The 115,343-nt window shown below is 67.9% G+C and carries 95 protein-coding genes (1 of these 95 running past the window's edge); 46 read left to right on the forward strand and 49 right to left on the reverse strand.

Going from position 1 to position 115,343, the window contains the following annotated elements; all coding sequences use genetic code 11:
* Positions 1-145 precede the first annotated feature (145 nt).
* Positions 146-559, reverse strand: a complete 414-nt coding sequence (locus AC1DNF_RS11785; RefSeq protein ID WP_478148774.1) for an FHA domain-containing protein — start codon at positions 557-559, stop codon at positions 146-148.
* Between the two features lie 211 nt (positions 560-770).
* Positions 771-1,235, reverse strand: coding sequence for a ferritin-like domain-containing protein (locus tag AC1DNF_RS11790; RefSeq protein WP_478148775.1), 465 nt, complete (start codon positions 1,233-1,235; stop codon positions 771-773).
* A 135-nt stretch (positions 1,236-1,370) separates the two neighbouring features.
* Here AC1DNF_RS11790 and AC1DNF_RS11795 point away from each other — a divergent pair, with 135 nt between their 5' ends.
* Positions 1,371-2,195 (forward strand): exodeoxyribonuclease III, encoded by an 825-nt coding sequence (locus tag AC1DNF_RS11795; RefSeq protein WP_478148776.1) that lies wholly within the window; start codon positions 1,371-1,373, stop codon positions 2,193-2,195.
* Positions 2,196-2,212: 17 nt separating this feature from the next.
* Here the strand turns inward: AC1DNF_RS11795 and AC1DNF_RS11800 are convergent, their stop codons facing one another.
* From AC1DNF_RS11800 to AC1DNF_RS11865, 14 genes are all read right to left on the reverse strand, one after another.
* The gene (locus AC1DNF_RS11800; RefSeq protein ID WP_478148777.1) at positions 2,213-2,476 is read right to left on the reverse strand and encodes a hypothetical protein; all 264 of its coding nucleotides are present in this window, start codon (positions 2,474-2,476) and stop codon (positions 2,213-2,215) included.
* Positions 2,477-2,586: 110 nt separating this feature from the next.
* On the reverse strand, positions 2,587-3,954 hold the full coding sequence (locus AC1DNF_RS11805; RefSeq protein WP_478148778.1) for a sensor histidine kinase: 1,368 nt from the start codon (positions 3,952-3,954) through the stop codon (positions 2,587-2,589).
* Positions 3,951-4,640 (reverse strand): response regulator transcription factor, encoded by a 690-nt coding sequence (locus tag AC1DNF_RS11810; protein WP_478148779.1) that lies wholly within the window; start codon positions 4,638-4,640, stop codon positions 3,951-3,953. Before AC1DNF_RS11810 ends, AC1DNF_RS11805 begins: the two co-directional genes overlap by 4 nt.
* Before the next feature lie 87 nt (positions 4,641-4,727).
* Complete coding sequence (locus AC1DNF_RS11815; RefSeq protein WP_478148780.1) at positions 4,728-6,239, reverse strand: tripartite tricarboxylate transporter permease; 1,512 nt, start codon at positions 6,237-6,239, stop codon at positions 4,728-4,730.
* A 10-nt stretch (positions 6,240-6,249) separates the two neighbouring features.
* On the reverse strand, positions 6,250-6,738 hold the full coding sequence (locus tag AC1DNF_RS11820; protein WP_478148781.1) for a tripartite tricarboxylate transporter TctB family protein: 489 nt from the start codon (positions 6,736-6,738) through the stop codon (positions 6,250-6,252).
* Positions 6,739-6,898: 160 nt separating this feature from the next.
* The gene (locus AC1DNF_RS11825) at positions 6,899-7,909 is read right to left on the reverse strand and encodes a glycosyl hydrolase (RefSeq protein WP_478148782.1); all 1,011 of its coding nucleotides are present in this window, start codon (positions 7,907-7,909) and stop codon (positions 6,899-6,901) included.
* A gap of 252 nt (positions 7,910-8,161) precedes the next feature.
* Positions 8,162-11,077: a formate dehydrogenase subunit alpha gene (gene fdhF, locus AC1DNF_RS11830; RefSeq protein WP_478148783.1), complete on the reverse strand. Its 2,916-nt coding sequence runs from the start codon at positions 11,075-11,077 to the stop codon at positions 8,162-8,164.
* Positions 11,074-12,867, reverse strand: coding sequence for an NADH-ubiquinone oxidoreductase-F iron-sulfur binding region domain-containing protein (locus AC1DNF_RS11835; RefSeq protein ID WP_478148784.1), 1,794 nt, complete (start codon positions 12,865-12,867; stop codon positions 11,074-11,076). The genes fdhF and AC1DNF_RS11835 overlap by 4 nt, the downstream gene beginning before the upstream one ends.
* A gap of 112 nt (positions 12,868-12,979) precedes the next feature.
* Complete coding sequence (locus tag AC1DNF_RS11840) at positions 12,980-14,680, reverse strand: OFA family MFS transporter (protein ID WP_478148785.1); 1,701 nt, start codon at positions 14,678-14,680, stop codon at positions 12,980-12,982.
* Between the two features lie 143 nt (positions 14,681-14,823).
* Positions 14,824-15,768: a LysR substrate-binding domain-containing protein gene (locus AC1DNF_RS11845; protein WP_478148786.1), complete on the reverse strand. Its 945-nt coding sequence runs from the start codon at positions 15,766-15,768 to the stop codon at positions 14,824-14,826.
* Between the two features lie 143 nt (positions 15,769-15,911).
* On the reverse strand, positions 15,912-17,003 hold the full coding sequence (gene apbC, locus AC1DNF_RS11850; protein WP_478148787.1) for an iron-sulfur cluster carrier protein ApbC: 1,092 nt from the start codon (positions 17,001-17,003) through the stop codon (positions 15,912-15,914).
* 72 nt (positions 17,004-17,075) lie between these two features.
* Positions 17,076-18,707, reverse strand: coding sequence for a rhodanese-like domain-containing protein (locus AC1DNF_RS11855; protein ID WP_478148788.1), 1,632 nt, complete (start codon positions 18,705-18,707; stop codon positions 17,076-17,078).
* A complete protein-coding gene (locus AC1DNF_RS11860; RefSeq protein ID WP_478148789.1) occupies positions 18,704-19,327 on the reverse strand; it encodes a cysteine dioxygenase family protein in 624 nt (207 codons plus the stop codon). Before AC1DNF_RS11860 ends, AC1DNF_RS11855 begins: the two co-directional genes overlap by 4 nt.
* A 22-nt stretch (positions 19,328-19,349) precedes the next feature.
* Entirely contained in the window at positions 19,350-20,561 is a 1,212-nt protein-coding gene (locus AC1DNF_RS11865; RefSeq protein WP_478148790.1) for an acyl-CoA dehydrogenase family protein, read from the reverse strand.
* A gap of 138 nt (positions 20,562-20,699) precedes the next feature.
* On the opposite strand from AC1DNF_RS11865, the gene AC1DNF_RS11870 reads away from it, so the two are divergent.
* From AC1DNF_RS11870 to AC1DNF_RS11900, 7 genes are all read left to right on the forward strand, one after another.
* Entirely contained in the window at positions 20,700-21,743 is a 1,044-nt protein-coding gene (locus AC1DNF_RS11870) for an ABC transporter substrate-binding protein (RefSeq protein ID WP_478148791.1), read from the forward strand.
* Positions 21,744-21,784: 41 nt separating this feature from the next.
* Positions 21,785-22,888 (forward strand): LLM class flavin-dependent oxidoreductase, encoded by a 1,104-nt coding sequence (locus tag AC1DNF_RS11875; protein WP_478148792.1) that lies wholly within the window; start codon positions 21,785-21,787, stop codon positions 22,886-22,888.
* 2 nt (positions 22,889-22,890) lie between these two features.
* Complete coding sequence (locus AC1DNF_RS11880) at positions 22,891-23,718, forward strand: class II aldolase/adducin family protein (RefSeq protein ID WP_478148793.1); 828 nt, start codon at positions 22,891-22,893, stop codon at positions 23,716-23,718.
* Between the two features lie 119 nt (positions 23,719-23,837).
* On the forward strand, positions 23,838-25,004 hold the full coding sequence (locus AC1DNF_RS11885; protein WP_478148794.1) for a histidine decarboxylase: 1,167 nt from the start codon (positions 23,838-23,840) through the stop codon (positions 25,002-25,004).
* Positions 25,001-25,390, forward strand: a complete 390-nt coding sequence (locus AC1DNF_RS11890) for an ACT domain-containing protein (protein WP_478148795.1) — start codon at positions 25,001-25,003, stop codon at positions 25,388-25,390. The genes AC1DNF_RS11885 and AC1DNF_RS11890 overlap by 4 nt, the downstream gene beginning before the upstream one ends.
* A 117-nt stretch (positions 25,391-25,507) precedes the next feature.
* Entirely contained in the window at positions 25,508-26,443 is a 936-nt protein-coding gene (locus tag AC1DNF_RS11895; protein ID WP_478148796.1) for a CysB family HTH-type transcriptional regulator, read from the forward strand.
* Between the two features lie 19 nt (positions 26,444-26,462).
* Complete coding sequence (locus AC1DNF_RS11900; protein ID WP_478148797.1) at positions 26,463-27,707, forward strand: patatin-like phospholipase family protein; 1,245 nt, start codon at positions 26,463-26,465, stop codon at positions 27,705-27,707.
* Here AC1DNF_RS11900 and AC1DNF_RS11905 read toward each other — a convergent pair.
* Positions 27,682-28,149, reverse strand: coding sequence for a GNAT family N-acetyltransferase (locus AC1DNF_RS11905; RefSeq protein WP_478148798.1), 468 nt, complete (start codon positions 28,147-28,149; stop codon positions 27,682-27,684). The genes AC1DNF_RS11900 and AC1DNF_RS11905 overlap by 26 nt on opposite strands.
* Before the next feature lie 121 nt (positions 28,150-28,270).
* Between AC1DNF_RS11905 and metG the strand changes: the two genes are divergently transcribed.
* A complete protein-coding gene (gene metG, locus AC1DNF_RS11910; protein WP_478148799.1) occupies positions 28,271-30,355 on the forward strand; it encodes a methionine--tRNA ligase in 2,085 nt (694 codons plus the stop codon).
* Positions 30,356-30,387: 32 nt separating this feature from the next.
* On the opposite strand, the gene AC1DNF_RS11915 is transcribed toward metG, so the two are convergent.
* The 5 genes from AC1DNF_RS11915 to AC1DNF_RS11935 form a co-directional block, all read right to left on the reverse strand.
* A complete protein-coding gene (locus AC1DNF_RS11915; RefSeq protein ID WP_478148800.1) occupies positions 30,388-31,314 on the reverse strand; it encodes an ROK family protein in 927 nt (308 codons plus the stop codon).
* A gap of 4 nt (positions 31,315-31,318) precedes the next feature.
* The gene (locus tag AC1DNF_RS11920) at positions 31,319-31,513 is read right to left on the reverse strand and encodes a DUF2905 domain-containing protein (protein ID WP_478148801.1); all 195 of its coding nucleotides are present in this window, start codon (positions 31,511-31,513) and stop codon (positions 31,319-31,321) included.
* Between the two features lie 9 nt (positions 31,514-31,522).
* On the reverse strand, positions 31,523-32,305 hold the full coding sequence (gene hisN / locus AC1DNF_RS11925) for a histidinol-phosphatase (protein ID WP_478148802.1): 783 nt from the start codon (positions 32,303-32,305) through the stop codon (positions 31,523-31,525).
* Between the two features lie 100 nt (positions 32,306-32,405).
* Positions 32,406-33,308: a TauD/TfdA dioxygenase family protein gene (locus tag AC1DNF_RS11930; protein WP_478148803.1), complete on the reverse strand. Its 903-nt coding sequence runs from the start codon at positions 33,306-33,308 to the stop codon at positions 32,406-32,408.
* A 123-nt stretch (positions 33,309-33,431) separates the two neighbouring features.
* Positions 33,432-34,493, reverse strand: a complete 1,062-nt coding sequence (locus AC1DNF_RS11935) for a class I SAM-dependent methyltransferase (protein WP_478148804.1) — start codon at positions 34,491-34,493, stop codon at positions 33,432-33,434.
* Positions 34,494-34,546: 53 nt separating this feature from the next.
* On the opposite strand from AC1DNF_RS11935, the gene AC1DNF_RS11940 reads away from it, so the two are divergent.
* From AC1DNF_RS11940 to AC1DNF_RS11980, 9 genes are all read left to right on the forward strand, one after another.
* Positions 34,547-34,939 (forward strand): dihydroneopterin aldolase, encoded by a 393-nt coding sequence (locus AC1DNF_RS11940; RefSeq protein ID WP_478148805.1) that lies wholly within the window; start codon positions 34,547-34,549, stop codon positions 34,937-34,939.
* Positions 34,939-35,847, forward strand: coding sequence for a tRNA 2-thiocytidine(32) synthetase TtcA (gene ttcA / locus AC1DNF_RS11945; protein WP_478148806.1), 909 nt, complete (start codon positions 34,939-34,941; stop codon positions 35,845-35,847). The genes AC1DNF_RS11940 and ttcA overlap by 1 nt, the downstream gene beginning before the upstream one ends.
* Positions 35,848-35,893: 46 nt before the next feature.
* A complete protein-coding gene (locus tag AC1DNF_RS11950; protein ID WP_478148807.1) occupies positions 35,894-36,508 on the forward strand; it encodes a DUF4136 domain-containing protein in 615 nt (204 codons plus the stop codon).
* Positions 36,509-36,535: 27 nt separating this feature from the next.
* Entirely contained in the window at positions 36,536-37,174 is a 639-nt protein-coding gene (locus AC1DNF_RS11955; protein WP_478148808.1) for a histidine phosphatase family protein, read from the forward strand.
* A gap of 343 nt (positions 37,175-37,517) precedes the next feature.
* The gene (locus AC1DNF_RS11960) at positions 37,518-44,219 is read left to right on the forward strand and encodes an amino acid adenylation domain-containing protein (RefSeq protein WP_478148809.1); all 6,702 of its coding nucleotides are present in this window, start codon (positions 37,518-37,520) and stop codon (positions 44,217-44,219) included.
* Positions 44,216-49,216, forward strand: a complete 5,001-nt coding sequence (locus tag AC1DNF_RS11965) for an amino acid adenylation domain-containing protein (protein WP_478148810.1) — start codon at positions 44,216-44,218, stop codon at positions 49,214-49,216. Before AC1DNF_RS11960 ends, AC1DNF_RS11965 begins: the two co-directional genes overlap by 4 nt.
* Positions 49,217-49,225: 9 nt before the next feature.
* A complete protein-coding gene (locus AC1DNF_RS11970; RefSeq protein ID WP_478148811.1) occupies positions 49,226-49,951 on the forward strand; it encodes a 4'-phosphopantetheinyl transferase family protein in 726 nt (241 codons plus the stop codon).
* Positions 49,952-49,956: 5 nt separating this feature from the next.
* Positions 49,957-50,754 (forward strand): serine aminopeptidase domain-containing protein, encoded by a 798-nt coding sequence (locus tag AC1DNF_RS11975; RefSeq protein WP_478148812.1) that lies wholly within the window; start codon positions 49,957-49,959, stop codon positions 50,752-50,754.
* Complete coding sequence (locus tag AC1DNF_RS11980) at positions 50,747-51,685, forward strand: alpha/beta hydrolase family protein (protein WP_478148813.1); 939 nt, start codon at positions 50,747-50,749, stop codon at positions 51,683-51,685. The genes AC1DNF_RS11975 and AC1DNF_RS11980 overlap by 8 nt, the downstream gene beginning before the upstream one ends.
* 18 nt (positions 51,686-51,703) lie before the next feature.
* Here the strand turns inward: AC1DNF_RS11980 and AC1DNF_RS11985 are convergent, their stop codons facing one another.
* The gene (locus AC1DNF_RS11985) at positions 51,704-54,889 is read right to left on the reverse strand and encodes an efflux RND transporter permease subunit (protein WP_478148814.1); all 3,186 of its coding nucleotides are present in this window, start codon (positions 54,887-54,889) and stop codon (positions 51,704-51,706) included.
* Positions 54,886-56,142 carry an efflux RND transporter periplasmic adaptor subunit gene (locus AC1DNF_RS11990; RefSeq protein ID WP_478148815.1) on the reverse strand — a complete coding sequence of 419 codons (1,257 nt, stop codon included), beginning with the start codon at positions 56,140-56,142 and terminating at the stop codon, positions 54,886-54,888. The genes AC1DNF_RS11985 and AC1DNF_RS11990 overlap by 4 nt, the downstream gene beginning before the upstream one ends.
* A 232-nt stretch (positions 56,143-56,374) precedes the next feature.
* Here AC1DNF_RS11990 and AC1DNF_RS11995 point away from each other — a divergent pair, with 232 nt between their 5' ends.
* The 6 genes from AC1DNF_RS11995 to mdoH all read left to right on the forward strand — a co-directional run bounded on the left by AC1DNF_RS11995 (position 56,375) and on the right by mdoH (position 64,312).
* Positions 56,375-56,869 (forward strand): hypothetical protein, encoded by a 495-nt coding sequence (locus tag AC1DNF_RS11995; RefSeq protein WP_478148816.1) that lies wholly within the window; start codon positions 56,375-56,377, stop codon positions 56,867-56,869.
* 112 nt (positions 56,870-56,981) lie between these two features.
* Positions 56,982-58,352: a tRNA (N6-isopentenyl adenosine(37)-C2)-methylthiotransferase MiaB gene (gene miaB, locus AC1DNF_RS12000; protein WP_478148817.1), complete on the forward strand. Its 1,371-nt coding sequence runs from the start codon at positions 56,982-56,984 to the stop codon at positions 58,350-58,352.
* Positions 58,352-59,788: a sensor histidine kinase gene (locus AC1DNF_RS12005; protein ID WP_478148818.1), complete on the forward strand. Its 1,437-nt coding sequence runs from the start codon at positions 58,352-58,354 to the stop codon at positions 59,786-59,788. The genes miaB and AC1DNF_RS12005 overlap by 1 nt, the downstream gene beginning before the upstream one ends.
* Positions 59,789-59,854: 66 nt before the next feature.
* Positions 59,855-60,484 (forward strand): hypothetical protein, encoded by a 630-nt coding sequence (locus tag AC1DNF_RS12010; protein WP_478148819.1) that lies wholly within the window; start codon positions 59,855-59,857, stop codon positions 60,482-60,484.
* Positions 60,481-61,905: a sigma 54-interacting transcriptional regulator gene (locus tag AC1DNF_RS12015; RefSeq protein ID WP_478148820.1), complete on the forward strand. Its 1,425-nt coding sequence runs from the start codon at positions 60,481-60,483 to the stop codon at positions 61,903-61,905. Before AC1DNF_RS12010 ends, AC1DNF_RS12015 begins: the two co-directional genes overlap by 4 nt.
* A gap of 391 nt (positions 61,906-62,296) precedes the next feature.
* Positions 62,297-64,312 carry a glucans biosynthesis glucosyltransferase MdoH gene (gene mdoH, locus AC1DNF_RS12020; protein ID WP_478148821.1) on the forward strand — a complete coding sequence of 672 codons (2,016 nt, stop codon included), beginning with the start codon at positions 62,297-62,299 and terminating at the stop codon, positions 64,310-64,312.
* Between the two features lie 64 nt (positions 64,313-64,376).
* On the opposite strand, the gene ffh is transcribed toward mdoH, so the two are convergent.
* Entirely contained in the window at positions 64,377-65,762 is a 1,386-nt protein-coding gene (gene ffh, locus AC1DNF_RS12025; protein WP_478148822.1) for a signal recognition particle protein, read from the reverse strand.
* Positions 65,763-65,839: 77 nt separating this feature from the next.
* Here ffh and AC1DNF_RS12030 point away from each other — a divergent pair, with 77 nt between their 5' ends.
* The 8 genes from AC1DNF_RS12030 (at position 65,840) to AC1DNF_RS12065 (ending at position 76,075) form a co-directional block, all read left to right on the forward strand.
* Positions 65,840-66,646, forward strand: coding sequence for a cytochrome C assembly family protein (locus AC1DNF_RS12030; RefSeq protein ID WP_478148823.1), 807 nt, complete (start codon positions 65,840-65,842; stop codon positions 66,644-66,646).
* Between the two features lie 7 nt (positions 66,647-66,653).
* Positions 66,654-66,896 (forward strand): PP0621 family protein, encoded by a 243-nt coding sequence (locus AC1DNF_RS12035; RefSeq protein WP_478148824.1) that lies wholly within the window; start codon positions 66,654-66,656, stop codon positions 66,894-66,896.
* A 12-nt stretch (positions 66,897-66,908) separates the two neighbouring features.
* Positions 66,909-68,600: a sensor histidine kinase gene (locus AC1DNF_RS12040; protein WP_478148825.1), complete on the forward strand. Its 1,692-nt coding sequence runs from the start codon at positions 66,909-66,911 to the stop codon at positions 68,598-68,600.
* Between the two features lie 13 nt (positions 68,601-68,613).
* Positions 68,614-70,143, forward strand: coding sequence for a sigma-54-dependent transcriptional regulator (locus tag AC1DNF_RS12045; RefSeq protein WP_478148884.1), 1,530 nt, complete (start codon positions 68,614-68,616; stop codon positions 70,141-70,143).
* A complete protein-coding gene (gene ampD / locus AC1DNF_RS12050; protein WP_478148826.1) occupies positions 70,136-70,732 on the forward strand; it encodes a 1,6-anhydro-N-acetylmuramyl-L-alanine amidase AmpD in 597 nt (198 codons plus the stop codon). The genes AC1DNF_RS12045 and ampD overlap by 8 nt, the downstream gene beginning before the upstream one ends.
* A gap of 348 nt (positions 70,733-71,080) precedes the next feature.
* Positions 71,081-74,017: a ribonucleoside-diphosphate reductase subunit alpha gene (locus AC1DNF_RS12055; protein ID WP_478148827.1), complete on the forward strand. Its 2,937-nt coding sequence runs from the start codon at positions 71,081-71,083 to the stop codon at positions 74,015-74,017.
* Between the two features lie 159 nt (positions 74,018-74,176).
* Positions 74,177-75,415 (forward strand): ribonucleotide-diphosphate reductase subunit beta, encoded by a 1,239-nt coding sequence (locus AC1DNF_RS12060; protein WP_478148828.1) that lies wholly within the window; start codon positions 74,177-74,179, stop codon positions 75,413-75,415.
* Positions 75,416-75,610: 195 nt separating this feature from the next.
* Positions 75,611-76,075, forward strand: a complete 465-nt coding sequence (locus tag AC1DNF_RS12065) for a histone H1-like DNA-binding protein (protein WP_478148829.1) — start codon at positions 75,611-75,613, stop codon at positions 76,073-76,075.
* Between the two features lie 69 nt (positions 76,076-76,144).
* Here the strand turns inward: AC1DNF_RS12065 and AC1DNF_RS12070 are convergent, their stop codons facing one another.
* The 7 genes from AC1DNF_RS12070 to AC1DNF_RS12100 all read right to left on the reverse strand — a co-directional run bounded on the left by AC1DNF_RS12070 (position 76,145) and on the right by AC1DNF_RS12100 (position 82,398).
* Positions 76,145-77,047, reverse strand: coding sequence for a carbohydrate kinase family protein (locus AC1DNF_RS12070; RefSeq protein ID WP_478148830.1), 903 nt, complete (start codon positions 77,045-77,047; stop codon positions 76,145-76,147).
* A 50-nt stretch (positions 77,048-77,097) separates the two neighbouring features.
* A complete protein-coding gene (locus AC1DNF_RS12075; RefSeq protein ID WP_478148831.1) occupies positions 77,098-78,381 on the reverse strand; it encodes a zinc-ribbon and DUF3426 domain-containing protein in 1,284 nt (427 codons plus the stop codon).
* 72 nt (positions 78,382-78,453) lie between these two features.
* A complete protein-coding gene (gene prmA / locus AC1DNF_RS12080) occupies positions 78,454-79,335 on the reverse strand; it encodes a 50S ribosomal protein L11 methyltransferase (protein WP_478148832.1) in 882 nt (293 codons plus the stop codon).
* Between the two features lie 14 nt (positions 79,336-79,349).
* Positions 79,350-80,699, reverse strand: coding sequence for an acetyl-CoA carboxylase biotin carboxylase subunit (accC, locus tag AC1DNF_RS12085; RefSeq protein WP_478148833.1), 1,350 nt, complete (start codon positions 80,697-80,699; stop codon positions 79,350-79,352).
* A gap of 2 nt (positions 80,700-80,701) precedes the next feature.
* The gene (gene accB, locus AC1DNF_RS12090; RefSeq protein WP_478148834.1) at positions 80,702-81,157 is read right to left on the reverse strand and encodes an acetyl-CoA carboxylase biotin carboxyl carrier protein; all 456 of its coding nucleotides are present in this window, start codon (positions 81,155-81,157) and stop codon (positions 80,702-80,704) included.
* 114 nt (positions 81,158-81,271) lie between these two features.
* On the reverse strand, positions 81,272-81,808 hold the full coding sequence (locus tag AC1DNF_RS12095; protein ID WP_478148835.1) for a TlpA disulfide reductase family protein: 537 nt from the start codon (positions 81,806-81,808) through the stop codon (positions 81,272-81,274).
* Positions 81,805-82,398 carry a hypothetical protein gene (locus tag AC1DNF_RS12100; RefSeq protein WP_478148836.1) on the reverse strand — a complete coding sequence of 198 codons (594 nt, stop codon included), beginning with the start codon at positions 82,396-82,398 and terminating at the stop codon, positions 81,805-81,807. Before AC1DNF_RS12100 ends, AC1DNF_RS12095 begins: the two co-directional genes overlap by 4 nt.
* A gap of 67 nt (positions 82,399-82,465) precedes the next feature.
* On the opposite strand from AC1DNF_RS12100, the gene mpl reads away from it, so the two are divergent.
* Positions 82,466-83,869 carry a UDP-N-acetylmuramate:L-alanyl-gamma-D-glutamyl-meso-diaminopimelate ligase gene (gene mpl, locus AC1DNF_RS12105; protein ID WP_478148837.1) on the forward strand — a complete coding sequence of 468 codons (1,404 nt, stop codon included), beginning with the start codon at positions 82,466-82,468 and terminating at the stop codon, positions 83,867-83,869.
* Positions 83,870-83,873: 4 nt separating this feature from the next.
* Positions 83,874-84,383, forward strand: coding sequence for a cupin domain-containing protein (locus AC1DNF_RS12110; protein WP_478148838.1), 510 nt, complete (start codon positions 83,874-83,876; stop codon positions 84,381-84,383).
* 24 nt (positions 84,384-84,407) lie between these two features.
* Here the strand turns inward: AC1DNF_RS12110 and AC1DNF_RS12115 are convergent, their stop codons facing one another.
* From AC1DNF_RS12115 to AC1DNF_RS12135, 5 genes are all read right to left on the reverse strand, one after another.
* Positions 84,408-85,523 carry a 3-deoxy-7-phosphoheptulonate synthase gene (locus AC1DNF_RS12115; protein ID WP_478148839.1) on the reverse strand — a complete coding sequence of 372 codons (1,116 nt, stop codon included), beginning with the start codon at positions 85,521-85,523 and terminating at the stop codon, positions 84,408-84,410.
* A gap of 211 nt (positions 85,524-85,734) precedes the next feature.
* Complete coding sequence (gene tldD, locus AC1DNF_RS12120) at positions 85,735-87,195, reverse strand: metalloprotease TldD (protein WP_478148840.1); 1,461 nt, start codon at positions 87,193-87,195, stop codon at positions 85,735-85,737.
* An 81-nt stretch (positions 87,196-87,276) separates the two neighbouring features.
* Positions 87,277-88,431 (reverse strand): rod shape-determining protein RodA, encoded by a 1,155-nt coding sequence (rodA, locus tag AC1DNF_RS12125; RefSeq protein WP_478148841.1) that lies wholly within the window; start codon positions 88,429-88,431, stop codon positions 87,277-87,279.
* Positions 88,432-88,463: 32 nt separating this feature from the next.
* The gene (locus AC1DNF_RS12130; protein WP_478148842.1) at positions 88,464-90,299 is read right to left on the reverse strand and encodes a sensor histidine kinase; all 1,836 of its coding nucleotides are present in this window, start codon (positions 90,297-90,299) and stop codon (positions 88,464-88,466) included.
* Between the two features lie 8 nt (positions 90,300-90,307).
* Positions 90,308-91,045, reverse strand: a complete 738-nt coding sequence (locus AC1DNF_RS12135; protein ID WP_478148843.1) for a LuxR C-terminal-related transcriptional regulator — start codon at positions 91,043-91,045, stop codon at positions 90,308-90,310.
* Between the two features lie 110 nt (positions 91,046-91,155).
* Between AC1DNF_RS12135 and AC1DNF_RS12140 the strand changes: the two genes are divergently transcribed.
* The 7 genes from AC1DNF_RS12140 (at position 91,156) to AC1DNF_RS12170 (ending at position 97,261) form a co-directional block, all read left to right on the forward strand.
* Positions 91,156-91,752 carry a YqiA/YcfP family alpha/beta fold hydrolase gene (locus AC1DNF_RS12140; RefSeq protein WP_478148844.1) on the forward strand — a complete coding sequence of 199 codons (597 nt, stop codon included), beginning with the start codon at positions 91,156-91,158 and terminating at the stop codon, positions 91,750-91,752.
* A gap of 62 nt (positions 91,753-91,814) precedes the next feature.
* Entirely contained in the window at positions 91,815-93,881 is a 2,067-nt protein-coding gene (locus AC1DNF_RS12145; protein WP_478148845.1) for a ribonuclease catalytic domain-containing protein, read from the forward strand.
* Positions 93,878-94,741, forward strand: a complete 864-nt coding sequence (locus AC1DNF_RS12150) for an energy transducer TonB (protein ID WP_478148846.1) — start codon at positions 93,878-93,880, stop codon at positions 94,739-94,741. The genes AC1DNF_RS12145 and AC1DNF_RS12150 overlap by 4 nt, the downstream gene beginning before the upstream one ends.
* An 8-nt stretch (positions 94,742-94,749) precedes the next feature.
* The gene (gene aroE / locus AC1DNF_RS12155; RefSeq protein WP_478148847.1) at positions 94,750-95,592 is read left to right on the forward strand and encodes a shikimate dehydrogenase; all 843 of its coding nucleotides are present in this window, start codon (positions 94,750-94,752) and stop codon (positions 95,590-95,592) included.
* Positions 95,589-96,338, forward strand: a complete 750-nt coding sequence (locus AC1DNF_RS12160) for a transglycosylase domain-containing protein (protein WP_478148848.1) — start codon at positions 95,589-95,591, stop codon at positions 96,336-96,338. Before aroE ends, AC1DNF_RS12160 begins: the two co-directional genes overlap by 4 nt.
* Before the next feature lie 110 nt (positions 96,339-96,448).
* Entirely contained in the window at positions 96,449-96,787 is a 339-nt protein-coding gene (locus AC1DNF_RS12165) for a hypothetical protein (RefSeq protein WP_478148849.1), read from the forward strand.
* 117 nt (positions 96,788-96,904) lie between these two features.
* Entirely contained in the window at positions 96,905-97,261 is a 357-nt protein-coding gene (locus AC1DNF_RS12170) for an alpha/beta hydrolase (RefSeq protein ID WP_478148850.1), read from the forward strand.
* 77 nt (positions 97,262-97,338) lie between these two features.
* Here AC1DNF_RS12170 and AC1DNF_RS12175 read toward each other — a convergent pair whose 3' ends face one another.
* The gene (locus AC1DNF_RS12175; RefSeq protein ID WP_478148851.1) at positions 97,339-98,004 is read right to left on the reverse strand and encodes a YceH family protein; all 666 of its coding nucleotides are present in this window, start codon (positions 98,002-98,004) and stop codon (positions 97,339-97,341) included.
* Positions 98,005-98,085: 81 nt separating this feature from the next.
* Here AC1DNF_RS12175 and AC1DNF_RS12180 point away from each other — a divergent pair, with 81 nt between their 5' ends.
* Genes AC1DNF_RS12180 through ruvC form a run of 3 tightly spaced genes read left to right on the forward strand, consistent with a single transcriptional unit; the run spans position 98,086 to position 100,381 of the window.
* Positions 98,086-98,757 (forward strand): lysophospholipid acyltransferase family protein, encoded by a 672-nt coding sequence (locus AC1DNF_RS12180; protein WP_478148852.1) that lies wholly within the window; start codon positions 98,086-98,088, stop codon positions 98,755-98,757.
* Positions 98,758-99,825, forward strand: a complete 1,068-nt coding sequence (locus tag AC1DNF_RS12185; protein ID WP_478148853.1) for a phosphatidate cytidylyltransferase — start codon at positions 98,758-98,760, stop codon at positions 99,823-99,825.
* 7 nt (positions 99,826-99,832) lie between these two features.
* Positions 99,833-100,381, forward strand: coding sequence for a crossover junction endodeoxyribonuclease RuvC (gene ruvC, locus AC1DNF_RS12190; RefSeq protein WP_478148854.1), 549 nt, complete (start codon positions 99,833-99,835; stop codon positions 100,379-100,381).
* Positions 100,382-100,418: 37 nt separating this feature from the next.
* Here ruvC and AC1DNF_RS12195 read toward each other — a convergent pair whose 3' ends face one another.
* Complete coding sequence (locus tag AC1DNF_RS12195) at positions 100,419-101,714, reverse strand: acetyl-CoA hydrolase/transferase family protein (RefSeq protein ID WP_478148855.1); 1,296 nt, start codon at positions 101,712-101,714, stop codon at positions 100,419-100,421.
* Positions 101,715-101,909: 195 nt separating this feature from the next.
* On the opposite strand from AC1DNF_RS12195, the gene AC1DNF_RS12200 reads away from it, so the two are divergent.
* Positions 101,910-103,103 carry an acetate/propionate family kinase gene (locus AC1DNF_RS12200; protein WP_478148885.1) on the forward strand — a complete coding sequence of 398 codons (1,194 nt, stop codon included), beginning with the start codon at positions 101,910-101,912 and terminating at the stop codon, positions 103,101-103,103.
* 6 nt (positions 103,104-103,109) lie between these two features.
* Entirely contained in the window at positions 103,110-105,491 is a 2,382-nt protein-coding gene (locus AC1DNF_RS12205) for a phosphoketolase family protein (RefSeq protein WP_478148856.1), read from the forward strand.
* 9 nt (positions 105,492-105,500) lie between these two features.
* On the opposite strand, the gene AC1DNF_RS12210 is transcribed toward AC1DNF_RS12205, so the two are convergent.
* The 10 genes from AC1DNF_RS12210 to murD all read right to left on the reverse strand — a co-directional run.
* On the reverse strand, positions 105,501-105,677 hold the full coding sequence (locus AC1DNF_RS12210; RefSeq protein WP_478148857.1) for a hypothetical protein: 177 nt from the start codon (positions 105,675-105,677) through the stop codon (positions 105,501-105,503).
* Positions 105,678-105,689: 12 nt separating this feature from the next.
* The gene (gene lpxC, locus AC1DNF_RS12215) at positions 105,690-106,613 is read right to left on the reverse strand and encodes a UDP-3-O-acyl-N-acetylglucosamine deacetylase (protein ID WP_478148858.1); all 924 of its coding nucleotides are present in this window, start codon (positions 106,611-106,613) and stop codon (positions 105,690-105,692) included.
* A gap of 78 nt (positions 106,614-106,691) precedes the next feature.
* Positions 106,692-107,906, reverse strand: coding sequence for a cell division protein FtsZ (ftsZ, locus tag AC1DNF_RS12220; protein ID WP_478148859.1), 1,215 nt, complete (start codon positions 107,904-107,906; stop codon positions 106,692-106,694).
* Positions 107,907-108,077: 171 nt separating this feature from the next.
* The gene (gene ftsA, locus AC1DNF_RS12225; protein ID WP_478148860.1) at positions 108,078-109,307 is read right to left on the reverse strand and encodes a cell division protein FtsA; all 1,230 of its coding nucleotides are present in this window, start codon (positions 109,305-109,307) and stop codon (positions 108,078-108,080) included.
* A 16-nt stretch (positions 109,308-109,323) separates the two neighbouring features.
* Complete coding sequence (locus AC1DNF_RS12230) at positions 109,324-110,106, reverse strand: cell division protein FtsQ/DivIB (protein WP_478148861.1); 783 nt, start codon at positions 110,104-110,106, stop codon at positions 109,324-109,326.
* Positions 110,103-111,074, reverse strand: coding sequence for a D-alanine--D-alanine ligase (locus AC1DNF_RS12235; protein WP_478148862.1), 972 nt, complete (start codon positions 111,072-111,074; stop codon positions 110,103-110,105). Before AC1DNF_RS12235 ends, AC1DNF_RS12230 begins: the two co-directional genes overlap by 4 nt.
* Positions 111,071-112,525, reverse strand: a complete 1,455-nt coding sequence (gene murC / locus AC1DNF_RS12240; protein WP_478148863.1) for a UDP-N-acetylmuramate--L-alanine ligase — start codon at positions 112,523-112,525, stop codon at positions 111,071-111,073. The genes AC1DNF_RS12235 and murC overlap by 4 nt, the downstream gene beginning before the upstream one ends.
* Before the next feature lie 61 nt (positions 112,526-112,586).
* A complete protein-coding gene (gene murG / locus AC1DNF_RS12245) occupies positions 112,587-113,648 on the reverse strand; it encodes an undecaprenyldiphospho-muramoylpentapeptide beta-N-acetylglucosaminyltransferase (RefSeq protein WP_478148864.1) in 1,062 nt (353 codons plus the stop codon).
* Positions 113,645-114,931: a putative lipid II flippase FtsW gene (ftsW, locus tag AC1DNF_RS12250; protein ID WP_478148865.1), complete on the reverse strand. Its 1,287-nt coding sequence runs from the start codon at positions 114,929-114,931 to the stop codon at positions 113,645-113,647. Before ftsW ends, murG begins: the two co-directional genes overlap by 4 nt.
* On the reverse strand, positions 114,928-115,343 hold the 3' end of the coding sequence (gene murD, locus AC1DNF_RS12255; RefSeq protein ID WP_478148866.1) for a UDP-N-acetylmuramoyl-L-alanine--D-glutamate ligase. 1,429 nt of this gene lie beyond the right edge of the window; only the last 416 of its 1,845 coding nucleotides appear in the window; its start codon lies beyond the right edge, outside the window — the gene reads right to left on this strand; it ends in the stop codon at positions 114,928-114,930. Before murD ends, ftsW begins: the two co-directional genes overlap by 4 nt.

A 115,343-nucleotide genomic window follows, 5' to 3' on the forward strand; every position in this document is an offset into this window, starting at 1 on the left:
TCCTCACTACGCCCAACGCGAAACAACAACGCGCGCTCGATCTGCTCCAGCAGATCCGTCTGTAGACAGAAACCGGAACCCCAAACTCACGCCAAGTGCTTGTCGTGCAAAGACAAACTCGCTCGGCGATTGGAGGAACTTCGGGCTAGCGGAAGAAGGGCAGGTTCTCGACCAGCCGCTTGACGCTGTAGGGCGCAGGCATCGAATCGAACTGGGGCAGATCGTCCGGCAGGGTCAGCAGGCGCAGGGCCTCGCCCACGGGGACGACCCGGCTGCTGTGCAGAAAGCGCAACTTGCAATCGCCGACGGTGATCGCATCGCCGTTGTCCAGCGGGTGGCTGAAGATCTTCTCGTTGTTGACATAGGTGCCATTGCGGCTGCCCATGTCCGTGAGCATGAAGCGGTCGCCCAGCCACTGAATGGCGGCATGGTGGCGGCTGACCCGCTCGCTGTCGATGCACACCCGGTTGCTGCCGGAGCGCCCGATGGTCGTGATCGCGCCTTCGATATTGACCTGCCTGACGCTGTTGTTGCGGGCAAGGATGATGAGTCTGGGCATTCCAGTTCCTGAGATTGGTTTGTCTTGGGTAGAGAGCTTAGGTGCCGCCCCACTTCTTCCAAATCAGAAACAGAAGGCTTATTCGGGCCCACTTCGCCGCCAGGACAACAAAGCGGTAAGTTTTGGCATCCGCCAGCGGCCAGGGGACCGGAAAGGAAAAAGGCCGCCCGAAGGCGGCCCTCGATGCCGAGTCGGGCCGCTTCGACGCGCCTCAGTGGCGTGCGCGCGCTTCGTCGCGCAGCATCTTGATCTGGTCGTGGTTGCGCTGCGCACCCAGCGCCTGGCGTTCGATCAGGCTGCGCGCATCGGTGGGCAGGCCCTCTTCCTTCAGTGCCTTGCGGTAGCGCGCCACCGCCGCATCTTCGCCGCGTTCGCATTCGTTGAGCATCGATTCTTCGCTGTTCGCGCCGACCGCGCCCTTCACATGAACCCAGCCGCGATGCAGCGCGCCCGCGGCGGTGCCGCCATGGTCGGCGGAGCCGCCGTAGCGCATGATCAGTTCGCTCAGTTCGTCGGCCGCCACGCGGCACTGCGCCGAGCGGTCGTTGAAGACCTGCCGCAGCGTGGGCGAATCGACCTCTTCGGCACAAACGCGAAAGCCGTATTCGCCATCGCGCGCCGTTTCCAGCAGGTCGCCCAGCACGTCGACCACATCGTCATTGCTCATGGTTCCCATGGGTTTCTCCTTGGCATTCAGTTGATCAAGGCTTCATGGTCACGTTCGGCGCTGGGGCGCGCGTCGTCCGGTCCTGACGGCGCATGTAGGGCATCTCCGATTAGAGTCCGGACTGCACAGCGCAGTGAAAGCACCATGAAGATCGCGAGCTTCAACGTCAACGGCGTCAATGGCCGCCTGGCGCGCCTGCTGGAATGGCTCGACGAGTCGAAGCCGGACGTTGCCTGCCTGCAGGAGCTGAAGTCGCCCGACCAGCGCTTTCCCGCCGCGGCAATCCGCGAAGCGGGCTATGGCGCGCTGGTCCATGGGCAGCAGTCCTGGAACGGCGTCGCCATCCTCGCGCGCGGCAAGGAGCCCATCGAGACGGGCCGCGGCCTGCCCGGCGACCCCGACGATTCGCAAAGCCGCTACCTCGAGGCCGTGGTCGACGGCGTCATCGTCGGCTGCCTCTACCTGCCCAACGGCAATCCCCAGCCGGGGCCGAAGTTCGACTACAAGCTGCGATGGTTCGAGCAGCTCGCTACCCACGCGCGCACGCTGTACGACTGCGGCCAGCCGGCGGTGCTGGCCGGTGACTTCAACGTCGTGCCCACCGACGCCGACATCTACGACCCGAGCTCGTGGCGCAAGGACGCCCTGCTGCAACCCGAGAGCCGCGCCGCATTCGAGAAACTGCTGGCCCAGGGCTGGACCGACGCCCTGCGCGCCCGCCACCCCGGCGAGCGCATCTACACCTACTGGGACTACTGGCGCAATCACTGGCCACGCAACGCCGGCCTGCGCATCGACCACCTGCTGCTCAACGCCGAACTCGCGCCCTTCCTGGTCGACGCCAATGTGGACCGCGAGGTGCGGGGCCGGCCGGGCGCGAGTGACCATGCGCCGGCATGGGTCGAGTTGGACCTGCCGGCTGTCTCTCCCCCAGGCTTCCACGGATTGCTGCGAGCGAACGGGCCGTAGAGCGAGTAACCGCCCCCTCAACTTCCGGCCCGCTGGGCGCGCGCCACCACCTCTTCCGACAGCGCGGCGACATAGCGCCCATAGCGGGCCTCCGCCGCTTCCTGCGCCTGGCACAGCGCCGCCAGCGCCTTGAGTTCGTCGAGGGGCGGCGGCAGGCCGCTGCCACAAAGCCAGTCCCCCAGCGCCTGGATCATGTCCTCGCGCATCGCGTTGGCCTTCAGGCGGCTGCGCACGACTTCGCGGTGCAGCCTGACGAGTTCGCCTCTTTCCGACCGTGGCACGGCAACTCCCCGCGCTGACTGAATGAGACAACTTTTGTATTACTTTGAAATCCGCAGGTCTATACGACTTAAGCCGTAGCTCCGCGAAACCAGCGATGGCGAGGGCCGCGTCAGCCCTGCGCGAAGGTGACGCTGACGCGCAGTCCGCCCGCGGGCGAAGCCTTGGAGAAGCGCAGTTCGGCGCCGAGCAGCTTCGCGTAGCGCGCCACGATAGCCAGCCCGAGGCCGGCGCCCTGGCCCAGCTTCTGGCCCGCCGGGCCCTGGGTCCAGCGCTGCAGCAGGTCGTGCTGGACGTCCGACGGAATGCCGGGTCCGTCGTCGGCCACGCCGAGCGTGCGGCCGGAGAGTTCGATCGTGATGGTTCGGCCGCCGTAGCGCAGCGCGTTGTCGATGAGGTTGTCGACGATGCCTTCGACCAGCGCGGCGTTGGCCTCCACGGTCACGGCTTCGTCGAGGCCGCTGGCGCCCAGGTCCACGCCCCGCGCATCGGCCGCCGCGAGGTGGCGCAGTACCGCCTGCTGCGCCACCTCGTCGAGCCGCAGCGGCTCGCGCTTGAAGCCGGTCTCGTCGGCAAGGGCCAGGCCGAGCAGCTGGTCGACCAGGTGGCTTGCCCGCGCCTGGCTGGCGGCGATGCGCTCGAGTTGCTCGCGCCAGATGTCAGGCGTCTTCTGGGCCAGCCCGTAGTCGGCGAGCGCGCGAATGCCCGCCAGCGGCGTGCGCAACTCGTGCGCCACGTTGCCCGCGAATTCGCGTTGGGCGCGCACGCTGTGGCCGAGGCGCTCGAGCAGCGAATTCACCGCATCGCCCAGGCCCTCCAGTTCCCGGGACGTGCGCGCCACCACGAGCGGCGCCAGGTCATTGGCATCGCGCCGGTCCAGGGCCTGCTGCATGCCGCCCAGCGGATGCAGCTCGCGCCGGACACCCCACCATAGCCAGGCAGCGAGGAGCGCGAGCAGCACGAGCTGCGGCGCGATGGAGTAGACCAGCAGGCGCTCGACCACGGCGTTGCGCGCACGCGTGGTCTGCGCGATCACGACGCGGTAGGCGCCCGGCGTCTTCTGCACCAGCGTCACCGCGCGCAGCGGCTGGTTCCGGAAGACGATGTCGGAAAATCGATGGCTCACTGCGCCCTGCGGCAGCGGCGCGTCCAGGCCGGGCTCGCCGGCGATGAGCGAGCCGTCGGGCCGCAGCACCGCGAAGTAGACCGCCTCGGACTGGTCGAACAGCACGGTCGTGACTTCGTGCGGCGACAGCAGCAGCTCGACGCCGCGCTCGCCGGCCAGGATGTTGGCCGACACGGAAAAGGCATCGTCGAGCATGGCATGGTCGAAGGCCTGCTCGGTGAAGTGGTTGGCGACCGCCAGGGCGATGGCGGTCCCCAGGAGCCAGGTCAGGGCCAGCGGCAGCAGCACGCTGCGCAGCACGCGCGCCGTCAACGATGGCGTCTGCGCCGCGGCGCGACGCGCCTCGGAACTCACACCTCGGCTTCCAGCAGATAGCCGATGCCGCGCAGCGTGCGAATGCCCGCGCCGCTGCCGGCGAGCTTCTTGCGCAGGCGCGAGATGAAGGCTTCGAGCGCGTTGTCGCCGAGGGACTCGTCGAAGGTCGACAGCTTGTCCGACAGTTCCCGCTTGCTGACGGTGCGCCCCGGCGGGCTCATCAGTTCCCAGAGCACTTCGAATTCGCGCGCGGGCAGATCGAGCGGCGCGCCGTCCACGGCGAAGCGGCGCGCCTTGCGGTCGAGCTTCAACTGGGCGATGGAGGCGATGTCTTCCGTCCCCTGGGCTCGCCGCACCAGGGCGCGCAGGCGGGCCTCGACCTCGGCCAGGTCGAAGGGCTTGCCCAGGTAGTCGTCGGCGCCGGCGTCGAGGCCGGCGATGCGTTCGTCGGTCCGGTTGCGCGCCGTCAGCACCAGCACGGGCGTGCGGTCGCCGCGCGCGCGGGCATGACGCAGCACCGTGAGTCCGCTCGCCAGACCGCTGGTCGGGCTGGCGGTAGCCGGCAGGTTGAGGTCGAGCAGGACCGCATCGAAGGGCTGGACGCGCCAGAGGTAGTCGGCATCCTCGACATTCGACGCCAGGTCGACGCGGTTGCCCGCATCCGCCAGGCTGCGCAACATCACGTCGCGCAGAACGGCATCGTCTTCGACCAGAAGGATTCGCATAGGTACAACCCGAAAAAAGTTAGGCGTTTCTACACCGGCAATGAGAAAGCCGCCCCAAGGCGGCTTTCATTTTGACGCCAATACGGGTCACTCTTCCACGAAAGCCTCTTCGCGCTTGGCCTTGATCGATGGCAGCAGCACGATGCCCAGCAGCAGCAGCGCGGCCACCAGCAGCCCGGCCGACAGCGGCCGCGTGACGAACACGCTCCAGGTGCCGCGCGAGAGCAGCAGCGCGCGGCGCAGGTTCTCTTCCATCATCGGCCCGAGGATGAAGCCGAGCAGCAGCGGGGCGGGCTCGGTCTTCAGCTTGAGGAACAGGTAGCCGATGAAGCCGAAGAGGCCGACCATCCACACGTCGAAGGTGTTGTTGTTGGTCGAGTAGACGCCGATGGCGCAGAACAGCACGATGGCCGGGAAGAGGAACTTGTAGGGCACCGTCAGCAGCTTGATCCACATGCCGATCAGTGGCAGGTTCAGGATGATGAGCATCGCATTGCCGATCCACATCGAGGCGATCAGGCCCCAGAAGAGTTCGGGATTGCTGGTCATCACCTGGGGACCGGGCTGGATGTTGTGGATCGTCATTGCGCCCACCATCAGCGCCATCACGGCGTTGGGCGGAATGCCCAGCGTGAGCAGCGGGATGAAGGAGGTCTGGGCGCCGGCGTTGTTGGCCGATTCCGGCGAGGCGACGCCGCGGATGTTGCCCTTGCCGAAGGGCACTTCGCCCGGGCGCATCTTGATCTTCTTCTCGAGGGCGTAGGCCGCGAAGGCCGCCAGCAGCGCACCGCCGCCGGGCAGGATGCCCAGGGCCGAGCCGAGCGCCGTGCCGCGCAGCACCGCCGGCGTCATGCGCTTGAAGTCGTCCTTGGTCGGCCACAGGCCCTTGACTTTGGAAGTGAACACCTCGCGCTCGTCATCGGGCTGCGAGAGGTTGCCGATGATCTCGCCGTAGCCGAACACGCCCATGGCGATCACCACGAAGCCGATGCCGTCGGTCAGTTCCGGGATGTCGAAGCTGAAGCGCGCGACGCCCGAGTTGACGTCGGTGCCGACGATGCCCAGCAGCAGGCCCAGCACGATCATCGCGACCGCCTTGAGAAGCGAGCCCGAGGCCAGCACCACGGCGCCGATCAGGCCCAGCACCATCAGCGAGAAGTACTCGGCCGGGCCGAACTTGAAGGCCAGCTCGGTCAGCGGCGGCGCGAAGGCGGCCAGGATGAGCGTGCCGACACAGCCCGCGAAGAAGGAGCCCAGGCCGGCCGCCGCCAGCGCGGGACCCGCCCGCCCCTGCCGCGCCATCTGGTAGCCGTCGATGCAGGTCACGACCGAGGACGACTCGCCGGGCAGGTTGACCAGGATGGCGGTGGTGGAGCCGCCGTACTGCGCGCCGTAGTAGATCCCGGCCAGCATGATCAGCGCCGACACGGGCGGCAGCGCATAGGTGGCGGGCAGCAGCATCGCGATGGTGGCGACGGGGCCGATGCCCGGCAGCACGCCGATGAGCGTGCCCAGGATGCAGCCGACCAGGCAGTACAGCAGGTTCGTGAAGGTGAACGCGACGCCGAAGCCGATCGACAGGTTATGAATCAGATCCATGGAAGTCTCCTCAGCCCGAAATGAAAGTGGGCCAGACCTGGATCTGCAACTTGAGCGCCCAGATGAATGCCACGTAGCTGCCAGCAGCCAGGATGGTCGACAGCACCAGCACGTCGCGCAGCTTGAACTGCGTGCCCGCCAGGCTGGAAATGATGGTCAGCGCGTAGATCGCCATGATCATGCCCATCGCCGGCAGGCCGATGCTCGGCAGCCCGCCCAGAAGCACGCCGAAAGCCAGATTGGCCGCGATGACGAAGAACAGGGGCCTCCATGCCCACTTGCCGATCTTGCCGCCGTCCTCCGTCTCCACGACCAGCGACTGGAACATGATCAACGCACCCAGGAGCGCCAGGAGGATACCCAGCATGAGGGGGAAGTAACCGGGGCCCATGCGGGCGCCGTCCCCGATGTTGTAGGTGGTGGCGCCGATGCCGAAAGCGCCCCCCACCACGGTGAACATGACTCCCGAGTAGAAGTCAGCCTGACTCTTGATTCGCATTGTCTCGACCCTCTTTTGATGAGCGTCGAGGGTCGTCGTTGGCACCTGACTTCTGGCTGACTAGTACTGTACGGACTTACACGTACCTCCTCTGAAAACGGGCCGGATTCATGCCTTTCGTGCTGCCTGTTTTTTAAGCAAACAGGGTGCGTAGTAACACTTACACGGCGGCCGCACCGAAGGGCAGGGAAACGTAGAGTTGACCCAATTCAGTCAGGTTTCCCGTGCCCGCGAGCAGGCTGGTGAAGTGGGTGTCCGCGCTCCATCGGCCGGTGAACCAGGCATAGCGGAACACGTCGGCGCGCGACTCGCAGGTCGCGACCATGTCGGTCATCTGCGCCTTCTGTTTGGCGAGCGTGTCGATCTGGGCGCCATCGTTCTGGCCGTGCCAGTTCGCGAACTCGGTCACCCAGAAGGGCTTGCCGTATTTCGTCAGGCGGTCGAGCTGCCCCGCCGGGCCGTAGTCGTACCAGTGGAAGGCCAGGTAGTCGATCTGCGGATCGCGGTTGCCGTTGGCCCCCTTGTAAGCCGCGAGGAAGGCATCGAGCCACGCGACCGGGTCGGCGAAGCCGGGCATGGTCCCCCACGTGATTGCCGGTCCGACCAGCTTCACGCCGGTACTGGCGGCGACGGCCTCGTAGCGCGGCCACAGCTGCGCGGCCTGCGAGGGCGTGAGGTTGGCCTGGTCGGTGAGATTGGGCTCGTTGAGCAGCAGCAGGTGCCTGATCTCGGGATGCGCCATGAGGAAGGCGCTCCCCTCGTTCACATCGAAGCTGCCGTTCCACAGCATCGGGTAGTAGTCCATCCGGTAGCGCGCGCGGTAGTCCGCCGGCACCGCGCCATTGGGGCGCAGGCCCCAGTCGTACCACCAGCTCACGCCGGGCGCGAGCGCGGCCAGGTCGTCGCCGGCGGCCAGGTCGTAGGCGACGCCGCGCTTGGCGCTCTTGGGGGCGCCGGGGGGCGGCGCAGGCGGGCTCGACGCAAGATCGCCCGCGGAGCCGCCGGTCGAAGGAGCCGGCGCCGGGGCGGACCCCGCCCCGCCGGGGGCCGCACCGCCCGCGCCGCCACCGCCTCCACCACATGCCGACAGGCCCAGGGCCGCAAGGGACGACAGGGTCAGCGCGAGAAGCTCGCGCCGCCGCCACGGATCGGATTCGAATGGGGGATTCATCGGCTCAGTGATCAAACGGGTGGGACATGTCCCGGACCCCGGCGGCGGGGCCGGAGCAGGGCGTGCGAAGGTCCGCGCCCAGGGCGCGGAACCACCGCTGCCTCAGGTCAGCAAGTCACATACCACCGCGCGCCCTCTGCCCTGGTGGCCGGAAATGACACTTCCTGCCCCTTCCCTCGGCCAAATTTGTAACAACGGGCCGGACCGGCTGCAAAACTTTGTCAGCCGAAGGCGGGCCACCGCCCGCCTCGCTCAATGGAGCGCGACAGTGGCGCCCGTGCCGTAGCCCGCGGCCGCCACGGGCGTGCCGCCGCGCAGCACGCGCACCGCGCAGTACTTGAACTCCGGAATCTTGCCGAACGGGTCGAGCGCCGCGTTGGTCATCAGGTTCGCGGCGGCTTCGTAGTACGCGAAGGGCACGAACACCGCGCCGACCGGCGTGCCGTCGTCGCGCCGCACGTGGATCGCGACCTCGCCGCGGCGCGAGCGGATCGTGATCACATCGCCGGCCTGCAGTCCCAGCGACTCCAGGCTGGCCTGGCTCATCGACGCGGTCGCCATCGGCTCGAGCGCATCGAGCACGCTGGCGCGGCGCGTCATGCTGCCGGTGTGCCAATGCTCGAGCTGCCGGCCCGTGATCAGCACGAAGGGATAGTCCGCATCCGGGCGTTCGTCGGCCGGGATGATGTCGGCGGGCACCAGCGTCACGCGGCCGTCGGGGGTGGGGAAACTGTCGATGAAGACCGTCGGCTGCCCGGGATCGTCCGCGCTCAGGCACGGATAGGTCACGCTCGACTCGCGCTGCAGCCGCTCCCAGGTGATGCCGCTGATGGCCGCGTGCATGGCCTGACGCATTTCCTCGTAGACCGCGGCCACGCCGCACTCCTCGCCTTCGTAGTTCCACGACAGGCCCATGCGCCGGGCGATCTGCTGGATGATCCAGAGGTCGGGCTTCGCGTCGCCGGGCGGATTCAGCGCCCGCTTGCCGAGTTGCACCATGCGGTCGGTGTTGCTCACGGTCCCGGTCTTCTCGGGCCAGGCCGAGGCCGGCAGCACCACGTCGGCGAGCCACGCGGTCTCGGTCATGAAGATGTCCTGCACGACCAGGTGCTCCAGGCTCGCGAGCGCATGGCGGGCATGGTTCAGGTCCGGGTCGCTCATGGCGGGGTTCTCGCCCATGATGTACATGCCGCGGATCTTGTGCGGGTCCTCCTCCGGCGCCAGCGCCTTGTGCATGATCTCGACCACCGTGTAGCCGGGCTCCGCGTCCAGCGCCATGCCCCAGAAATCCTCGAACCAGGCGTGCGCGCCCGCGTTGTCGACGCGCTGGTAGTTGGGGAACATCATCGGGATCAGCCCCGCGTCGCTCGCGCCCTGCACGTTGTTCTGGCCGCGCAGCGGATGCAGGCCCGAGCCCGGCTTGCCGATCTGTCCGGTGACCGTGACCAGCGCGATCAGGCAGCGCGCGTTGTCGGTGCCGTGCACATGCTGGCTGATGCCCATGCCCCACAGCACCATCGCGCCCTTGGCGGTGGCGAAGGCCCTGGCGACTTCGCGCAGCGTCTGCGCCGGCACGCCGCAGATGGGCGCCATCGCCTCGGGGCTGTAGCCCTTCACGTTCTCGCGCAGCGCCTCGTAGTTGCTGGCGCGGGTGCGGATGAATTCCTCGTTCACCAGGCCCTCGTCGATCACGGCGTGGATCAGCGCGTTGAGCATGGCCACGTCGGTGTCGGCCTTGAACTGCAGCGTGCGCCAGGCATGCCGGCCGAGGTCCGTCACGCGCGGGTCCGCCAGCACGATCTTCGCGCCGCGCCTGGCGGCGTTCTTCATCCAGGTCGCGGCCACCGGATGGTTGGTGGTCGGGTTGGAGCCGATGACGAAGATCAGCTCGGCATGTTCGACGTCGTTGACCTGGTTGCTCACCGCGCCGGAGCCCACGCCTTCGAGCAGCGCCGCCACGCTGGAGGCGTGGCACAGGCGCGTGCAGTGGTCGACGTTGTTGCTGCCGAAGCCGGTGCGCACCAGCTTCTGGAACAGGTAGGCCTCCTCGTTGCTGCCCTTGGCGGAGCCGAAGCCGGCCAGCGCCTTCTTGCCATGCGTGTCGCGCAGGCTCTTGAGCTTTCCGGCCGCGAGCGCGAGCGCTTCTTCCCAGGTCGCCTCGCGGAAGGTGCCGCTCCAGTCGCCGGGCCGCGGCGCATCGCCCAGGTCCTTGGGCACGCCGGGCTTGCGGATGAGCGGCCCGGTGAGCCGCTGGGGATGGTGCGCGTAGTCGAAACCGAAGCGCCCCTTCACGCACAGGCGGCTGTGGTTGGCCGGGCCGTCGCGGCCGTCGACGCTGACGATCTTCTCGTCCTTCACGTTGTAGGTGATGAGGCAGCCGACGCCGCAGAAGGGGCACACTGAATCGACCTTGCGGTCGACCTGCTGCGAGCCGATCTGGCTCTTGGGGCTGAGGGCGCCGGTCGGGCAGGCCTGCACGCATTCGCCGCAGGCCACGCAGCTGCTGTCGCCCATCGGGTCGTCGAGATCGAAGACGATCTTCGAATGCTCCCCGCGCATCGCATAGCCGATGACGTCGTTGACCTGCTCTTCGCGGCAGGCGCGCACGCAGCGGTTGCACTGGATGCAGGCGTCGAGATTGACGGCCATCGCGGGGTGCGAGATGTCGGCCTTCGGCTGCTCGCGGCGCAGGGCCTTGAGCGAGGGGCGGACCTGGACATCCAGGCGCGTGGCCCAGTCGCTGAGCTCGCCGTGCTGGCCGACCGCTTGCGCGTTCTCTGCCCGCGGAAGCGGACCAGCGGATGCCGCCGCCGCCGCTGCGTCGTTCCACTTGTAGCCGCGCTCGGGCATGTCCGACAGCAGCATCTCCACCACCATCTTCTGGCTCTTGAGCGCCCGCTCGCTTCGGGCCTGTACTTCCATCCCGGCGCTCGCCGCGCGGCAGCAACTGGGCGCCAGCGTGCGCTCGCCCTTCACCTCCACCACGCATGCCCGGCAGTTGCCATCGGGGCGCAGGCCGTCCGAATAGCAGAGATGGGGAATGTCGACGCCATGGCGCTGTGCGGCCTTGAGAAGAGTCTCGCCCTCGAAGGCATGGATCGTGCGGCCGTCGAGCGTGAGCTCGATCGTCGGCGGTATCAGTTCGGCAAGCTGGGTCGGCGCGTTCATCGGATTTCCTCGCCGAAGTAGGTCTGGATGCTGCGGATCGGGTTCGGGGCGGCCTGGCCGAGGCCGCAGATCGATGCGTCGCCCATCACCTGCGCGAGATCCTCGAGCGTCTCGTTGTCCCACACCGGCGCCTGCATCAGCGCCGCCGCCTTGCCCGTGCCCACGCGGCATGGCGTGCACTGGCCGCAGCTCTCGTGCGCGAAGAAGCGCATCACGTTGAGCGCCGCGTCGCGCGCGCGGTCGTGCTGGCTCAGCACCATCACGGCGGCGGAGCCGATGAAACAGCCGTAGGGCTGAAGCGTGTCGAAATCGAGCGGGATGTCGTTCATGCTCGCGGGAAGAATGCCTCCGGACGCGCCGCCGGGAAGGTAGGCATGCAGCGCATGTCCGTCCTGCATGCCGCCGCAGTATTCGTCGATCAGTTCCTGCACCGTGATGCCCGCGGGCGCCAGCTTCACGCCCGGTTGCTTGACCCGGCCGCTGACGCTGAACGAGCGCAGGCCCTTGCGCCCATGGCGGCCGAAGCCGCTGAACCATTGCGGGCCTTTCTCGACGATGTCGCGCACCCAGTACAGGGTCTCGAAGTTGTGCTCCAGCGTCGGCCGCCCGAAGAGGCCGACCTGCGCGATGTAGGGCGGGCGCATGCGCGGTTCGCCGCGCTTGCCTTCGATGCTCTCGATCATCGCGGACTCCTCGCCGCAGATGTAGGCGCCGGCGCCGCGTCGCAACTCGATCAGCGGCAGCTCGCAGGGCGGGTCCGCCCGCAGCTTGGCGAGCTCGGCCGACAGCAGCGCGCGGCAGTCGTGGTACTCGTCGCGCAGGTAGATGTAGCAGGCCTCGATGCCGACGACCTGCGCCGCCACCAGCACCCCTTCGAGGAAGCGATGCGGATCGCGTTCGAGGTAGGTCCGGTCCTTGAAGGTGCCGGGCTCGCCCTCGTCGATGTTCACGGCCATGAGCCTGGGCGCCGGCTGGTCGCGCACGATGCGCCACTTGCGTCCGGCCGGAAAGCCCGCGCCGCCGAGGCCGCGCAGGCCGGAGTCTTCCATCGCCTGAATGATGGCTTCGGCGTCGCCCTCGCCGTTGACCAGCGCCGCGGCGAGCGCATAGCCGCCGTGCGCGCGGTACGTGGCGTAGTCGGTGAAGGCCGGGGTTTCCTCCAGCGCGCCAGGCGCGGGCGAAACGCTCTTCTGAGCGAATTCCGAGGGCTCGAAGTTGATCGTCGCGGGCGCGGCGGCCGGCTTCGCGTCGAGCATGCGCAGCACCGCGTCGGCATCGGCCAGCGGCACCGCACGCTGCCCCACCGCCACGGCAGGCGCCTGCTCGCAGCGCCCGATGCAAGGCGCCGCGATCACGCGCACGTCGTCGCGCCCGGCCGCGCCGAGCAGCGCCGGCAGCCGCGCCATCAGCTCGCCCGCGCCGGCCAGCGCGCAAGCCAGGCTGTCGCACACGCGCACGGTGAGGCCCGGCGCCTGTTCGTCGCCGCGCACCACTTCGAAATGGTGATAGAAGGTCGCGACCTCGTAGACCTCGGCCATCGGGATGTTCATCTCGCGCGCCAGCGCGACCAGGTGGCGGTCGCGCAGGCAGCCGTGCGCGTCGTTGACGAGATGCAGATGCTCGATGAGCAGGTCGCGCCGATGGCCCTCCGGCGGCCGCGCGCCGATGAGTGCGCGCACTTCCAGCAGGGCTGCCTCCTCGGGCTGGCGACCCTTGAGCTTGCTCTTGCGGCGGATGCGCTCTCGCAATTCGTCGACCGTGGCGATGGGCACCGCCTGGGTTTTTTCCATGATGCCTGGGTCGCTGTTCACTGCCTTGGCCTTGCTTCTCGAATCTTGATATACCGAACACCCGGGGATGCGGCCTCCTGGCCGCGGTCCCCATGCGCGACGCGCCGCCGCGTCAACTGAAGAACTTCGCCGCGCTCACCAGTGTCTGGTAGACGCCCCAAGCGAGGGGAATGCCGACCGCCGCCCAGGCCAGCCAGACGATCGCCGGGCTGACCGCACCGCTGYCGCCGCCCCCGGCACCTGCGCCGACCTCCGCCGCCACGGCCTTCTCGTGTGCGAGCTTCATCTCGACGGCGAGTTCCTGCTCGCTCATGAAGTGCTTGTCCGCCACCGGGCGCACGAGCAGGTTCGCGATGAGGCCGATCACCAGCATCCCGACCAGGATGTACATGGTCTGGTTGTAGACCTGCTCGCGGGGAATGCCAAGCCCCAGCTGGTATTCGCGCATGTAGTTCACCACCACCGGGCCGAGAATACCGGCCGTGGCCCAGGCCGTGAGCAGTCGGCCATGGATGGCGCCCACGAACTGCGTGCCGAAAAGATCGGCCAGGTAGGCCGGCACCGTCGCGAAGCCGCCGCCGTACATCGACACGATGATGCAGGCCGCGCCCACGAACAGCAGCTTGCTGCCCGCGGCGGCCGAGCCCGGAATGCTGAAGTACAGCACGCCGCCCAGGAGGAAGAACACGGTATAGGTCAGCTTGCGGCCCAGCTTGTCCGACAGGCTGGCCCAGAAGAAGCGCCCGCCGATGTTGAAGAGCGACAGCAGCGCCGTGAAGCCGCCCGCCACCGCGGCGATGGCCGCGAGCTGCGTCTTGTCGAGCTCGCCGAACTTCTTCGGCAGGCCGATCAGCGCGCCGCCGAACACCTCCTGCAGCATGGGCGAGGACATGCCGATCACGCCGATGCCTGCGCTGACGTTCATGGTCAGCACCAGCCACACCAGCCAGAACTGCGGGATGCCCCATACCTTCTTCACGTGCACGTGGCGCTGCGTGATCATGGCGTTCCCGGTCTGCGCCGCCGGCGGCGTCCAGCCCTTGGGCTTCCAGCCGGTCGCCGGCACGCGATAGCCGAGCGCGCCGGCCATCATGAAGACGAAGTAGACCAGCGCCATCACGACGAAGGTCCCCGTCACGCCCACGTCGGTGGGGCTGGAGAAGCTCTTCATCAGGGCCACGGCCAGCGGCGAGCCGATCATCGCGCCGCCGCCGAAGCCCATGATGGCCATGCCGGTCGCCATGCCGCGGCGGTCGGGGAACCACTTGATCAGCGTGCTGACCGGCGAGATGTAGCCCAGGCCGAGCCCGATGCCGCCGATCACGCCCGAGCCGATGATCATCAGCCAGAACTGGTGCAGGTGGATGCCCACCGCCGACAGCAGCATGCCGCCGCACCAGCACGCCGCCGACACCACGCCGGCCTTGCGCGGACCCGCCCGTTCGAGCCAGCCGCCCCACAGCGCGGCGGAACAGCCGAGGAACACGAAGAAGAGCGTGTACATCCAGCCCAGCGTCGCGATGCGCCAGTCGCAGCCGGTGGCGAACAGCTCGGCGATGAAACTCATGTCCTTGGCGCAGGCCTGCGCGCCGGTGCCGCCGACGGCCAGCATCTTCGACAAGGGCAGCCAGAAGACCGAGAAGCCATAGGCCATGCCGATGCACAGATGGATCGCGAGCGCCGCCGGTGGCACGAGCCAGCGGTTGAAAGCCGGGCCCGCGATGATGCGTTCCTTGTCGAGAAAGCCGGGCCGCGACCCTGCCCCGCCAATGTTGCTGTCCCCGTCGAGGACGCCAGCCGTTGAACCTGCCATGTTTGTTGTCTCCGGTTTGCTTTTTTGTCGGGATGGCCCCTTCGGGGCTCGCGGAGTGTCTGTGTGGCTGTTACAAACGTCAAATTGCATCGGCACATCGACCGATTCAATTGTTAAATGAAGCCAAAGGGCCTCACATCGGCCTAAGCCGCGAGCGCACCGCTGTGTTGCTCGATCTGTGCGAGCCACTCGGGCGTCTGCAGCAGGTCCAGCGCCGCGGCGAGGGCGCGAGAGGGGCGCACGCCGGCCTGTGTCATGAAGCCGATCGGCGTCCTGACCTCGGGCGACACCAGCGGCAGGGCTTCGAGCTCGCGCTGGCTTCTGACCGCCGCGACCATGGCGCCCGGCAGCACGCTGCAGACCTCGCCGGCCACCACGCTGAGCACGAGTGTCAGCACCGAGTTCGTCTCGATGGCCGGCGTCACGCTGGCGCCGGCCTCGCGGAAGGCCTGGTCGATGATGGAGCGGTTGTGCATTTCCGCCGTCAGCAGGCACAGGGGATGGCGCGCCGCATCGGCCCAGCGCATGGGCGTGCCGATCTTCAGCACATCGGCGCCCGGCTGCGCCGCGCGCCGCAGCAGGAAGTAGTGTTCGATGCTCTGTGGCCAGGCGGTGAGCTTGACGCCTGGCAGATCCATGCGCTCTGTGTAGCCGAGCGCGAGGTCGAGCGAGAGGTTTTCCAGGCCGGTTTCGAGTTGCTGCGAACTCATCGACAGCACGGCCGGGACGATGCCGGGGTGCCGTTGCTGCAGCATGGCCGCGAAGCGCGCCAGCATCGGCACCGCGGTGGGCACCGCCGCCATGCGCAGGTTGCCGCGCGGGCTGCCCTCCTCGCTGCGCAGTTCCTGCTGCAGCACCTCGTTGTCGCGCAGCATGCGCTGCGCCGTGGCGAGCACCCGGTCTCCCTCGTGCGTCAGTCCCACATAGGCGCGGCCACGCTTCACGATGACCACCCCGAACTCGTCTTCCAGCGCCCTCAGCGCGTTCGACAGTGCCGGCTGCGTGATGTGACAGGCCTGCGCCGCGCGGCCGAAATGCCGATGCTCGCTCAGCGCCACGAGGTAGCGCATGGAGGCAAGCAGGTTCATGCCCACCCGCCGCTAGAAAGCAGCATCGCCCCCACCCTCATCCCGATCCTCATTCCAGGAACACCGCGGAACCGGCTTTGCCGGGTCGCCGGTGTTGCCCCCGGTGACGGGAAGGCGAGGCGACACGAAGCCTGGCGGTGAGCTCATGTCGTCTTACTTACGGTGATGGTCGGAAACTTCGCCGAGAAGTCCTTCGCCTTCTCGGCGATGCCCACCGCGACGCGGCGCGCGACCGCCTTGTAGATGCCCGCCACCTCGCCGTCGGGGTCGGCCACCACCGTCGGCTTGCCGCTGTCGGCCTGCAGGCGGATGTTGATGTCCAGCGGCAGCGCGCCGAGATAGTCCATCTTGTACTGCTCGGCCATCTTCTTTCCGCCCTCGGCGCCGAAGATGTGCTCGACGTGCCCGCAGTTCGAGCACACGTGCACCGCCATGTTCTCGACGATGCCGAGGATCGGCACACCGACTTTCTCGAACATCTTGATGCCCTTCTTCGCATCCAGCAGCGCGATGTCCTGCGGCGTGGTGACGATCACCGCGCCGGTCATCGGCACACGCTGCGAAAGCGTCAGCTGGATGTCGCCGGTGCCGGGCGGCATGTCGACGATCAGGTAGTCGAGCTCCTTCCAGTTGGTCTGGCGCAGCAGCTGCTCCAGCGCCTGCGTGGCCATCGGGCCGCGCCAGATCATGGCCTCGTCCTGGTCGACCAGGAAACCGATCGACATCACCTGCACCCCGTAGTTCTCCAGCGGCTCCATGGTCTTGCCGTCCTCGCTTTCGGGGCGGCGGTCGATGCCCAGCATCATGGGCTGGCTCGGGCCGTAGATGTCGGCATCGAGCAGGCCGACCGCGGCGCCCTCGGCCGCGAGCGCCAGCGCGAGGTTGGCCGCGGTGGTGCTCTTGCCCACGCCGCCCTTGCCGGAGGCCACCGCGATGATGTTCTTGACGTTGGGCATCAGTTGCACGCCGCGCTGCACGGCATGGCTGACCACCTTGGTGACGATGTTGACCGAGACGTTCTCCACGCCGGCCACCGTCCTGGCGGCGGCGACCAGCGCCTTGCGCATCGCCGGCATCTGGCTCCTGGCCGGATAGCCCAGCTCGATCTCAAAGGAGACATCCCCCTCGCTGATCTGCAGGTGCTTCAGCGCCTTGGTGCTGACGAAATCCTTGCCGGTATTGGGATCGAGGACGGCCTTGAGCGCCTCCGCGAGCGCCTCTTGCGTAACTGCCATTGATGGAACTCCTGAATGGCAGATAGTCTAGTGCGGGACCGGGGAATCACCGCCGGCCCCGAACTTGACCCCTCAGACCACGCGAAAGCCGTGCGTGCCATCGGCCGCGAGCTGGGCGACGAGGCCGAACTCCCAGTCGAGGTAGGCCTGCATCGCCTGCGGCGTCGCGTCGGTGCCCTCGTAAGGCCGGCGGTATCGGTCGGTGGGTGGCGTCGCCGCGCGCGGCAGCCCCGCTTCGGCCGGCAATCCGGCGGCGAACCAGGCCTCGTTGCCGCCCTTGAGAACGGCCACCCGCGCATCGCTTCCCCGGGCATCCAGCAGCGCGCGCAGGTCGCTCGCGGCAAAGCGCGCGAGGGTGTCGCTGCCGCAGGTGAGCACATAGCGGCGCGCGGCGGGAATGACATCCAGCGCCCGCGCCAGCTGCGCACGGACCGCGAACCAGGCGCCGGGGACGTGGCCCTTCGCATGCCTTGCGCTGGCCGTGACGTCGATCACCGCGACCTCCGTCGGCGCTTCGCCCAGCAGCGCCAGCAGCGCGGCCGGCGCGAGCTCGGCCACCGGCGGCGCGGCGGGCTGCCCGGCCGGCGCCGCGCCGCGCGCATGGCGCGCCGACGCGGGATGCGCGTCGAGCACATGAACATCCCAACCCATCTGCGCGAGCCAGGACGCGGTCATCGGCGCGCGCACGCCATCGTCGTCGGCCAGCACGATGCGCGCGCCGCGCACCGGCGCGTGGTGGTCGGTCTCCTGCACCAGCTGGCCGCCGGGCGCGTTCGCGAAGCCGGGCAAATGCCCCGCCTCGTATTCCTCGGGCGTGCGCACATCGAAGCGGTAGAGCGTGCGGCCCGGCGCCTCGAGCGAGGCGAGCGCGCCGAGGCCGACCCAGCGCACCCCCGCGCGCAACGCCACGGCGCGCGCGCCGGCTTCGGCGGCCGCGCGATTCGCCTCGCTCGCCACCGGGGCGCGTCGCGCGGCGCCGTGCTCGAGCACCTGCCCCGCGAGCTTCCAGCCGATAGTGCCGTTGCGCAGTGCCGCGACCGGATTGGGAATGCCCGCGTTCACCAGCGACTGCGTGCCGATGATGCTGCGCGTTCGGCCGGCGCAATTGACGACCACCCGCGTCGCCGGATCGGGCGCGAGCTCGCGCACGCGCAGCACCAGCTCGGCGCCCGGCGTGCTGGTCGCGGTGGGGATGCTCATGGTCTGGAATTCGTCGAAGCGGCGCGCGTCGAGCACGACCACGTCGGCGCGCGCGTCGATCAAGGCCTTGAGCTCCCGGGCCGACAGCGAAGGCGTGTGACGCTCGTGCTCGACCAGTTCGCCGAAGGACTTGCTGGGAACATTCACGTCGCGAAACAGCTCGCCGCCGGCGGCGCGCCAGCCGTCGAGCCCGCCCTGGAGCAGGTGCACGCGCGTGTAGCCGAGTGCGGCGAGCCGCCCGGCCGCCAGCGGCGCGAGGTCGGCGCCTTCGTGCTCGCCATAGAGCACGATCAGCGTGTCCCTGCGCGGGATGCGGCGCCAGGCATCGAGTTCGAGCCGCGAGAGCGGCAGGTTGGCGGCCCACAGCGGATGGGCCTGCGCGAACGGGTCTTCCTCGCGCACGTCGATCAGCGCGATCTCCTCCTTCGCGAGCAGGCACTCGCGCACGGCGGCGGATGAAAGTGCCTTGGCGTCGGCGCGGGGTTCTGCGAGTACGGAAGTCATGAATCTCGAAGTTGGCAGGATCGATCCCCAAGAGGGGGCAATGGCGCGTCGGAGTAGCCCGAGACGAAGGGCTTGCGCCCGCCGCCGGCCGGGTAAGTATGGCGCCGCACGGTGCCGATGTCGGCGCCGTAGACGTGGATGCTGATCGACACGCGGTCGTCGAAGGCGTTGCGCACGCGATGCACGTCGCCGATGGTGGGCGAGACGGCTTCGACATTGCCCGGGTCGAGCCGCGTCGGCGGGCCCGCGCGACGCAGGGCGCCGTCTTGCTCCCGGTAGCGCTGGCTGTACTCGGCGCCGCGCAGCATCCCGATCAGCCCCCACACGGTGTGGTCGTGCACCGGCGTGGCCTGGCCGGGACCCCAGACGAAGCTCACGACCGAAAAGCGCCCGGCCGGGTCGGCATGCAGCAGGAACTGCTGGTAGCGCCCGGCATCAGGCCGCGCCCATGCATCGGGCAGCCAGTCGTCACGCGCGACCAGCCGGCGCAGCAGCGCGCCGCCCTGCGAAACGACGCGCGGCTCCTCCGGCCGTTCGTCGAGCAGGCGGGCGAAATCGATCACGAAATCGCGCCGCCGCGCAAGGCAGGCCGTGGCGTTCACCGCTTGGCCAGCCCGCATCTGCAGCGTCGCCCGCCGCGATTCATGGGGCGCCCCCCAGCGCAGCCTTGCCGGCCGCCACCAGGACGGCATCGTTCTGCGGCGTGTGGATGCGGCCGCACAGCACGTCGCGGTAATGACGCTCCAGCGGATTCTGGCGGGTGAGCCCGTGGTTGCCGCTGAGTTGCAGCGCGAGTCCGACGGCGCGGATCGCGTGGTTCGTGACCGTGTATTTCAACAGTCCGCTGCGCGTTGCAGCGGGGGCGCGCCCCTCGTCGACTTCCGCTGCCCCATGCGCGAGGAGCACGCAGTTGCCGCTCAGCAGCGCCTCGATCTCGCCCACCGCTTCCTGCACGCGCGGCAGGCTGGCCAGCGGCGCACCCAGCCCGCTCGGCGCGCGCCGGTTCAGGAACTCGACCAGCCAGTCGCGGGCGGCGCGCGCCACGGCGTCGTAGAGCGTGCCGAGCAGCACCACCATCCAGGCCTGCTGCGTCGCGTGCGCATCCACATCGGCCTGGCTTCCCGCGCCGGGTGCCCAATCGGCCGGCGCGCGCAAGTCGACCGCGTGGTCGCGCGGCACGATGACTTCATCGAGGAGCACCTCGTGGCTGCCCGAGGCGCGCAGGCCCAGGTGGTCCCAGCTCGCGATGACGCGAATCCCCGGCGCGCTACGCGGCACCAGGAAGAAGCCGACGCGCGGCGCGGGCTCGTCCGTGCGGCCCCACACGGCCAGCCACGTCAGCCCTTCGATGCCGGTGGTGTAGAGCTTGTGGCCGCTGATCCGCCAGTTCGCGCCTTCGCGCCGTGCGACCGTGGCCGGCAGGCCGCCGCGCGACGGCGAGCCGAGCGCCGGCTCCACGCGCAACGCGTTGATCAGCGCGCCCTCGCGCACGGCATCGCGCAGCACGCGCTCGCGCAGGTGGGCGGGCCAGCGGTTGTCGCCGCGTCCGATCGACTGGTGCTGCAGCCAGGTCATGGCGAGGATCAGCGCGGTCGCAGGCTCGTCGTAGGCCACGGCAGCGAGCACGCGGCGCGCCGCGTCGAGCGAGGCGCCGCCGCCGCCATGGCCGCGCGGCGCGACGAGGCCGACCAACCCATGCGCGTGCAGCGCTTCGAAGTTCTGGCGCGGAAAGGCGCCGCTTCGATCGTAATCGGCGGCGGTCTGCGCGAAGAGGCCGGACAGACGGGCCAGCAGACCGGCATCCGAGGCGGGGGAGACGGCCGGTGGCAGGCGGCGCAGGGCTTGGGAACTCATGGGGGCGAACCTTAGCGCCTGCATCGCACGGCGAAAACGACGCAAGCCGCATATCCAAGCTCGTTTTTCTGCGTTCGTTTTCGCACGCCGAGGAATTACGGTCACGCCTCATCAATGACCACGAGGACCGCGAAAGTCATGACACTTCATCACCCGCCAGTCGATCTGGCGAACGGGTCGCGCCGCCGCTGGCTGCGGGCAGCGGGCGCCACCGCGGCCTTCGGCGCCGCCGGCCTGCTGACGCCCCGCGCCAGGGCCGCCACACCCGGGGCAGGCGCCGATCTTTCCGGCCTGACGCTGCGCGTGGGCACCTACAAGGGCCTGTGGCGGCCGTTGATCGAAGCGGCGGGCGAGGGCAGGACGCCCTACAGGATCGACTGGCGCGAACTGAACAACGGCGTGCTGCACATCGAAGCCATCAACGGCGACGCCCTCGACATCGGTTCCGGCAGCGAGATACCGGCGGCCTTCGCGGCGCGTCAGAAGGCCGCGGTGCGCCTGATCGCGGTGATCCATGAAGACCTCAACAACCAGGCCACCCTTGCGCGCAAGGACGCGGCCATCCGGACCATCGCCGACTTCAAGGGCAGACGGGTGGGCTACGTGCGCGCCACCACCGCGCACTACTACCTGAGCAAGCAGCTCGCCGAGGCCGGCCTGTCCTTCAGCGACATCCAGGCCACCCACCTGACACCGGCCGACGGTCTCTCGGCCTTCGCGCGCGGCGACCTCGATGCCTGGGCCATCTACGGCTACAACGGGCAGCTTGCGCGCACGCAGTACGGCGCCCGGATCATCAAGACCGGCAAGGGCTACCTCTCGGGCAACTTCCCGGTCTATGCCAATCCGCGCGCGGTGAACGACCCGCCGCGCCATGCCGCGATCACCGACTTCCTGCGGCGCCTGCAGCGCGCCTATGCATGGGCGAACGCCAACTATCTCGACTACGCCCGCGCCCAGTCGGCCGAGACGAGGGTGCCGGTGGGCGACCTGATCGAGCTCTTCAACGGGCGCAGCAACGACTACGCCCTCGGCCCCGTCACCAGCGCGGCGGTGCGCAGCCACCAGGAAGTGGCCGACACCTTCCTGAAGCTCGGCGTGCTCGACGGTCCCGCGGACGTGGCGCCGCTGTGGGATCGCAGCTTCGGCGGCGCGCTGCAGGGCGCCGGCAATCCGGCCTGAACTCCTCTTCCCTTTCCATTCTTCACAGCAAGGACAAACCCATGAGCGACATCGAATTCATCGGCATGATCCAGACCCGGAAGGTCTCGGAAATCCATCCCGCGCGCGATCCGGCAATCGACCGCGACTACGTGCGCGCCTTCGCGCAGGCGCATGAGCAGGCCGGCTTCGACCGCATCCTGGTGCCGCACCATTCGACCGGCCCCGACGCCACGCTGACGGTGGCCTACGCCGCCTCGGTCACCGAGCGCATCCACTTCATGCTGGCGCACCGGCCCGGCTTCGTCGCGCCCACGCTGGCGGCGCGGCAATTCGCCTCGCTCGACCAGTTCAGCGGCGGGCGGCTCGCCGTGCACTACATCTCGGGCGGCTCCGACGACGAGCAGAAGCGCGACGGCGACTGGCTCGACCACGACCAGCGCTATGCGCGCACCGACGAATACCTCGAAGTCCTGCGCAAGGTGTGGACCGCCGACACGCCCTTCGACCACGAGGGCGCGCACTACCGCTACAAGGACGCATATTCCGAAGTGAAGCCGGTGCAGACCCAGAACGGCAGGCCGCACGTGCCGGTGTACTTCGGCGGCGCCTCGGAGGCCGCGATCCCCGTCGCGGGCAAGCATGCCGACGTGTACGCGCTGTGGGGCGAATCGCTGGCGCAGGCGAGCGAACTCACAGGCCGCGTTCGCGCCGAGGCCGCCAGGCATGGCCGCGGTCTGCGCTTTTCGGTCTCGTTCCGCCCGATCCTGGCCGAGACCGAGGAGAAGGCCTGGGAGCGTGCCGACAACATCCTGAGCGAGACCCGGCGCCTGCGCGTGGTGCAGGGCTTCGGCCGGGGCGGCCCGCAACAGAGCGAGGGCGCGAGGCGGCTGCTGGCGGCCGCCGAACAAGGCTCGCGGGTCGACAAGCGCCTGTGGACCGCCGTCGCGCAGGAGATCGGCGGCCGCTCGAACAGCACCGCGCTCGTCGGCACGCCCGAGCAGGTGGCCGATGCCCTCCTCGACTACTACGACCTCGGCGTCACCACCTTCCTGATCCGCGGCTTCGATCCGCTGGAGGACGCCACCGACTATGGCCGCGAACTCATCCCGCGCACGCGCGAACTGGTGGCGCGGCGCCTTGCCGCGCGACGCAAGGCGGCCTGACCATGAGCGCCGTCGTCGACATCGAAGCCGCCCGGCCGGCCAACGGGCTCGCCCTCCACGCGCAGCCGCGGCAGAAGTACTGGTTCGACCCGCCGGCGCGGCGCGCGAGCGTCGAGGCCGAGCGCCGGCATCGGCAGGAACGCCTGGCCGGCGCCTTCCGCCTCTTCGCGCGCTTTGGCTTCGCGCAGGGGCTTGCGGGCCACATCACGGCACGCGACCCGGAGCTGGGCGACCACTTCTGGGTCAATCCGCTGGGCGTGCACTTCTCGCGCATCAAAGTGTCGGATCTGCTGCTGGTCAACGCCAAGGGCGAGACCGTCATCGGCGAGCGCCCGCTCAACAAGGCGGCCTTCGCCATCCATGCCGCGATCCACGAACACAACCCCGGGATCGTCGCGGCCGCGCATACGCACTCGACCTACGGCAAGGCCTGGTCGACGCTCGGCCGCAAGCTGGATGCGCTTACGCAGGACAGCTGCGTCTTCCACGAGGACCATGCGCTCTTCGACGACTTCACCGGCATGGTGGTCGAGGCGAGCGAAGGCCTGCGCATCGCGAGGGCGCTGGGCGGGCGCAAGGGCGCCATCCTAAGGAACCACGGCATCCTGAGCGCCGGCCCCACGGTCGAGGCCGCGGCTTGGTGGTACATCGCCCTCGACAACGCCTGCCATACGCAACTGCTCGCCGAGGCGGCGGGCAAGCCGCAGCCCATCGACGAAGCCACGGCGCGCCACACGCACAGCCAGATCGGTGGACCCGAAGGCGCCCTGCATGCCTTCGAGAGCCTCTACGAAGGCCTGGTCGAAGCCGAGCCCGAGCTACTCGACTAGCGGGAATCGATCAGGATGGGCCGGCAATGCCCCGCCATGCCGGCACTACCAAAATTGGTAGCTGCGACGCCGGCGCGCCGATGGGAGACTCGCGGCCTCCCAACCTTGCGCGACTCCTCATGCTGTCTTCCACCGACGCGGCCCGACTCGATGCCCTCTACCGGGAACTGGACGAGGCCACCACCCGCTTCCTTGGCTACCCCATCTCCAAGGACTTCGATGCGGCCCCGCTCAAGCACTTTCTCGACCTTCCGCTCAACAACCTTGGCGACCCCTTCGTGGAGTCGACCTTCCGGGTCGGCACCCGCCAGCTGGAATGCGAAGTCGTGCAGTTCATGGCCGAACTCCTTCGAGCACCGACCGACGGCACCTGGGGCTACGTGACCAACGGCGGCACGGAAGGCAACCTGTACGGGCTCTATCTGGCGCGCGAACTGCTGCCGAAGGGCATCGTCTACTGCTCCGAGGACACCCACTACTCGGTCCCCAAGAACATCCACCTGCTCGGCCTGCGATCGATCACCGTGCGCAGCCAGAAGCACGGCGAGATCGACTACCTGGACCTGCGCGAGAGCCTGCGCGTCAACCGCGACAAGCCGGCCATCCTCTTCGCCAACATCGGGACCACGATGTCCGAGGCGCGCGACGACATCCGCGCGATGCGGGCCATCCTTGACGACCTGGCCATCCGCGAACGCTACATCCATTGCGACGGCGCACTCTCCGGCGGCTACTCGGCCTTTCTCGATCCCCGGCCGCCTTTCGACTTCGCGGACGGCGCCGACTCCATCTCGATCAGCGGCCACAAGTTCCTCGGCTGTCCCATCCCTTGCGGGATCGTGCTGGCGCGCAATGGCCACGTCGAACGCATTGCCCGTTCCATCGGCTACATCGGCTCGCTCGATACGACCGTCAACGGCTCGCGCAACGGACTCACGCCGCTGTTGCTGTGGCACCGCCTGAAGTCGCTGGGCGTCGCGGGACTGCGGCGGCGCGCGGAAAGCGCGCTGGCCATGACGGCCTACGCCGAAGCCCGGATGCGCGATGCCGGCATCGCGGCCTGGCGGAATCCGAACGCCCTCACGGTGGTATTTCCCAAGGTCAGCGACACCCTGAGAACCCGCTGGCAGCTCGCGACGCAGGGCATCTCGCACCTGATTGTGATGCCGAATGTCACCCGGGAACAGATCGACGCCCTGGTCAGCGACCTGGTCGAGGACTACGAACGACACACCGACGCCGCGCCCTCCTGCGGAACGCTCTCGACAGAGGGAGCACCGGCATGAGCCGGATCACCGTCGTGACGGAGGACCGCAGCGGCCTGATCGCGGAAGTCGCGGAGCTGCTGGCGAATCACCGGATCAACATCGAGACCATGAACGGCCGCGTGGTGGGCCACACGGCCGTGCTCCAGGTGGACGTCGACAACCTGCCCGTGGCCCTGGGCGTCCTGACCGGCGCCGGCCTGCAGGCCGTCTCCGATGACGTCGTCATCTTCGAGGTGGAAGACGCGGCCGGGTCCCTGGCCCGGATCACGCGGCAACTGGCGGATGGCGCGCTCGACATCCGCATGGTGCAGACCATCAGCCGAAGCGCGGGCCGATGCGTCGTCGCCATCGCCGCGGACAACAACGACCGGGCGAGGACCCTGCTGGCCGACCGCCTGCTGTGAAGGGGCCAAAGATGATTTCCCTATTTGGAATCAACAAAACGGTCGTTCCCCGATCCGTTGCCGCTGCGGACAATGGCCCGGCAGGCCCTCATGGGCGCCGTTCCCCGTTCCCGCATCATGAATTTCCAACAATTGCGCTCGGTGCGCGAGGCCGTTCGTTGCGGCTTCAACCTGACCGAAGTCGCCCATGTGCTTCACACCTCCCAGCCCGGCGTGAGCCGGCAGATCCGCGAGCTTGAAGACGAGCTGGGCATCGAGCTGTTCGTGCGCGCCGGCAAGCGCCTCACGGGACTGACCGAGCCCGGTGGCCACGTGCTGCCCATCATCGAGCGCATGCTGATGGAGAGCACCAACCTGCGGCATGCGGGCCAGGAGTTCGTGGCCCGGCAGGTCGGCCTGCTCTCGGTCGCCGCGACCCACTCGCAGGCGCGCTACGCGTTGCCCATGGCGGTGCAGGAGTTTCGCGCGCAGTTTCCCAACGTGAAGCTGCACCTGCACCATGGCTCGCCCAAACAGGTCGCGCAGATGCTGATGAGCGGCGAGGTCGATGTGGGCATCGCGACCGAGGCGCTCGGCGACTACCCGCAACTGCTGGCACTGCCCTGCTATCGATGGACGCATTCGGTCATCGTGCCGCCAGGACACGCCCTGCTCGACGAACCACTCACCCTGGAGGCGCTCACGCGCCATCCGCTCATCACCTACGACACCGGATTCACCGGCCGCACCCGGATCGACAAGAGCTTCGAGCAGCACGGCTTCAACCCGAACATCGTGCTCACCGCCATGGACGCCGACGTCATCAAGACCTACGTGCAGCTGGGCATGGGCGTGGGCATCGTCGCCGGCATCGCCTACGAGGCCGAGCGCGACACGCAATTGCGCGCACTGGACGCGGGCGAGCTCTTCGGGATCAATCTCACCAAGCTCGCGGTGCGGCGCGGCAACTACCTGCGCGGCTATGTGCATGCCTTCATCGAGTGCTTTGCGCCGACACTGACGCGCACGGCGGTGGAGCAGGCACTGGCGGCGCCGGGAGCCGGCGAAAGCTGAGGTACGCTGTGCGGCCTTCATGCCATCCGCACAGCCCGCCCCGACTCCGCAGCCCACACGCACCTCCGGCCTTGTGCTGACTGGCGGCGGCGCGCGCGCGGCCTACCAGGTCGGCGTGCTCGAAGCGATCGCCGACGTGCGCCGCGAGGCTGGCGCACAGGCGCTGAGGAATCCCTTTCCCATCATCACCGGCACCTCGGCCGGCGCGATCAACGCGGCCGCGCTGGCCTGCGGCGCCGACGACTTCGACAGCGCCGTGCGGCGCATCGCGCAGGTGTGGCGCGACTTCCGGGCCGAGCAGGTGTACCGCGTCGATTCGCTCTCGGTGCTGGACGCCCCCGCGCGCTGGCGCGTGCTGCTGGGCGCGGGGCAGCTCATCACCAGGTGGCTGCGCATCAAGCCGCGCTCGCTGCTCGACAACACGCCGCTGGCCGAGCTTCTGGCGCGCATGGTGCCGCTCGAACGCGTGCCGGCGCTGATGCAAGCGGGCCATCTGGAGGGCCTTGCCGTCACTGCTTCGAGCTACAGCTCGGGCGAGCACGTGACCTTCTTCGAGTCCGAGAAACCAATGCAGCCGTGGGTGCGCTCGCAACGGCTGTCGGTGCGCGACCGCATCACGCACGAGCACCTGATGGCCTCGTCGGCGATCCCTTTCATCTTCCCGGCGATGGCGCTCCCGATGCAGGGCCATACGGAGTATTTCGGCGACGGCTCGATGCGCCAGTCGGCGCCGATGGCCGCCGCCATCCACCTGGGCGCCCAGCGCATCCTCGCCATCGGCGCCGGGCGCATGCACGAGCCGCGCGAAGCGCTGGCGCCCAACGCGCTGACCGGCTACCCGTCGATGGCGCAGATCGCGGGCCATGCGCTGTCGAGCATCTTCCTGGACTCGCTGGCGGTCGACATCGAGCGCCTGCGGCGCATCAACCAGACGCTGTCGCTGATCCCGCCGGACTCCCTGCCGTCCAACGCGTTGCGCCCCATGGAGCTGCTGGTGATTTCGCCCTCGGAGCGGATCGACGCCATCGCGGCGCGCCACATCGCCGCACTGCCTGGCGCGGTGCGCCGTCTGTTCGTCGGCCCGGAGGCGAGCGCCACCGCCAACGTCAAGGGCGCGGCTTTCGCGAGCTATCTGCTGTTCGAGTCGGGCTTCACGCGGGAGCTGATGGAACTGGGGCGGGCCGATACGCTTGCGCAACGGGACGCGGTGTGCGCCTTCTTCGGGTGGGAGGCCACGCTCAAGCCTCGGGCCCCAGCGTCTTGATCATGCGGACCGCGTCTTCGACGCCTTCGTAGTACCCCGGGCTCGACCCCGACTCCACGAAGCCGCGCCGCGCATAGAAGGACTTCGCGGCGTGGTTGCCCGCACGCGCCTCCAGCCGGATGGAGCGAATGCCGGCGACCCCCGCCGTCGCCTCGAGCCAGGCCAGCAGGGCCGAACCCAGGCCACTGCGCCGCTGCGTCACCCGGACCGCGAACAAGGGGATGTGGGCATCGTCGTCGCCGTAGCGCATGATGGCAAAGCCCAGGAGTTCACCGCCCCGGCGGATCACCACCACGTTGGTCGACGCGTCCCGGATGCAGCGCATCACGCGACGGTACGTCCAGTTCCAGGAGAGGCCGTATTCGATGGCGTCCCGCGACAGCTCCGCGATCGCCTGGGCGTCGGAGACTTGCGCGAGAGTGATTTCGTATTCGGTAATCACGGTGTGCGGCGGTTCTGGGCAGCACTATAGCCCCGCCACCTAAAATGCTGCTCCTTCCGCCGGCCCGACGGCCGGCCGCCATCCGCTCCAGACAGATCCCCTCCCCGAAAGCGCCCCCGCGATGACCCAGCGCAAACTCTTTGTCACCACCGCCCTGCCCTACGCCAACGGCAAGTTCCACGTCGGCCACATCATGGAATACATCCAGGCCGACATCTGGGTGCGGTTCCAGCGCATGCAGGGCCACATGGTGCATTTCGTCGGCGCCGACGACGCGCATGGCGCGCCGATCATGATCGCGGCCGAGAAGGCCGGAAAGACGCCTCAGCAATTCGTCGGCGAGATTGCCGCCGGCCGCAAGGAATACCTCGACGGCTTCCATATCCGATTCGACAACTGGCACTCGACCGACAGCGCCGAGAACACCGAGCTTGCGCAGGGCATCTACAGGCAGCTCAAGGCGGGCGGCATGATCGCCACGCGCACCATCGAGCAGTTCTACGACCCGGTCAAGGGCATGTTCCTGCCCGACCGCTACATCAAGGGCGAATGCCCGGTGTGCCACTCGAAGGACCAGTATGGCGACGCGTGCGAGGTGTGCAGCAGCGTCTACGCGCCGACCGAGCTGATCAACCCCTATTCCACGCTCACGGGCGCCACGCCCGAGCTGCGCAGTTCGGAGCACTTCTTCTTCAGGCTGTCCGACCCGAAGGTCGTCGCCTTCCTCAAGAGCTGGACGCAGGACGGCAAGCTGCAGCCCGAGATGGCGAAGAAGGCCAGCGAGTGGTTCGAGGCAGGCATGGCCGACTGGGACATCTCGCGCGAGGCGCCCTACTTCGGCATCGAGATCCCCGACGCGCCGGGCAAGTACTTCTACGTGTGGCTGGACGCCCCGGTGGGCTACCTCGCCAGCCTGAAGAACCACTTCGACAAGGGCCAGGCCGCGCAGCATTGGCACGCGCCCTCGCGCACGACCCAGAGCTTCGATGAATTCGTGGCCGACCCGGCGGTCGAGCAGGTGCACTTCATCGGCAAGGACATCGTCTACTTCCACACGCTGTTCTGGCCCGCGATGCTGCAGTTCAGCGGCCGCAAGACGCCCAGTCAGGTCAATGTGCACGGTTTCATCACGGTGTCGGGCGAGAAGATGAGCAAGAGCCGCGGCACCGGCATCGACCCCCTGAAGTACCTCTCGATCGGCATGAATCCCGAATGGCTGCGCTACTACATCGCCGCCAAGCTCAACGCCAAGGTGGAGGACGTCGACTTCACGGCCGAGGACTTCATGGCGCGCGTCAACGCCGACCTGATCGGCAAGTACATCAACATCGCAAGCCGCTCGGCCGGCTTCATCGCCAAGCGCTTCGGCGGCAAGCTGGGCACCGTGACGGCCGATGGGGCGGCCCTGCTCGCGATCCTGCAGGCCGCTTCCGCCTCGCTGCAGGCGCTCTACGACGGACGCGACTACGCGCGGGCCCTGCGCGAGATCATGCTGCTGGCCGACAAGGTCAACGAGTACGTCGACCAGAACAAGCCCTGGGAACTCGCCAGGAAGGAGGGCATGGAGGCGCGGCTGCACGATGTCTGCACCACCTGCATCGAAGCCTTCCGCCTGCTGACGATCTACCTCAAGCCGGTGCTGCCGGTGCTGGCGGCGCAGGTCGAAGCCTTCCTGGGCAGCGCGCCGCTGTTGTCGGCCGATGCCGGCCGGCTGCTTGGCGCCGGCCACGTGATCAGCGACTACAAGCACCTGATGCAGCGCGTGGACGAAAAGCAGCTCGACGCCCTGGTCGAGCCGCCGGCCGGCGACGCGGGTTCGCAAGCCGCGCCCGCTGCCGCCCTGCCCGGCGGCGAGGCCATCGCGCCCGCCATCTCCATCGACGACTTCGCGAAGATCGACCTGCGCATCGCCCGGATCGTGGCTTGCGAGAAGGTCGAGGGCTCGACCAAGCTGCTGCGCCTGACGCTGGATGCGGGCGAGGACCGGCACCGCAACGTGTTCAGTGGCATCGCCTCGGCCTACCAGCCCGAGCAGCTGGTGGGCAAGCTCACGGTACTGGTCGCCAACCTGGCGCCGCGCAAGATGAAGTTCGGCGTCTCCGAAGGCATGGTGCTGGCCGCCAGCCACGCGGACTCTACGCTCGAGCCCGGCATCCATGTGCTCGAACCCTGGCCCGGCGCGACGCCCGGCATGCGCGTGCGATGAGGCCCTCGAAGCGCTGACCCTGATCCGGGTCTTCAGTCGACCAGCGCCAGCGCGGCGTAGTCGCCCACCTTGTCGCCCAGGCCCGCCGGCACCAGCAAGGCATCGCGCGTCAGCGCCACCAGCCTGCCGTCGATCTGCGCCTGCAGGCGCGGCAAGAGGAAGTCGCGGTTGTTCAGGAACACGCTGCCGCCCAGGCTGATGCGCTGCAGGTCCAGCGTGGCCACCAGGTTGTAGAGCATGCGGCCCATCACGCGGCACAGCGCGTCGGTGGTGGCGAGCGCCTGCGCCTCGCCGCGCGCGGCGGCGGCGAACAGATCGGGCGCCGACTGGTTGAAGCGGCGCGCGATGGCGTTGCCCGCGACCAGCCCTTCGACGTCGCCCAGATTGCCGCAGCCGCACAGCGCGTGGTTGTCGTCGTCGGCCACGAAGCTGTGGCCCGCGTGCCCGGCATTGCCGTTCTTGCCGCGAAGCACGTGGCCGTCCACGCACAGGCCGACGCCCACCCCGGTGCTCCAGGTGACGTAGGCGCAGTGGTCGAAGCCCTTCAACGCGCCCCAGCGGCGCTCGGCCTCCAGCGCCGCGACCGCGTCGTTCTCGACCCGCACTTTCGCGAAGCGCTGCCGCAGCGGCGCTTCGACACGCGCCGTCATCCATTGGTTGGGCAAGCCGCGCGCGGGGCCGGCGATGCCGCCGCAGATGTTGGGCGTGGCCAGTTCGACCATGCCGTCATGCAGCTCGAAGGGGCCGGCAGAGGACACGCCGACGCGGTCGATCGTGCCGGGGTCGATGCCCTGCTCGCCGCAGATCTCGTCGATGAGCCGCAGGATCTGCACGGCGACCGCGTCGTTGTCGCCGGTCTTGGCGGTCGGCTCGCTGCGGCGGCCGATCAGCGGGGATGCGCTGTCCGCGGACAGGCTCACGGCGACCTTGGTGCCGCCGACATCGACACAGGCTCTCATCGCATCAGATCCATCGTGCAATCAGCGCGGCGATCATGCTGAGCAGCACGGTGCTCGCGATCGGCAGCTGCCATTCGCGCCCGAAGGCACGGAATTCGAAATCGCCGGGCAGGCGACCGAAGCCGAAACGCCGCAGCCAGCCGGTCAGCCCGCTCATGAGCAGCAGCGCGAGAACGACGACGATGAGCCAGCGAATCATCGGTGCAGTTTAGGCCGACAGCAGCGCCAGCGCCTGCCGGTGGAGTTCGGGCGTCGCGGCGGCGACGACGCGGCCGTCGGAGGCGAGACCGAGCGGCTGGCCCTGCCAGTCGCTGATGATGCCGCCCGCGGCTTCGATCAGGCCGGCGGGGCCGAGGTAGTCGTAGGGCTGCAGACCGGTCTCGACCACCAGGTCGATGGTGCCGCCGGCCAGTTGCGCATAGCCGTAGCAGTCGCCGCCGAAGCGCCGCATCGCGCAGCGGCGGCTGAGCGTATCGAAGGCCTGCCAGTCGGCGGCATTGAAGATGTCGGGCGAGGTGGTCACGATGCGCGCCTCGGCGACGCTCGCGCAGCCGCTCACGCGCACCGCCAGCCCGTTGCGCCGCGCGCCGAGGCCGGCCTGACCGACCCAGCGCTCGCCGAGCACGGGCATGTCGACCATGCCCAGCTCGACGCGGCCCCCGCGCACCAGCGCGATCAGCGTGCCCCACAGCGGCGAGCCGGTGATGAAGCTGCGCGTGCCGTCGATCGGGTCCAGCACCCAGACGCTCTCGGCATCCAGGCGTTCGCGGCCGTGTTCCTCGCCGAAGATGCCGTCCGCGGGCCGCTGCGCGCCGAGGATCTCCCGCATCGCCGTCTCGGCGGCGCGATCGGCCTGCGTGACCGGGCTTTCATCGGCCTTGGCGATGATGTCCAGCGGCGTTCGGAAGAGGCGCAGCGAATGCGAGGCGGCGGCGTCGGCGAGCGCGTTGGCGATGCGCAGGTTGTCTTGGGGCGAAGGGAAGGCGGTCATGGCGGGGGGCGAAGAAGTGGCCGGGACGGGGCGGGACGGGGCGGGGCGGGGCGGGGCGGGGGAGTAGATTAGACCCGACCCGCCGCGCGATCCCGCCGCCTCAGACGGGCGTGTCGCCTTCGATCGTCGTGCGGTAGAGCTTGCGCCGCAGGTGGTCGGGCGTTCCCGCGGCCAGGTGCATCAGCGAGCGGTTGTCCCAGAAAACCAGGTCGTGCGGCGCCCAGCGGTGGCGGTACACATACTCGGGCTTCACGCTGTGCGCGTACAGCTCGGCCAGGAGCGCGTCGCTTTCCTCGCGCGCAAGGCCGACGATGCGCGTCGTGAAATGCTCGCTGACGAACAGCGCCTTGCGGCCGGTCTCGGGATGCGTGCGCACCACCGGCTGCACGGCCGGCGCGACCTTGTCGACCTGCGCCTGCGAGAGCTTCGGTCGCCAGGGGTTGCGGGCGCGCAGTTCCTCGTACTTGGCCAGGTAGCTGTGCTCGGCCTTCAGCGGCAGGATGCGCTCGCGCAGCGCCGGGTCGAGGCCTTCCCATGCCAGGTGCTGGTCGGCGAAGAGCGTGTCGCCGCCCTCGCTGGGCAGTTCCTGCGCGTGCAGCAGCGAACCGAGGCTCGGCCGGGGCTTGTAGGAGATGTCGGAGTGCCAGTAGACGCCGGCATCGCCCAGGCCGATCGGTTCGCCCTGGTCGTTCTTGATGTTGGAGACGATCAGGATCTCGGGATGGCCCTGCAGGTGAAACTGGTGCAGCACATGGATCTCCAGCGGGCCGAAGCGGCGGCTGAACGCGATGTGGGCATCGGGCGTGATGCGCTGGTCGCGGAACACCAGGACGTGGTGGTCGAGGTGCGCGCTGTGGATGCGCGCGAAATCGGCGTCGTTGATCGGCTTCGAGATGTCGAGGCCGACGACCTCGGCGCCGACCGGGGCGTCGAAGCGGCGCACTTCGAAGTCTTGCGGCGGCGCGTCGCGCGTGCCTGCTTCAGGGTGGAGAACAGCGGTCATCGGAACAGGTATCCATCGTGGCGCCGGGCGCCGGAATGGCGGGCGGCGAACAGGGCACTTTAGGCCCGAGCGCGACGATCGCCAAGAAACTGTGGTTGCTAGCTTATTCCCTCGCCCATCCGCTCAAAGCGTATGGCTACGGTCGCCTTGCGTGAATCCGATGGCATCCCACGGCTCGCCCACCGCGAAGCCGATCACCTTGAACAGCTCGCCCATCTCGTGCTCGTGGATCAGGTGCGCGGCCAGCGCGCGCTGGGAGATGGAGGACTGTTCCATCATCGGCAGGATGCCCGAATTCAGCAGGAATCTGGCCTGGCTCGCATAGCCGAGCACTTCCAGGCCCGCCTCCTGGCCGGCAAGCGCGATGGCGGTGAAGTTGACGTGGGCCGTGATGTCCTTGGCGCCGACGTCGGAAAGCGGATCGCCATCGGCCTGGTGGCCGCGGTGGCACATCACAGTACCCATGTGGCGCTGGGGGTGGTAATACTCGGCTTCCGGGAAACCGTAGTCGATGAAGAAGGCGGCGCCCTGCTTCAGGCGTTCGGCCAGGGTGGCGATGAAGGCCTCGGCCTGCGGGTGGATCTCAGTCAGGTAGTCGTGCGCGCCCTCCACTTCCACGGGCGGGCGCAGCTCGGTGGAGCGGTCCTCCCAGACGAAGCCGTCGCCCCGCGCCACGATACCGCGCTCGAACCACCGGCCGCCCGTGCGCGCGAGCAGCTGCACCGGCATCGCGTCGAGCACCTCGTTGCCGACCACCACGCCGCGCATCGTCTCGGGCAGTTCGCCCAGCCACTCGACCCGGGACCCGTGCCCGGCCAGCGCCTGCTGCTGGCGTTCCCGCAGGGTGCCGGAGAGGTCGACGATGCGGTAGCGCGAGATGCGCTCGCCCAGGGCATCCAGCAGTTGCGAGGCCAGCGCGCCCGAGCCGGCGCCGAATTCCCAGATCTCGTCCGTGCCGGTCTTCGACAGCGCCTCGGCGACCTGCACCGCCAGGGTCCGGCCGAAGAGCGGCGTGAGTTCGGGGGCGGTCACGAAGTCGCTGCCCGAAGAGGGCATCTGCCCGAACTTGCGGCTCGAATTGGCGTAATAGCCCAGGCCCGGGGCATAGAGCGCCAGCGCCATGAAACGGTCGAAAGGCAGCCAGCCACCGGCGCGCTGCAGCGCGGCATCGATAATCCGGGTCATGGGGGTGGCGCGTCGCGCGCCTTGCTCCTGGTTCATACGGGAAATCTATCAGGATGACGACCACTGCCGCCCTCGACCCCCTGCTGCTCTCGTGCCGGCGCGTTTTCCTGCGCGACTACGAGGTCTGGATCAACATCGGCGTGCATGCCTACGAGAAGCGTGCCGAGCAACGCGTGATCATCAACGCCGACCTGTATGTGCCGCTCGCGATCTCGACGCCGAAGGCGGACGAACTCGACGAGGTGCTCGACTACGACTTCATCCGCCACACCATCGCCACGCGCCTGAGCAAGGGCCATGTCCACTTGCAGGAAACGCTGTGCGACGACATCCTCACGCTGCTGCTCGCGCATCCGAAGGTGCACGCCGCGCGGGTGTCGACCGCCAAACCCGATGTATACCCCGACTGCGATGCGGTCGGGGTCGAAGCTTTCAGGAGCAAATGATGAGCGCCGTATGGATCGACGAGACTCCCTCGTCCACCCACAATCTGAAGATCGAACGCGAGACGCACAAGCTCGAGAAGCGCCTGTGCCGCGAAGTGGGCCGCGCGATCGTCGACTACAACATGATCGAGGAAGGCGACAAGGTCATGGTCTGCGTCTCGGGCGGCAAGGACAGCTATGCGCTGCTCGACATCCTGCTCAAGCTGCGGGCCCGCGCGCCGATCCATTTCGACATCGTCGCGGTCAACCTCGACCAGAAGCAGCCGGGCTTCCCCGAGGACGTACTGCCGGGCTACCTCAGCGCCCTGGGCGTGCCCTTCCATATCGAGGAGCAGGACACCTACTCCATCGTCAAGCGCGTGATCCCCGAAGGCAAGACCACCTGCGGCCTTTGCAGCCGGCTGCGCCGCGGCATCCTCTACCGGGTGGCGGATGAACTCGGCGCCACCAAGGTCGCGCTGGGGCACCACCGCGACGACATGCTGCAGACCTTCTTCCTCAACATGTTCTTCGCGGGCAAGCTCAAGTCGATGCCGCCGAAGCTGGTGAGCGACGACGGCAAGCACGTCGTGATCCGGCCGCTCGCCTATGTGGCCGAGAAGGACCTGGTGCGCTGGGCGCAGCACCGCCAATTCCCCATCATCCCGTGCACCCTCTGCGGCAGCCAGGAGAACCTGCAGCGCAAGCAGGTCGGCGAGATGCTGCGCGAATGGGAGCGCAAGCATCCGGGGCGCATAGAGAACATGTTCGGCGCGCTGCAGAACGTGGTGCCCTCGCACCTGCTGGACGGAACGGCCTTCGACTTCAAGGGTCTCAAGGCCACGGGGGTGGCCGACGCCGAGGGCGACAAGGCCTTCGACGCGCCCGACTATCCGACACCCTCGGCCCTGCGCATCGTGCAGCTGTGAGCGGCCGGCCTTCAGGGCCGAAGCCCGCAGCAGGAAGGAGAGTCCGATGAGACGCATGCTCTTCACCCTTCTGGTCGCGGCCGGCCTGTCGGGCTGCGCGACGCACTGGGTGGTCGACAGCGACGTGAAGACCTTCTCCTCCATCGGCGCCTTGCCGGCCGGCGCGACCTACCGCTTCGAGCGGCTGCCCTCGCAGCAGGCGAGCCAGGCGCGGCAAGAGCAACTCGAGGCGATGGCCGGCGCGGCCCTCGAGCGCGTCGGGCTGCGGCGCGACGATGCCGATCCGCGCTATACGGCCCAGATCGGGGCGCGCGTGACCGCCGAACTTTCACCCTGGGCCGACCCGTGGCTCTACGACAGCCCCTGGGGGCCCGGCCATGGCGGCCCATGGGGCTATGGCCGCCACGGCTGGTATGGCGGGGGCTGGTTCGGACCGGCCTTCCCGCCCGCCGTCGACCCCTGGTACGCGCGTGAAGTCAGCATCGTGCTGCGCGAACTGCCTTCCAACCGCGTGGTGTACGAGACCCACGCGCGCAACGACGGCCCCTACACGCAGAGCAATGTCGTGCTGCCGGTGATGTTCCAGGCCACCCTGGCAGGCTTCCCGACGCCGCCGGAGGGCCAGCGCCGGGTCGACATCGAGGTCCCCAGCGCGAAGTAGCAGGGGACCCACCCTAGAATCCCAGCGATGGAGGCCACCCGACTGATCGCCGTTCGCCACGGCGAAACCGCCTGGAATGTGGATTCGCGCATTCAGGGCCAACTCGACATCGCGCTCAATGCCACCGGGCTCTGGCAGGCCGGACGCGTGGCGCAGGCGCTGGAGGACGAGCCGATCGCGGCCATCTATGCCAGCGATCTGTCCCGCGCCTGGCACACCTCGCTCGAAATCGCCAGGCCGCATCGCATCCAGGTCATCGCCGAACCCGGCCTGCGGGAGCGCGCCTTCGGCCATTTCGAGGGCCGCACCTTCGCCGAGATCGATGCGAACCTGCCGCAGCAGGCTCGGCTCTGGCGCACCCGCGACCCCGAATTCGCACCCGCGGGCGGTGAGTCGCTGCTTGCATTCAGGGATCGGGTGACCCGCACCGCGACCGCCATCGCCACGCGCCATCCCGGCGAACTCGTGCTCATGGTGGCGCACGGAGGCGTGCTGGATGTGCTCTACCGGGCCGCGACCCGCCAGGAGTTGCAGGCGCCGCGCACCTGGGACCTTGGCAACGCGTCCATCAACCGCCTGCTCTGGACGCCGCAGGGTTTCGCCCTGGTCGGCTGGGCCGACAGCGGGCACTTGAACGATGGCGCGCTGGACGAAGCCACGGTCTGAGCGCAGGCAAGGCGCAAAAATAGAACTTTTCTATCGAATTTGCCGCCAACCTGACACTGGTTGTCAGACATTTGTACTCAAAGTGTAAAAACGGATGCAGAATCGTGTCCATGGCAGTGGGAGTACTTTTGTCAACAAGCTAATCGCAACGAATTGCGTCAAATGTTGCGGCAATCGCGCAAGGCGTATGCCTTTTGCATTACTTTTGACATGTGGAAATCCTTGCATTCCATAGGCAATATCGGTTTTGAGCTGCCAGAATGACTGCTTTGTTATTAGTTTTTCAACCAGACACACATGGTGTGACATAAGGGCCAGGGCGGCGGTAAGAGGGGGCTATGTTGTGACGACTTTCATACCGGTACATCAGCGCGTTGCGTTACATGCTGCCGCCCATCCCGAGGCCGTGGCCCTCCGGTTCAAGCACGAATCCCTCAGCTATGGACAACTGAATGCGCGGGCCAACCAGTTGGCCCGGCGCCTGCAGCGCGCGGGCGCGGCGCGCGATCAGCTCGTCGCCATCGGCATGGACCGGTCGATCGACATGGTGGTCGGACTGCTCGCGATCCTGAAATCCGGCGCCGCATACCTGCCGATCGATCTCGAGTACCCGAAGGAACGGCTCGAGTTCACGCTCGGCGACGCCAGGCCGGTCGCCGTGCTGACCACTGCCGACAATGCCGCCACCATCCCGCACGCCGATGCGCCCGTGTTGCTGGTCGACGACCCGAGCCTGGCCCAGGAAGACGAGAGCGACGTCGGAAGCTGCGACCCGGATGCGCTGGCCTACGTGATCTATACCTCCGGTTCCACCGGCCGGCCGAAGGGTTGCCTGGTGACACACGGCAACGTGGCCCGGCTCTTCGATGCCACGCACGCGTGGTACGGCTTCGGGCCGGACGATGTCTGGACCTTCTTCCATTCGCACGCCTTCGACTTCTCGGTCTGGGAGATCTGGGGCGCATTGAGCAACGGCGGCCGGGTGGTCGTCGTGCCTTATGCGATCACGCGGTCTCCGAGCGACTTCCTCGATCTCCTGGCGCGCGAGAAGGTCACCGTGCTCAACCAGACGCCTTCGGCCTTCCGGTCCCTGATCGCCGCAGATGGCGGGACGGCCCTGCCGCCGGATGGCCTCAGCCTGCGCTACGTCATCTTCGGCGGCGAGGCGCTGTCCTTCGAGTCGCTGCGCCCCTGGTTCGAGCGCCACGGCGACGCCAGGCCCCTGCTGGTCAACATGTACGGCATCACGGAAACGACGGTCCACGTGACGTACCGACCGGTGTCGATGCGCGACCTCGGGCAGCATCGCGGCAGCCTGATCGGCCGCCCGATCCCGGACTTGCGCATCGACCTGCTCGACGAGAACCTGAAGCCGGTGGCAACGGGCGAGACCGGCGAGATCGTGGTCAGCGGCGCCGGCGTGAGCAAGGGCTACCTGCGGCGCCCGGAACTGACGGCACAACGCTTCATCGACTGGACGGACCCCGAGACGGGGGAGACGATTCGCGCCTACCGATCCGGCGATCTCGGTCGGCGCGCCGCTGACGGCGACATCGAATGCCTGGGCCGGATAGACCATCAAGTCAAGATCCGGGGATTCCGGATCGAGACCGATGAGATCGAAAGCCTGCTGCTGCGCCATCCCGGCGTGCGCGAATGCGCGGTCATCGCCCGCACCGAGGATGTCGATGCCGGCGAGGCCCGCCTCGTGGCCTATGTGGTCCCGTCGTCCGGCGCCATGTCCGCCCCGGCGCTGCGGGCTCATCTGGCCCGGGATCTTCCACAGTTCATGCTGCCCGCCGCCTTCGTCGAACTGGCGGCGCTGCCGATCACGGAAAACGGCAAGCTCGACCGCCGCGCGCTGCCGGTGCCGCCGCGGCAAAGACCCGAGCTCGCCACCTCGTTCCAGGAACCCTCGACGGCGCTTGAAACACGCGTGTGCCAGGTGTTCGCCGAGGTGCTCGACATCGACCGCGCGGGCGTGCTCGACAATTTCTTCGAGCTCGGCGGCAGCTCGCTGTCGGTGATCCGCGCGCTGGAAATGCTCGGCGGCGCCGGGTCTCGCCCGCTGAGCGCGACCGACTTCTTCGACCATCCGACGGCACGCGGGCTCGCACAGGCGCTGGGCGTGCCGCAACCCGCGCCGGCGCCCATGCAGCGGGCCGGCGCGTCGCGGGGCGATGCGCGCGAGCCCGTGGCGATCATTGCGATGGCGGGCCGCTTTCCCGGCGCAGCGGATGTGGAGCAGTTCTGGGAGAACCTGCTTGCCGGGCGCGAGTCGATCACATTCTTCGATGACGCGGAACTCGACCCGTCCATCGACGCGGCGCTGCGCAGCGACCCGGCCTATGTGCGGGCCCGCGGCGTCGTCGCGGACGTCGAGATGTTCGACGCGGCGCACTTCGGCATGAGTCCCAGAGAGGCGGAGATCATGGATCCCCAGCAACGCCTCTTCCTCGAACTCTGCTGGGAATGCCTGGAACGCGGCGGCTATGCGCCCGACAGCACGAGCGGTCCGGTCGGTGTGTTTGCCGGCATGTACGGCAACACCTATCTCCATCACCATCTGCTGCCGCGCGCCGGCCTGGTCGAACACATCGGCGAGTTGCAGGTCATCGTGGGCAACGACAAGGATTTCATTGCGACGCATGCGGCCCACCGCCTGAATCTCACCGGCCCGGCGATCAGCGTGCACACCGGATGCTCGACCTCGCTGGTGGCCGTGGCGCAAGCCTTCTCCGCGGTGCGCAATGGCGACTGCGAGATGGCGCTCGCCGGCGCGGCGTCGGTCACCTGCCCGCCGCGCAGCGGCTATCTCTATCAAGAGGGGGCGATGCTGTCCCCGGACGGCCATACGCGATCCTTCGACGCCGACGCCCGAGGCACGGTCTTCAGCGACGGCGCCGCGGTCGTGCTGTTGAAGCGCCTGTCGGCGGCGCTGGCCGATGGCGATCTGATCCACGCGGTCCTGCGCGGCGCGGCCGTCAACAACGACGGCGGCGGCAAGGCCAGCTTCACCGCCCCCAGCATCGACGGTCAGGCGCGTGTCGTGTCGGCGGCGCTGGCGTCGGCGGGCGTGGAAGCCAGAAGCATCTCGTACGTCGAGACGCACGGCACCGCGACGCCGATGGGCGACCCGATCGAGATCGCGGCACTGACCAAGGCCTATGCCGCGCAGACTTCCGACACCGGCTTCTGCGGCATCGGGTCGGTCAAGAGCAACATCGGCCACCTGGTGGCGGCTTCGGGGGTGACGGGCCTGATCAAGACCGCCTGCGCGCTGCGCGAGCAGGTGATTCCGCCTTCCGTGAATTTCAGGGCACCCAACCCGGCGATCGACTTCGCCTCGACGCCCTTCCGCGTCAACGAGCGCCTGCAGCCATGGCCGCGCGACGCAGTGCCGCGGCGGGCGGGTGTGAGTTCCTTCGGCGTGGGCGGCACGAACGCGCATGTCATCGTCGAAGAGGCGCCGCTGCTTGAGCCTTCGGATGCCGGCGTGGGACCGCAGCTGCTGCGGCTTTCGGCGCGCACGCCCGCGGCGCTCGCCGCCGCCGCGTCGCGCCTGGCCGCACACCTCGAAGCCGAACCCGGTATCTCGCTCGCCGATGTGGCGCATACGCTGCGCGTGGGCCGCAAGTCCTTCGCTCACCGCACCAGCGTGATCGCCGAAAGCGTCGAACAGGCGGTGCGGGCCCTGCGCGGCGACGATCCCTCGACATGCGTCACGGGCGAGATCCCGGCCTGGCTCCCCCGCGTGATCTTCATGTTTCCCGGCCAGGGCGCGCAGTACGCCGGCATGGGCCGCGCGCTGTATGCGAACGAGGCCGTATTCCGCCGCGCATTCGACGAATGCATCGCGGCGTTCGAGGGCGTGCTGCCTTTCGACCTGCGCGAGCGCATGTTCTCGGACGATGCCAGCGCCCTCAAGCCGACCTCGGTCACCCAACCGGCCACCTTCGCGCTGGAATACGCGCTCGCGCGCCAGTTGCAGGCGCTGGGCATCCAGCCCGCGGCGCTGATCGGCCACAGCGTTGGCGAGTTCGCCGCCGCCGTGCTGGCAAGCGTCATGAGCCTGCGCGACGCGGCGCGGCTGGTCGCGCGGCGCGGCGCCCTGATGCAGGCGATGCCCGAGGGCAGCATGCTCTCGGTGCGGATGGCGGCGGACGAACTCGCGGCCAGACTGCCCGAGGGCCTCTCGCTCGCGGCGCAGAACGGTCCAAGCGCCTGCGTGGCTGCGGGGCCTGCCGCGATGATCGAACAGTTCCGCCAGCAACTCGAAGCGGGCGGCGTCGCGGCCAAATTGCTGCAGACCTCGCACGCCTTCCATTCCGTGATGATGGACGGCGCGGTGCCCCCCTTCGAGGCGCTCGTTCGCGAGGTGACGCTGTCGGCGCCGACCACGCCCATCTTCTCGACCCTGACGGGCCGGTTGCTCGCCGATGCCGAGGCGACCGACCCTGCCTACTGGGCCCGGCACCTGCGCGAGACGGTTCGCTTCTCGCCCGCGCTCCTGTCCGCCATGGGCGAAACGCCGCATCCCCTGTTCGTCGAAATCGGGCCTCGCAACACGCTCGCCACCCTGGCGCGCCAGCATGCATCGCGGCAGTGCGGCGTCTGCGCGGTGTCGCTGCTCGCCGACCTTCCCGAACAGGAATGCACGAGCTGGCGCCTGGCGGCGGCTCGCCTCTGGACGCTGGGCCTCGAGCCCGAGCTGTCAGCGCTCGACTTGCGCCAACGCAAACTTCGCGTACGGCTGCCAACCTATCCTTTCGAGCGCAAGCGCTTCTGGATCGACGCCCCCGCGCCGACCGTCTCCCCGTCTTCTCCCCCGCACGCACCTCAGCTTCCCGCGACACTGGACATACCCATGACCACACCTTCGACCGCCTCCCTCGCCGCCAACATCGCCCCGACCGATCGCAGGCCCGCACTCGTCGCGCGCCTGCGCGAACTCTTCGAGGACATCTCGGGCCTCGACATGGCGCAGGCGCCGGCCGATGCGGCCTTCGTCGAGCTCGGGCTGGATTCGCTGACGCTCACGCAGGTCGCGCTGCAGGTCAAGAAGCAGTTCAAGACCGGCCTGACCTTCCGCCAGTTGATGGAAAGCTATCGAAGCTTCGATGCGCTGGCGGGGTTCCTCGACGCGACGCTGGCGCCCGATCCGGTCGTCGCGCCCGCGGCGGCCGCAACGCCGGTTGCGACGGTTGCGACGGTGGCGGCCACGCCGGCGGCGACGCCTCAACCCATCGCGATGCAGATGGCGAGGCCCCTGCCCGCCGTGGCCCTGACGGCCGGCAACGGCGGCCTGGTCCAGCAGGTCATCGCGCAGCAGATGCAATTGATGCAGCAGCAGCTCGCATTGCTGTCAGCGGCACCGACGGCTCCGGCCAGCCCCGCGCTGCCGGTCGCGCCGGTGGAGCAACCCACGCCCATGGCTACCGCTGCGGCCACGGCGTCCAATTCCGCGCCACCGGCTGCCGAGGAGCCGCTGGCGCCGCCCAAGTACGACGTCAAGAAGGCCTTCGGCGCCATTGCGCGCATCCACACGCAGGTCAAGGAGCCGACCGAACTGCAGAAGGCGCGGCTGGCGGCGTTCATCCGCCGCTACGTCGAGCGCACCGCCAAGAGCAAGGCCTTCACGCAGGACAATCGTTCGTACATGGCCGACCCCCGCGTGGTCAACGGCTTCCGGCCGACGACGAAGGAGATCACCTACCAGATCGTCATCGACCGCTCCAAGGGCTCGAAGATGTGGGACCTGGACGGCAACGAGTACGTGGATGTGCTCAGCGGCTTCGGCATGAACCTGTTCGGATGGCAGCCGGATTTCATCCTGGATGCGTTGCGCCATCAGCTCGACGCCGGCTTCGAGATCGGGCCACAGCATCCGCTGGCCGCCGAGGTCTGCAAGCTCGTCTGTGAGATGACCGGCTTCGACCGCGCGGCTCTCTGCAACACGGGCTCGGAAGCGGTGATGGCCGCCATCCGCATCGCGCGCACCTCCACCGGGCGCAACACCGTCGTGGTGTTCACCGGCTCCTACCACGGCACCTTCGACGAAGTGCTGGTGCGCGCCGGCCGCAATGCCAAGGGCATGTCAGCCGCGCCGGGCGTGATGCAGGGGATGTTCGGCGACGTGCGCGTGCTCGACTACGGAACGCCCGAAGCGCTGGAATACATCCGCGCCAACGCCGACGACCTGGCCGCCGTGCTGGTCGAGCCGGTGCAAAGCCGTCGCCCCGACTTCCAGCCGCGCGAGTTCCTGCGCGAGGTGCGCGCGATCACCGAGAAGTCCGAAACCTGCCTGATCTTCGACGAGGTCATCACCGGGTTCCGCTCGCACATCGGCGGCGCGCAGGCCGTCTTCGGCGTTCGCGCCGACCTGGCCTGCTATGGCAAGGTCATCGGCGGCGGCCTGCCCGTCGGCGTGGTGGCGGGCAAGCGTCAATTCATGGATGCGCTCGACGGCGGCGCCTGGCAGTACGGCGACGATTCGGTGCCGACGGTGGGCGTGACCTACTTCGCGGGCACCTTCGTGCGGCATCCGCTCGCCCTGGCGGCGGCCAAGGCCGCGCTGGGCCGGCTGAAGGAGGACAACAACGCGCTGCAGACTCAGCTGAACCTCCACACCGCGGCCATGGCGGACGAACTCTCGGCCTTCTGCCGCGAAGCGGGCGCGCCGCTCGAGATCCGCTACTTCTCCTCGCTCTGGCGCGTGAGCTGGCTGGAAGACCATCCGCTGCAGGACCTGCTGTTCGCCATGATGCGCAGCCGCGGCGTGCACATTCTGGACAACTTCCCCTGCTTCATGACCGCGGCGCATTCGCAACAGGACATCGCGACCATCAAGTCCGCCTTCAAGGAGTCGGTGGCCGAGATGCAGGAAGCCGAGCTGCTGCCGCGCCGCGGCGCGCCCAAGCTGACGCTCGACCCGTCCCACCCGCCGGCCCCCGATGCGCGCCTGGGCCGCGACAAGGACGGCCAGCCCGCCTGGTTCGTTCCGGATCCCAAGGTCCAAGGCAAATTCACCAAGTACCAAGCATGACCGAAGCCGTCGCCATCCCATCCGACGAGGCCGCCGACGCGTTCGACCCGTTCGCATCGGGCCTGATCGAGCGCATCGTCGCGACCACCGAAGCTCAACGCGAAGTCTGGCTGGGCGACCAGCTGAGCCCGCAGGCATCGCTGGCCTACAACGAGTCGCTGCGCCTGCGCCTGAAGGGCCCGCTGGACGCGCGCGCCCTGGGCACCGCCCTGGACAAGCTGATCGAGCGCCACGAGTCCCTGCGCTCGACCATCTCGCCCGATGGCACGCAGTTGCTGATCGGAGAGGCGACGCAACTGGACCTGGCGGAGCACGATCTGCGGCAGCTGGACCCCGCGGCGCAGCAGCGCCGCCTCGAAGAAGAAGCGACGGCCGCCGTGCTGGCCCCGTTCCACCTCGAACGGGGGCCGTTGTTCCGGGCCGCGCTCTACCAGCTTTCGCCGACCGACCATGTGCTCCTCATGACCGCGCACCATGCGATCTGCGACGGCTGGTCGTGGGGCGTCATCAGCGAGGACCTCGGCCTGCTCTATGCCGAGCAGACGGGCACCGGCCCGGCGCCTGAACCGGCAGCCCAGTATTCCGATTACGCCGCATGGGAAGCACAGGAAGCAGGGAGCCCGGCCATGCAGGGCCATGTCGACTACTGGCTCTCGCGCTTCGCGGGCGGCAGCCTGCCCGTGCTGGAGTTGCCGCTCGATCGCCCGCGCCCCCCGGTGCGCACCTTCAGTTCGTACCGCATCGACCAGGTGCTGGGCCAGGACCTGATCGACGCGCTTCGCAAGGTCGGGGCCGCGCAGGGCACCAGCCTGTTCGCCACGATGTTCAGCGCTTTCGCCGCGACCCTGCATCGCCTCACGGCGCAGGACGACCTGGTGATCGGCATTGCCGCCGCCGGCCAGATGCCCAGCGACATGCCCTCGCTGGTGGGACATTGCGTCAACCTGCTGCCCATCCGCGTCGCGGTCGATGCGCAGACCGGCTTCGACCAGCTCTCGCGCCAGTCGGGCAGCGCCCTGCTCGATGCCTTCGAGCACCAGACGCTGACCTATGGCTCGCTGCTCAAGAAGCTGCCGGTGCCGCGCGATCCGAGCCGCCTTCCGCTGGTGAATGTACTTTTCAACGTGGACCGCGACGCCGCCCCCAACGACGGCAACTTTCCCGATCTGCGGGTCGAGCAGGGCACCATCGGGCGGCGCTACGAGAACTTCGAGATCTTCCTCAACATCACGCCCGTCGCGGGCGGCATGCAGATGGAAGCGCAGTACAACGCCGACCTGTTCGACGACGTGACGATCCGCCGCTGGCTCGGCATGTATGAATGCCTGCTGCGCGCCGTGGTGCGCGACCCGACCCAGGCGGTCGGCAAGCTCGACGTGCTGTCGGCCGACGAAGCCCGCGCGGTCTCGGCCCTGCAGCCGGCCCCGACCCCGCTGGAAGGCGCGCCGCTGATGCACGCCGGCTTCGTGGCGCAGGCGGCGAAACAGCCCGGGCGGCCGGCCTTGCGCGACGGCGCGAGGAGCATGAGCTACCGCGAACTGGATGAACGCTCCAACCGCCTGGCGCATGCGCTGCGCGCGCGCGGCATGGGCCGCGGCGAACGCGTGGGCCTTTGCCTCGACCGCGGTGCCGACATGTTCGTGGCCTTGCTGGCAGTGCTCAAGAGCGGCGCCGCCTATGTGCCGCTCGACCCGGCTTTCCCGCAAGCGCGGCTGGACTATTACGCCGAGGACGCGAAGCTGGGCTTGCTGCTGACGGCCTCGTCGATTGCCGCCGCGCCGAAGCACTGGCGCGCGGACTCGGCGAACCGCGTGTTCCTGCTCGACCGCGAAACCGCCTGGCTCGAAGAGCCGGCGACGCCGCCCGTGGCCGGCGCGCAGGATGCGCAGGCCGAAGACACGGCCTATGTGATCTACACCTCCGGCTCCACCGGCAAGCCCAAGGGCGTGTGCGTGCCGCACCGGGCCGTGGCCAACCTGATGGAGACCATGCAGCGCGAGCCGGGCATCCATGCCCAGGACCGCCTGGCCGCGGTGACCACGCTCTCCTTCGATATGGCCGTCCCCGAGGTGATGCTGCCGCTGGCGGCGGGCGCCGAGATCGTCATCGTGCAGCGGGAAGTCGCCATGGACGGCAACCGGCTGCGGGCGCTGCTCGACTCGGAAGCGATCACCATCCTGCAGGCCACGCCCGGCATGTGGCGCCTGCTGCTCGACGCACAATGGTCGGGGCAGCGCGGCTTCCGGGCCTGGATCGGCGCCGAGCCCGTGCCGGCGGATCTCTCGCTCGAACTGCTGGACCGCACGACCGAACTGTGGAACCTCTACGGGCCGACCGAGACCACGGTGTGGTCCACCACCTGGCGCATGGAGCGCCCCCGCATCGCGGCGCGCGGCGTCTCGATCGGCCGTCCGATGGCCAACACCGGCGTCTGGATTCTCGACAGCAACCTGCAGCGCTGCCCGATCGGCGTGCCGGGCGAGATCTGCATCAGCGGCATGGGCGTGACGCAGGGTTATCTCGATCGGCCCGATCTCACGGCCGAGCGCTTCGTCACCGTCGCCATCGACGGCGTGCAGACGCTCATCTATCGCAGCGGCGACCGCGGCCGCTGGCGCAACGACGGCCTGCTGGAGCACATGGGCCGCTTCGACTTCCAGGTCAAGGTGCGCGGCTACCGCATCGAACTCGGCGAAATCGAGGCCCGCTGCAACGAGGCGCCCGGTGTGGCGCGCAGCGTCGTCATCACCCGCGAAGACCAGCCAGGTGACGTGCGCCTGGTGGCCTACCTTGCGCCCTCGCCGGGTGCCACCGTGGACATGAGCGCGCTGGATGCGCATTTGCGCAGCCGCCTGCCCCAATACATGCTGCCGCAGCACGTGGTGACGCTGGATGCCATCCCGCTTCTGCCCAACGGCAAGGTGGACCGCAAGGCACTGCCCAAGCCGAGCGCGACGCGCAACGACAGCACCGAAAGGGTGGCGCCGCGCAATGAGCGCGAGCGCATCGTGCTCCAGACGATGGAGCGCGTGCTCAATCTGCCCGGACTCGGCATCCACGACGACTTCTTCTCGCTCGGCGGGCATTCGCTGCTGGCCGCTCGCCTGGCGACGCTCCTGAGCCGCGAGTTCGAAGTCACGGTGCCGCTGCGCATGCTGTTCCAGGCACCCACGGCCGAACGGCTGGCGGCGGCGATCGATGGTCTGGACGGCGGCAATGCGCCGCGCAGCGAGCCGATCCTGCACGTGGCGGACCGCCGCAGCGCGCCGCTGACGCCCATGCAGGAACGCATCCGCTTCATCGAGGACCTGCACCCGGGACGCCCGGTCTACAACGCGCCGTCCGCGCACCGCCTGGGCGGGCCGCTGGACATTCCGAAATTCAAGACTGCCCTGCAGGAGATCGTGCGGCGGCAGGCGGTGCTGCGCAGCAGCGTGGGGGTCGACCCGGCAACCGGCGCGCCGGCGATGATGATCGCGGACGAGGTCGCGCTGGACCTGCCGGTCTTCGACCTGACCACGCTTGCGGCCGACCAGCGGGAGGCCGAACTGGCCGAGCGCATGCAGGAAGTCGCGGATCGTTCGATCGACATCCACCGCGCACCGCTCTTCAATGCGGCGCTCTACAAGATCGCCGACGACGACCACGCCTTCGTCTTCGTGCCGCACCACCTGATCTGGGACGGCTGGTCCTTCGACGTCCTGCAGACCGAGCTCTCGGCCATCTACGGCGCGCTGGTCCGTGGCGAGCCGCACGGCCTGCCGGCGCTCACCGCGACCCATGGCGACTATGCCGACTGGTATGTGCGCTGGCTCGCCCAACCCGAATTCGAGTCCCAGCTGCGCTACTGGAAGAACCGCTTCGCGAACTCGCCGACCCCCAAGGCGCCGCGCACCGACATGCCGCGCCGGGCGGGGATGAGCGGCGAGGGCGGCACCTACTGGATCAGCATCGACAAGGAGTTGACCGAGCGGCTGCGCGAGATCGGACGCAAGCACGACGTCACGCTCAACATGCTGACGCTGGGGGTCTACATCCTGATGATGAGCAGCATCATCGACACCCGCTCGATCGTCATCGCGACGCCGGTGCGCGGCCGCGAGGCGCCCGAAACCGAGTCGGTCATGGGCTTCTTCAACAACGTGCTGCCGCTGTCCTTCCAGATCGACAAGTCGCTGCGTTTCGGCGAGTTCATGCGCTACATCAAGCAGGAGCTGGTGGCGGTGATGGACCACCAGCAGGTTCCGTTCGAGCGCCTGGTCAGCGAACCGGAGTTCGCCGAGCGCGCGCAGGGCGTGGGTCTCTATCAGGCGCTGTTCTCCTTCCAGGATGCACGGGAGCGTCCGCAGGACATCGGCAACCTCAAGCACCGCCAGATGCACCTGCTGCAACGCGGCGCGACGGACGACCTGGGCATCTGGCTGATGGACAAGCCCAAGGGCCTCGAGGGCGCGATCACCTACAACGCCGACATCTACAGGCGCGAGACTGGCGCCGCCTTCAAGGAGCGCTACGCCGAGTTGCTGCGCCGCGTGGCGGAGCAGCCTGACGGCATGCTGGAAACCATCGCAAGCCCGGCCGAGTCGGCCAGCGCGGTCTACCTGCAGCGTCTCGCGGCCGGCGACACCCCGGCAACGCTGACCCCCGCCGCGGCCATGGCCGCGCGGCCCCAGCAGCCGCAGACTCTGCTGCTGCCCGAGCAGGCGCAGTTGGCCCAGATCTGGGCCAGCGCGCTCAGCATCGACGTGAACGACATTCGCGCCAACGACAACTTCTTCGACCTTGGCGGCGACTCGCTGATCGCGATGCGCGTCATTGCGCAGGCGGAACAGGTCATGGGCTTCCGGGTGGAACCGCGCCGCTATGTGTTCGAAAGCCTGGGGCAGCTCGCATCCGCCGCCTCGGGCACCGCGATCGACCCTCTGGCCGCGCCGGCGGCCGAGCCCAAGCGCGGTTTGCTCGGGCGCGTGTTCTCAGGCTGGGGCCGCAAGGGCTGAGGAAGCGTCATGTCCATCGTGCATCTCCCCTGCGCCGCCCGCTGCCGCCTGTGGCGCATCGACCTCGACGCCGTGCCGTCGCCGGAAGCGGCGGCCTGTCTGTCGGAGGAGGAGTGGGAGCGTGCCCGGCGCTTTGTCTTCGCGCGCGACCGCCATCGCTTCGTCGCCGCCCATGCGGCGCTGCGCAGCGTGCTGTCCGCGCAGACCGGCATTCCCGGGGCCTTCCTCGACTTCAGCGTCGGCGCCTTCGGGAAGCCCGCGCTGGTCGAGCCCGCCGGCGTGCGCTTCAATCTGAGCCACAGCCAGTCGGTCGCGCTGATCGCGCTCGGCCATGACGACGACGTGGGCGCCGACATCGGCGTCGACCTCGAAGTGCTGCGCAGCATGCCGGATGCCACGGCCTTGGCCCGGAACCATTTCACCGATGCCGAACGCCTCGCGCTCGACGCGATCGCCCCGGCGGAACGCGACCGCGCCTTCCTGACCTGCTGGACGCGCAAGGAAGCCTGCCTGAAAGCGACGGGCATGGGGCTCAACGTGGACACGCGCAGCTTCGACGTCGGCCTCGTCGGCGATGAGCGCGAGATCTGCATCGCCGGCGACGACAGCGTGGCGCGCCTCGTGCTGTCCTCCTTCGATGGCGGAAGCGGCATCGTATGCGCGGTGGCCCGTGTACTGTCGTACGAGGCGTCCGCGCCGCGCCGCCGCCTCCAGGAAAGTGAGCTGTACGCATGACTCCCATGCTTTTTGGCCCTGCCTCGCGGCAACTCTTCGGCCTGTTCCACTCACCCGAGCGCGAGAGCGATGTCGCGGTCCTGATCTGTCCCCCCTTCGGGCAGGAGGCGATCCGCGCCCACCGGCTGTTCCGGGTGCTGTCGGACCGTCTCGCGCGCTCCGGCGTGGCGGTGCTGCGCTTCGACTTCCACGGCAGCGGCGACTCGCCCGGCGAAGACACCGACGGCGACCTCGACGGCTGGCGGCGAGACATCGGCGCCGCGCACGAAGAACTGCGGCGCCGCATCGGCGGCCGCCGCGTCATCTGGCTCGGCGCGCGCCTGGGCGCCACTCTGGCCGTGCTGGCGGCCAGGAGCGGTCGCAGCGATCCCTCGCGGCTCATCCTCTGGGACCCGATCGTGGACGGCGCGCGCTATCTGGAGCAACTGCGCGCCGGCCACGTCGATGCCCTTGAGCGCTCCTTCTGTGTCCCCAAGCCCGCCTGGCGCCGACGGCTGGCGAAAGACCAGGATGCCTTCACCGACGAACTCTTCGGCTTCGGCGTGTCGAAGCTCTTGCGCCAGCAGTTGCGCGGGCTCGGGCCGGAAACGCTCCAGCTCACGGCCTTGCATGACACGGTGATGCTGGCCGATCCCGAAGACCACGCCGCGATGCAATGGGCGGCCAGGGAAGCCGCCCGTCACATGCCGCTGCGTGCCACGCCGTTCCAGCACCCGCTGGCCTGGACCACCGATCCGCATCCCAACAATGCGATGGTCCCTACCGAGGCGCTGCAACGCCTCCTGGCAGAAGTCCATGACTGACTACAAAGAGACACCCGTTCAGTTCGGTCCCGAAGGCGCGCTGATCGGCGTCATCACGACGCCCGCCGACGGCGCGCTGGAACCGGTAGCCTGCCTCATGCTCAACATGGGCGCCAATCACCGCATCGGGCCGCGGCGCATTAACGTCAAGCTGGCGCGGCAGCTGGCCGCGCACGGGATCAGCGGCATCCGCTTCGATCTCGCGGGGCTCGGCGACAGCGGTCCGGCCGCCGGATCCGAACACTTTCTCACGCAGGCGGTGTTCGACCTGCAGGCCGCGATGAACCTGATGGAAACCACGCTGGGTGTCCGGCGCTTCATCGTGATCGGCCTGTGCTCGGGTGCTTCCAATGGCAAATCGGTCGCCATCGCAGATTCGCGGGTGGTCGGCCTGCTCATGTTCGACGGCTACGCATTCCCGAGCCGACGCTCGCGCTGGGAACGCACCATGTGGCGCGCGCTGGCGGCGCCGACCAATCCGGCCGTGCTCGGCAAGACGGCACGCTGGCTGCAGCGCAAGTTCTCCCGCAGCGCCGCGATGGCCGCCGCGCCCGACATCTACGAACAAGACACGCCCGAAGCCATCGCCGCATCGTTCCGCCGCGCGATGATGCAGCTGGCCGAGCGCAAGGTGGCGGTGCTGCTGCTCTACACCGGCACGATGCATGTGAGAGACCGCAACCGCGACCAGTTGGGCCCGTTCGCCGACGAGGCCTTCACGCAGGACTTCGAGTACGAATTCATCGGCGAAATCGACCACAGCCTGACCTCGCTGGCGTCGCAGCAGATCTTCATGGCGGTGGTGTGCGACTGGGCATTGCGCGTGTCGCAGGGCGCTTCATCGCGTCCCACGGCGGCGGCACGCAAGTCGCTGCGCGCCGTGGCATCCGGCGCGCAGCCGAACCTGCACAGCGGCCACACCGTCTTCTGATCCTGCCCCGACGGGGCTTCAGGTCAAGGCGCCTGCCGCGTGGCCGTCCGCCCGATGCGGCACATCCTCGCCCGGCAGTACCTGCATCGGCCCGCTTCCGCTGTAGCGGTCGAGCGCGAGGTAGATCGCCGGCGTGATGTAGAGCGTGATCACCTGCGAGAAGATCAGGCCCCCGACGACCGCCACGCCCAGCGGCTGGCGCAGTTCAGCCCCGGTTCCCAGGCCGAGCGCGAGCGGCAAGGCCCCCATGAGCGCCGCCAGCGTGGTCATCAGGATCGGCCGGAAGCGCAGCCGGCAGGCCTCGCGGATCGCGTCGATCGGCTGCATGCCCTCGGTGCGCTGCGCATCGAGCGCGAAGTCGATCATCATGATTGCGTTCTTCTTCACGATGCCGATCAGCAGGAGGATGCCGATGGTCGCGATCAGGGTCAGGTCGAATCCGAAGAGCTTGAGCGACAGCAGCGCCCCCACCGCCGCCGATGGCAGGCCGGCCAGGATGGTGAGCGGGTGGATGTAGCTTTCGTACAGCACGCCCAGCAGCACGTAGATCACGAGCACGGCCAGGATCAGCAGCACCGCCTGGCTCGACTGCGAGCTCTGGAACACCGCCGCATCGCCGCCATAAGTGGTGATGATCGAAGGCGGCATCTTCAGCTCGGCCTTGAACGCGTCGATCTTGGCCGTCGCGTTGCCCAGCGGCACGTCGGGCGCGAGATTGAAGGACACGGTGACCGCCTGCAACTGCCCCTGGTGGTTGATCGAGGTGGGTCCCACCGTGCGCTTGACGGTCGAGAACGCCGACAGCGGCACCAATTGGCCGGCCTTGTTGCGCACCGACAGGCGCGACATGTCTTCCTCGAATTGCCGATCATTGTCGGCCGCCGACAGGATGATCTGGTAGGTGTTGCTCGCGGCGTAGATGCTGCCGATCTGCCGATCGCCGTAAGCGTTGTAGAGCGCGGTGCGCAGATCGCCGACCGCGACGCCCAGCACGCCGGCCTTGACGCGATCGATGTCGATCGACGCCTGCAGGCCGCGATTCTGCGAGTCGCTGGTCACGTCGCGGAAGGAGGGGTCGGCCCGCATGCGTTCCATCAGCCGGTCGGCCCAGATGCCCATGGTGCCGGCGTTCACGCTCTGCAGCGTGTACTGGAAACGCGCCTTGCTCTGGCGCCCGCCCAGGCGCAGGTTCTGGACCGGCTGCATGTAGACGGCGATGCCCGGGATCTCCCGGAAGCGCTTGCGCAGCGCCTCGAGCACCTGCGCCATCGCCGAGCGCTCTGCGCGGGGCTTGAGCACGGCGAACAGCCGACCCGAGTTCTGCGTCGCGGTCGGGCCTCCGACGCCGATGAAGGAGTTGACGTAGGCCACGCTGGGGTCGGCCTGGAGCGCGTCGGACACGCGGTCCTGCAAGGTCTTCATCGCAGGGAAGGAGATGTCTTCGGCGGCCTCGGTCGTGATCTGGATCTGCCCGATGTCTTCCTCGGGGAAGAAGCCCTTGGGGATGGTGACGAACATCCAGGCGGTCAGCGCGAAGGTGGATGCCGCGACGAGCAGCATGATGCCTCGGTGGCGCAGTGTCCAGTCGAGGGAGCGCATGTAGTTGCGGTGGACCGAGCGGTAGCCGCGCTCGAAGACACGGCCGATCGCGGTGCCGGGCTCTGGATGCTGTTCCTCGTGGTCGATGACAACAGCCTCCCCGCCTGCCGCGCCTTCCTTGGGCGGCGCGTGCTTGAGCAGCCGGCTCGCGAGCATCGGCACCAGCGTGAGCGACACGACGGCCGACACCAGCACGGCCAGGGCCACAACGACCGCGAACTCGTGGAACAGCAGGCCGATCACGCCCGGCATGAAGAAGATCGGGATGAACACCGCGACCAGGGAAATCGAGATCGAGATGATGGTGAAGCCCACTTCGCGCGCGCCGCGCAGCGCGGCCGCCATCGGCTCCATGCCCTTCTCGACGTAACGCATGATGTTCTCGAGCACCACGATCGCATCGTCGACGACCAGCCCCACCGCCAGCGTGATGCCGAGCAGCGACACGTTGTCCAGGCTGTAGCCGAAGGCGTAGAGCAGCGCGACCGCCCCGATCAGGGAAATCGGGATCGTGGCCGCCGGAATCAGCGTGGCCACCACCCGATGCAGGAAGAGGAAGATCACCAGCACCACCAGCAGGACGGTTCCCAGCAGCGTGAGCTGCACGTCGTGCACCGCCTCGCGGATCGACAGCGAGCGGTCGTTGACCAGGTTGATCTCGACCGACTGCGGCAGCTCCTCCTTGAAGCGCGGCATCAGCGCGCGCACCGCATCGACGACCTGCACGGTATTGGCGTTGGGCTGGCGCTGTACGGCCAGCGAAATCGAGCTCTTGCCGTTGAAGCTGCTGGCCGTCTTGACCGATTCGAAGCTGTCCTCGATGGTGGCGACCTCGTCCAGGCGCACCGGGGCGCCATTGCGCTGGCCGACGATCACCTTGGCGAAATCGGCGGCCTTGAGCATCTGCTCGTTGGCCTGGATGGTGAGCGTCTGGCGCGGCCCATCCAGCACGCCGACCGGCGTGTTGGCGTTGGCCAGGCGCACCGCATTGGCCAGCTCATCGAGCGTGATGTTGCGCGCATTGAGCAGGTCGGCATCGGCCTTGACGCGCACCGCGAAGGCCTTGCGGCCATACACCCCGACCTGGGCCACGCCATCGATGGTCGACAGCGTCGGCGAGATCAGGTTCTCTGCATAGTCGTTGAGCTCGGCGGGATTCATCGAATCCGACACCATCGCGATGAAGAGCACCGGAGCGTCGGCCGGATTGACCTTGCGGTAGGAGGGCAACTGCGTGAGCTCGACGGGCAGCTGGCGTTGCGCGCGAAGCAGCGCCGCCTGGACGTCGACCGCCGCGGCATCGATATCGCGGCTGCTGACGAATTCGAGCGTGAGAGAGGTCACGCCCTGGGTATTCACCGAACTGATGGTCTGCAGGCCGGGAATGGTCGAGAACTGCTTTTCGAGCGGCAGCGCGACCGACGAGGCCATCGTGTCCGGACTGGCGCCCGGCAGCTGCGCGTTGACGTTGATGACCGGCGTGTTGTAGCTCGGCAGGGCCGCGACCGGAATCTGGAAGTAGGCAAAGATACCGACGACCACTACCGCCGCCGAGAGCAGCACTGTCATCGCCGGCCGGCGAATGCACAGCTCGGAGATGTTCATGAGCGCTCCCGCTCCGCGACGACGCTGGCGTTGGAGGGCCCCACGGATGCGGCGCTTCCGGGCGTGGCATCGGAGGCCGGGCTGCCGGGCTGCTGCTGCGGTCTGGCCGAGGCGTCGAGCCGGACCTTGCCGCCCGGGCGTACGTTCTGCTTGCCCTCGATGACGACCTGCTCGCCCGGCTCGACGCCGCGCACGGCGACCTGCGTACCGAAGGAATGAAGGGTCTGGATCTTGCGGCGCGAGGCCGTCTTGTCGGCATCGACCACGTAGACCGCGGGGCCCTCGGTCAGCATCATGACGGCCGCGGCGGGGATCACGGTCGCGTCGTTGAGCGTGCTCACGGTGACGCGGGTCTGGACGAACTGGCCCGGCCAGAGGCTCTGGTCGGCGTTGGCGAACACGGCCTTGGCGCGAACGGTGCCGATCAGCGGATCGACCGTGTTGTCGACGAAGTTCAGCTCTCCCTTGAGCGGCTCCTTGCGCCCCGCCACCACCGCCTCGACGACACCCTTGGCGCGCGACGCCGCCAGCAGGTCCTGCAGCCGGCCTTCGGGCACCGGGAAGCTGACGGCGATCGGATCGAGCTGCGTGATCGTGACCAGCGAGAGGCTGGGCTGCACCAGCGTTCCCGGATAGATATTGACGCCGCCGATGCGCCCGGCGATGGGCGCACGCAGCGTGTCGTAACCCAGCGCGACCTGCGCCGACTGCACGGCGGCGCGGTCGGCCGCCACGGCAGCGCGCTGCGCGTCGAGCTGGGACAGCGTGGCTTCGGCGGCGCTCTTGGCGATGAAGTTCTGCGCCACCAGCTCCTGGCTGCGCTTGTACTGGCGTTCGAGGTCGGCCAGCGTGGCCTCGTCCTTCTGTTGCTGAGCGAGCGCCTTGGCGAGGTTGGCCTGGTCGGGACGCTCGTCGAGGGTGAAGAGCAACTGGCCCGCCTTCACGAACTGACCCTCCTTCACATGCACTTCGCGCACGGTATTGGTCACCTGCGGGCGAAGGTCGACGCTGTTGAGCGGGACCACGCTGCCGTTGACCTGCACCGTGACCGGCACGTTCTGCCGCTGCGCAGCGGCCAGCGTGACCATGGCGGGGGCGCCGCCGAGCGCCGTCGAGCCCTTCGCGGAGCCACCGGCGGCGCTGCCGCGGGCTTCCTGCGCGCCGCTGCGCGCCTTGTTGCCCGACCACCAGGTGCCGGCCGCGGCGGCGACGACCAGCACAGCGACGAGGGTCAGGGCGAGATTCTTCTTCATGGGGCTTGTACGTTGTATCGAGGGCTCATCGGCCGCGCTCCGGGCGCACTTACACCCAGTATCAATCATTAAAACAGCGGCCCGCCAACGGAGTCGATCACTGCCGTAAAGATAAGTAAAGCGCTCATGCATCACCACACGCACAGAGGCTCTTTTCGGCACCCCGGCGCTTGGGCGCCGGGAAGGCCCAGGCCGCTAGAATGCCCGCTCCCACAGCCTCTGGATGTACCCCATGAACCGCTGCAAACCTTCCCTGCATCCCGTCGCTTCGATGGCGCTGTTGGCCGGACTCGTCTCCGTGGCCTCGCTGGGCGCCTCGAATGCCGCCGCGCAGGATGCGCCTCCGACACAGACGCAGAACGAGGCCGCCAACGGCGGCCGCAACTTCCCCATCGGCACGCTGCGCGGCAAGTTCATGGTGGTGAACCCGCCCGAGATCCTGCTCGACGGCCAGCCCGAACGGCTCGCGCCGGGCGCGCGCATCCGCAGCGCCCAGCGCATGCTCACCATGCCGGCGTCCATCACCGGCCAGAACCTGCTGGTGAACTACACCCGCGACGCCAGCGGCCTGGTGAGCGAGGTCTGGATCCTCACGCCGGAGGAAGCACAGGCCAAGCGGGCGTCGGCTGACAGGCCGATGTTCAACTTCTGGCCTTTCGTGGCCAACAGCGGCCCGAGGGACGACGGCAAGACGCCGTTCGACCAGCTTCCGAAATTCGGCGAGTAGCCGACCGGCAAACAAGGCCGCAACACCCGTCGCCGTCCGCGCTCGGCAGTTGCGGCCGCGGCACTCTTGCCGACCCGAGCACAGCAATCCGGACCCCACCCGGGAGAGCACCATGACCCCCAAAGTTTTCATCAAGACCTTCGGCTGCCAGATGAACGAGTACGACTCGGACAAGATGGCCGACGTGCTGCGTGCCGCCGACGGCTATGAACCGACCTCCAACGTGGAGGAGGCCGATCTGATCCTCTTCAACACCTGTTCGGTGCGCGAGAAGGCGCAGGAGAAGGTCTTCTCCGACCTCGGCCGCGTCAAGCACCTCAAGGCCAAGGGCGTGAAGATCGGCGTCGGCGGCTGCGTCGCGAGCCAGGAAGGCGCGGCGATCATCGCCCGCGCGCCCTATGTCGACGTGGTCTTCGGCCCGCAGACCCTCCACCGGCTGCCCGAGCTGCTGAACCAGCGCGAGCGCGAAGGCCGGCCGCAGGTCGACATCAGCTTCCCGGAAATCGAGAAGTTCGACCACCTGCCGCCGGCGCGCGTCGATGGCGTGACCGCCTTCGTCTCGATCATGGAAGGCTGCTCAAAGTACTGCAGCTACTGCGTGGTGCCCTACACGCGCGGCGAGGAGGTCAACAGGCCGCTCGACGACGTGCTGGTCGAGGTCGCGGGTCTCGCCGACCAGGGCGTGCGCGAGGTGACTCTGCTGGGACAGAACGTCAACGCCTACAGGGGCCGGATGGGAGACACGGCGGAGATCGCCGACTTCGCGCTGCTCCTCGAATACATCGCCGAGATCCCCGGCATCGAGCGCATCCGCTACACCACGAGCCACCCGAACGAATTCACCCCGCGCCTGATCGAGGCCTACGGCCGCCTCCCGCAACTGGTCAGCCACCTGCACCTGCCGGTGCAGCACGGCAGCGACCGCATCCTGATGGCGATGAAGCGCGGCTATACCGCGATGGAATACAAGAGCACGGTGCGCAAGCTGCGCGCCATCCGCCCGGGGCTCGCGCTCAGCAGCGACTTCATCGTCGGCTTTCCCGGCGAGACGGACGAGGACTTCGGCAAGATGATGAAGCTGATCGATGAGCTCGCCTTCGACGCCAGCTTCAGCTTCATCTTCAGCCCCCGCCCCGGCACGCCGGCGGCGGCGCTGCGCGACGACACGCCGCATGCCGTCAAGCTCGCGCGCCTGCAGCAGCTGCAGGCCGTGATCGACGGCAATGTCAGGCGTTTCGGCGAAAGCCGCGTCGGGACGGTGCATCGCGTGCTGGTCGAGGGCGCATCGCGCAAGGACGCCGGCGAACTGATGGGCCGCACCGAGTGCAACCGCGTCGTCAACTTCGAAGGCGACGCGCGGCTGGTCGGGCGGATGGTCGATCTGCGCATCACGCGCTCGCTGGCCTATACCCTGCGCGGCGAGGTGGTGACCACCGAATCGACGAGCGCAGCCGGCCGCGAACTCGCGGCACCCGCGGCCTGATGGCGAACCTGAAGTCGGCGCGCGGCTCGTTCCAGCAGCTGCTCCTGTTCGCATTCCTGCTCATCACGGCACTGCTTGTCGGCGTCGCCCTGCGCGCGGTGTTCCAGTACGACCTGCTGATGACCGACAGCCGCGACGCGGCGGCGCGCGCGCTGACCCTCTCGGGTGCGGCCCAGTCGCTGGCCGAGCGCAGCGCGGCGATGGAGCGCGCGGGCCGCCAGTCGCTCGTGTTGAACGACGCGGTGCTGCGCCGCCGCTTCGACGATGCCGCGCGCGACGCCCGCCAAGTGCTCGAACGGCTCGCAAGCAACGGCATCCCGCCCAACGGGCCCGACCAGTGGCGCGCCCAGTTCGAGGTGATCGAAGGACTGATGAACGGCAGCTCGGACACCGCGCTCACGCGTGAGAGTTCGATGGCGATGCAGTTTCGCGACCTCGATGCGCTGAACACCAACATCGCGCAGCAGGCCCAGCTGCTCATCGAGACGCAGAACAACGCGCTAGCCGATCGTATCGAGTCGGCCCGCACGCGGCTCATGCGGCTGGTGGTTGCAGCCAGCGCGCTGGCTGTCGCCCTCGCGCTCGCCTTCGGCATCTGGCTGGCGCGCCCATTCAAGCGACTCGAACGCGCCATCGTGGGGCTGGGCGAGAACCGGCTCGACGAGCCGATCGACATCCGCGGCCCGGTCGACGTGCGCCGTGTGTCGCAGCAACTCGAATGGCTGCGGCTGCGCCTCACCGAGCTGGACGCGGACAAGGCACGCTTCCTGCGTCATGTGTCGCATGAACTCAAGACTCCGCTGGCGGCCCTGCGTGAGGGCGTCTCGCTCCTGGAAGACGGCGTGACCGGCCCGCTCAATCCGGCGCAGCGCGAAGTCGCGCAGATCCTGCAGCAGAATACCGTTGCGCTGCAGGGTCAGATCGAGGCCCTGCTGCGCTTCAACGCCGCAGCCTTCGAGGCCCGCGAGCTGCGCCGGGAGCGCACCCCGCTGCTGCCGCTGATCGAGGAACAGATCGAGGCCCAGCGGCTGCAATGGCAAGCTAACGGGCTGACAGTGCGGGCGGAGGGCGAGCCGATCGCCGTGCTTGTGGACCCGACCAAGCTCGGCACCGCGCTGGCCAACCTGCTGTCCAACGCGATCCGCTTCTCGGCCCGAGGGGGCACCATTTCCTTCGAAGTCTCGAGCACCGCCGACACCGCGCGAATCGACATCAGCGATGCCGGGCCCGGCATCGCCGAAGGCGACCGCGAACGCATCTTCGAGCCCTTCTACCGAGGCGAGCGGCAACCCGAGCACTCGGTCAAGGGAACCGGCATCGGCCTTTCGATCGTGCAGGAGTACATTGCAGCCCATGGGGGCCGCATCACGCTGCTGCCGGGCGGGCCTGGCGCGCCCGGCGCCCGTTTCCGCATTGAGCTGCCGCGCTCCGCCTGACCCCCGCCTCACACGCGCCATTTCCGACCCATGTTCCTTTCGATCTTTCGCAGATCCGCCTTCGGCATGAGCATGCTCCTGCCGCTGCTGTTCGTCGGGTGCGCCACGCCCCCGCCGCCTCCCCCTGTCGCCGTCGCCGCCGCGCCCGCGCCGCCACCGACGCCCGCCGCCCCCACCGTGATGCCGGTGGAGGCCGAGCCGATCGCGCCGGCCACCCAACCCGCGCTGGTCTTCACTCAACTGACGCAGGGACCGGTGGCCGCCATCCTCGGCTATGCCGACAGGGTGCGGCCGTACGGCCCGCCGGAACTGAGCGCCGAACTCGCGCGGCTCGGCGACCCCGGCGAAACCCCGCTCGCGCAGATGCAGGTGGCGCTGGTGCTGGCCCAGACCCGTGTTCCGGCGGACCTCGCCCGGGCATTGGGCCTGATGCAGCGCGTGATGGCCAACCCCTCGCCTGACGCGCAGCCCCTGCACCCGCTCGCGCGGGCGCTGGCGGCACGCTACGTCGAACAGCGGCGCGTCGAGGATGAGCGCGACCGCCAGGCGCAGCAGGTGCGCGACAGCCAGCGGCGCATCGACCAGCTGAACGAGCGTCTCGAAGCCCTTCGGGCCATCGAGCGAAGTTTCGCCCGCCCCAACGCCCAGCCACCGATTCCTGCCGCCGCGCCGGCCGGTGCGAAGCCCACCCAATGAACCGCACCACGCCGCCACCGCCGCCGCCCTCGGGTGCCCGCCTCCTGGTGGTCGATGACGACCCGGACATGCTCCGCCTGATCTCCATGCGACTCAGCTCGGCCGGCTACCAGGTCACGGCCGTGACCTCCGCAGAATCGGCGTTGACCCAACTGGAGATCGAACATCCGCAACTCGTCCTGAGCGACGTTCGCCTGCCGGGCCGCGACGGGCTCGCGCTGTTCGATGAAATCCGCAAGCGCCATCCGACCCTGCCCGTGATCCTGCTGACCGCTCACGGCACGATCCCCGACGCGGTCGAAGCCACGGCGCGCGGCGTCTTCACCTACCTGACCAAGCCCTACGACGCCCGTGAGCTGCTGGAGAAGATCGCGCAGGCCCTCGCGCTCGGCTCGCCGGCCCCCGCGGGCGGCAAGGGCGGCGACGAAAGCTGGCGTTCCGAGATCGTGAGCCGCAGCAACCGCATGGCCGAGTTGCTGGCCGAAGCACGCATGGTCGCCAAGTCCGACGCCAGCGTGCTGCTGCGCGGCGACAGCGGCGCCGGCAAGGAACTCCTGGCCCGGGCCATCCATCGCGCGAGTGCTCGCGCGGACAAACCCTTCGTCGCTGTCAATTGCGGCGCCATCCCCGAGGCACTGCTGGAGTCGGAACTCTTCGGCCATATGAAGGGCGCCTTCACCGACGCGGTCGCCAACCACAAGGGCCTGTTCCAGCAGGCCGACGGCGGCACGCTGCTGCTCGACGAGATCGGCGACATGCCCCCGGCCCTGCAGGTCAAGCTGCTGCGCGTGTTGCAGGAGCGCGCCGTGCGCCCGCTGGGCGGCAGCCAGTCGATCGATGTCGACGTGCGGATCATCTCGGCCACGCACCGCGATCTGGATGCGGCGATGGAAGCCGGCCAGTTCCGGGAGGATCTCTACTACAGGCTCAACGTCGTGACGCTCAGCCTGCCCCCGCTCTCCGCGCGGCGCGAGGACATCCCCCTGCTGGCCAACCATTTCCTGCAGCGTCTGTCGACGAAGTACGGCAAGCGGCTGTCCGGCTTCGCGCCCGAGGCCCTGAAGGCCCTGACCACCGCCTCCTGGCCGGGCAATGTGCGGCAACTCTTCAACGTGGTCGAACAGGTCTGCGCGCTGTCGAGTTCGCCGCTCATCCCGCTGGCGCTGGTGCAGCGCGCGCTGCGGGTGCCGAGCGTGGAGGTCCAGACCTATGCCGAAGCCAAGCAGCGCTTCGAGCGCGACTACCTGGTGGGCCTTCTCAAGCTGACGGATGGCAACGTGGCCGACGCGGCTCGCCTTGCAGACCGGAACCGGACCGAGTTCTACCGCCTGCTGCAGAAGCACGAGCTCACGCCAGGCCACTTCAAGGCCGACCCGCCGTCGCCCGGCGGCGAGACTGTCGCTGACGAGCGACGGCCTTAAGCCCTTGATTTCATTGAATATTCCGCCAGCACCCCGAAGCCTTGTCGGCAATCGGCGACAAAAACAGGGGTTTTCGAGGGCGTCCGGGTCGAATCCCCGCCTCCACACCGGAAATTTCATCCTAAGCCTTTGATCTGAAAGGCTTTTTCTGGGCTGGCACAGGGTTTGCCCCTGTAATGGCATGACAGCCCATACCAGCCCATCTTTCGCACTGCGTCCGCAGCGCGACGGCCTGCGTCAAAAGCAGTTTTCCCTCTCGTGGCCCCGTGCCACGGGCCCATCGCTGGCTGCGCTTGAAGCATCCAGCGGCGCCGCCCCCGAATGCGTCTTCAAGCGCTTTCCGGCAATTGGCGACACGCCCTCCCTCAAGAACCAGCGGTGGTGAGTCGCAATGAAGCCCAATGACTTCTCCCAATTGAATGTGCTGACCGAAGCGGATTTTTCGCATCGCAGCCCCATCCGCGAGGAACGCCACCCGAATTCGGTGACGGCGCCCCCCATCAACCGCGGCTCGATGGCGCCGCGTCCCTGGCGCGGCTTCTGGAACAGCATCGGCACGGCGCTTCTCGTGAAGCTCGGCGCCGGAGGCGCTTCCAAGGGCCAGCGCGAAGCTGCATCGGTTTCGACGGCGAAGCAGCCGTGGGAACGCGCGGCCTCGCGCCGCCGCATGGCATTCATGGCGCTCACGCTCCTGAGCACCGTCATTGCGTCGACGCTTTTCGCCAGCGTGCAGCCCGACTACGACAACGCCTGGCTCGAATACGGCCAGATTGCCCTGTATGGCCTGCTTTCGGGCTGGGTCGTGACGGGCTTCGTCACCGCGCTGATGGGCTTCTATGTCTCCGTGCGCGGCGACAAGCATGCGCTGTCCGCCAAGCAGGTGGTCAACCACCCGATGAACCCCGAAGCCCGGACGGCGATCATCATGCCGATCTGCAACGAGGACGTCGCGACGGTCTTCGCCGGCCTGCGTGCGACCTGCGAATCGGTGGCAGCCACCGGCCATGCCCGCCAGTTCGACGTCTTCATCCTGTCGGACAGCTACACGCCCGAGACCGCGGCCGCCGAGCGCGCTGCCTGGGAAGACCTGCGCGCGGCACTCGCCAACAGCGCGAGCCAGCCGCAGGTCGAGGTGTACTACCGCCTGCGCACCCGCCGCAGCCACCGCAAGGCCGGCAATGTGGCCGACTTCTGCCGCCGCTGGGGCAAGGACTACCGCTACATGGTGGTGCTCGATGCCGACAGCGTCATGAGCGGCGACTGCCTGACCTCGATGGTCAAGCTGATGGAAGCCAACCCCAGCGCCGGCATCATCCAGACCGCCACGCAGGCGATCGGCCATGTGACGCTCCATGCCCGCGCCCAGCAATTCGCTTCGCGCGTGACGGGACGCCTGTTCACCCTGGGCATGCAGTTCTGGCAGCTCGGCGAGTCTCACTATTGGGGCCACAACGCGATCATCCGCGTGAAGCCCTTCATGGACCACTGCGCGCTGGCGCCAATCAAGGGCACCGGCGGCATGTCGGGCGGCATCATGTCGCATGACTTCGTCGAAGCCGCGCTGATGCGCCGTGCCGGCTACCACGTGTGGCTGGTGGCCGACCTGGTCGGAAGCTATGAACAGCAACCGCCGGACCTGCTGGCCGAGCTGCAGCGCGACCGCCGCTGGTGCCAGGGCAACCTGCAGAACGCCCGCCTGATGGCCGAGCCGGGCTTGCACCCGGTGCACCGCGCGATGTTCGTGACAGGCACGATGGCCTACGCTTCGGCACCTCTGTGGCTGGCGTTCCTGACGCTCGGCACCGCCCTGTGGCTGACCGGCTCGAGCCTGATGTCGAGCTGGCACGTGCTGCCCGCGGAACTCGCCGGCCTCTGGCTCTGGACCCTCTGCCTGCTGTTCCTGCCGCGCCTGCTCGGCATCGCCGCCGTCCTTCTTCGCGGCGAACAGCGCCAGTACGGAGGCCTCTGGGGCCTGGTGAAGAGTTCGTTGCTCGAGAGCGGACTCGCGATCGTGCAGGCCCCGGTTCGCATGCTGGCGCATTCGCTGTTCGTGGTGGTGGCGCTGACGGGCATCAAGCTCGACTGGAAGTCGCCTCCGCGCGAAGCGGCGGCCGTGCCGTGGCGCATCGCTGTCGGCCAGCTGGCGCCGATGACGCTGGTGATTGCGGCGCTGGCCGTTGGCATTGCGCTGATCGATGCGAGCGCGCTGATCTGGCTGATGCCCGTGGGCCTGCCGCTGCTGCTGGCGATTCCGCTGACGGTGCTGACGAGCCAGATCGCGCTGGGGACATCGCTGCGTGATCGCGGCTATCTGCTGATTCCCGAAGAGTCGCGCTCGCCTGCCGTGCTGCGCAGGGCCTGGATGCATGCGGTGCGCCTGGCGCGACCCGCGCTTGCGACGGTCTGATCCGGGCCCTTGTCGCCCCCATGAAAAAAGCCCGCTTCGTGCGGGCTTTCTTCATGTCCTTTGTTCAGAACCGCGGCATCCCGCCGCCGCCACCCATGGGCGGCATTCCCTTCATCCCGCCCATCCGCTTCATCATCTTCATCAGGCCGCCGCCTTTCATCTTTTTCATCATCCCCTGCATCTGCTCGAACTCGTTGAGCAGCCGGTTGACTTCCTGGACCTGCACTCCCGCCCCGGCGGCGATACGGCGCTTGCGCGTGGCCTTGAGCAATTCGGGCTTGCGGCGCTCCAGCGGCGTCATGCTGTTGATGATCCCTTCCTTGCGGCGGATGTCCCTCTCGGCGCGCGTCATGTCGGCCTCGGTGGCCTTGGCCGCCATCTGCGCGGGCAGCTTGTCCATGATGCTGGAGAGCCCGCCCATCTGCTTCATCTGCTGCAGCTGGCTGAGGAAGTCGTTCAGATCGAAGCCGGCTCCGCTCTTCACCTTGGCAGCCAGCTTCTGGGCGGCGGCGACGTCGACGCCCGCCGTGACCTGCTCGACCAGCGCGACGATGTCGCCCATGCCGAGAATGCGACCGGCATGGCGCTCGGCATCGAAGACCTCGAGGCCATCGATCTTTTCGCTGGTACCGGCGAACTTGATCGGCACACCGGTGACCTGCCGCACCGACAGCGCCGCGCCGCCGCGCGAGTCGCCGTCGGTCTTGGTCAGGATGATGCCGGTCAACGGCAGCGCGTCCTTGAAGGCCTTCGCGGTGTTGATCGCGTCCTGGCCCTGCATCGCATCGACCACGAAGAGCGTCTCGACCGGGTTCAGCGCCGCGTGCAGCTCCTGAATCTCCTTCATCAGGACTTCGTCGATCGCGAGACGGCCGGCGGTATCCACCAGCAGGACGTCGAAGAAGTGTCGCTTGGCGTGATCGAGCGCGGCGCGCGCGATGTCCAGCGGCTTCTGGTCGGGGCTGCTCGGAAACCACTCGGCCCCGGCCTGCCTGGTCACCATCTTGAGCTGCTCGATGGCAGCGGGCCGATAGACGTCGCCGGAGACGGTCAAGACCTTCTTCTTGCGCTTCTCGATCAGGTGCTTGGCCAGCTTGGCCGTGGTGGTGGTCTTGCCCGCGCCCTGGAGGCCGGCCATCAGGATCACGGCCGGTGGCTGGGCGGCCAGATTGATGTCGGACACGCCTTCGCCCATGGTCGCGGCGAGTTCGCGATTCACGATGCCGATCAGCGCCTGGCCGGGCTTCAGCGAGCCCAGCACCTCCTGGCCGAGCGCCTTTTCCTTCACGCGCGCGACGAAATCGCGCACCACGGGCAGCGCGACGTCGGCTTCGAGCAAGGCCATGCGCACCTCGCGCAGCACGTCCTGAACGTTGCTTTCGGTGATGCGGGCCTGGCCGCTGACCTGTTTGACGAGGCGTGAGAATTTTTCGGTGAGGGCGGTGGCCATGATGCTGCCCGCTGGGCGGGACCGGTATGAAGGGAGCAAGGGGCGCCGCGCGAGGACGAGACGCTAAACTCCAGCCGATGATTTTAGCGATCCCCTCCCCACTCGGCGTGGCGCTGGGCATCGCCACCGCCGCGGCCTATGGCACCACGGCCGCCGCCGCCTCGCGCTTCGGCCCGCGCGCCACCCGGTTGGCGCTGGGCATCGCCTGGCTGCTGCATGCGCTCACGCTGGGCTGGAGCCTGGGCGGCGGCACGCCCCGCTTCGGCTTCGCACCGGCCATTTCCGTCACGGCCTGGCTCGTGCTGACCGTCTACGGTATCGAGAACCGCATGTACCCGCAGCTGCGGGTGCGGCGTGTGCTCGCGGCACTGGGCGCGGCAGCGGTGCTGCTCGCCATCCTCTTTCCCGGCTCGCCGCTGCATGTCTCGGCCTCGCCATGGCTGCCGCTGCACCTGGCACTCGGCATCGCGTCCTATGGCCTCTTCGGTGCGGCGGTGGTCCATGCCTGGCTCATGACCCGGGCCGAGAAGCAGATCCGGCTCGCGACCGAGCCGCAAGGCGGCGTGCCGCTGCTGACCCTGGAACGGCTCACCTTCCGTTTCGTGACCGCCGGCTTCGTGCTGCTGTCGGCGACGCTTCTGGCCGGTATTCTTTTCAGCGAGACGCTCTACGGCACGTCCTCGCGCGGCTTGAGGTGGGATCACAAGAGCGTGTTCTCGGTGCTGGCCTGGGTCAGCTTCGCCGTGCTCCTGCTCGGACGCGCGCGCTTCGGCTGGCGCGGGCGCACCGCGCGGCGCGTTCTCTACGCCGGCGCGGCCTTGTTGATGCTGGCTTATGTGGGATCCCGCTTCGTGCTCGAAGTGGTCCTCGGTCGAGCCACATGAGTACCCCATGAAATACCTCCTTGTCCTCGTCGTCGTGCTGGTGGCGATCCATTTCTGGCGCAAGGGCCGCCGCGACGAGATGCGCTCGCGCGCCCCCCCAGCAACACCCCGCGCGCCGCCGGCCGTCGGCGCACCGAAGGCCATGGTGCGCTGCGCCTACTGCGGGTTGCATCTGCCCATGACGGATGCGATCAGCGGTCCCGACGGGATGTACTGCTGTGTCGCGCACCGACAGGCCGCGGGTCGCTGAGATGCGCCGGCCATGAGTGCCTTCCTCTGGTCACGCGGCGACCCGGCAACCGACTGGAGTTCGCTCGAGAAATTCAATCCCGAGAGCTCGGCCCTGCTGCGGCTGTGGCGCGGGTTCACGGCGGCACGATGCTTCGTCGCGGCGGTGCTGCTGTTGCTGCAGGCCGTGGCCCACTTTCTCGGCCAGCCGATGCAGGTTCCCGCCATCGCGCTCTCCGCGGGCTACCTGATGGCGGCCTTGCTGGTGGCGCGCTACGGGCCGTTTCAGCCGCAGATCCGCGGCTTCGGCGCCGCATGGCTTTCCACCATCGGGGTCGACCTGGTCGTGTTCACGGCGCTGCAGCTGCTCCAGGTCGGCGGCGTCAACTACACGCCGCTTTTCGCCTTGCCGGTGCTGATGGGCGCGGTGCTGGGCACAGGGATAGTCGGCCTCGGTACCACCGCGGCGGCAGCCCTGCTGCTGCTGGCCCACGCCGGCTGGTACTGGCTGGACCAGTCCACGGACACCTCTCCACGTTTCGTGCAGGCGGCGCTGACCGGAACCGGCCTGTTCGTCGTGGCATTGCTGGCGCACGAACTGGCGCGCCGGCTCACGCGCGAGGAGGCGATGGCGCAGCGCAATCGAAGCACCGCGCAGATGCATGCGCTCGTCAACGATCTCGTGATCGAGACGCTCAGCGAAGGCGTGCTGGTCGTCGATATCCGGGGCCAGGTTCATGCGGCAAACCCCGCGGCCAATGCGATTCTCGGACAGGGACTCGCCAACCTGCCGCTGCCCTTCACGCTGAATGCGCAGCCGGCCTGGGTTGCGCTGGCCACGCTCGCGCAACGAACCTTCGCGCGCCGCACACCGCAATCGAGGGAAATTCCGGTCGCGCAGGCCCAGGGTTCCGTCCGCGAGGTCCGCGTGCGCACGCGGCTGACACCGGCCACCGACGGCCGCAGCGAGAGCCTGTGCGTGATGTTCCTGCAGGACTTGCGCGAACTCGAAGCGCGCATCCGCACTGAGAAACTGGCAGCCATGGGGCGCATGTCGGCCGCGGTTGCCCACGAGATCCGCAACCCGCTGGCCGCCATCACCCAGGCCAGCGCGCTGCTCAGCGAAGACCTGGTCGACCCGACCCACCGCCAGCTGACGACGATGGTGCAGCAGAATGCACTGCGCCTGTCGCGCATCGTCGACGACGTGCTGGACGTGGCCCGCGCCCGGCAGCAGCGGGTGCTGCCGACGAGCGAACAGTTGCCGCTCGACACGACCGTCCGCGCGCTCGCGGAAGAATGGGTCCGCCATTCGCAGCGCCAGGGCGTGCTGCTGGTCCTGGACTCGGCCGACAGCCACGTGCGCTTCGATGCCGAACATCTGCGCCGCATCCTGGTGAACCTGCTGGACAACGCGGCGCGCTATGCCGGCGATCGGGACGGCTCGATCCAGGTCAGCACGCGCCGCAACTCCGCCGGCCGCGCCACGCTGCAGATCTGGAGCGATGGGGCGCCGCTCGAGCCCGCGGTCCAGCGCCACCTGTTCGAGCCCTTCTTTTCCTCGGAGAGCCGCTCCAGCGGCCTGGGCCTTTTCCTCTGCCGGGAGCTTTGCGAACGCCACGGCGCGAACATCGGCTACGAACGCCGGGCCTTGTCCGCGGCGAGCCCGGAAGGCAACGAGTTCTTCGTCGCCTTCGCCACGGCCGAGGGCCGGCTGACACAATAGAGGCGTGAGCACACTGCATCCACCAGCCACCAGCCCCGCCAGGATCCTGGTCGTCGACGACGAACCCGATCTGCGCACGCTCTACGAGCTCACGCTCTTGCGCGAGGGCTATCAGGTCGAGGCGGCGGGGACGGTGTCCGAGGCCTGGCAGCATCTGGATGCGGGCCGCTTCGACGCGGTGATCACCGACATGCGCCTGCCCGACGGACTCGGCATGAAGATCGTGCAGCGCATCCAGCAGGACCAGCGCGGCGAGCGCTGCGTCGTCATGACAGCCTATGGCTCCGCCGAGAATGCGGTCGAGGCCCTGAAGGCCGGCGCCTTCGATTACCTGACCAAGCCGGTGGACCTCAAGCAGTTCCGTTCGGTGGTGGCATCCGCCGTGCAGGCCCAAGCCATCGTGGCGAAGCCGGTGCGGCAGCTCGACGATGGCGGCAGGGGCGCGGCCCCGGCGGCTGTCGGCGGCAACGCGAGCGCGGCCCTCGAACGACTGGTCGGCGACTCCGAGCCGATGCGGCTCGTGAAGAGTCGCATCGCCAAGGTGGCGCGTGGCATGGCGCCGGTGCTGGTGCGCGGCGAGTCGGGCACCGGCAAGGAACTGGTGGCACGCGCGGTGCATGCCTGCAGCCAGCGAAGCGACGGTCCTTTCGTGGCCGTCAACTGCGGCGCCATTCCAGAGAACCTGCTCGAAGCTGAATTCTTCGGCGCGCGCAAGGGCTCCTATACCGGCTCCTCGCAGGACCGCGACGGCTACTTCCAGGCCGCGCGCGGCGGCACGCTCTTCCTCGACGAGATCGGTGACCTGCCGCTCGCGATGCAATCCAAGCTGCTGCGCGCCATCCAGGAACGCAGCGTCCGGCCGATCGGCTCGACGCAGGAAGACGCGGTCGACGTCCGCATCGTGAGCGCGACCCACAAGGACCTGCACGCCGAGGTGCAGGCCGGGCGCTTTCGCCAGGATCTGTTCTACCGACTGAACGTGATCGAGATCGCCGTTCCGGCCTTGCGCGACCGCCGCGAGGATCTGCCGGCGCTGTGCGAGGCCTTGCTCGCGCGCATCGCCCGAGATGCCGCGATGCCGGTTCCGACGCTCTCGCCTGACGTGCTCCAGCTGCTGTCCGAACATCCGCTGCACGGCAACGTCCGCGAACTTGAAAACCTGCTGCACCGCGCCGTCGCCCTGAGCGACGGCGACATGCTGCATCTCGACTTGGCGGACAGCACGGTACTGCCCGCGGCACTCGCCGACCTGGCGCCCGCACCGCGGCCGGCGGCGCAACCTGTCGAACCCGCCCCCGTGGCCGTCGTGCCCCCGCGCGAGACCAAGGCGGCGCCGACCGCGGTGCCCAGCGACCTGCAGACCTACCTCGATCAGCAGGAGCGCGAGATCCTCGTGCGCGCCTTGCAGGAAAGCGGATTCAATCGCACGGCGGCCGCCGCCCGGCTCGGCCTCAGCCTGCGTCAGATCCGCTACCGCATCGCTCGCCTGGGTATCGCAACGCCGAACGGCGACGATGCCGGTGGCGCCGGTGCCGATGACTGAGGCCGCCATCGGCTCCGGCCTCTGGGCGGACGGCTGGTATCGCTTCGCCAGAATGCTGCGGTCGCCCAATTTCGGGCCGCGCCCCACGGGAGCACAGATCGACCTGATCGTCCTGCATTCGATCAGCCTGCCGCCCGGCCGCTATGGCGGCGACGAGGTCCAGCAGCTCTTCACCAACCGGCTCGACTGGGACGCCCACCCCTACTTCCAGACCATCCGCGGCATCGAGGTCTCGGCCCATTTCTATGTCCGCCGCAGCGGCGAACTGTGGCAGTTCGTGAGCTGCGACGACCGCGCGTGGCACGCCGGCGCATCGTCGTGGCGCGGGCGCGCGAACTGCAATGACGACTCGATCGGCATCGAACTCGAAGGGCTGGAGGGCGAACTCTTCGAGGCCGCCCAATACGAAACCCTCGCCAGCCTGTGCCCCGCCATCGCCCAACGCTATGCCATCGGGTTCATCGCCGGCCACCAGCACATCGCGCCGGGCCGGAAGGCCGACCCCGGAAGCGGCTTCGACTGGCCGCTGCTGCACGCGCTCACCGGCTGGGATCGCACGATGTTTCCGGAAAGCGTCGCGCTGCGCTGAAATTTTTCAATCGCGCAGCCTCAGGCGATGTGCGCCTGATGCAGCCCGACAACATCGAGACGGCTCCGCCGCGCGCCTAGCAACCACGCGCCCCCCAGGCCCAAAATCTCTCGAAAGGCCCGTGGGATGCGGCCTGCGCTACGGTGTCTCAACCAGGATGCGGCAAATCAACCGACGCCCAGTGCAACACGATAGTTCACATTGGTTGAAGATTGTCAAAAACACCATATCTAGTGGGTTGTACACCCTCCGCACCCTATATATAGTGTGCCCTGGCCCGCGCCGAGAGCCGGGCCCCATGGCCGATATCGCATCGCCGCCCAACAAGAATTGCCAACCGAGGATCGAATGCAAACTGCTCTGAACACTCCCTCCACGCCTCGCGCCGTTGCCTCGACGCCGCAGAACCGCGACGTTGCGGGCTCGCCTGCCGGCAACGCGCTCGCCCACTACCAGATCATTCGCCGCAACGGCGCGGTCGTGCCCTTCGAGCCCAACAAGATCGCGATCGCGATGATGAAGGCCTTCCTTGCGGTGCACGGCACCCAGGGCGCGGCTTCCGCCAGCGTGCGCGAAACTGTGGACAACCTGACCCAGGCGGTGGTGCGCGCGATGGTGCGCTCGCGTCCGGGCGGCGGCACCTTCCACATCGAGGACGTGCAGGACCAGGTCGAACTCGGCCTGATGCGCGGCGGCCACCATGAGATCGCGCGCGCCTATGTGCTCTACCGCGAACGCCGCAGCCAGGAACGCACCAGGCAGGGCGAGGCCGAGGCGCCCGTCGCCGCTGCCACGCTGCACGTACTGGACGGCGGCGAACGCGTCGCGCTCGACCTCAACGAACTCAAGGGCCTGATCGAATCCGCCTGCATTGGCCTGGGCGACAGCATCACGGCCGCGCCGATCCAGGCCGAGACGATGCGCAACCTCTACGACGGCGTGCCCCTCGACGAGGTCTACAAGGCATCGATCCTGGCGGCCCGCACGCTGATCGAGAAGGACCCCGACTACACCTTCGCCACCGCCCGCCTGCTGCTGCACACGATCTTCAAGGAGGTGATCGGCCGCGAAGTGCCGCTGGCCGAGCGCGCCCAGGCCTACGCCGACTATTTCCCCCAGTTCATCAAGAAGGGTGTGGAGAACGAGCTGCTCGACGAGCGCCTGCTGCAGTACGACCTGGCCCGCCTGGGCGCCGCTCTCAAGCCGCAACGCGACCTGCAATTCGACTACCTCGGCCTGCAGACGCTCTACGACCGCTACTTCCTGCACGTGCGCAAGTCACGCATCGAACTGCCGCAGGCATTCTTCATGCGCGTCTCCATGGGCCTTGCATTGAACGAGATCGACCGCGAAGCTCGCGCGATCGAGTTCTACGAGGTTCTTTCGTCCTTCGATTTCATGTCGAGCACGCCGACGCTGTTCAACAGCGGCACCCTGCGCTCGCAGCTGTCGAGCTGCTACCTGACCACCGTGCCGGACGACCTCGACGGCATCTACGAGTCGATCAAGGAAAACGCCCTGCTCTCCAAGTTCGCAGGCGGCCTGGGCAACGACTGGACGCGCGTGCGCGCGCTCGGCAGCCACATCAAGGGCACCAACGGCGAGTCGCAGGGCGTCGTGCCCTTCCTCAAGGTGGTGAACGACACGGCCGTGGCGGTCAATCAGGGCGGCAAGCGCAAGGGCGCCGTCTGCACCTACCTGGAAACCTGGCATCTGGACATCGAGGAGTTCCTCGAACTGCGCAAGAACACCGGCGACGACCGCCGCCGCACCCATGACATGAACACGGCGAACTGGATTCCCGACCTGTTCATGCGCCGCGTGATGGAAAAAGGCACCTGGACGCTGTTCTCGCCGTCCAACGTCCCCGACCTGCACGACAAGTTCGGCATCGACTTCGAGACCGCCTACGTCGCCTACGAGGAAAAGGCCGCGCGCGGCGAGATCAAGCCCAGCCGCACGCTCCAGGCCACCGACCTCTGGCGCAAGATGCTCACGATGCTGTTCGAAACCGGGCATCCCTGGATCACCTTCAAGGATGCGTGCAACGTGCGCTCGCCCCAGCAGCACGCCGGCGTGGTTCATTCGTCGAACCTGTGCACCGAGATCACCCTCAACACCAGCGACACCGAAACCGCGGTCTGCAACCTCGGCTCGGTCAACCTGCCGCAGCACCTGAAGGACGGCAAGGTCGACCAGGAAAAGCTCAAGCGGACGATCTCCACCGCGATGCGCATGCTCGACAACGTGATCGACATCAACTACTACGCGGTCAAGAAGGCGCGCGATTCGAACCTGCGCCACCGTCCGGTGGGCCTCGGCGTGATGGGCTTCCAGGATGCGCTGTACGAATTGCGCGTCCCCTACGCCTCGCAGGAAGCCGTGCAGTTCGCCGACGAATCGATGGAAGCCATCTGCTACCACGCCTACTGGGCGTCGACCGAGCTGGCCAGGGAACGCGGCAAGTACTCGAGCTACAAGGGCTCGCTGTGGGAAAGGGGCATCCTGCCGATCGACACGCTGGACCTGCTCGAGAAGGCCCGCGGCGGCTACGTCGAAGTGGACCGCTCGTCCACGCTCGACTGGAATGCCCTGCGCCAGAAGATCAAGGCCGACGGCATGCGCAACTCCAACTGCGTCGCCATCGCGCCGACGGCGACCATCTCCAACATCATCGGAGTCGACGCCTCGATCGAACCTTGCTTCGGCAATCTGTCGGTCAAGTCGAACCTCTCCGGCGAGTTCACGGTCATCAACCACTACCTGGTGCGCGACCTCAAGCGCCTGGGCCTGTGGGACGACGTGATGGTGATGGACCTGAAGCATTTCGACGGCTCGCTGCGCCCGATCGATCGCGTGCCGCAGGACGTGAAGGCGCTCTATGCCACCGCTTTCGAAGTCGAAACCACCTGGCTGGTCGAGGCTGCCGCACGTCGCCAGAAGTGGATCGACCAGGCGCAGTCGCTCAACATCTACATGGCGGGCGCGTCGGGCAAGAAGCTCGACGACACCTACAAGCTCGCATGGCTGCGCGGACTGAAGACCACCTACTACCTGCGCACGCAGAGCGCGACGCACGCCGAGAAGTCGACGGTGCAGTCGGGTCGCCTCAACGCAGTGTCCTCGGGTGGCGCCGGCGGCGGCGCAGTGGCGGCGACATCGTCGGGCAGCATGAGCGCGCTCGAAGCCGCGGCGCTCGCAGCACAAGCGCAGATGAGCGCGATGCCCGCAACCGACATCGCGTTCTGCGGTGTCGATGATCCGACTTGCGAAGCGTGCCAGTGATGCAGCGCGGTGTCGGTGTGATGTCGTATGCATTCGCGGCATCGCCTGACAAATTGCGATGCATGAGAGCAACATAACGACAACATAATTGGAGCGCGATGTGACGAGCACTTTGCAACTCACTTCGTTGCTCACATAATTTGAGCATTGGATTTTTCTATGTTGACCTGGGACGAAGAAGTCAAGCCCTCCTTGCCAAAGGATCTGCAACAAGGATTGCGGCACACATCGAACAGCGGCTCGCAAGTCGAGCGCGCGTCGGAACTCCCGACTTCGCAATTTGCTCCAGCGGTTCGCACGCTCGATGACGGCGCCACGGTGCGCGCACCTCAAGCTTCGATGGCGTCCATGGCGGCCGCCGTCGCCGCGATTCCCGCGGCCCGCCGCGTCAACGCGGCCGACAAGCGCATCATCAACGGTCAGACCGACGTCAACCAGCTGGTGCCTTTCAAGTACAAGTGGGCCTGGGAAAAGTACCTTGCCACCTGCGCCAATCATTGGATGCCGCAGGAAGTGAACATGACGCGCGATATCGCGCTCTGGAAAGACCCGAACGGCCTGACCGAGGACGAGCGCCGCATCGTCAAGCGCAACCTCGGTTTCTTCGTGACCGCCGATTCGCTGGCCGCCAACAACATCGTGCTGGGCACCTATCGCCACATCACGGCGCCCGAATGCCGTCAGTTCCTGCTGCGTCAGGCCTTCGAGGAGGCCATCCACACGCACGCCTACCAGTACATCGTCGAGTCGCTCGGCCTGGACGAGAGCGAGATCTTCAACGCCTACAACGAAGTGGCTTCGATCCGCGAGAAGGACCAGTTCCTGATCCCCTTCATCGAAGCCATCAGCGACCCGCACTTCCATACCGGCACGCACGAGAACGACCAGACCCTGCTCAAGTCGCTGATCGTCTTCGCCTGCCTGATGGAGGGCCTCTTCTTCTACGTCGGCTTCACTCAGATCCTCGCACTGGGCCGCCAGAACAAGATGACCGGCGCCGCCGAGCAGTATCAATACATCCTGCGCGACGAATCGATGCACTGCAATTTCGGCATCGACCTGATCAACCAGCTGAAGCTCGAGAACCCGCACCTCTGGACGACCGAGTTCAAGGCGGAGATCAAGGCCCTCTTCCTGAAGGCCGTCGAGCTCGAATACAAGTACGCCGAAGACACCATGCCGCGCGGCGTGCTCGGCATGAATGCCTCCATGTTCAAGGGCTACCTGCGCTACATCGCCAACCGCCGCGCACAGCAGATCGGCCTGGAAACGCTCTTCCCGAACGAAGAAAACCCGTTCCCCTGGATGAGCGAAATGATTGACCTGAAGAAGGAGCGCAACTTCTTCGAGACCCGCGTGATCGAGTACCAGTCGGGTGGTGCGCTCTCCTGGGATTGAATCTTTTCCGATAAGAACAAATGAATTCAAGAATAGCTCTCGCCGACGACATGCACCGAAGAGTGCGGCATCGGTAGGGGCACAGGTGTTCATGGTGCTGGAGTTGGTCCAACACCATGAATCGCTTCACGCTACCAACACGCGTGGAGTGCTTCAAAAGGTTGATTTTTTCAACTTGATCAAGGAGAAATAGAAATGGCAACTGCAAAGAAAGCGCCGGCTAAGAAAGCCGCTGCAAAGAAGGCTCCGGCAAAGAAGGTCGTCGCCAAGAAGGCGCCGGCCAAGAAGGTCGTAGCGAAGAAGGCTCCCGCCAAGAAGGTAGTCGCCAAGAAGGCACCGGCGAAGAAGGCCGCTGCAAAGAAGGCGCCTGCAAAGAAGGTCGTAGCGAAGAAGGCACCGGCGAAGAAGGCCCCTGCCAAGAAGGCACCGGCAAAGAAGGCCGCTGCAAAGAAGGCTCCTGCCAAGAAGGCGCCTGCAAAGAAGGCTGCAGCCAAGAAGCCTGCCGCCAAGAAAGCAGCGAAGAAGCCCGCTGCCAAGAAGGCTGCGAAAGCGCCCGCCAAGGCTGCCGTAGCGCCTGCGCCTGCTGCTGCAGCCCCCGCAGCGCAAACGACGCTGAACCCCCAGGCAGCCTGGCCGTTCCCTACGGCCAGCAAGCCCTGAGTCGTTCAGACGGCCTCAAGGCGAAAGCCCAGTACCGAAAGGTGCTGGGCTTTTTTTATGCCGGGCGGCTCAGAGACCCAGCACCTTCAGGTCCACCTGGTAGTTCTGCGGACCGCGTTGCGCGATCTTGAGGGCGCCGATGCGATTGCCCAATTCAGCGCAGCGCGCGAGCGGCCAGCCCTGCTCGAGACCGAACAAGAGCGCACCGCGCCAGGCATCGCCGCAACCCGTAGGCTCGACCACGGCCGTCGGCGTCACTCCCGGCACATGCTCGCGATTCCCTTCGATCCAGATCTCGCAGCCCTCGGCGGCGAGAGTCACCACCAGACCGCGCACGCGTTTCGAGATCTCTGCGAGGCTCCACCCGGTGCGCTGTGAAAGCATCTTTCCTTCATAGTCGTTGACCACGACCCAACTCGCCAGTTCGACGAAATGCGAGAGCTCCTTGCCGTCGAACATCGGCAGGCCCTGGCCCGGATCGAACACGAACGGGATGCCGGCAGCCTTGAATTGCTCGGCGTGCTGCAGCATCGCCTCCCGCCCATCGGGCGCCACGATGCCGAGCCGGACATCCTCGCGCGCAGCAACGCGCGTGATGTGCGCCTGCTGCATCGCGCCCGGATGGAATGCCGTGATCTGGTTGTTGTCGCGGTCGTTCATGATCATCGCCTGAGCGGTGAAGCTGTCGTCCACCTGCTTGACGAACTCCGTACTGATGCCCAGCGTGCGAAGCCGCTCCAGGTAGTCGCCGCCGTCGCTGCCGACTGTCGCCATCGGCAGCGCGGTGCCGCCGAGCGCATTGAGGCTGTAGGCAATGTTGCCTGCGCAGCCGCCGAAATCGCGCCGCAGGCCGGGCACGAGAAAGGAGACGTTGAGGATGTGCAACTGATCAGGAAGGATTTGGTCGGCGAACCGGCCCTCGAAAGTCATGATGGTGTCGAACGCGAGGGAACCGCAAATCACTGCTGCCATGGATAAGCCACTGGTTGGTTGGAGAAAAGAAGAAAAGATGACGCACCCGCTCAGGGGTAGAACGCCACCACGCGATAGCCCGCGACAGGAGGCATCAGCGCCGCCTCGGGGCCGGTGAGCACGAGCGGCAGCGATGCGCTGCGCTCGGCGCGCGCCGGCAGGACCAAGGGCGCACCGAACTCGGAGGGCATCAGAACGCGTCGCACCACGGCGCGCTCCTGCATGTCGAGCAATGAAAGCTCGACCGCGGGCATTGCGAGCGGCACGGTGGCTGCATTGCGCAAAGTGAAGCTGAGACGATAGGCGTCGACACCGCTCTTCTCGCGCGCAAACGACGCTCCGTCGATCGTGATGTCGCTGATCTGGCGCAGTGCGGACACCTGGCAGCGAGTCAGGCCGCAGAGCGCCTCGAGCACCGGGCGCAGAACGGGTTGCCGTGCAGCGATGAGGTCACGCTCCTGGCGCAGCACCTGGGCCGCCAGAAGCAGGGCGGCAACGACGGCCAACACCCAGAAGGAACGCCGCACGGCCGCGCGTTGCCAGAAGCCCGGCGCTTCCACCGCGGTGCTGGACCATCGCGGCGCCCGAAAGCCCGCGTCCAGCGATGGCTCCAGCTCGCTGGCTGCAAGGACCAGCGGGGCCGACGCGGTCTCCCGCGCCTTCTCACTGCGGGCCTTGGACCGGGCGATCTTGGCGGACTTGACGCGTGCACGGCGCAAGGCTTTCTGCAGCTGCGCATGGCCTGTGTCTTCGCCGACCACCGAAAGCGCGGCCTCGCCGCCAGGACGCGCGGACGGCAGATTCAGATCGAGGTCCGGAAAGGCGAGCGGCGGCGGCGGCGGTGGCCGCACGGCGGCGCGCCCACTCTCCTGCGTCAGCAGCATGGATTCGCTGTCGAGCCACGGCTCGTCGCTCATGACTCCGCCGAGGGGCGGCAGGTCGGTTGGATGGGCGACGGTGCCAGGCTCGACTTTCGGTGAGAAGGGTGGCGGCGTCTCCGGCTCGTCGTCGAGGAAGTCGGTTTCCGAAAGCTCGCCTGGCCCGCTGTCCGCCGCCTCGGGTGCTTCCGGCATCGTGATGTCGACCGGCGGCTGCGCGGCGGCTTCGACCGGTGGGTCGCGATCATCTGGCACGCCCGGGGCGCCACCGGGCAGCGGCGAGGATGCGGCTGTGGCGAGCGCCTGGGGCCCATCGGGCGCCTCATGCAATTCGACGGTCGCGTCGAACACTTCGCTGCACCGGCCGCAACGCACCCATCCATCAGAGATACGAAGCTGGTCCTTCACCACCTTGAAGGTGGTGGCGCAGGCAGGACAGCGGGTGGCCAGACTCATGAGCCGCCGATTGTAGGGTTCATGTTGCGCGCCACCCCAAGGCTGCACGCACTTCGCTCAGCTCGAGTCGAGTCAAGCCTTCGTCATGAGAATCCAGCCGTCCTCGCTATCGCTCACCTGCAGTGCCGCGTACGGCGCATAGGCGAGCTTCAGCTCGTCGGCCTGCCGCTCGAGGATGCCGGCCAGCACCAGAGCACCGCCCGGCGCCACGTAGTCACACAGCAAGGGCGCCAGCACCTTGAGCGGCGTGGCGAGAATGTTGGCGAGCACGATGTCGTAACGCCCCTTCGCCTCTTCGGGCAGGCCTGCGTTCAATTGCACGCCATTGGCCTCGGCATTGAGCCGCGTCGACTCCACAGCGGCCTCGTCGATGTCGACCGCGTCGATGTCCCGCGCGCCGAATTTCGCCGCGGCGATCGCCAGGATGCCGGAGCCGCACCCATAGTCCAGCACACGCTTGGCGCCAAGGTCTCCGCGCGAGGCGAGCCAGCGCAGGCACATGCGCGTCGTGGGGTGCGTGCCCGTGCCGAAGGCCAGGCCCGGATCCAGCCGGATCACCCGGCGGGCCTGTGCGGGCGGCTCGTGCCAGGTGGGCACGATCCAGAATTCGGGCGTGATCTCGACCGGAGCGAACTGGGATTGGGTCAGCCGTACCCAGTCCTGTTCCGGTACGTCGGCCAAACCCAGCAGCTCGCAACCTTCGAAGAAGTCCTGCGCGGCGAGCACCGATGCCGCCTCCCGGGCCAGTGACTCGGTCGCGAACAGCGCAATCACCCGCGAGCGCTGCCATCCCTCCTTGGGCGGTGGCATGCCCGGTTCGCCGAACAGGGCCTGCTCGGCGTCGGTCTGGGCATCTGCATCCTCGACGGAGACGCTCAACGCATCCAAGGCGTCAAGCGCGTCGCTGACGGTCTCGACACGGTCTTCCGGAACGAGCAGGCGGAGTTCGAACACGGCCAGCTTCGAGCTCAGCGCTTGTGCGCCAGCAGCCACTCTTCGAGGTAGTGGATGTTCGTGCCACCGCTCATGAACTTGGCGTCGACCATCAGCTCCCGATGGAGGGCGATGTTGGTCTGAATGCCTTCGATCACCGTCTCGTTGAGCGCCGTGCGCATGCGCGCCAGCGCCTGATCGCGCGTGTCTCCGTGAACGATGATCTTGCCGATCATCGAGTCGTAGTTCGGCGGTACGAAGTAGTTGGTGTAGACGTGGGAATCCACGCGCACTCCCGGACCACCCGGCGGATGCCACATCGTGATGCGGCCCGGCGAAGGCGTGAACTTGTACGGGTCCTCGGCGTTGATCCGGCACTCGATCGCATGGCCGCGCATCTCGATCTGGCGCTGCGTGAAAGGCAGCTTCTCGCCCGCCGCCACCATGATCTGCATCTTCACGATGTCGATGCCCGTCGTGAACTCCGTCACCGGATGCTCCACCTGCACGCGGGTGTTCATCTCGATGAAATAGAACTCGCCGTTCTCGTAGAGAAATTCGAAGGTGCCGGCGCCTCGGTAGCCGATCTTCTTGCAGGCCGCCGTGCAGCGCTCGCCGATCTTTTCGATGAGCTTGCGCGGAATGCCCGGTGCCGGTGATTCCTCGATCACCTTCTGGTGGCGCCGCTGCATCGAACAGTCGCGCTCGCCGAGGTAGACCGCGTTCTTGTGCTTGTCGGCAAGAATCTGGATCTCGATGTGGCGCGGGTTCTGGAGAAACTTCTCCATGTAGACGGCCGGATTGTTGAAAGCCGCACCGGCCTCCGCCTTGGTCATCTGGATCGCATTGACCAGCGCCGCCTCTGTGTGCACGACGCGCATGCCGCGTCCGCCGCCACCGCCCGCCGCCTTGATGATGACCGGATAGCCGATCGCCCGGGCAATGCGCTTGTTGGTGTTGGCGTCGTCGGACAGTTCGCCTTCGGAGCCGGGCACGCAGGGAACGCCAGCCTTGATCATCGCCTGCTTGGCCGACACCTTGTCGCCCATGATCCGGATCGATTCGGGCGAAGGGCCGATGAACTGGAATCCGCTCTGCTCCACACGCTCGGCGAAATTGGCGTTCTCGCTCAGAAAGCCATAGCCTGGGTGGATGGCTTCCGAGTCCGTCACTTCGGCCGCCGAAATGATCGCCGGCATGTTCAGATAGCTCAGCGCGGATGGCGCGGGGCCGATGCACACCGCCTCCTGCGCGAGCTTGACGTATTTCGCGTCGCGGTCGGCCTCGGAATACACCATCACGGCCTTGATGCCGAGTTCGCTGCAGGCGCGCTGGATTCTTAAAGCAATCTCACCGCGGTTGGCAACCAGTATCTTCTTGAACATGGTCACTCAATGATGAACAGCGGCTGGCCGTATTCGACCGCCTGCCCGTTCTCGCTGAGGATCTGGGTCACGGTGCCGGCCTTGTCGGCCTCGATTTCGTTGAGGATCTTCATCGCCTCGATGATGCAGACGGTGTCGCCTTCCTTGACCTGGCTGCCGATCTCGACGAATGCCGGAGCGCCAGGGCTGGAAGAACGGTAGAAAGTGCCGACCATCGGCGACTTGATCGCATGGCCGGCGGGCGCGGCGGCCTCGGCCGGCGCAGCCGCGGGGCTGGCCGCGGTGATTGCCGGGGGCGCACCCGCTGCGGGGGCCGCCACGGTTTGCACATATTGCACGGGCGCGGCGATACCACCCTTGACGATGCGGACCTTGCCCTCGGTTTCGGTGATTTCCAGTTCGGAAATATTGGATTCAGACACCAAGTCGATCAGTGTCTTGAGCTTGCGTAGATCCATGGGACTCCAGCGCCGGCTTTGCCGGTTATTAGAATGTAACTCGCCTGAAAATCGGTTTATTTCGGCGTTTCAACGCCAAGTACCAGATGAGTGGGGCTGGATTCTAGCCGTGAACTATGCCCGTCGCCATGTTTGGAGATCGCCCGGCTCGAGCTTGCCCATCTTACGCGCCGCAACACCGCCTGCCGCGTCCACGAAAAGGCTGAAGGGAAGACCGCCCGCGGAGTTACCCAATTGCTTGATGAGTTCCGTCCCGTCCAGTCCCGCCAGGCCGATGGGATAGCTGACCGGCGTCCGGGCCAGGAACTTCCTGACCGCGCTGGGCTGGTCGATCGCCAAACCAACGACTTGCCATCCGTTAGCGGCATTTTCCCGGAAGAAGGCATCGATCATCGGCATTTCTTCCACACAAGGCGGACACCACGTCGCCCAGAAATTGAGCAGTATCGGTTTGCCACGAAGGTTCTCGAGGGCGATCTCCCCGCCCTCCGGGCGTTCGAAGCGATGGCCCCAGAACTCGCCGCCCAGGGGCTGTGAAGCGCCTGTCGTCGCTCGGCGCTGCCAGAGGGCGCCGCCGCCGATCCCGGCAATTGCCGCGACCGCCGCCACGCCACCGAAAAGCCAGGCTCGACGCGTTGGCTTGGAGGTCATCCACTGTCCTTTTCTATCAATCGGCGGAGTGCCGCCAGGTTTCCCCTTGGCACTCGACCTTGGGCGTCGGGCTTGAGCGCCCCGCGCAGATCATCCAGGTCGTAGACCAGCAGGTGCACGCCGATTTCCTCTCCGAGCGCCCTGCTTGCCGCATGCACGCTCAATGCCTCGACCTGTTCGCCGTGAAAGCCGGTGACCATGCGCGGCTCGTAGTCCACATGGTGATCGATGAGCGCAATCTCGGCCGACTTCGAATCGTCGCAGAACAGCTGGATATAGATATCCGAGAGCCGGGTGGCCGTGCCGTGCCACACGGCGCCGCCCACATGCGGGCGGAACTGCGCCATTCGCTCCATCCAGTCCAGCGCCAGCAGGCGCAAGGCATGGAGCTCTTTCGGCTGGGTGTCGGCGCAATAGAGCTGGATATAGTCCCGTACTTCGGCTTCGACCTCGTCATTGTTCGGCAACGGGGTGCGCGCAGGCAGGCCCAGGTCGCGCACCGCGCGGCGCTTCGCCGGGCCGTACTCCAGCCCTTCCTCGACGACGAGGCGGGCCGCAGAAGCGGCGATTTCCTGCTTGGACATGTCCATCGGGCCATTTTGCCCGGAGTAAGGCGGCGGCAGAAGTCCACGCAGCGCGCATCCCTAGAATTGCCTGATGCACATTCATATTCTCGGCATCTGCGGCACCTTCATGGGCGGCGTTGCCGCCCTGGCGCGCGAAGCCGGCCACCGGGTGACCGGCTGCGATGCCGGTGTCTATCCGCCCATGAGCGACCAGCTCCGGGCCCTCGGCATCGATCTGATCGAGGGCTTCGGCGCTGACCAGTTGGCCCTGAAGCCTGACGTCTACGTGGTCGGCAACGTCGTTTCACGCGCCCGGCTGAGCGACGGCACGCCCAAGTTTCCCTTGATGGAGGCCATCCTGGACGCCGGTGCGATCTATACGAGCGGCCCGCAATGGCTGGCCGAACACGTGCTCCAGGGCCGGCATGTGTTGGCCGTGGCGGGCACGCACGGCAAGACGACCACCACCTCGATGCTGGCATGGGTGCTGGAACGCGCCGGCCTCGCGCCCGGGTTCCTCGTGGGCGGCGTACCGCTCGACTTCGGTGTTTCCGCGAGGCTTGGGAAGAGCGCCTCGACGCCCTTCGTCATCGAGGCCGACGAATACGACACGGCCTTCTTCGACAAGCGCAGCAAGTTCGTCCACTACCGCCCGAGAACGGCGGTCCTGAACAACCTCGAGTTCGACCACGCCGACATCTTCGATGACCTGGCGGCGATCGAGCGGCAATTCCACCACCTTGTCCGCACGGTGCCGGGCAGCGGCCGGATCGTGGTCAACGCGACCGAAGACAGTCTGCGACGCGTGCTCGCGCAGGGCTGCTGGAGCGAACTCGTTCGCTTCGGCGCCGGGGGACAATGGCAGGCACGGGGGTCGCACGATGCCTTCGACGTGCTGCACAACGCAGAGCCAGTCGGCCACGTCGATTGGCAGCTTTCCGGGCTGCACAATCAGATGAATGCGCTCGCCGCCATCGCGGCGGCCGAGCATGTGGGCGTTGCGCCGGCCGATGCGGCAGCGGCACTCGCAAGCTTCCGCAACGTGCGGCGCCGGATGGAACTGCGCGGCACCATCCGGCGCGGGGACGGATCGATCACCGTCTACGACGACTTCGCCCATCATCCGACGGCGATCCGCACCACACTTGATGGCCTTCGCGACAAGATTGACGCCAGCGGCAGGAAGAGTGAGCGCATCCTCGCAGCCTTCGAACCCCGCAGCAACACCATGAAGCTCGGCACCATGGCCGCGCAGCTTCCCTGGAGCCTCGAATCGGCCAATCTCTCGTTCTGCCACAGTGGCGGACTGGACTGGGACGCCGCCGCCGCCCTCGCGCCGATGGGTACTCGGGCGAAGGTCAGCGGCTCGATCGAAGCGCTGGTGGAACAGATCGTCGTCGCGGCCCGGGCCGGCGACCACATCGTCTGCATGAGCAACGGCGGCTTCGGCGGCATTCACGACAAGCTCCTTTCCGCCCTGCAGGCGCGAGAATGAGTCCATGCGCGCGCGGCAACTCATCGAGACCCTGAATCTCCAGCCCCATCCGGAGGGCGGGTGGTTCCGCGAGATCTTCCGTTCGGCCGCGCAGGTCATGCCCGCCGACGGGCGCGAGGCCCGGCAGGCACTCACGACCATCTACTTCCTGCTGGAGGCCCACCAGCATTCGCGCTGGCATCGGGTGCTGTCCGATGAAGTGTGGATCTACCTCGAAGGCGCCCCGCTCGCGCTCTGGACCAGCGATGCCGCGCTGCGCACCCCGCCGGCCCACCTGCGGCTGGGCCCTGTCGATACGCACGGCACCCGGCCGCAGCACACCGTTGCGGCCGGCCAATGGCAGGCCGCGCGCCCCATCATTGGCCACGACACGCCGGCCGACCTGGACTTCACGCTCGTGAGCTGCACCGTGGGCCCCGGGTTCGACTTCGACGATTTCTCGTTCATGTCCCCGGACGGCGACGAGGCAGCGCTGGTGCGGCATCACTGGCCGGCACTGGCCGCGCTGATCTGACAGGACCTCGGCCGCGGCAAATGATCAGCGCCGCTGCTTCACGGCGTGCGACAGCACCTCCAGCACGCCCTGCGAATCGTCCCACCCGAGGCAGGCGTCGGTGATGCTCTTGCCGTATTCGAGGCCTGCGATCTTGTCCTTGCCGGGGGTGAACTTCTGCGCGCCGGCGTGCAGGTTGCTTTCGACCATCACGCCGAAGATGCTGCGACTGCCGCCGGAGATCTGCGCGGCGATGTCCTTTGCCACATCGATCTGCTTCTGGTGCTGCTTGCTGCTGTTCGCGTGGCTGCAGTCGACCATCAGCGTCGGCGGCAGCTTGGCGGCTTCGAGGTCCTTGCAGGCCGCCGCGACGCTGGCCGCGTCGTAGTTGGGCGCCTTGCCACCGCGCAGGATCACGTGGCAGTCCCGATTGCCGTTGGTCTGCACGATGGCGACCTGGCCGTTCTTGTGGACCGAGAGGAAGTGGTGGCCGCGCGCCGCGGCCTGGATGGCGTCCGTGGCGATGCGGATGTTGCCGTCGGTGCCGTTCTTGAAGCCGATCGGCGCCGACAGCCCCGAGGCCAGTTCCCGGTGCACCTGGCTTTCTGTGGTGCGGGCACCGATCGCGCCCCACGCGATCAGGTCGCCGATGTACTGCGGCGAGATCACGTCGAGGAACTCGCTGCCCGCCGGCAGACCCAGCCGGTTGATGTCGATCAGCAACTGGCGCGCGATCCGCAAGCCTTCATCGATGCGGTAGCTCTCGTCCAGGTACGGGTCGTTGATCAGCCCCTTCCAGCCCACCGTGGTGCGCGGCTTTTCGAAGTAGACGCGCATCACGATCTCCAGCGTGCCGGCGTACTTGTCGCGCTCGACCTTCAGGCGACGGGCGTAGTCGAGAGCAGCGGCCGGATCGTGGATGGAGCACGGCCCCATCACGACCAGGAGCCTGTCGTCCTTGCCTGCCATGATCTTGTGGATCGCACGGCGCGTATCGGTGATCAGCGACTCGACCGGTGTACCGCGGATGGGGAAGAAGCGAATGAGGTGTTCGGGAGGGGGGAGCACTGTGATGTCCTTGATGCGTTCGTCGTCGGTTCGGCTGGTCTTTTCGACGTTCGCATACCAGGTGTCGCTGGCCGGGGCAGTGTTCGTGCTCATCGCTCAATCCTTATTGAATTCTTCAAGGCATAAAAAAACCGCCGGGGCTTGGGGCACCGGCGGTTTTGGGAGGGGGTTCGTTTGTCTTACGCGCTCGCCTCTCGTCCGCCGGATACCGGGAACCAGAAGTACGAAAAAAAGAACACTGCGCGCAGGGACATAGGGGCGCAATGTAGCACAGCGATTGCGAAAGGGTTGTTACGGGAGGCCATCAGGCCGTGCCGCCGACAGTGAGCCCGTCAATGCGCAGCGTGGGCTGACCGACACCGACCGGCACGCTCTGGCCTTCCTTGCCGCAGGTGCCGACGCCCGAATCGAGCGCCATGTCGTTGCCGATCATCTTCACGCGCGTGAGCGCATCCGGACCGTTGCCGACCAGCGTCGCGCCCTTCACCGGGTACTGGATCTTGCCGTTCTCCACCCAGTAGGCTTCGCTGGCGGAGAACACGAACTTGCCGCTCGTGATATCAACCTGTCCGCCGCCGAAATTGGTGGCGTAGAGGCCCTTCTTGATACTGGCGACGATCTCTTCCGGCTCGTGCTTGCCGCCCAGCATGTAGGTGTTCGTCATGCGCGGCATCGGCACATGGGCATAGCTTTCGCGCCGGCCGTTGCCGGTGGGCTTGACCTTCATCAGGCGCGCATTGAGCGAATCCTGGATGTAGCCCTTGAGGATGCCGTCCTCGATCAGCACGTTGCGCTGGGTCGCATGGCCTTCGTCGTCGACATTGAGCGAGCCGCGGCGATCGGCGATCGTGCCGTCGTCCAGTACCGTCACGCCCTTGGCCGCGACGCGTTCGCCAATGCGGCCCGAAAAGGCGCTCGATCCCTTGCGGTTGAAGTCGCCTTCGAGCCCGTGGCCGATGGCCTCGTGCAGGAGGATGCCGGGCCAGCCCGGGCCCAGGACGACGGTCATTTCGCCCGCCGGTGCGGGGCGCGAATCCAGATTCGTGAGCGCCGCCTTGACGGCCTGGTCGACGTATAGGGCGATGTGCTCGTCATCGAAGTAGGCAAGCCCGAAGCGCCCACCACCGCCGCCCGAGCCCACCTCCCGGCGGCCATTCTGCTCGGCGATCACCGTGACGGACAGGCGCACCAGCGGCCGCACATCGGCGGCCAGCGTGCCGTCCGCGCGCGCGACCAGCACCACGTCGTACTCGCTCGCGAGGCCGGCCATGACCTGCGCGACGCGCGGATCGCGGGAACGCGCCAGCTTTTCGACCTTGCCGAGCAGGTCGACCTTGGCCTGGCTGTCGAGCGTCGAGATCGGGTCGACGCCGCCGTAGAGCGACCGGCTGCCAGCGACCTTGCGCGCGGGGGTCTTCACACGGCCCGTGCGACCCGCGGCCGAGATGGTCCGCACCGTGCGCGCCGCGTCGAGCAAAGAGGCCTCTGAAATATCGTCCGAATAGGCGAAGGCAGTCTTCTCGCCGCTCACCGCCCGCACGCCGACGCCCTGGTCGATGCTGAAGCTGCCGGTCTTGACGATGCCCTCTTCCAGGCTCCAGCCCTCGCTGCGTGTGTACTGGAAATAGAGATCGGCGTCGTCCACCTTGTGCGCGGTGATCTCGGCGAGCGCGCGCGACAGGTGCGACTCGTCGAGACCGAATGGCGTGAGCAGGAGCTGCTGCGCCGTGGCGAGGCGCTCGATGGTGGGTTCGCGGGAAATCATGAGGGCATTCTAGGGCTCGCCCCCCGCCCGCGCGCAGCGCGGGTCGCTTCGCCTTTCCCCGCGCGAGGGCTGCCGGCGGCGTCAGGTCTGCATCAGGCGCTTGGCGCGCGCGATCGACATCAGGATGCCCAGCCCGAGCCCCAGCGTCACCATCGCGGTCCCGCCGTAGCTGATGAAGGGCAGCGGCACGCCGACCACCGGCAGGATGCCGCTCACCATGCCCATGTTCACGAAGGCGTAGGTGAAGAAGATCATCGTCATCGCACCCGCCAGCAGGCGCGAGAACAGCGTCGGCGCGTCCAGCGCGATGGCCAGTCCGCGGAAGATCAGGAAGATGAAGGCGGCGATCAGCGACAGGTTGCCCACCAGCCCGAACTCCTCCGAATAGGCCGCGAAGATGAAGTCGGTGGTGCGCTCCGGGATGAATTCCAGGTGCGTTTGCGTCCCCTGCATGAAGCCCTTTCCGCCGACGCCGCCGGAACCGATGGCGATCATCCCCTGGATGATGTGGAAACCCTTGCCCAGCGGGTCCTTGGTCGGATCGAGCAGCGTGCAGATGCGCTGCTTCTGATAGTCGTGCAGCACCCGCCAATCGACGCCGTCGGCGCACAGCCTGGATTCGAAGCCCACGATCAGCGCCACCGCGACCATGCCGATCAGCACCGGCGGCACGATGAGCTTCCACGACAGCCCGGCGAAGAAGATCACCGACATGCCGGCCGCGAGCACCAGCAGCGCGGTGCCGAGGTCCGGCTGCTTCATGATCAGGCCGATCGGCACGACCAGAAGCACCGTCGCGACCAGGAAATCGAGCGGCCGCAACTGCCCCTCGCGCCGCTGGAACCACCAGGCAAGCATCAGCGGCATCGCGATCTTCAGGATTTCACTCGGCTGGATCACCACGCCGACGTTGATCCAGCGCTGGGCGCCCTTCTTCGTGATGCCGAAGAACACCACCGCGACCAGCAGCGACACGCCGATGACGTAGAGCGGCACCGCAAAGACCATGAGGCGCTGCGGCGGCACCTGCGCGACCAGGAACATGATGAAGACCGCCAGCAGCATGTTGCGGCCATGGTCGATGAAGCGCGAGCCGTGGTCGTAGCCCGAGGAATACATCGTCAGCATTCCGGCGACGCACAGAAGGAGCACGGCCAGCGCGAGGAAGCCGTCGAAGCCCTTGAACGCGGGCCAAATGCGCCTTGCGAGCGAGGGTTGGTGAAAGACAGCCGACATGGCGGCGGATTATCCGCGCCCCGGAGTACCCTTCAATCCAGATCGAGCCGAACGACCGTGCGCCCGGGTCGACTTTCGAGCGCGAGCGCCGCGCCGATGGCGCGCGCACGCTCCTGCAGAGCACGCGGCGCGTGCAGGCCGTCGTAGCCTCGGCCGTTGTCGACCACGCTGAGCCGCACGGAAGGCCCCGCCATCCCCGCCTCGATTCGCAGCACCGTCGCCTGTGCGTGCTGCAGCACGTTGGAGATCGCCTCGAACAGCAGGAACTGCAGTTGGCGCATGGCCTGGGCATCGAGCCGCTCCACCGGCGCCAGTTCGTCGACCGCCCACTGCAATTCGAGGCCCGAGGCCGCGAAGCGCGGCGCGAGCCGGTAGCGCAGCGCCGCCAGCAGCGCGCCGACGTCGCCGGGAGGGAACTGGATCGAATCGATCGAGAGCTTCAACTGATCGAGCGAATCGCGCAAGGTGCGCAGCAATTCGTCCGGCCGGGACTGCCCCGACTGCAATTGCCGAATGGCCGCGCTGATGTGCGTCCCCACGCCGTCGTGCATGTCGCGCAGGATCCGCTGGCGTTCGAGCATGGTCGCCTGCTCGCGCGCGGCTTGCTCGAGCTGCGCATACGTGGCGGCGAGTTCGCGCTCCCGGTCGGCCACCCTGGCCGAAAGCGTCGCAAGCAGGTCGCGCGCCTGTTCGCTCGCGGCGCGAAAGCGCGTGACCAGGATCGTGAGCAGCGCGATGCCGAAGAACACCGAGATGTAGCGGATCCACGTGGTATCGCCATAGGAGTCGCTCAAGCGGATGACCAGCCAGTCGCGCAGCCCGACGAGCACGGTGAGCACCGCGACGGTGGACAGCAGCACCCGCGCCTTGCTCGGCCGCCGCACCGTCGCCACCACGAAGCCCGCGATATAAAGGGCGATACCCACGATTTCAAGCGCCAGCCAAGTGGTCAGCCACCGGGGTTCGGCGCGGGCGAGCGACACCCAGGTCACGACCACCGAGCCGAGAAACATCACCGCCATGGCCGCCTTCATCCAGCGCAGGCTGGGTTGGCGATGGCATCCGGCCACGTGATGGCAGAACAGCATGGCCGAGGCGGCCCAGCCGGAATAGCAGGCGGTCATCAGCATGCCCCAGGCGATCCAGGGCAGGGGCGGGTTGGGGATCGCGCCATCCCCCACGCGCAAGGCCCAGCAGAACTCGGCCAGCGCCGCCCAGAGGTACACGCCCTCCCGGCGCACCCCTCCCACCGCGCTGGTATCGAGCTGGGTGAGCCAGAGCGCGAACGCGGTCAGCCCGACCACCAGGCTGAAGGCCGCCAGCAGTACCGAGCCCGTGAAGCGCCAGGCATAGGCGCTCGTGAACAGCTCGCCCCGTACGTCGTCCGCCGGCCCCATCACCAGTGTCGACAGCCCGGCGCGGCGGCCCGTATCGGCGCGAATGCGCACCTGCAACTGGTTCTTGCCGCGGCGCAGCAGCGTGGCCGGTACCGGGACGAAGCGGGGCGCCTTGGCGTAGTCGCCGCCATCGCTGCGCAGCAGGCTCCCCTCGGCCCGGAGCAGTTCGCCGTTGAGCCGGACCTCGAAGGACGTCCCGACGCGTGCCATGTAGATGCCCCAGGGCACTTCGGGCGAAGCTTCGAGCGAGAAAGGCAGGTCGAAACTCGCGACTCCGGGTTGCCCCGCCTGCTGCCGATCCCAGTGGTAGGGCAGACGCAGCGGCCGAACCTGCGTGACACCGCCCACGGTGGTGGTCACCGTCCCGCTTTCGAGCTCCAGCAGATCCGGGCCCGCGAACGCGCACGCCATGGCCCACCACAGCGCCAGCGCCAGACCCCACCGGGCGCCCCTGCGCGGCCAGGCCTGCATGGCACCGTTCAACCGGGGTGGCGCAGCAGGCCCAGGCGCATGGCCTCGAAGACTGCCTCGTTCTTGGAATGCACCGCCAGCTTGCCGTAGAGGTTCTTGATGTGCGTCTGCACGGTGTGGACGCTCAGGGCGTGGAGCCGCGCGATCTCGGCGTAGGAAAAGCCGCGCGCGATCAGCGCCAGCACATCCTGCTCGCGCTTCGACAGCAGTGCGCGGCCCGGCACCACCGGCGCGGCAACGGGCACCGCCGGGGCCGCTTCGGCAGGCCGGCTTTCCTCCTGAAGGCTGCGGTACTTGCTCAGCACGCGGCGCGCGACCATGGGCGAGATCGGCGAGCCGCCGGCCTTCATGTCGAGAATGGTCTTGGCGATGCTTTCGGGCGCGTCGTCCTTGTGGATATAGCCGACCGCGCCGGCTTCGATGCTCGCGAGCACGTTTTCCTCGTCGCCGAACACCGAGATCACGAGGGGCTCGCAGCGCGGATGGCGCGCAATAGCCTCGCGGATCACCCGTAACCCGCTGCCGTCGGGCAGCCCGAGATCGACCAGCAGCACGTCCGGCGCCTCCTCGGTGCGGCCCAGCCAGTCCAGCGCCTCGCCCACCGTCCCCAGGCTGGCCAGCCACCGCAAGCGGCCACACCGCCGGACGCTGTCCTCGAAAAAGGCCCGCGTCGGGCCATCGTCCTCGACCACCACCACACCCCAGGGGGCGGCGCCATCTGCGTCCGGGACTTCGTTTTGCTGCATAACGAAGAGCATATAGGCAGGGGGCCGGACGAAACATTCGGGTCCTACCGGGTTCATGGGATGCCGCAAGAGCTGCACACCACCCCCCGGCGTCGTGTCCAATTCAAGGCATGAGCCTGTCTCCCACGACCCACCTCCTCTACCTGCACGGCTTCCGCTCCTCCCCCCAGTCGGCGAAGGCCCGCCAGATGGCGCGCCGCGTCGCGCTGCAACATCCCGACGTGCAATGGTGGTGCCCCCAGCTTCCACCCTCCCCGCGCGAAGCCATCGATCTGCTGATACGGGGCGTTGCCGATTGGCCGCGCCATTCGATGGCCGTGGTGGGCTCGTCGCTCGGCGGCTTCTATGCCACCTGGCTCGCCGGCACGACCCACTGCCGCGCCGTGCTTCTCAATCCCGCCGTGCATCCGGCCCGCGACCTGGCGCGCCATATCGGCGACCAGACCGCGTGGCACGACCCGGCCGAGCACTTCTACTTCCGGCGCGAGTACATCGATGAGCTGCGCACCCTCGACGCCGGCCCGCTGACGCGGCCCGAGCGTGTCTTCGCCGTCATCGCCAAGGGCGACGAAGTGCTGGACTGGCGCGAGATGTCCGCCCGCTATCCCGGCAGCCGCATCAAGCTGATCGACGGCGGCGACCACGGGCTGAGCGACTTCGAGCAGCAGCACCTGGACGACGTGCTCGGCTTCCTCGACCTGGTCTGACCCGGCCGGACAAAGCAGCCCGGGAGCCGGCACGCGCCGCAGCGCATGGGACAATCCGCGCCATGTTTGTATTGTTCGAAGAAGCCGGCAAGTACCTCGGCGGCCGCGTCCTGTCGGAGGCCGAGGCCTCGGCGCAGGTGGAGCTCGAGACCGGCAAGCGGGTCAAGGTCAAGGCCGCCAGCATCGTCCTGCGCTTCGAAAAACCGGCCCCGGCCGAGTTGATCGCGCAGGCGCGCGCCCTTGCCGCGACCATGGACCTCGACCTCGCCTGGGAATTCGCGCCCGAGGGCGAATTCAGCTTCGGCGACCTGGCCGCCGACTATTTCCAGGCCCATCCGCCGCTGGCCCAGCAGGCCGCGGCCCTGTTCGCCCTGTTCGAGGCGCCGCACTACTTCCGACGCGCCGGCAAGGGCCGCTTCAAGAAGGCGCCGGCCGAGATCGTGCAGCAGGCGCTGGCCGCGATCGAGAAAAAGAAGGCGGTGCAGGCGCAGATCGGCGAATGGTCCGCGCAGCTGGCCGCCGGCGAGTGTCCGGCCCCCGTGCGCGAGCAGCTCTTCAAGATCCTGTTCCGTCCCGACAAGAACGCCCCCGAATACCGGGCGGTGGTGGAGGCCTCCCGCGCCACCCAGCGGCCCCCGCTCGAACTGCTCAAGAGCGCGGGCGCCATCGAATCCTCCTACCAGTTCCACTGGCACCGCTTCCTGTTCGAGAACTTCCCCAAGGGCACCGCCTTCCCGGCGCTCAGCGCCCCCGCCATCGCCGACGATCTGCCGGTCGCCAGCGGCGTGCAGGCCTTTTCGATCGACGACTCGCAAACCACCGAAATCGACGATGCGCTGTCGGTCCAGGGCCTGGGAAGCGGCAGCGTCGTCGTCGGCGTCCACATCGCGGCGCCGGGTCTGGCACTGGTGCCGGGCAGCGCCATCGACCAGGTGGCGCGCTCGCGCATGTCGACCGTCTACATGCCGGGCCACAAGATCACGATGCTGCCCGACGACGTGGTCGAGGCCTACACCCTGCAGGAGGGGCGCGATTGCCCCGCCGTTTCTCTCTACGCGACCTTCGACGAAGCAAGCCTCGAGCTGCGAGGAACCGAGACCCGGCTGGAACGCGTGCCGATCGTCGCCAACCTGCGGCATGACCAACTCGACACCGTCATCACCCAGAACTGGCTCGAAGACGCGTCGGTCACCAGCGAAAACACCCCCGAGACGGCCGCGCGCGTGCGCGAACCGCTGTCCTTCCTGTTCCGACTCGCCAGGCATCTGAAGGCCCAGCGCGAAGTGGTGCGCGGCAAGCCCGAGAACTTCAACCGGCCCGACTACAACTTCCGCCTGCTCGACACGGTGGGCGAGCCCACCGGCACCGAGCAGGTCCAGATCAGCACCCGCCAGCGCGGCGCGCCGCTCGACCTGATCGTCTCCGAGGCGATGATCCTGGCCAACAGCAGCTGGGGCGGCTGGCTCGGGGAGCTCGGCGTTCCCGGCCTCTACCGCAGCCAGGCCAGCCTCGCGCCGGGCATCAAGGTCCGCATGGGGACCCGTGCCCTGCCGCATGCGGGCCTGGGCGTGAAGAGCTACGCCTGGAGCACCTCGCCGCTGCGCCGCTACACCGACCTGGTGAACCAGTGGCAGATCATCGCGGCCGCGCGCCATGGCAAGACGGCCGCGCTCGCCGCGCCCTTCAAGCCGAAGGACGCCGACCTGTTCTCCATCCTCTCCGGCTTCGATGCGGCCTACGCCACCTACAACGCGCACCAGGGCGGCATGGAACGCTTCTGGACGCTCAAGTACCTGCAGCAGCAAGGCATCACCGAACTCGATGCGACGCTGATCAAGGAAGTGCCCAACGGCGCGCTGGCGCGTGCCGACACGCTGCCCCTCGTCTTCCAGGTGACGGGCACACAGGGCCTTCCTCGCGGCGCGCGCGTGCGCGTGAAGCTCGGCGAGGTCGACGAGATCGCGCTCGACGTGCACGGCACGGTCATCGAGCGCCTGGACGCCGCGCCGAGCGAAGCCGGTGCCGAGGAGGAGACCGCGGAGGACGACGAGGAAGTCGCCGGCCCGATCGCCATTGCCGTCGACCTCGCAGACAGCGAGGCGGGAACCACGGAGAACGCCCCCGCATGAACCTGCGTGACCTGAGCACCCTGCAGATCGCCCTCGGCCTGTCGGTCCTCGCGCACGCCGCCTTGCTCGGGGTGCGCTTCGTCGACCCCGAATCCTTCAACCGCGTCTTCCAGGAGACCCCGCTCGAGGTCATCCTCGTCAACGCCAGGACCAACGAACGGCCCGAGAAGGCCAAGGCCATCGCGCAGGCCTCGCTCGCCGGCGGCGGCGATCTCGACAAGGGACGCGCCACCAGCCCGCTGCCGCCCTCCGCCTTCACGGCGGTCGGCGACTCGATGGAAGATGCCCAGCGCCAGGTCGAATCCATGCAGGCGCAGCAGATGCTGATGCTCGCGCAGATCAAGCAACAGCTCGCCTCGATGCCGATGCCCGACCCGCGCAACCAGGGCACGCCGAGCGAAAACGCCGCGCGCGAGGAAAAGCGCCGCCAGCTCGTCGAACTGCTGGCGGAGATCGAACGCCGGGTGAACGAGGAAAACGCGCGGCCCAAGAAGCGCTACCTCAGCCCGGCCACCCGCGAAGCCGCGTACGCGGCCTATGTCGACGCGCTGCGCCGGCGCATCGAGATGCGCGGCACCCAGAACTTTCCCGAGATCGCGGGCAAGAAGCTCTACGGCGAGCTCACGATGATGGTGACCGTCAACTTCGATGGCTCCATCCTCGGCACCGATATCGCCGAAAGCTCGGGCGACCGCACGCTCGATCGCCGCGCGCAGGCGATCGTGCGCAGCATCGGCAACTTCGGCAAGTTCACCGACGCCATGCGCAAGCAGACCGACCAGATCGTGCTGCCCTCGCGCTTCAAGTTCACCCGCGACGAGACGCTCGAGACGCAGGCCCAGGTCTCGTCAAAGCAATAGGCACGGCCATGGACCTCTACTGTGTGATGGGGAATCCGGTCGAGCACAGCCGCTCGCCCTGGATCCATGCCCGCTTCGCCGCGCTCACCGGCCAGACGCTGGACTACGGCCGCCGACTCGCGCCGCTCGGCGGCTTTGCCGAGGCGGTCGCGGCCTTCCGTGCCGAGCGTGCGGGCACCGCGCGCGGCTGCAACGTCACCGTGCCTTTCAAGTTCGACGCCGCCGCGCTGGCGAATCATCTCAGCCCGCGCGCCGCGCTGGCGCAAGCCGTCAACGTGCTGAGCTTTCGCGATGACGGCATCCACGGCGACAACAGCGACGGCATCGGGCTCGTCAGCGACATCACGCTGCACGCCGGCGTCGCACTCGCGGGGCGCGATCTGCTGCTGCTCGGCGCGGGCGGTGGATCCGCCGGCGTCCTCGGTCCACTGCTGGAGGCCGGGCCACGCCGCGTGGTGGTCGCCAACCGCACGCTGGGCAAGGCGATCTCGCTGGTCCGGCGCCATGCGGCGCTGGCATTGCAGCACCACGCCGCGCTCGAGGCGCAGCCGCTCGATGCGGTGCCCGGGCGCTTCGACGTCGCGGTGAACGCCACCGCCTCGAGCCTGGCGGGCGGAGACGTGCCGGTCAGCGCGAGCGTACTCAAGCCGGGCGCACTGGCCGTCGACATGATGTACGGCCCGGCCGCCGCCGGCTTCATGAACTGGGCGCGCGACAACGGCGCCGTGCCCCGCGACGGCCTCGGCATGCTGGTCGAACAGGCCGCCGAGGCCTTCGCCATCTGGCGCGGCGTGCGGCCGCCGACGGCCCAGGTGCTGGAAGAATTGCGCGCCATCGTCGACGCCCGGTGAAAGCCATTCTTCGCTGGCTGCTGTGCCTGCTGGTCGCGGGCCTCGCGCTCCAACTCTTCTTCATCGCGCGCCTCGCGGCCATGGTGGTGATCGACCCCGAGTCCACTGCCTTCCAGCGTTCCGAAGCGTGGCAGATCTCGCGCAACGGGCGCGCCAACGGCGAGCGCGAATGGCGCCAGCGCTGGGTGCCCTATGCGCAGATCTCGGACTCGCTCAAGCGTGCCGTGATCGCCAGCGAGGACAGCGAGTTCGTCTACCACCAGGGCGTCGAGTGGGAGGCGATCGAGCGCGCTCGCGAGCGCAATGCCAAGGCCGAGGAGATCGCCGCCAGGCGCGCCGCGCAGATGCGCGCCCGCGGCAGGGAACCGCGCCCGGCCCAGCTGCGCGGCGGCTCGACCATCACCCAGCAGCTGGCGAAGAACCTGCTGCTCTCGGGCGAGCGTACGCTGCTGCGCAAGGGCCAGGAGCTGGTGCTGGCCACCGCGCTCGAAGTCCTGCTGAGCAAGCAGCGCATCCTGGAGATCTACCTGAACAACGTGGAATGGGGCGAAGGCGTCTTCGGCGCCGAGGCGGCCGCGCAGCATTACTTCAAGAAGCCCGCCTCGCGGCTGAGCGCCTTCGAAGCGGCGCGGCTGGCGGTGATGCTGCCCAGCCCCAAGTTCTTCGAGCGCCGGCTCGGCTCGTCCTACCTCGCGAACCGGTCCGCCACGATCGTGGCGCGCATGCCGTCGGCCGAGTTGCCCTGAGCCGAGGCCGGCCGGAGGAATCCGCCAGCGGGCGTCTCTCCTGCGGTCCTACGCGCGCCCTACCGGCACACCCACAGGCCCGGCAAGCCATTGGCTCGACAATGACGACGATGAACAGATTCCTGGCGACATTCCTGGGCTTGACCGCCATCTGCGTGGGGGCTCTCGCGCAACCGCTCAAGCTCCCCGTCGACAGCAGCGAGAAGGGAACGGTCTACGTCACTCCCAACCTGAGCTCCACCGAGACCTCGGCCAATACGAACGGGGCGACGGTCGGCGTCGAGCGTCCCGACGGCGCCGGCGCGTACGGAGGTGTCGACACCTCCGCGCCCCGGCGCACGTACTCGGCCGGCGCGAGCTCCGGAGGCAGCACCTCCTTCTCCGCGGGCGTCCAATCGGATGGGAAGACCAACAATGGCGTCAAGGCCGGCGTGACCCTCAAGTACTAGTCGGCCTGCTTCGATTGTTTCCAGCTTGCAAACGCCGCGGTTCCTTTTGCGGTGATTGCGCGTGCGACTTTTGATCCAAACTTCATTTCACCGACAACCCTTGTGAAGGAAACCGAAATGAATGCCTCGACCTCGAAGATCCTCGCCGCTGCCGCTTTCTCGCTCCTGGCCGTCGCAGGCGCTCAAGCGGAAACCTATGATGGGGTGCATCCCATGACCTCGGGTGCCACCCGCGCGCAGATGGCTCCGCAAGCCGCCGCCGCTGCTCGCGCCGGCAACGAATATGCGGACGGCGCCAGTGCCGGCGCGCAAAGCTTCAACTCCACGGCAAGCCGGTCCACCGTCCAGGCGGAAGCGGTCGCCAAGGCGCATGACCCGATGGCCAGCCTCGACCGCCGCGCCTTCTATCGCGACCAGCCGCCGGCCACGTATGGCCAGCCGAAGATGACCTTCTCTCATCAAGCCGCCAAGTAAGCCGACTTCGGCGACACGCAGAAAGAACGGGCCGTGGTGCCCGTTTTCTTCCTTGGGCGCTCAGATCCGTCGCGCTGTCATTCGCCGGCGATGCCGAGGTCCGAGCAGATTCGCGCGACCAGACGCCTGAGGCTCGCGAGCTCCGATTCGAGGCGCGCCACATTGGCCTTCAGCGCCGCGACTTCACCCAGCGACACATCGGCCCCGCCAGCGGGCGCATGAGCGGGCGCATCCTCCGCCGGCGTGCCGCTCAACAGGTGTGCCCAGCGGCTTTCGCGCGCGCCGGGCAGGCGTGCCAGCTTCATCACCAGACTGCCCGCCGGGCGCTCCGCCATCTCGTCGAGAAAGCCCTCGACCGAAGAAATGTCGGCGAAGTTGTGCATGCGCTCGCAGGCGATGCGAAGCTCGCCGGCCGTCTGCGGCCCGCGCAGCATCAGCACGGTCAGCAGGATGATCGACTGCGAGGGTATTCGCAGCACGCCGTCGATGTTGTGCGCGTAGCGGAAGACCCGGCCGCCGCTGGTTTCCGAGACCAGGCTGTAGCCCTTGAGGCTGTCGATGGCCGCCTGCACCTCGGCATCCGAGAGTTCCAGGATCGGATTGCGGCTCGTCTTCTGGTTGCATCCCGCCAGCAGCGCATTGAGCGTGAGCGGATAGCTGTCGGGAACGGTGCGCTGTTTCTCGGCGAGGACGCCGAGCACGCGGGTTTCGAGAAGCGAGAGCGTGGGAAGCGGACTGGACATGGATGACAGGTTCGGCTGGGGTGATCGGCTGGGACGGTTGCGCAAAGCATTGTCGGGCCGACCCGTATGATCGGCGCCATCATGCTTGCGAAGTTGCTGGGGTGGATTCTGCTGGGCCTCGTGCGGCTGCTCACGGGCGCGCAAGCGCGCTGGTACGGCTGTCCGCCCAAGGCCGAGCAGCGCATCTACTTCGCCAACCACCAGAGCCACATCGACCTCGTGATGATCTGGGCCGCATTGCCCGAGGAACTGCGCAGCATCACGCGGCCGATCGCCGCGCGGGACTACTGGGCGGGCACCCCATGGAAGCGCTGGATCACCACCGAAGTGTTCAACGCGATCTATGTGGAGCGCGGCGGCAGCCCCGCGCCGGTGCCCTCGGAGACCGGCGCCCCGACCGTCCCCGTCTCGCCGCATGCGCCCGAAGCGCTCGCCCCCCTCCAGCCCTTGATCGACGCCCTGCGAAGCGGCGACTCGATCATCATCTTCCCCGAGGGCACGCGCGGCCACACGGGCGAGCCGCAGAAGTTCAGGTCGGGCCTCTACACGCTGGCGCAGATGTTCCCGGAAGCGGTGCTGGTGCCCGCCTGGATCGACAACGTCCAGCGCGTCATGCCCAAGGGCGAAGTCGTGCCGGTGCCCATCCTCTGCTCGGTGACCTTCGGCGCGCCGGTCCTGCTGGAGCGCGGCGAGGAACGGCGGCACTTCCTCGATCGCGCGCGCGAGGCGGTGATCGCACTGCGGTCCGTGTAGATGAACCAGTTCCTGCGCAGTCTCACGCCGACGCAACAGGTCGCCGCCCTGTTCCTGATCGTGTTCGGCGTGCTCGTGATCGTGAGCACGGCGGCCTTCCTGCTGAGCTTCAGGGAGCGCCGCAACCCCGTCCACGACCAGACCTGGCAGCGCGAGCTGACGCATTTCCGCGCCTTGCTGCGCACCACCTGGTTCATGGTCCTCGTGTTCTGGATCGGCTGGGCGCTGGGCGAGACGGTCGCCACCGTGCTGTTCGCGCTGATCTCCTTCTTCGCGCTGCGCGAATTCATCACGCTGTCGCCGACGCGGCGCGGCGACCACCGCAGCCTGATCCTCGCCTTCTTCGTCGTCCTGCCGGTCCAGTTCTGGCTGGTGGCGACGGCGCGCTTCGATCTCTTCACGGTGTTCATTCCTGTCTACGCCTTCCTGGCGATCCCGGTGGTGAGCGCGCTGGCCGACGACCCGAGCCAGTTTCTCGAACGCAATGCCAAGCTGCAATGGGGGATCATGGTCTGCGTCTACGGCATGAGCCATGTGCCGGCGCTGCTGCTGCTTTCCTTTCCGGGCTATGAAGGCAAGAGCGCCTTCCTCGTGTTCTTCCTGGTCATCGTGGTGCAGAGCTGCATGCTGGCGCAGCATCTGATTGCGCGGCGCGGCACGATGCCGACCGGCGACGAGCCGGCGGCGCCCGAGCCCCCGGACCGCCCCTTGCGGGCCATCGGCCGCCGGCTGTTCCGCCAGGAGCCCTTCGCGCCCCACGTGAGCAGCAGCTTCAACTGGACGAGCTGGGTCATCGGCGTGCTCATCGCGAGCGTGGTGGGCGTGCTCTTCTCCTTCATCACGCCCTTCAAGTTCGGGCAGGCGCTCGCCATGTCGCTCATCGCCTGCGTCGCGGGCTCGATGGGCCACCTGGTGATGAAGGCGCTCAAGCGCGATCGAGGCATTCCCAACTGGGGCCGGCGCGGGGTGGGCGTGACGGGCGCCAACGGCCTGCTGGACCGCGTCGATGCCCTGTGCTTCGCGGCCCCTGTGTTCTTCCATTCGGTTCGCTGGTACTTCGGCGTCTAGGCACTTCATGCGCATTCTCGGCATCGACCCCGGCCTCCAGACCACCGGCTTCGGCGTGGTCGACATGGAGGGCCATGCGCTGCGCTATGTCGCGAGCGGCACCATCAGCACCAAGCACCTGGCGCGCGGCGAGTTGCCGAGCCGGCTGAAGGTGCTGTTCGACGGCATCGGCGAGATCGCCGAGCGCTACAAGCCCGACGCGGCGGCGGTGGAGATCGTGTTCGTCAACGTCAATCCGCAATCGACCCTGCTGCTCGGACAGGCACGCGGTGCCTGCCTCACGGCGCTGGTGACGAACCATCTTCCGGTCGCCGAGTACACGGCGCTGCAGATGAAGATGGCGGTCGCGGGTCACGGGCGGGCCGCGAAGGCGCAGGTGCAGGAGATGGTCAAGCGCCTGCTGCAGTTGCCGGGCGTGCCCGGCAGCGATGCGGCCGATGCGCTGGGCATCGCGATCACGCATGCGCATGTGGGGCAGTCGATGGCGCGCCTGGGGCAGGCCACGGTGCTTGGGCGGAGTACCAGCGGGATGTATCGGCAAGGCCGAACGCGCTAGCCCGCCCCGCGGCTTGCGCGCGCCGCGCCGCGTCGCCTCAAAGAAGCTTCAGCTTCCCGGCCTGCTCGGTCAGCTCGGCGCGAAAGTCCGGATGCGCGATGGCGATCAGCTCCCGCGCCCGCTGCTTGGCGGATTTGCCCCGCAGCTGGGCGACGCCGTATTCGGTGACCACGTAGTTGATGTCGTTCTTGCTCGTCGTGACGTGGGTGCCGGGCGAGAGCGAGGGCACGATGCGCGATATCGCGTCGCCCTTGGCGGTCGAGGGCAGCACGATGAAGGCCTTGCCTCCGCGCGAGCGGTTGGCCGAGCGAACGAAGTCGGACTGGCCGCCGGTGCCTGAATAGCAGGAGTGCCCCAGGCTCTCGGAACCGCACTGCCCCAGCAGGTCGATCTGCAAGGTGGCATTGATCGCGACCAGGTTGTCGTTCTGCCCCGCCAGCCACGGGTCGTTGGTGAAGTTCACCGGGTGGATCTCGAGGGCCGGATTGCGGTCCATGAAGCGGTAGAGCCGGTTCGAGCCGAGCGCGAAGGTCGCGATGCTCTTGCCCGGCAGGTAGTTCTTGCGGCGATTGGTGACGGCGCCGCACTCGATCAGCTTGAGGATGCCGTCGCCGATCATCTCCGTGTGGATGCCGAGATCGTGCTTGTGCGCGAGCTGCACGACCACGGCGTCCGGTATGCCGCCGTAGCCGATCTGCAGCGTCGAGCCGTCCTCGATCAGCTCGGCGACATGCTTGCCGATGGCTTCCTGCACCGGTCCGATCTTCGGCAGGCCGACCTCCAGCACCGGATCGTCGGTCTCGACCAAGGCCGCCACCTGCGAGACATGCACATGGCAGTTGCCGAACGCGAAGGGCACGTTCGGGTTCACCTCCAGCACCACGGCGCGCGACTTGGCCACCGCCGCCATCGTGTAGTCCGCGCCCAGGCTCAGCGCGAAGTAGCCATGCGCATCCATCGGCGAGGCCATGCTGAAGACCACGTCCGCCGGGATCTGCCCGCGCTCGATCTGCGCCGGAATTTCCGAGAAGTAGTTGGGGATGAAGTCGATCCAGCCCTCCTGGCCGCCCGCGCGGGTCGCGCCGCCGAAGAACAGGGCCACGTGGCGCACGTTGTCCGTGGTCTGCGGGTCGATGTAGCCGTACTTGCGCATGGCGAGGATCTGCGCCACCTTGACGTCCTGGAAATCGAGGCGCTGCGCCGACAGCGCCGTCAGCAGCGCGGGCGGCTCCCCGACGCCGGTCGGCACGATGATCAGGTCGCCGTTGCGCACCTGGCACACGGCATCGGCGGCGGACATGCGTTTCCGCTTGTAAAGGTCATGGATCGTCATCGATGCAGACTATGCCGCGTCCCGTGCGCGGTGTCGACGCGGTTCAACCCGCATTCCGGCGGCCGCCTTGATCTGGAACAAGCGCGGCGGGCCGGCGCGGCGCCATGCTCGGCCAGGCAAGCCACACGGGTGCCAGGTGCCACACGGGTGCATTTCCGACACGGTCCTTCGCGGCGCGGCCGCATGATGGAAAACATGGTTGGCCAGGTTCTTCTCACGCTCAATCCCGGATCGTCCACGATCAAGATCGGCCTGTTCGCCGTCCAGGCCGGCCAGCCCCGCGCCTTCGCCCGCGGCGCGATCGACCTGCGTCATGAACCCCTGTCGCTGCATCTCGACGAGGGCGGGCGCGTCAGGGAAGCGAAGCTGCAGGCCGCCCTCACGGACGACCTGCACGGCGTCATCGAGGAAACGCTGGACTGGCTCACCCACCACCTCCGGCTCGATGGGCTCGCCGCCGTGGCGCACCGCGTGGTCCATGGCGGCGACCGCTTTGCCGGGCCGACAGCCATCACCGACGACACGCTGGCCGCGATCGAGGCCCTGGCGCCGCTCGCGCCCCTGCACCAGCCGCACAGCCTGCGGCTGATCCGCGCCGTGCGGCACCTGCGGCCCCGGCTGCCGCAGACGGCCTCCTTCGACACCGCCTTCCATCGCACGCAGAGCGACCTGGTAAGGCGCTTCGCCCTGCCCCGCGCCCTGTTCGACGAGGGCATCAAGCGCTACGGCTTTCACGGCCTGTCCTACCGCTTCATCGCCACGCGGATGGCGCGCCTGCATCCGCAACTGGCGGCGGGCCGCGTGGTCGTGGCCCACCTAGGCAGCGGCGCCAGCCTCTGCGGGCTCGAGGCCGGCGCCAGCCGCGACACCAGCATGGCGTTCTCCACGCTGGACGGCATCCCCATGGCCACGCGGCCCGGCGCGCTCGACGCCGGCGTGCTGCTGCACCTGTTGAAGGAGCGCGGCATGCCGATCGACGAGGTCGAGGACATGCTCTACCACCGCTCGGGCCTGCTCGGCATCTCGGGCATCTCGGCCGACAGCCGCGAACTCGTTGGCAGCAGCGCCCCGCAGGCACGCGAGGCGCTCGAACTGTTCGCCTTGCGCGTCGCGCGCGAGGTCGCGGCGATCGCCACCACGCTCGGCGGACTGGACGCGATCGTGTTCACCGCCGGCATCGGCGAGCACCAGCCGACCGTGCGCGCGGCGATCGGCCGCCACCTCGCCTGGCTCGGCGCGCGCATCGACCCGGCGGCCAACGCGGCCCATGCGCCGCGCATCGATTCGCCCGACAGCAGGCTGGCCCTGCTCGTCATGGCCACCGACGAGGAGCAGGTCATCGCCGACGAGGCCTGCGAGATCCTTTCCACATCACCCGACCGGAGCTGACCCCCCATGCCGCAACCCGACGCCTCACCCTCTCCCGATGCGCCCGCCGATGACTTCGCCCTGCTCGATGCCTGGTGGCGCGCGGCCAACTATCTCTCCGTGGGCCAGATCTACCTGATGGGCAACCCGCTGCTGCGCGAGCCGCTCGGCATCGAGCACATCAAGCCGCGCCTGCTGGGGCACTGGGGGACCACGCCCGGGCTCAACTTCATCTATGCCCACATGAACCGGGCCATCAACGCCCGTGACCTCGAAGCGATCTTCATCGCCGGCCCCGGCCATGGCGGGCCCGGCGTCGTCGCCAACACCTACCTCGAAGGCACCTACAGCGAGGTCTATCCGGCCATCTCGCGCGACGAGGAGGGGATGAAGCGGCTGTTCACGCAGTTCTCGTTCCCGGGCGGCATCTCGAGCCACGTCTCGCCCGCCACCCCGGGCTCGATCCACGAGGGCGGCGAGCTCGGCTACTCGCTGCTGCACGCCTTCGGGGCGGTCTTCGACAACCCCGACCTGCTGGCCTGCTGCGTCATCGGCGACGGCGAAGCGGAGACCGCCGCGCTCGCCGCGAGCTGGCACTCGAACAAGTTCCTGAACCCCGCGCAGGATGGCGCGGTGCTGCCCATCCTGCACCTCAACGGCTACAAGATCGCCGGCCCCACAGTGCTGGCGCGCATCGGCGACGAGCAGCTCACGCAGCTGATGCGCGGCTACGGGTACGAGCCGCATTTCGTCTCCGGCCACGAGCCCCAGGCCATGCACCGGATGATGGCCGCCGCGCTCGACACCGCGCTCGATGTCATTCGCGCCATCCAGGTCGAGGCGCGCGCCGACGGCTTCAGCCGGCGGCACCGCTGGCCGATGATCGTGCTGCGCTCGCCCAAGGGCTGGACCGGGCCGAAGACGGTGGATGGCGTGCCCATCGAAGGCACGCAGCGCGCCCACCAGGTGCCGCTGGCGGCCTTCGCCGACAAGCCGGCCCATATCGGCCTGCTGGAAGCCTGGATGCGCAGCTACCGGCCGGAGGAACTGTTCGACACCGACGGCACGCTGCGCGCCGACATCGCCGCGCTCGCGCCGCGCGGCACGCGCCGGATGAGCGCCAGCCCGCATGCCAATGGCGGCCTGCTGCTCAAGGACCTCAAGCTCCCGGACTTCCGCGACTACGCCGTTGCCGTGCCCTCACCCGGCGCCGCCAAAGCCGAGGCGACGCGCGTGGCCGGCGAATTCCTGCGCGACGTGATGCGGCTCAACGCATCCGACCGCAACTTCCGCGTGATGGGGCCGGACGAGACCTCGTCGAACCGGCTCGATGCGCTCTTCGAGGTGAGCAACCGCATGTCGACCGCCGAGATCCTGCCGAGCGACGACCATGTCGCGCCCGACGGCCGCGTCATGGAAGTGCTCAGCGAGCACCTTTGCCAGGGCTGGCTCGAAGGCTACCTGCTGACCGGCCGGCACGGCCTCTTCTCGTGCTACGAGGCCTTCATCCACATCGTCGATTCGATGGTCAACCAGCACGCGAAGTGGCTGAAGCTGACCCGCCACATCCCCTGGCGGCGGCCGGTCGCCTCGCTGAACTACCTGCTGACCAGCCACGTCTGGCGGCAGGACCACAACGGCTTCAGCCACCAGGACCCGGGCTTCATCGACCATGTGGTCACCAAGAAGGCCGAGCTGGCGCGGGTGTACCTGCCGCCCGATGCGAACACGCTGCTGTCGGTGATGGACCACTGCCTGCGCAGCCGCAACTACGTCAACGTCATCGTCGCCGGCAAGCAGCCCGAGGCGCAATGGCTCGACATCGCCGCGGCCGAGCGCCATTGCAGCGTCGGGCTCGGCATCTGGGACTGGGCGAGCAACGACAGCGGCGTGGTGCCCGACGTGGTGATGGCCTGCGCCGGCGACGTGCCGACACTGGAAACCCTGGCGGCGATCGACCTGCTGCGCACCCTGATGCCCGAGCTGAAGGTCCGGATGGTGAACGTGGTCGACCTGATGGCGCTGGAGTCGCCCTCGACGCATCCCCATGGCCTGACGGACGCGGTCTTCGACTCGATCTTCACCAGCGATGTCCCGGTCGTCTTCGCGTTCCACGGCTATCCGGCGCTGGTCCACCGCCTCACCTACAAGCGGCACAACCATGGCAACTTCCATGTGCACGGCTATCTGGAAGAGGGCAGCACGACGACGCCGTTCGACATGACGGTGCTGAACCGCCTGGACCGCTTTCACCTGGCGGCCGATGCGATCGACCGCGTGCCGCGGGTGCGCGACAGCGCCGCGCATGTGCAGCAGCATCTGCGCGACAAACTGCTCGAACATCGCGCCTACGTCACCCGCCATGGGGACGATATGCCCGAGATCGCCAACTGGCGCTGGACGCGCTGAGGCGCCGGCTCAGGCGACGCGTTCGGCGATCAGCACCGCAAAGAAGCCCAGCGCCGCGATCAGCGTCCACTTGAGCACGACCCAGCCGAAGCGCCGGTACTTGCGCTGCCCCGTGCCGACATAGAAGACGAAGGAAGCGCCGGCCACCAGCAGGAGGAGCAGGACGGCCCAGCGGAACAGCAGCATCTGCGCGCTGCCCTACCAGGCGCTCGCGACTTCGGCGAAGCCCGCGGGCGCGCTCTTCTCGTCGTCGAAGATCACCATCTCGTAGGCATCCTCATGCGCGAGCAGTTCGCGCAGCAGCTTGTTGTTGAGCGCATGGCCGGAGCGAAAGGCGCTGTAGGCGGCCAGCAGCGGCCGACCGATGACGTAGAGATCGCCCATGGCGTCGAGGATCTTGTGCTTGACGAACTCGTCGTCGTAGCGCAGCCCGTCCGCATTGAGCACCTTGGTATCGTCCATCACGATCGCATTGTCGAGTCCGCCGCCCAGGGCCAGCCCCTTGGAGCGCATGTACTCGACCTCCTTCGTGAAGCCGAAGGTGCGCGCGCGCGCGATGTCGCGGCTGTAGGAGCCGCTGCCCAGGTCGAACTCCACGCGCTGGCCGGTCGAATTGACCACGCGGTGGTCGAAGTCGATCTCGAAGCTGAGCTTGAAGCCGTGGTAGGGGTCGAGCCGCGCCCATTTGGCATCCGCCCCTTGGCCCTCGCGCACCTCCACCGGCCGGGTGACTCGGATGAAGCGACGCGGCGCCTTCTGCAGCGCGATGCCCGCGCTTTGCAGCAAGAACACGAAGGACGAAGCCGACCCGTCGAGGATCGGCACCTCGTCGGCCGTGATATCGATCAGCAGGTTGTCGATGCCCAGGCCTGCGCAGGCCGACATCAGGTGCTCGACCGTCTGGACCTTGGCACCGCCCGAGGACACGGTCGACGCGAGCCGCGTGTCCGTGACCGCCTCGGCCGTCATCGCGATCTCCACCGGCTCCGGCAGGTCGACGCGGCGGAACACGATGCCGGCGTCCACGGGCGCCGGCCGCAGCGCGAGTTCCACGCGCTGCCCGCTGTGCAGACCCACGCCAACGGCGCGGGTGATGGACTTGAGGGTACGTTGGGGAAGCACAGCGGCGATTCTAGAAGCGCGAGGCGACCGGCGTGCCGCGCGCCTCGCTATGTCCGCAATAGCTTCCATCTCGAACGCTCAATCCGCCTGGCGGCGCAGGAAGGCGGGGATCTCGAAGTCGTCCATTCCGCCCGAGGACAAGGCATCGACCTTGGCCGCCGCCATCGTGCGGTTGGTGCGCCACACGCTGGGAACCGCCATGCCGTCGTAGTTGGGCCGGCTGCTGCCATGCCCTTGCTGGCCGGCGCCGGCGCCGAGCGTCGGCACGTTGAACGGGATGTTGTCGGTGCCGGTACGGATCACTTCCAGCGTCGGTGCCTGGCGGYGTGCATCCTGGCGCGACAGGCCGGTGGCGACCACGGTCACGCGCATCTCGTCGCCGAGGTTGTCGTCGTAGGCCGCGCCGTAGATCACATGCGCGTCGGGCGACGCGTAGGCGCGGATGGTGTTCATCGCGAGCTTCGACTCGTTCAGCTTGAGCGAAGCCTTCGATGCCGTCACCAGCACCAGCACGCCCTTGGCGCCCGACAGGTCGATGCCCTCCAGCAGCGGGCAGGCCACGGCCTGCTCGGCGGCGATGCGCGCGCGGTCCGGGCCGGCAGCGGCGGCCGTGCCCATCATGGCCTTGCCGGGTTCGCCCATCACGGTGCGCACGTCCTCGAAGTCGACGTTCACGCCGCCGTACTCGTTGATGATCTCCGAGATGCCGCCCACGGCGTTCTTGAGCACGTCGTTGGCATGCGCGAAGGCTTCGTCCTGCGTCACGTCCTCGCCCAGCACGTCGAGCAGCTTCTCGTTGAGCACGACGATCAGCGAGTCGACGTTGGCTTCGAGCTCGGCCAGGCCGGCGTCGGCGTTCGTCATGCGGCGGCCGCCTTCCCAGTCGAAGGGCTTGGTCACCACGCCCACGGTGAGGATGCCCATTTCCTTGGCCACGCGCGCGATCACCGGCGCGGCGCCCGTGCCCGTGCCGCCGCCCATGCCGGCCGTGATGAAGAGCATGTGCGCGCCGGAGATCGCTTCGCGGATGTCGTCGATCGCGGCTTCGGCGGCGTCGCGGCCCTTCTCTGGCTTGCTGCCCGCGCCCAGGCCGTTGGTGCCGAGCTGGATGGTCTTGTGCGCATTGCTGCGCGACAGCGCCTGGGCGTCGGTGTTGGCGCAGACGAATTGCACGCCTTGCACGCCGCGCTCCATCATGTGAGCGACCGCATTGCCCCCGCCGCCGCCCACGCCGATCACCTTGATCTGCGTGCCTTGGTTGAATTCTTCGATCTCGATCATTTCGATGGCCATGTTCTGACTCCTTGAATGTGCAGTTGCCGTATGTGTATGAATGAATGTTCTTGTCGAGCTCACCGGGTGACGCTCAGGGCGGTGGTCCGGTTCTTCGCCATCGCTCGTTGAAATGACGCTGAAAGATGCCTTGGGGCGGCCCGGCGTCGGCCGATACGTGCAATGGGCTCATCAGAAGTTCCCCACGATGAAGTCCTTGAAGCGTCCGAAGGCGGTCTTCACGGAGCCGTTCTTCTGCGCCACCTTGAAGCCGCGCAGCCTTGCATAGCGCGCCTCCTCGAGCAGCCCCATGACGGTAGCGGCGCGAGGCTGGGCCACCATGTCGGACAACGCGCTCGAATACTTCGGAATACCGCGCCGAACGGGCTTGAGGAAGATGTCCTCGCCGAGTTCGATCATGCCGGGCATCACAGCGCTTCCACCGGTGAGCACCACGCCGGAAGACAGCACTTCCTCGTAGCCCGACTCGCGCACCACCTGCTGCACCAGCGAGAAGATCTCCTCGACGCGCGGCTCGATCACGCCCGCCAGCGCCTGCTTGCTCAGCATGCGCGGTCCGCGGTCGCCCAGGCCCGGCACCTCGACCTGCGTGTCCGGGTCGGCCAGCAGCTGCTTGGCGTAGCCGTTCTCGACCTTGATGTCCTCCGCGTCCTTGGTCGGCGTGCGCAGCGCCATCGCGATGTCGCTGGTGATCAGGTCGCCGGCGATCGGGATCACCGCCGTGTGGCGGATCGCGCCGTTGGTGAAGATCGCCACGTCGGTGGTGCCGGCGCCGATGTCGACCAGCACCACGCCCAGTTCGCGCTCGTCCTCGGTCAGCACCGCCTGGCTGGAGGCCAGCGGGTTCAGCATCAGCTGGTCGACCTCCAGGCCGCAGCGGCGCACGCACTTGATGATGTTCTCGGCCGCGCTCTGCGCCCCGGTGACGATGTGCACCTTGGCCTCCAGGCGCATGCCGCTCATGCCGATCGGCTCCTTCACGTCCTGGCCGTCGATCACGAACTCCTGCGGCTCGACCAGCAGCAGCCGCTGGTCGCTGGAGATGTTGATGGCGCGCGCCGTCTCCACCACGCGGGCCACGTCGGCCTGCGTGACTTCCTTGTCCTTGACCGCCACCATGCCGCTCGAATTGATGCCGCGGATGTGGCTGCCGGTGATGCCGGTGTAGACGCGGCTGATCTTGCAGTCCGCCATCAGCTCGGCTTCCTTGAGCGCCTGCTGGATGCTCTGGACGGTGGCGTCGATGTTCACCACCACGCCGCGCTTGAGGCCGTTGCTGGGCGCGATGCCGAGCCCGGCCAGCTTGAGCTCGCCGTTGGGCAGCACCTCGGCCACCACCACCATCACCTTGGCGGTGCCGATGTCGAGGCCGACGACGAGATCTTTGTACTCTTTGGACATGAAGTTCCTCAGTTCGCTATTTCTTCTTGGGGTCGGTGACGACCGTGGTGACGCCGCGCAGACGCAATGCGTAGCCCTCGTTGTGCCGCAGGTCGGCGCCCTCGACCGCCGCGATGGTGCGGCCGTACTGGCTCGCCACCGGGGTGATCGTCTTCAGGAAGAGCTGCGTTCGCGCCACCACCTCTTCGCTCGTGCCCCGGCCCAGTTCGATCACGGCACCGCTCTCCAGCGTGGCGCGCCAGCTTCCACGGCTCGACAGCGTGAGCTGGTCGATGGCCAGGTCGTAGGGCTCGAACAGGGGGGAGAGCACGCGGTACATGCCCAGCACCTGGCCGGCCTGGTCGGCGGGACCGTCGAGCCGCGGCAGCCCGTCGGCGGCCTCGGCCACGTTGGCGTCGAACACTTCGCCGAAGCCGTTGATCAAGGTCGAGTCGGACTCGCCGCCCCAGTGCGCCACCGGCACCTGCTCGGTCAGCGTGGCGCGCAGCAGGTTCGGGAACTCGCGCCGCACCACCGCCTTGCGCACCCACGGCACGGACTCGAAGGCGGTGCGCGCGCGCGCCAGGTCGATGGTGAAGAAGTTGCCGCGCAGCTGCGGCGCCACGTTGGCGCGCAAGGTGACCGCGTTGTTGTGCGTGACCTCGCCGTCGACCTTGATGCCGGCGAGCGGGAAGAAAGGCTGGCGCAGCACCCACCATGCACCCGCGCCCATCAGCACGAGCGCGAACACCACGTACACCAGGGTCGCGGTCGCGTTCATGAGCTTGACGTCGAAGGGCACGGGGATGCTGTCGGTCATGGCGTCAGCGCCTTCGAATCCAGGGTGGCCGAAGCCAGCACCCGCAGGCACAGCGTCTCGTAGTCGATGCCCGCCGCGCGCGCCGACATCGGCACCAGCGAATGAGTGGTCATGCCCGGCGAGGTGTTCATCTCCAGCAGGAAGGGCTTGCGGTCGCTGGCGCGGATCATCAGGTCGGCGCGGCCCCAGCCGCGGCAGCCGAGCTGGTGGTAGCCGGCCAGCGCGATGCGGCGGATCTCCTTCTCCTCGGCGTCCGGCAGGCCGCTCGGGCAGTGGTACTTCACCTCGTCGGTGAAGTACTTGTTCTGGTAGTCGTAGGCACCTTCGGGCGCCGCGATGCGCACCACGGGCAGCGCCTCGGCGCCCAGGCCGCTGCCCAGCAGCGCGCAGGTGACTTCCTCGCCTTCGATGAACTCCTCGCAGAGCACGTCGGGGTCATAGCGCACGGCGAGCGAGACGGCGTCCTGCATCTGCGAATAGCCCATCACCTTGCTCACGCCGATGGAGGAGCCCTCGCGCGGCGGCTTCACGATCAGCGGCAGGCCGAGCACGTCGGGCACGGCCATGATCTGCTCGCGGCTCTGCTGGTCGAAGGCCAGGCGCACGTAGCGCGGCGTCGGCAGGCCGTCGGCATGCCAGATGCGCTTGGTCATGACCTTGTCCATCGCGACGCTGGACGACATCACGCCGGAGCCGGTGTAGGGAATGCCGAGCAGTTCGAGCGCGCCCTGGACCGTGCCGTCCTCGCCGTGGCGGCCATGCAGCGCCACGAAGCAGCGGGCGAAGCCGTCGCGCTTGAGCTCGAAGAGTTCGCGCTCGGCCGGGTCGAAGGCGTGCGCGTCGACGCCGCGCGAGCGCAGCGCCTGGAGCACGCCGGTGCCGGACATGAGGGAGATCTCGCGCTCGGCGGAGCTGCCGCCCATCAGCACGGCCACCTTGCCCAGGCCCTGGATGTCGATGGGGCTCACAACGCCCTCCCTTCGCGCGTGAAGCGCTCGGGCTTCGCGGCCGCCGGGCCACCGAGTTCGACGACCCTGGCCGGCACGGCGCCGATCGAGCCCGCCCCCATGCAGATCACCACGTCGCCTTCGCGCGCGTTGTCGAGAATCGCCTGCGGCATGGCCGTGATCTCGTCGACGAACACCGGCTCGACCTTGCCCGCCACGCGCAGGGCACGGGCCAGCGTGCGGCCGTCCGCCGCGACGATCGGTGCCTCGCCGGCGGCATAGACCTCGCCGAGCAGCACGGCATCGGCGCCGCCGATGACCTTGACGAAATCCTCGAAGCAGTCCCGCGTGCGCGTGAAGCGGTGCGGCTGGAAGGCCAGCACCAGGCGCCGGCCCGGGAAGGCGCCGCGCGCGGCCGCGATGGTGGCCGCCATCTCGACGGGGTGATGGCCGTAGTCGTCGATCAGCGTGAAGCTGCCGGAGCCGCGCGCACTCGGCAGCTGCACTTCGCCGTAGCCCTGGAAGCGCCGCCCCACGCCCTTGAAATCGGCGAGGCCGCGTTGCACCGCTTCGTCCGGCACGTTCAGTTCCACCGCCACGGCGATCACCGACAAGGCGTTGAGCACGTTGTGCTCGCCGGGCAGGTTCAGCACGATGTCGAGGTCCGGCAGCGTGACGCCGTTGCGCCGTTGAGCCGTGAAGTGCATCTGCGCGCCGACCGCGCGCACGTTGACCGCACGCACCTGGGCATCCTCGCCGAAGCCGTAGCTGGTCACCGGGCAGGACACTTCGGTCACGATCTCGCGCACCGCCGGATCGTCGGTGCACAGGATGGCGACGCCGTAGAAGGGCATGCGGTGCAGGAAGTCGACGAAGGCCTTCTTGAGCTTCGCGAAGTCGTGCCCGTAGGTCTCCATGTGGTCGGCGTCGATGTTCGTGACCACCGCCATGACCGGCAGCAGGTTCAGGAACGAGGCGTCCGATTCGTCGGCCTCGACCACGATGTAGTCGCCGCTGCCGAGCTGGGCATTGGCGCCCGCGCTGTTGAGCCGGCCGCCGATGACGAAGGTCGGGTCGAGCCCCGCCGCGGCCAGCACGCTCGCCACCAGGCTGGTGGTGGTCGTCTTGCCGTGCGTGCCGGCAATCGCGATGCCTTGCTTGAGGCGCATCAGCTCGGCCAGCATCAGCGCGCGCGGCACCACGGGAATGCGCTTCTCGCGCGCGGCGACGACTTCGGGGTTGTCGGCGTGCACGGCCGTCGAGGTGACGACGGCGTCGGCGCCCGCGATGTTCGCCGCATCGTGGCCCACGAAGGTGGCGATGCCCAGGCCGGCGAGCCGCTTGAGCGTCGCGCTGTCGGCCAGGTCGGAGCCGGAGATCCGGTAGCCGAGGTTGAACAGCACTTCGGCAATGCCGCTCATGCCGGAGCCGCCGATGCCGACGAAGTGGATGTGATGAATGGCGTGCTTCATGCGCGCTTCCCCTCGAGCGGGGAGCCGGCTGCACGAAGTGAGCAAGCAACAGGGGTGGACTTCACTTGACAAGCTCCTCGCAGGCGCGGACGACCATGTCGACCGCTTCGCATTTCTGCATCGTCTTGGCTTTCACGGCGCGTTCCAGGAGCGCGGGGCGTTGGGTTTTCTGTAGCAAGTCGGCCAGCAATTCGGGTGTGAGTTCGTTCTGTTGAACGAGCCAGCCGCCACCCGCGTCGACAAGGAAGCGGGCGTTGGTGGTCTGGTGGTCGTCCACGGCGGAGGGGAAAGGCACGAACAGCGCTGCTGCGCCGACGGCCGCGATTTCGGTGACGGTGCTCGCGCCGGCCCGCGCGACGATCAGGTCGGCATCGGCATAGGCGCGCGCGGTGTCCTCGATGAAGGGTGTGAGCTCGCCCTCGACGCCCGCGGCCGCATAGTTGGCGCGCAGTTCGTCGATCTGCCGGGCGCCGCTCTGGTGCGTGACCGTCGGGCGATGCTCGGGCGCGATGCGGGCCAGCGCCTTCGGCACCACGGCATTGAGCGCCCTCGCGCCCAGGCTGCCGCCGACCACCAGCAGCTTCAGAGGGCCGCTGCGGCCGGCGAAGCGCGCCACGGGATCGGGCTGCGCCAGGAAGGCAGCGCGCAAGGGATTGCCGACCCACTGCGCCTTCCTGATCACATGGGGGAAGGCGGTGAAGACGCGGTCGGCCACGCTCGCGAGCACCTTGTTGGCCAGACCCGCGACCGAGTTCTGCTCGTGCAGCACCAGGGGCTTGTTCAGCAGCACGCTCATCATGCCGCCCGGAAAGGTGATGTAGCCGCCCAGGCCCACCACCACGTCGGGCTTGACGCGGCGAATGACCGAGATGCTCTGCGCGAAGGCGCGCAACAGGCGCATCGGCAGCAGCGCCAGCGTGAGCGGCCCCTTGCCGCGCACGCCGCCGAACTGCACGGGCTCGAAGGCGAATCCGCGCGGCGGCACCAGCTGCTGCTCCATGCCGCCGGGCGCGCCCAGCCAGTGCACGCGCCAGCCGCGGTCGCGCAGGGCCTCGGCCACCGCCAGACCCGGGAAGATATGCCCGCCCGTGCCGCCGGCCATGACCAGTGCGGTGCGGCTCATACCCGGCCTCCGCGCATCAGGATGCGGTTCTCGTGGTCGATGCGCAGCACGATGGCCAGCGACACGACGTTCATCAGGATGGCCGAGCCGCCGAAGCTCATCAGCGGCAAGGTCAGGCCCTTGGTCGGCAGCGCGCCCAGGTTCACGCCCATGTTGATGAAGGCCTGGAAGCCCATCCAGATGCCCACGCCCTGCGCCACCAGCCCGGAGAACACGCGGTCGAGCGCGATCGCCTGGCGGCCGATGTGCATGATCCGCCGCGTCAGCCAGAGGAACAGGCCGATCACGAGCAGCACGCCGACCAGGCCGAACTCCTCGCCGATCACGGCCAGCAGGAAGTCGGTGTGCGCCTCCGGCAGCCAGTGCAGCTTCTCCACGCTGCCGCCCAGGCCGACGCCGAAGATCTCGCCGCGGCCGATCGCGATCAGGGAATGCGAGAGCTGGTAGCCCTTGCCCAGCGCATGCTCCTCGCTCCACGGGTCGAGGTAGGCGAAGATCCGCTCGCGCCGCCATGAGCTGGTCGCCACGATGGTGCCGAAGGCCACGACCACCAGCGTCGCGATCACGAAGAACATGCGCGCGTTCACGCCGCCCAGGAACAGGATGCCCATCGCGATGACGGCGATCACCATGAAGGCGCCCATGTCGGGCTCGGCCATCACCAGCATGCCGACCACGACCACCGCCACGCCCATGGGCAGCACGGCGCGGAAGAAGCGCTCCTTGATCTCCATCTTGCGCACCATGTAGCTGGCGGCGTAGAGGACCATCGCCATCTTGGCCAGCTCCGAAGGCTGGAAGCGCATGAAGCCGAGCGGCAGCCAGCGGCGCGCGCCGTTGACGTTGATCCCGATGTGCGGAATCAGCACCGCGACCAGCAGCAGCAGCGAGGCCACGAACAGCCATGGCGCGGTGCGCTCCCAGGTGCTCATCGGCACCTGGAAGGTCAGCAGCGCGGCGACGAAGGCGATCACCAGCGAGGCCGCGTGCCGCGTCAGGAAGAAGGCCGGCCCGTAGCCGGCGCGCGCGAAGCGCGGGTTGTCCGGCAAGGCGATCGATGCCGAATAGACCATCACGAGGCCCCAGGCCAGCAGGGCGACCGTGACCCAGACCAGCGCCTGGTCGAAGCCGAGCACATGCATCGGCGCGGCCTTGGTCTGCGTCATGCCCGCATTGCCCAGGCGCACCGGGAGATGCATGGGCAAGGCATCGATGCCGCTCTTGGCGCGGCCGAACAAGCCGGCGAAGAAGCCCGCGCGCTCGGGTGGCTGCACGGCGCTCATAGCGGCCTCTCTCCGCTGCCGTCGCGCGGCGCTTCCGCGAAGGCCTGTACGGCCTCGCAGAAGACGGCCGCGCGGTGCGCGTAATCCTTGAACATGTCGAAGCTCGCGCAGGCCGGCGACAGCAGCACGGCATCGCCGGGATGCGCGCGTCCGGCGGCCATCGTGACGGCCTCGGGCAGCGAGGCCGCGTTCAGCATCGAGATGCCGGTGGGCGCGAGCGCCGCTTCGATCAGCGGCGCGTCGCGGCCGATGAGCACGACGGCGCGCGCGTACTTGCGCACAGGGTCGGCCAGCGGCGCGAAGTCCTGGCCCTTGCCCTCGCCGCCGAGGATCACGACCACGCGGCGCTCCTCGCCCAGACCGATCAAGGCCGCGACCGTCGCGCCGACGTTGGTTCCCTTGCTGTCGTCGA

It is taken from the genome of Variovorax sp. 01T432, assembly GCF_056398605.1.

Excerpts from the sequence above, each read along its gene's own strand:
- AC1DNF_RS11785 (WP_478148774.1), bottom strand. The coding sequence starts at position 559 with ATGCCCAGACTCATCATCCTTGCCCGCAACAACAGCGTCAGGCAGGTC.
- AC1DNF_RS11790 (WP_478148775.1), bottom strand. The coding sequence starts at position 1,235 with ATGGGAACCATGAGCAATGACGATGTGGTCGACGTGCTGGGCGACCTG.
- AC1DNF_RS11795 (WP_478148776.1), top strand. The coding sequence starts at position 1,371 with ATGAAGATCGCGAGCTTCAACGTCAACGGCGTCAATGGCCGCCTGGCG.
- AC1DNF_RS11810 (WP_478148779.1), bottom strand. The coding sequence starts at position 4,640 with ATGCGAATCCTTCTGGTCGAAGACGATGCCGTTCTGCGCGACGTGATG.
- AC1DNF_RS11815 (WP_478148780.1), bottom strand. The coding sequence starts at position 6,239 with ATGGATCTGATTCATAACCTGTCGATCGGCTTCGGCGTCGCGTTCACC.
- AC1DNF_RS11820 (WP_478148781.1), bottom strand. The coding sequence starts at position 6,738 with ATGCGAATCAAGAGTCAGGCTGACTTCTACTCGGGAGTCATGTTCACC.
- AC1DNF_RS11825 (WP_478148782.1), bottom strand. The coding sequence starts at position 7,909 with ATGAATCCCCCATTCGAATCCGATCCGTGGCGGCGGCGCGAGCTTCTC.
- fdhF (WP_478148783.1), bottom strand. The coding sequence starts at position 11,077 with ATGAACGCGCCGACCCAGCTTGCCGAACTGATACCGCCGACGATCGAG.
- AC1DNF_RS11835 (WP_478148784.1), bottom strand. The coding sequence starts at position 12,867 with ATGGAAAAAACCCAGGCGGTGCCCATCGCCACGGTCGACGAATTGCGA.
- AC1DNF_RS11845 (WP_478148786.1), bottom strand. The coding sequence starts at position 15,768 with ATGAACCTGCTTGCCTCCATGCGCTACCTCGTGGCGCTGAGCGAGCAT.
- apbC (WP_478148787.1), bottom strand. The coding sequence starts at position 17,003 with ATGGCAGTTACGCAAGAGGCGCTCGCGGAGGCGCTCAAGGCCGTCCTC.
- AC1DNF_RS11855 (WP_478148788.1), bottom strand. The coding sequence starts at position 18,707 with ATGACTTCCGTACTCGCAGAACCCCGCGCCGACGCCAAGGCACTTTCA.
- AC1DNF_RS11860 (WP_478148789.1), bottom strand. The coding sequence starts at position 19,327 with ATGCGGGCTGGCCAAGCGGTGAACGCCACGGCCTGCCTTGCGCGGCGG.
- AC1DNF_RS11865 (WP_478148790.1), bottom strand. The coding sequence starts at position 20,561 with ATGAGTTCCCAAGCCCTGCGCCGCCTGCCACCGGCCGTCTCCCCCGCC.
- AC1DNF_RS11870 (WP_478148791.1), top strand. The coding sequence starts at position 20,700 with ATGACACTTCATCACCCGCCAGTCGATCTGGCGAACGGGTCGCGCCGC.
- AC1DNF_RS11875 (WP_478148792.1), top strand. The coding sequence starts at position 21,785 with ATGAGCGACATCGAATTCATCGGCATGATCCAGACCCGGAAGGTCTCG.
- AC1DNF_RS11880 (WP_478148793.1), top strand. The coding sequence starts at position 22,891 with ATGAGCGCCGTCGTCGACATCGAAGCCGCCCGGCCGGCCAACGGGCTC.
- AC1DNF_RS11885 (WP_478148794.1), top strand. The coding sequence starts at position 23,838 with ATGCTGTCTTCCACCGACGCGGCCCGACTCGATGCCCTCTACCGGGAA.
- AC1DNF_RS11890 (WP_478148795.1), top strand. The coding sequence starts at position 25,001 with ATGAGCCGGATCACCGTCGTGACGGAGGACCGCAGCGGCCTGATCGCG.
- AC1DNF_RS11895 (WP_478148796.1), top strand. The coding sequence starts at position 25,508 with ATGAATTTCCAACAATTGCGCTCGGTGCGCGAGGCCGTTCGTTGCGGC.
- AC1DNF_RS11900 (WP_478148797.1), top strand. The coding sequence starts at position 26,463 with ATGCCATCCGCACAGCCCGCCCCGACTCCGCAGCCCACACGCACCTCC.
- metG (WP_478148799.1), top strand. The coding sequence starts at position 28,271 with ATGACCCAGCGCAAACTCTTTGTCACCACCGCCCTGCCCTACGCCAAC.
- AC1DNF_RS11915 (WP_478148800.1), bottom strand. The coding sequence starts at position 31,314 with ATGAGAGCCTGTGTCGATGTCGGCGGCACCAAGGTCGCCGTGAGCCTG.
- AC1DNF_RS11920 (WP_478148801.1), bottom strand. The coding sequence starts at position 31,513 with ATGATTCGCTGGCTCATCGTCGTCGTTCTCGCGCTGCTGCTCATGAGC.
- hisN (WP_478148802.1), bottom strand. The coding sequence starts at position 32,305 with ATGACCGCCTTCCCTTCGCCCCAAGACAACCTGCGCATCGCCAACGCG.
- AC1DNF_RS11930 (WP_478148803.1), bottom strand. The coding sequence starts at position 33,308 with ATGACCGCTGTTCTCCACCCTGAAGCAGGCACGCGCGACGCGCCGCCG.
- AC1DNF_RS11935 (WP_478148804.1), bottom strand. The coding sequence starts at position 34,493 with ATGACCCGGATTATCGATGCCGCGCTGCAGCGCGCCGGTGGCTGGCTG.
- AC1DNF_RS11940 (WP_478148805.1), top strand. The coding sequence starts at position 34,547 with ATGACGACCACTGCCGCCCTCGACCCCCTGCTGCTCTCGTGCCGGCGC.
- ttcA (WP_478148806.1), top strand. The coding sequence starts at position 34,939 with ATGAGCGCCGTATGGATCGACGAGACTCCCTCGTCCACCCACAATCTG.
- AC1DNF_RS11950 (WP_478148807.1), top strand. The coding sequence starts at position 35,894 with ATGAGACGCATGCTCTTCACCCTTCTGGTCGCGGCCGGCCTGTCGGGC.
- AC1DNF_RS11955 (WP_478148808.1), top strand. The coding sequence starts at position 36,536 with ATGGAGGCCACCCGACTGATCGCCGTTCGCCACGGCGAAACCGCCTGG.
- AC1DNF_RS11965 (WP_478148810.1), top strand. The coding sequence starts at position 44,216 with ATGACCGAAGCCGTCGCCATCCCATCCGACGAGGCCGCCGACGCGTTC.
- AC1DNF_RS11970 (WP_478148811.1), top strand. The coding sequence starts at position 49,226 with ATGTCCATCGTGCATCTCCCCTGCGCCGCCCGCTGCCGCCTGTGGCGC.
- AC1DNF_RS11975 (WP_478148812.1), top strand. The coding sequence starts at position 49,957 with ATGCTTTTTGGCCCTGCCTCGCGGCAACTCTTCGGCCTGTTCCACTCA.
- AC1DNF_RS11980 (WP_478148813.1), top strand. The coding sequence starts at position 50,747 with ATGACTGACTACAAAGAGACACCCGTTCAGTTCGGTCCCGAAGGCGCG.
- AC1DNF_RS11985 (WP_478148814.1), bottom strand. The coding sequence starts at position 54,889 with ATGAACATCTCCGAGCTGTGCATTCGCCGGCCGGCGATGACAGTGCTG.
- AC1DNF_RS11990 (WP_478148815.1), bottom strand. The coding sequence starts at position 56,142 with ATGAAGAAGAATCTCGCCCTGACCCTCGTCGCTGTGCTGGTCGTCGCC.
- AC1DNF_RS11995 (WP_478148816.1), top strand. The coding sequence starts at position 56,375 with ATGAACCGCTGCAAACCTTCCCTGCATCCCGTCGCTTCGATGGCGCTG.
- miaB (WP_478148817.1), top strand. The coding sequence starts at position 56,982 with ATGACCCCCAAAGTTTTCATCAAGACCTTCGGCTGCCAGATGAACGAG.
- AC1DNF_RS12005 (WP_478148818.1), top strand. The coding sequence starts at position 58,352 with ATGGCGAACCTGAAGTCGGCGCGCGGCTCGTTCCAGCAGCTGCTCCTG.
- AC1DNF_RS12010 (WP_478148819.1), top strand. The coding sequence starts at position 59,855 with ATGAGCATGCTCCTGCCGCTGCTGTTCGTCGGGTGCGCCACGCCCCCG.
- AC1DNF_RS12015 (WP_478148820.1), top strand. The coding sequence starts at position 60,481 with ATGAACCGCACCACGCCGCCACCGCCGCCGCCCTCGGGTGCCCGCCTC.
- mdoH (WP_478148821.1), top strand. The coding sequence starts at position 62,297 with ATGAAGCCCAATGACTTCTCCCAATTGAATGTGCTGACCGAAGCGGAT.
- ffh (WP_478148822.1), bottom strand. The coding sequence starts at position 65,762 with ATGGCCACCGCCCTCACCGAAAAATTCTCACGCCTCGTCAAACAGGTC.
- AC1DNF_RS12030 (WP_478148823.1), top strand. The coding sequence starts at position 65,840 with ATGATTTTAGCGATCCCCTCCCCACTCGGCGTGGCGCTGGGCATCGCC.
- AC1DNF_RS12035 (WP_478148824.1), top strand. The coding sequence starts at position 66,654 with ATGAAATACCTCCTTGTCCTCGTCGTCGTGCTGGTGGCGATCCATTTC.
- AC1DNF_RS12040 (WP_478148825.1), top strand. The coding sequence starts at position 66,909 with ATGAGTGCCTTCCTCTGGTCACGCGGCGACCCGGCAACCGACTGGAGT.
- ampD (WP_478148826.1), top strand. The coding sequence starts at position 70,136 with ATGACTGAGGCCGCCATCGGCTCCGGCCTCTGGGCGGACGGCTGGTAT.
- AC1DNF_RS12055 (WP_478148827.1), top strand. The coding sequence starts at position 71,081 with ATGCAAACTGCTCTGAACACTCCCTCCACGCCTCGCGCCGTTGCCTCG.
- AC1DNF_RS12060 (WP_478148828.1), top strand. The coding sequence starts at position 74,177 with ATGTTGACCTGGGACGAAGAAGTCAAGCCCTCCTTGCCAAAGGATCTG.
- AC1DNF_RS12065 (WP_478148829.1), top strand. The coding sequence starts at position 75,611 with ATGGCAACTGCAAAGAAAGCGCCGGCTAAGAAAGCCGCTGCAAAGAAG.
- AC1DNF_RS12070 (WP_478148830.1), bottom strand. The coding sequence starts at position 77,047 with ATGGCAGCAGTGATTTGCGGTTCCCTCGCGTTCGACACCATCATGACT.
- AC1DNF_RS12075 (WP_478148831.1), bottom strand. The coding sequence starts at position 78,381 with ATGAGTCTGGCCACCCGCTGTCCTGCCTGCGCCACCACCTTCAAGGTG.
- accC (WP_478148833.1), bottom strand. The coding sequence starts at position 80,699 with ATGTTCAAGAAGATACTGGTTGCCAACCGCGGTGAGATTGCTTTAAGA.
- accB (WP_478148834.1), bottom strand. The coding sequence starts at position 81,157 with ATGGATCTACGCAAGCTCAAGACACTGATCGACTTGGTGTCTGAATCC.
- AC1DNF_RS12095 (WP_478148835.1), bottom strand. The coding sequence starts at position 81,808 with ATGACCTCCAAGCCAACGCGTCGAGCCTGGCTTTTCGGTGGCGTGGCG.
- AC1DNF_RS12100 (WP_478148836.1), bottom strand. The coding sequence starts at position 82,398 with ATGGACATGTCCAAGCAGGAAATCGCCGCTTCTGCGGCCCGCCTCGTC.
- mpl (WP_478148837.1), top strand. The coding sequence starts at position 82,466 with ATGCACATTCATATTCTCGGCATCTGCGGCACCTTCATGGGCGGCGTT.
- AC1DNF_RS12110 (WP_478148838.1), top strand. The coding sequence starts at position 83,874 with ATGCGCGCGCGGCAACTCATCGAGACCCTGAATCTCCAGCCCCATCCG.
- AC1DNF_RS12115 (WP_478148839.1), bottom strand. The coding sequence starts at position 85,523 with ATGAGCACGAACACTGCCCCGGCCAGCGACACCTGGTATGCGAACGTC.
- tldD (WP_478148840.1), bottom strand. The coding sequence starts at position 87,195 with ATGATTTCCCGCGAACCCACCATCGAGCGCCTCGCCACGGCGCAGCAG.
- rodA (WP_478148841.1), bottom strand. The coding sequence starts at position 88,431 with ATGTCGGCTGTCTTTCACCAACCCTCGCTCGCAAGGCGCATTTGGCCC.
- AC1DNF_RS12130 (WP_478148842.1), bottom strand. The coding sequence starts at position 90,299 with ATGCAGGCCTGGCCGCGCAGGGGCGCCCGGTGGGGTCTGGCGCTGGCG.
- AC1DNF_RS12135 (WP_478148843.1), bottom strand. The coding sequence starts at position 91,045 with ATGCAGCAAAACGAAGTCCCGGACGCAGATGGCGCCGCCCCCTGGGGT.
- AC1DNF_RS12140 (WP_478148844.1), top strand. The coding sequence starts at position 91,156 with ATGAGCCTGTCTCCCACGACCCACCTCCTCTACCTGCACGGCTTCCGC.
- AC1DNF_RS12145 (WP_478148845.1), top strand. The coding sequence starts at position 91,815 with ATGTTTGTATTGTTCGAAGAAGCCGGCAAGTACCTCGGCGGCCGCGTC.
- AC1DNF_RS12150 (WP_478148846.1), top strand. The coding sequence starts at position 93,878 with ATGAACCTGCGTGACCTGAGCACCCTGCAGATCGCCCTCGGCCTGTCG.
- aroE (WP_478148847.1), top strand. The coding sequence starts at position 94,750 with ATGGACCTCTACTGTGTGATGGGGAATCCGGTCGAGCACAGCCGCTCG.
- AC1DNF_RS12165 (WP_478148849.1), top strand. The coding sequence starts at position 96,449 with ATGAACAGATTCCTGGCGACATTCCTGGGCTTGACCGCCATCTGCGTG.
- AC1DNF_RS12170 (WP_478148850.1), top strand. The coding sequence starts at position 96,905 with ATGAATGCCTCGACCTCGAAGATCCTCGCCGCTGCCGCTTTCTCGCTC.
- AC1DNF_RS12175 (WP_478148851.1), bottom strand. The coding sequence starts at position 98,004 with ATGTCCAGTCCGCTTCCCACGCTCTCGCTTCTCGAAACCCGCGTGCTC.
- AC1DNF_RS12180 (WP_478148852.1), top strand. The coding sequence starts at position 98,086 with ATGCTTGCGAAGTTGCTGGGGTGGATTCTGCTGGGCCTCGTGCGGCTG.
- AC1DNF_RS12185 (WP_478148853.1), top strand. The coding sequence starts at position 98,758 with ATGAACCAGTTCCTGCGCAGTCTCACGCCGACGCAACAGGTCGCCGCC.
- ruvC (WP_478148854.1), top strand. The coding sequence starts at position 99,833 with ATGCGCATTCTCGGCATCGACCCCGGCCTCCAGACCACCGGCTTCGGC.
- AC1DNF_RS12195 (WP_478148855.1), bottom strand. The coding sequence starts at position 101,714 with ATGACGATCCATGACCTTTACAAGCGGAAACGCATGTCCGCCGCCGAT.
- AC1DNF_RS12200 (WP_478148885.1), top strand. The coding sequence starts at position 101,910 with ATGGTTGGCCAGGTTCTTCTCACGCTCAATCCCGGATCGTCCACGATC.
- AC1DNF_RS12205 (WP_478148856.1), top strand. The coding sequence starts at position 103,110 with ATGCCGCAACCCGACGCCTCACCCTCTCCCGATGCGCCCGCCGATGAC.
- AC1DNF_RS12210 (WP_478148857.1), bottom strand. The coding sequence starts at position 105,677 with ATGCTGCTGTTCCGCTGGGCCGTCCTGCTCCTCCTGCTGGTGGCCGGC.
- ftsA (WP_478148860.1), bottom strand. The coding sequence starts at position 109,307 with ATGTCCAAAGAGTACAAAGATCTCGTCGTCGGCCTCGACATCGGCACC.
- AC1DNF_RS12230 (WP_478148861.1), bottom strand. The coding sequence starts at position 110,106 with ATGACCGACAGCATCCCCGTGCCCTTCGACGTCAAGCTCATGAACGCG.
- murC (WP_478148863.1), bottom strand. The coding sequence starts at position 112,525 with ATGAAGCACGCCATTCATCACATCCACTTCGTCGGCATCGGCGGCTCC.
- murG (WP_478148864.1), bottom strand. The coding sequence starts at position 113,648 with ATGAGCCGCACCGCACTGGTCATGGCCGGCGGCACGGGCGGGCATATC.
- ftsW (WP_478148865.1), bottom strand. The coding sequence starts at position 114,931 with ATGAGCGCCGTGCAGCCACCCGAGCGCGCGGGCTTCTTCGCCGGCTTG.